Here is a 102,147-nt window from a genome sequence, read left to right on the forward strand (position 1 = left end):
ATTTCGCTCGGCGTTGCTCGCGGTCTCCCGCCAAGTGTCCTGCCATTCCAAGTGGCGCTGGGAGAGCGTATCATGACCCGATGATCCGCTGAACCTGGGAGGCAATCATGCAGTTCAGGAGCACCGGGCTATTGTTGCTCGGCGCGATAGCGCTTCCTGCCTCCGGGACCGCACAAACCACCGCCGCTCCTCCGGCAATTACACGAACAGTGATCGCAGCAACCAAACTGCCGACCGTCACCGACGCGCCAGTCCATTTCAAAGCGGTGAGCGTCACCCTGCAGCCGGACGAGAGGAGCAGCGTCGCGGCGGCCAGCGGCATACTCTATCAGATGTCAGGATCGACCGAGATCGTGCTCGGTGGCGAGGTCAAAATGCTCAATGCCGGAGAAGGGCTGTTCATCGCCGACGGAAAGGCCGCCGCGCTGACGGCAGGCAGTGGGGCGCCGTCAATATTTCTCCACTTCTTTCTCGTCCCCGCTGGAGAATTGGGTCGGCCTGCCGAGAGGGCACCTGCAGTCGTAAGAGAATTGTACCGCACGGCGAGCCCGATCTCCGACCTGAAGCCAGGTAATTATGATCTCAATCTCACGCGGGTCACATTTCCGGCGCAGATGCCTTCCAACCCGCCCCACCATCGGTCAGGCGCAGCTCTATACTTCATACTCTCCGGCACCGGGGCCAACACGGTCGACGGCAAAACAGAAGCAAGGGGACCGGGGTCCTTGATCTATGAACCGCACGACCTCGTGCACCAATGGGGAAACCCAGGCGATGAGCCGTTGACATTCCTGGCCTTCAACATCAATCCGGAAGGTGTGGCAGCCGTGCTTCCGGGTGCACCAGTGAAGACCCAATAGACAACGGCGAGCGGTCTGCAGCAGAAACTCCCTGACTTCATCAAGAGCGAGTGGTTGCTCGATCAAATGGATGACGGGCGCGCACTACACCGCTGTACTCGCTGTAGCGCGCCCAATGTGAGCCGGAGTTGGGTGACTTGTCCGGAGCTCAAGAACGATCGAGCCGATGCCGCGAATGCGTGCCGAACCACGATCCGTTTGCTGCCCTAGGGTACGTCAGCCCGGCCGGTCCTTGGTGGCGGCTTAGGCGGGCATCACGTCTTCGCTAGGCAATCGGGCGACCACGTGTGGCGATCCGGGAATCTTATCTGATTGCGAAGCGTTTCGACGGGTGGAGCAGAGCAATTTCGACAGTTTCCAGATGCTGCGCATCGACGAGGCACCGGTCGTCGAGGTTCACATCATCCAGAGTAACGAAGAGCCTGGCGGCATCGGTGAGCCTGGCACCTCCGGCATCGCTCCCGCCGTCGCCAACGCAATCTTCGCGGCGAGTGGCAAGCGGCTCCGCAAAATTGCCGATCGTGCCCGAAGTCCTGCGGCGGGCATGACGACAACGGACGGACAACGCTTCGACCTCGCCGTATCCGTCCGCCGGAGACCACCTTGCCGAATGAGGCGCGGTATTGAGAACTGTCCTTTTGGACGTGATAAGTTCAGCATCCAAGTCGGTCGGCTCGATGTGGGTGAGAGGGGTCGGCATCGACGCTGGTCCGAGGACGAGAACATCAAGATCGTTCTGGAGAGCCTGCAAGCCCCACGCCAGATTACGGCGACCGCGCGACGATATGGCATTTTGCGCTCGTTGCTGCTCCGATGGCGACGGTTGTTTCGCGCCGAGAAGGATGCGACCGAGCAACTGATCGCCTTGACCCGTGCGTCTCAGAAGGGCCCAAGTGCAGACGCGCCTGCAAGGGTCAGGGTCGTCACCGCATTTTCGGTGACGGCTCGGAGAATCAGGCTGTGGTGGTTGGGTTCAACGTCGCGCGCGATGACCTCGGAATAACAGGGCGTCCCGTTCCGCCGAGCTTCTCAAGACAGGTGTCGTGCAACCTCCTCAGGATCGAAGCCCTCAAGCTGAACCAGCCTGGCACCGCCCTTTCTCGCGGGACATCCTGGTCGAGGCTGTGATAAGCTACTTTTCAGCGCGCCTTGGCCGGGCCGGACGAAGATCAGCGTCCCTCTCAGTGGCTTGCCTGACGGCGGAGTCCAGCAATTTGGCCCGTCTTTTCGGCTCGGCGCTGATAGCGATAATGGCTTCCAGGTCCAGCGGGCATGTCGAGCGAGACTTCTGCCCGAAATGGCGCCGGGCGCGCCGATGGCAAGCGAAAGGCTATCCTGGCCGCGTTGTCCGCGGCGGGCCACTTGGTGAGGTCAACCGTTGCTCTACAACTCTATCCAAGTACCTTCTGAAATCATCCATAAATGGCAAGAGGTCGTGGATGTGCTTGCCGAGATCATGCACGTTCCTTCTGCTTTGATCATGCGAGTAGAGCCGCCCAACATAAAAGTTTTCGTATCCAGCGAGTCCAAGGGGAACCCCTACGAACCGGACGAGCTCGCACCCCTTAACACGGGGCTTTATTGCGAAACCGTGATGAAGACGTGCCAACCTCTGCTCGTTCCAGACGCCCTTCGCGATGAAGCGTGGAAATCAAACCCTGACATCAAGCTGGGGATGATTTCCTACCTTGGGGTACCGATCAGTTGGCCCGATGGCGAGGTATTCGGAACGATTTGCGTTCTCGACAACAAAAGGAACGAGTACAGCAAGCCCTACCTCAGACTCCTGCATCAGTTGCGCGACGCGGTGCAGATTGATTTGCAAAGGTTAGCGGCACAGCACAGACAGCTCGAAGAACGTGAGACGAAGATCCGGCGTCTGGTCGATGCAAACATCATCGGGATCTACATCTGGGAGCTCGACGGTCGACTCCTTGAGGCCAATGATACGTTTCTGCGTCTGGTGGGATACGATCGCGAGGATATTATCTCGGGTCGTGTGCGCTGGACGGACCTCACGCCACTGGAATGGCGAGATCGCACCGCACGCGCCCAGGAAGAATTAAAGAGGACTGGCGCGGTGCAACCCTTTGAGAAGGAGTACCTTCGCAAGGACGGCAGCCGGGTGCCCGTGCTGATCGGCTCGGCGGCGTTCGATGAACAGCGAGACCAAGGCGTCGCCTTCGTGCTCGATCTGACCGAGCGCAAGCGGGCGGAAGCGGAAGCCCGGGAAAGCGAGCGGCGCTACCGCGAAGCTCTGATGGAGCTCGCGCACGCCAATCGCGTCACGACAATGGGGCAACTGACGGCTTCGATTTCACATGAAATGAAGCAGCCGATCGGGGCGGTTGTCGCCAACGCAGAGGCCGGGTTGAACTGGCTTGACGCTCAACCGCCAGAACTGAATCGGGTCCGACAGACGCTTGGTTGGATAATAAATGATGGCCTGCGAGCCGGCGAGATCATTGGTCGGATCCAGGGGCTTATCAAGAAGGCGCCTCCGCGGCGAGAGGAAATAGAGATCAATGCGGCAGTGCTTGAGGTCATAGCTCTGACCCATGGCGAAGTGGTGAAGAACGGCGTCTCGGTGCGGACGCAACTCGCGGACGGCTTGCCGCTCATTCGAGTAGATCGGGTCCAACTGCAACAAGTGGTCCTCAACTTGATCATCAACGCCGTCGAAGCGATGAGCGCCGTCCGCGAGGAGCCGCGTGAGCTGCTGATCAGCACTGACAGAGATGCCCTGAATGGCGTGCTCGTCAGCTTGCGAGATTCGGGGCCGGGACTGGACCCGGCGAGCCTTGACCACGTCTTCGACCCATTCTACACGACCAAGCCCAGTGGCATGGGCATGGGATTATCAATTTGCCGTTCGATCGTCGAAGCGCACGGGGGACAGATATGGGCGGGCGCGCATGAAACTCGAGGCGCGGTCTTTCAATTCAGCCTGCCTCTTGAGCGAAACGAGACCATTTCCGCTGAATACGCTGGCCAATGCCGGCGGCCCGAAAAAGCGGATACGGAGAGCGAAAACGAGAGCCCGTTCTCCGCGACGGCAGACGTCTCTACCGAGATCGGCTGCCGTGCGCTGGCGCACGCTGCGCCGCAGGGTTAGGCCAGCAAACGTGGTCAATGCCATGCGTTGCGGAAAACTATGAACGGCGCGCGATGCCGAAAGTTCGCTGAAAGCGTGCACATATCCACCAAGCGCGGTCACCGGCAAGCGGGAGAAGGCAGGCTCCAGCGCTCTTGCCGCTTTGGCCGATCGTGGGCCGGATCACCGATGCGAATTCGCTATTGTTGGTTGAACGAGACGCCCCGATGTAGGCCAGGATGTGACGGGGACTCGACCGCCTCAGATCGAGACGTTCGCGGCGGCAATGAGGTTCGAGAGCGGCCAGGTCCTGTGTGCGTAGCACAATCGGCGGTCAGCCGAAGCTCAAGGTAGCCGGGAGCTACCACGTCGCCACGAGGCCTAGTGCGCAATTGCGCACGGGGGGCCGGGACCCACCGCGAGGTCTATCGATGGCGCGCGGTGCGCATCGAAGCGCAGCTGAGAGTCTTCGCCAAACTACTCCCTGGGGTTATGGGTCCCGGCTTTCGCCGGGACGACAGCGGAGAATTGCGGGTCAGCCAAACCGCTCCGTCGCCCACGCATACAGGCTGCCCGGAATCGGCTTTTCGCCGCCGCGACCCTTGGGCGAGATGTGCAGGCCGATGATCTCGGGGTTGGTGACGAGGCCGAGATAGCTCGAGGGATCGAAGAACAGTTTTGGCTCGGCATGCACGGCGTAGAACGACTGCTTCGGCAACGCGCAAGCCAGCTCGCCGGTGCGGCGCGCGAGCGCGGTGAGCGCCGCCGGCCCGTAGATCGCAACGCGGATGTCGGAGAGGCGGTTCGAGCCGCCGCGCAGACGGCGCATCATGAAGGTGATGCGATGGCGCACGGACAGCCAGTTCGGCGTCAGCTCCTCCTGCTCCATCAGCTCCTCGAAGGCGGCGACGATGCCGTGCTCCGGCGGAAGGTAGATCACGGAATTGCCAAGCTGGCGCGGCCGCTCCCAGGCGAAATAGGGCTTTGCCGGATCGATCTCGACCGGCCTCAGCAGCAGCACGTCGGCGTCGAGCCAGAGGCCGAGGCCTTTCGCCATCAGCTTCATCCGGAAGAAATCGCTGAACTGCAGCGTGGTCCAGTCGCGCCAGCTGCCGTCCGGCTGCGGCGGGCGCAAACGTTCGGAGAACGCATGCGGCAGGATCGCCTCGGCATCCGCATTCGCGATGCCTGCAGGCAGACCGGGAATGGGGTCGAAGCTGTAGACCGTGACCTTGTGGCCGGCAGCCAACTGCGAGCGCAGACAGGTCTGGCGCAGGGCGTCCATCGGGCCATGCCAGAAGGTGACGATGTCGGGCAGCATGCGCGAGCTATAAGGAGAGTCAGAGCAAAGAAAAAGCCCCGGCGCCGTCAGCACCGGGGCTCGAACCAGAAACCCGATCTCAGGCCCAGGCGCGTTCGCGCTTGAGCTTGTCCTCATAGGTGTCGATCGAGGCCTTCTTCTCCATGGTGAGGCCGATGTCGTCGAGGCCGTTGATCAGGCAGTGCTTGCGGAACGGATCGATCTCGAACTTGACCTTGCCGCCGTCGGGACCGCGGATCTCCTGGTTGGGCAGGTCGATCGTCAGCGTCGCGTTGGCGCCGCGCTCGGCGTCGTCGAACAGCTTGTCGAGGTCTTCCTGGCTGACGCGGATCGGCAGAATGCCGTTCTTGAAGCAGTTGTTGTAGAAGATGTCGCCGAACGAGGTCGAGATCACGCAGCGGATGCCAAAGTCGAGCAGCGCCCAGGGCGCGTGCTCGCGGCTCGAGCCGCAGCCGAAATTGTCGCCGGCGACCAGCACCTTCGCGTTGCGATAGGCCGGCTGGTTGAGGACGAAATCCGGATTCTCGCTGCCGTCGTCCTTGTAGCGCTGCTCGGAGAAGAGCCCCTTGCCAAGGCCGGTGCGCTTGATGGTCTTCAGGTACTGCTTCGGAATGATCATGTCGGTGTCGACATTGATGATCTTCAGCGGCGCCGCGACGCCTTCCAGCGTGGTGAACTTGTCCATGGTTGCGCTTTCCCGGATGGGTCTAGGGGAACAGGTGTTTATCGCGATCGGGGCGGGAATCCTAGGCCGAATTCGGCAGATCTCGTCTGCTGACAGGTTTGAGGCGAGCTGGTGCGGCACCGGGAATTCACCTCTCCCTTGGGAGAGGTCGGCGCGTCCCGGGCGATGCGAAGCATCGTCCCGCGCGCCGGGTGCGGGTTTACGGTCTCACGTTGGTGCAGCACCCCCTCACCCGATTTGCTGCGCAAATCGACCTCTCCCCGCTGGGGAGAGGTGAAGGAGCGCCCGCTCTAGTCCGCTTGAGCCTCAATCGCGGCCATATCGTCGTCCGACAGGCCGAAATGGTGGCCGATTTCGTGGATCAGGACATGGCGCACGATGTGGCCGAGGGTCTCATCGTGCTCGGCCCAATAGTCCAGGATCGGCCGGCGGTAGAGCCAGACCATGTTGGGCAGCCGCGCCACGTCGCCAAGGCTCTGCTGCGGCAGGCCGATGCCCTGGAACAGGCCGAGCAGGTCGAACTCGCTCTCGCACTCCATCTCGTCGAGGACCTCCTCGGTCGGGAAGTCGTCGACGCGAATGATGACGCCCTCGCAGAGCCTGCGAAACTCCGCCGGCAGGCGTTCGAAGATGTCATGCGCCGTCGCTTCCATCTCGGCCAGCGAGGGCGCTTTCAATTCCGTCCACATGGGCCTCTTCTAAAGCGTTTTCGAGCGACGTGGGTACCGGTTCGCGTAAACTAGCGCGGGTTCCGCAGCGATGCATCCCGCTTTATAAGCGCGGCGAGGTTGACGAGCGCCGTCAAAACGGGGAGCGTGGGGCCTTAAATGGGAATGTTTCGGGTGGGCGGAAAAATGCGAGCGAAAACAGCGCTGACGCTACTGTGCATGGGGTTGTTTTTGCAGTTTTGCGTTGGCGCCCAAGCCCAAACTCAAGTCCAGACCGCTGGCCCCGAGATCCGTCTCGCCCAGGCGGCCTCACCGAACGACGTTCCCCCGCCACGCAAGCGGCCTCCGGCGCGCTTGCGCGTCACGCCCTATTACAGCCCGGACGGCGTCTATCCGCGCTACAATCCCGGTCCCGACGCAGTCCGCGTGTGCAACGCCACCTATGTGCAGGAGTACCGGCCGAGCGGCACGGTGATCGTGCCGCGTGTGAGCTGCTACTGGCGCCGCGGCTGAGGCCCGCGCCGGCGAACAACGCGGTGCCTTGTAGGATCGTCATGGCAAGATGGATCGTATTCGTTGTTGCCGTTGCGCTTGCCGCCGGCCTGCCCCGCGCTTCCGCGGCGCCAAGGGTGACGGTGCCGGAGGCGTCGGCGGGGATCGCGGTTTTCGATGTGCGACGACACGCGCGCGCCCATGACATTGCGCGGCCTGCTGCACGCCATGATCCAGGCTACTATGCGCGGCCGGTCTACTACCGTCCCTATCCCTATGGCGTGCCGGCTCCGTTCGTGTTCGGCTACGGACCCTTTTGGTGACGCCGGCGGATTAGCCGGCGGGCGCAAATCCCCTGACCAGCAGCACCGTCGCCTGCGCGCCCGCTTTGCGATCGCGCGAGATGTCCTCGTAGTCGGGCGCATTCGAGAAGGCGAGGAACGCAGCCTCATCGGGGAACGACATCATGACAAGCTTGTCATGCGGCCATGCGCCTTCGAGCACGCGCGGGTGTTCGTCCGCGGCGAGCAGCTTGCCGCCATACTTCTTGAACACGTCGAAGAACCGCGCCTGATAGCGGTCATAGGCCGCGCGGTCCGTCATCTTCAATTGCGCAATCGCATAGACAGTCATTTCCAAAAACTCCTGACCTCGCGGCACTGCGTCGCATCGCGGAGCCCAGCGTCGTTCATTCATGGGGCGTTCACATCGGTCTCCTCAGTTTAATCCAGGGAGCGACCGCAATTGAACAGCGTTTGGCGCGGCCGAGACGTCGCGTCGCAACGCGCTGTCCAGATTCAGGGAGGATTCCATGCTGAGGAGATTGGGTCTTAAGGCAAGCCCGATGCGCTTGCTCGGGATCGCGGCCGCCACGACATTGATGCTGTCGGCCGGCAGCGCGCGTCGTGCCGAAGCACTCACCTTGATCAATCCGGCGACGTCGCCTGGGACGAAGGCTGCGGCCGACGATCTCGTCACGCAGGTTCGCCACGGCGGCGGCGGGCACGGCGGACATGGTGGCGGTTTTCATGGCGGAGGTTTCCGCGGTGGCGGCGGACATTTTGGTGGCTTCCATGGCGGCGGCTTCCGCGCCGCGCCGGCCTTTCACGGCGGTGGCTATCGTTACGGCGGATTTCGTCACTATGGCGGCTATCATCGCTACGGGATCTATCGCCCCCATTACGGCTATCGTCACTTCCACCGGCGCTATTATTACGGCGGCTATTATCCCTACTATCACTATCCGCGCCGCTGCCGGATCATCTGGACCTATTACGGTCCGCGCCGCGTCTGCCGCTGGCCTCGCTGGCACTATCCGTACCGCTATTGGTGAGCACGATCGAAATGCAAAGGGCGCCTCAGCGGCGCCCTTTAAAGCCAATCCTTCAACTTCCACGACGCGGATTTCCACCGCATCAAATTCTCAAGCTTCCATTGCCTGAACATCGCCGGCGGCCAGCGGCTGAGCTTTGAGGCTTCCTCAACCTCGGGCTTGGTGACGACGCGCAGCGGCGTCACGCGCCGCCGATGCTGGCGCGTGGCCTCGCTGATCAGATCGACATATTCCGGCTTGTTGGCCATCAGCTGCGTCCTCGCGAAACCGTCGCGAGGACGAGAATGTGGGCGGCGCGGATTAACGGCGGCTTGCCGTAATCGCTACAATTGCAGGGAGCAGCTTACCGCCAGTCCCTGACGTCGACGAAGTGACCGGCGATCGCGGCCGCCGCCGCCATTGCTGGCGACACCAGATGCGTGCGGCCCTTGAAGCCCTGGCGGCCCTCGAAATTGCGGTTCGAGGTCGAGGCGCAGCGCTCTTCCGGCTTCAGCTTGTCCGGGTTCATGGCAAGGCACATCGAGCAGCCCGGCTCGCGCCATTCGAAGCCGGCCTTGATGAAGATCTTGTCGAGACCCTCAGCCTCGGCCTGCTCCTTCACGATGCCGGAGCCCGGCACCACCATGGCGTTGACGTTCGCTGAAACGGTCTTGCCTTCAGCAATCTTCGCTGCCGCGCGCAAATCCTCGATGCGGCCGTTGGTGCAGGAGCCGATGAAGACGCGATCGAGCTTGATGTCGGTGATCTTCGTGCCCGCCGTCAGGCCCATATACTTCAGGGCGCGATGCTTGGAGATGCGCTTGGCTTCGTCCGCGATCTTGTCAGGGTCGGGCACGATGCCGGTCACGGAGATGACGTCCTCGGGGCTGGTGCCCCAGGTCACGATCGGCGGCAGCTTTGCGGCGTCGAGGCGCAGTTCATGGTCGAAATGCGCGCCCTCGTCGGAACGCAGTTTCTCCCAGTAGCGCATCGCCTCGTCCCAGGCCGCGCCCTTTGGCGCTTTCGGACGATCGCGCAGGAAGTCGTAGGCCTTCTGGTCGGGCGCGACGAGACCGGCGCGGGCGCCGCCTTCGATCGACATGTTGCAGACCGTCATGCGGCCTTCCATACTGAGCGCACGGATCGCGTCGCCCGCATATTCCAGCACGTAGCCGGTGCCGCCCGCGGTGCCGATCTCGCCGATGATGGCGAGGATGATGTCCTTGCCCGTCACGCCGTCAGGCAGTTTGCCATCGACGGTGACGCGCATGTTCTTCGCCTTCTTCTGGATCAGGGTCTGCGTCGCCAGCACGTGCTCGACCTCGGAAGTGCCGATGCCGTGCGCGAGCGCGCCGAACGCGCCATGCGTCGAGGTGTGGCTGTCACCACAGACGATGGTGGTGCCGGGCAGCGTAAAACCCTGCTCGGGGCCGATGACGTGGACGATGCCCTGGCGCTTGTCGAACTCGTTGTAATATTCGATGCCGAATTCCTTGGCGTTCTCGGCCAGCGCCTTGATCTGCTCGATGCTCTCCGGGTCCGGGTTCGGCTTGGTGCGATCGGTGGTCGGCACGTTGTGGTCGACGACGGCGAGCGTCTTCTCGGGCGCGTGCACCTTGCGACCCGTCGCGCGCAGGCCTTCGAAAGCCTGCGGCGAGGTCACCTCGTGCACCAGGTGGCGATCGATGTAGAGCAGGCAGGTGCCGTCCTCGGCTTCGTGCACCAGATGGTCGTTCCAGATCTTGTCATACAACGTGGTCGGCTTGGACATGAGCTTAAGCTCCGAAGAATGTGTAAGCGGATGTGCGCGCTTGGCGCGCGGGCAACAAATCGTCAGCGCAGCTTTTAGGCTGCGCGCGTAAGCTCTGACGTTGCCGAGGTCGCGAAGCGTCCGAAGAACCGGCCAGGCAGCCGCGAGCGATCGTCGATGACGATGCGCTTGACAGGGGCGAGGCTGGTCAGATCTGGAAACATTCTAGAAGCTATATAGCATGCAGCGGTAAAAGCGCGAGAGTTTCGAATTCGTCATTGCGAGCTCAGCGAAGCAATCCAGACTGTCGCCGCGGATGCATTTCTGGATTGCTTCGCTGCGCTCGCAATGACGGTGGGCACAAACAAAAAAGCGCGGAGCCGAGCCCCGCGCTTTCTAGAACTTGCCTGGTGGCGAAGCTTACTCGCCGACGGCAGCCTGGCGGTCCTGCTTCTCGACGATGCGGGCCGACTTGCCGCGAAGGTTGCGGAGGTAATAGAGCTTGGCGCGACGCACCTTGCCGCGACGCACCACCTTGATCGAGTCGATCATCGGGGAGAGCAGCGGGAACACGCGCTCGACGCCCTCGCCATAGGAGATCTTGCGCACGGTGAAGCTCTCGTTGAGGCCACCGCCGGAACGGCCGATGCAGACGCCCTCATAGGCCTGCACGCGGGTGCGGTCGCCTTCGACGACCTTCACGTTGACGATCACGGTGTCGCCGGGGGCGAATTCCGGGATGTCCTTGCTGGCGGACAGCTTGTCGAATTGCTCCTGCTCGAGCTGCTTGATCAGGTTCATGGGTAAATCTCCATCGGCGCGCCCAGCCTTCGAAACGGGGGCTGCGCGAAATTCGTCTATCCAGCCATTGCGGATGTGGCCGCTCCTATAAGGCAAGCCGGAGCGTTTGTCACCCGTCTGTCTTGTTTTTTGGCGTTTTTTGGCGGCCGGCCCGATTCGGGGCCTTGCTCGGGATTTGGGCCCACAAATCGGGCCGTCGGGCCGCCGTCAGGGCCTCGGATTGCGCGCGCCGCCAGCTGGCGACCTTGGCGTGGTCGCCGGAGGTCAGGATCTCCGGGATCGGAGCCCCCTCGAACAGCTGCGGGCGGGTGTATTGGGGGTATTCGAGCAGGCCGTCCGAAAAACTTTCCTCGGTTCCAGAGGCCTCCTTGCCCATCACCCCCGGCAGCAGCCGGACACAGGCGTCGATCAGGGCCAAGGCCGCGATTTCGCCCCCGGATAGCACGTAATCCCCGACCGAGACCTCCTCCAGACCGCGCCCGTCGATCACCCGCTGGTCCACGCCCTCGAACCGCCCGCAGACGATCAGGGGGCCGGGGCCCCTAGCCAGCTCCACAACCCGGGCCTGGGTCAATGGCCGACCACGCGGGCTCATCAGCAAGCGCGGCCGCTCCGGATCGATTTTGGCGGCATCGATGGCCGCGGCCAGGACATCCGCCCGCAGCACCATGCCTGGCCCGCCGCCGGCCGGGGTGTCGTCGACGCTGCGGTGGCGGTCGGTGGCGGAGGCCCGGATGTCCCGCGCCTCGAGTTGCCAAAGCCCTGCTACCAGCGCCCGGCCAGCCAGGCTCACGCCGAGCGGCCCCGGAAACATGTCCGGAAACAGCGTCAGCACCGTCGCGCGCCAGGGTGAGGGGGTGGTCATTCGATCTCAGTCGTTGTCGTCCCGGCGAAGGCCGGGACCCATAGCCACCGCACTCAGCTTTGCGACGGCTGGAGCTGCCAGCTTAGCCAAAAACCAAAGCCTGTGGTTATGGGTCCCGGCTCCCGTGCGCTTTGCGCACTAGGCCGGGACGGCCCGGAGGATGGAGGTCGCCTTCGTCCTCGCCCTCAATCTCCTGCGGCAGCGCGATCACGACACGGCCGCCGGCAAGATCGACCTCCGGCACCACCGCGTTGGAGAACGGCAGCAGCAGCGTCGGGCCTTTGGGCGGGGCGATTTCGATGATGTCGCCGGCGCCGAAATTCTGGATCGCGACGACGCGGCCGAGCGGCTCGCCGTCAGTGGTGACGGCGGCGAGCCCGATCAGGTCGGTGTGGTAATATTCGCCCTCGTCGGTCGCCGGCAGCTTGTCGCGCGGAACGTAGAGCTCGATGCCGTTGAGGCGCTCGGCCTCATCGCGGTTCGTGACGCCCTTGAACGTTGCGACCAGATGATCTTTGGCCTCGCGCGCCTGCACGACTTCGAACTGGCGCTTGCCGTCCTTGGACAGCAGCGGACCGTAGCGTCTGATGGCAAAGGGATCTTCGGTGAAGGTCCACAATTTGACCGCACCGCGCACCCCATGCGCGGCGCCGATCCGCGCGACGCAGACCAGCGCCGACATGGTCTGGCCTTACGCCTTCGCGGCGGCTTCGGCCTGCGCCTTGCGCTCCTTGCGCGGCACGGCCTTCTGCGGGTTGTTGCGCGCTTCGCGCTTCTTGATGCCGGCGGCGTCGAGGAAACGCGCCACGCGGTCCGACGGCTGCGCGCCCTTGGCGACCCAGGCCTTCACCTTCTCCATGTCGAGCTTGAGGCGCGCCTCGTTGTCCTTCGGCAGCAGCGGGTTGAAATAGCCGAGGCGCTCGATGAAGCGGCCATCGCGCGGAAAGCGCGAGTCGGCGACGACGACGTGATAGACGGGACGCTTCTTGGTGCCTGCGCGGGCGAGGCGGATGACGACGGACATTCAGTTCTCCTTCAAAGTACGGTTTGTTCGGTTGATTGGTATTCCGCGTTGCGCGGGATGCTTGCGATCCCGTGCGACGAATTCCTCATTTCTTCTTGCCCGGGAAACCGCCGAGGCCCGGCAGCGTCGGCTTGCCGCTCAGTCCGGTCAGACCAGGAAGGTTCGGTAGGCCCTGGCGCAAGCCCGCAGGGAGATCCTTCGGCAGATTGGGCAGACCCTGTCCGCCGCCGCTCTGCATCTTTTCCTGAAGAGCCTTCATCTCTTCGGGAGACGGCATCTTCATGCCGCCGCCAAAGCCCATCGCCTGCGCGATGCCGGCGAGCGGACCGCGCTTGCCCGAGCCCATGGCCTTCATCACGTCGGCCATGTTCCGGTGCATTTTCAGGAGCTTGTTGACGTGCTCGACGCTCTGGCCAGAACCCGCGGCGATGCGCTTCTTGCGGCTGGCCTTGAGCAGGTCGGGATGACGGCGCTCGTCGCGCGTCATGGAATCGATGATCGCGACCTGGCGCTTCAGGATCTTGTCGTCGATCCCAGCGGCCGCGATCTGGTTCTTCATCTTGGAGATGCCGGGCATCATGCCCATCAGCCCGCTGATGCCGCCCATGTTCGACATCTGCAACAGCTGCTCGCGCATGTCGTTGAGGTCGAACTGACCCTTGCGCATGCGCTCGGCGGTACGCGCGGCCTTCTCGGCGTCGATGTTGGCGGCGGCGCGTTCGACCAGCGAGACGACGTCGCCCATGCCGAGGATGCGGCCGGCGATACGATCGGGATGGAAGTCTTCCAGCGCGTCGGTCTTTTCACCGGTGCCGATCAGCTTGATCGGCTTGCCGGTGACCGCGCGCATCGACAGCGCGGCGCCGCCGCGGCCGTCGCCGTCGACGCGGGTCAGCACGATGCCGGTGAGGCCGACGCGCTGATCGAACGAGCGCGCGAGATTCACGGCGTCCTGGCCGGTGAGGCTGTCGGCGACCAGCAGCACTTCATGCGGGTTGGCCGCGGCTTTGATCGCGGCTGCCTCCGCCATCATCTCTTCGTCGAGCGTGGTGCGGCCGGCGGTGTCGAGCAGCACGATGTCGTAGCCGCCGAGCTTGCCGGCCTCCAGCGCGCGCTTCGCGATCTGCGGCGGCTGCTGGCCCGCCACGATCGGCAGGGTCGGAATGTCGAGGTCGCGGCCGAGCACGGCCAGCTGCTCCATCGCCGCCGGGCGGTAGACGTCGAGCGAGGCCATCAGCACCTTGCGCTTGTCACGCTGGACCAGGCGGCGGGCGAGCTTTGCGGTGGTGGTGGTCTTGCCCGAGCCTTGCAGGCCGACCATCATGATTGGCACCGGCGGCACGGAATTGACGTCGATGGTCTGGCCTTCGGCACCGAGCGTGTTGATCAGCTCGTCATGGACGATCTTGACCACCATCTGGCCGGGTGTGACCGACTTGACGACGGTGGCGCCGATCGCCTGCTCGCGCACGCGCTCGGTGAAGCTGCGCACAACCTCCAAGGCGACGTCGGCCTCCAGCAGCGCGCGACGCACCTCGCGCATCGCGGCGTCGACGTCCTTTTCGGTCAGCGCACCGCGCCCCGTCAGACGATCGAGAATTCCGCCAAGCCGTTCCGACAGATTGTCGAACAATGCCGTTGTCCTGTTGCTGTCTTCCCGACGGGAAGAGCGCTCCGTTACTCGCCGCTGTCATGCCCCGCGCAGGCGGGGCATCCAGTACGCCGCGGCTCCTCGGTTCTATCCGAGCCGCCTCTGGGATACTGGATCGCCCGATCAAGTCGGGCGATGACCACTCACTTGGGTAAACGATCTTCCAAACACCTTTGCGCCCGAGGGCGCACAGCGCTGTCGGGCGTTGACCTCCGGCCTCCAGGGCCAGTCGGCGGGTCGAAAAGAAAGCCTTTCCGAGAAAGTGGCGGGGTTAAACGCCGCTCCCGCTCAAAAGTCAAGGAAAGTTAGGGTGCCGGGACGCTCCTGCCAGGGCAAGGTCCTGAAAATAGAGCCCTTTCGGCTGCCGGTTCCTTTTCCCAGGGCTACGCCCATATAGAAGGCGATGACCTTTCTCCGCTACCATCCCTAAAAGCCGGCCGTGCCGATTACCCGCCGCCGCGTGCTCGGACTGCTTGCCGGTGCCGGCGCGCTGGTCGGTGTTCCGTCACTTTGGATGTCCCGCATGAAAACCTATGACGGTCCCGCCTCCGACCATTTCAACGGCCTGCACTTCTTCGATCCCGACGGCGCACCGCCGAAATCGCTTCGAGAGGTGCTGCGCTGGCAATTCGGCGGCAAGCGGCAGCGCGCGAAATGGCCGGATTGGGTCCCCAGTCCACACGCCGACACCCCGCCGGCGCGTGTCGACGGCGACAAAGTGCGGCTCTCCTTTGTCGGCCACGCCAGCTGGCTGATCCAGGCCGGCGGCCTCAACATCCTGGTCGATCCCGTCTGGTCGATACGGGCCTCGCCGGTCGCCTGGGCCGGGCCGAAGCGTTGCAACGATCCCGGCATTTCCTTCGACAAGCTGCCGAAGATCGATGTCGTGCTGGTCTCGCACGGGCACTACGATCATCTGGACATCGCGACGCTGTCGCGGCTCGCAAAGAATTTTGCGCCGCGCGTCGTCACCCCGCTCGGCAACGACGTCACGATGCGCAGCTCCGATCCCACGATCAAGGTGGAAGCGTTCGACTGGCACGACCGCGTCGAGCTCGGTGGCGGCATCGCCGTGCATCTGGTCCCGACCCGGCACTGGACGGCGCGCGGCGTGTTCGATCGCAACAAGGCCCTATGGGCGAGCTTCGTGCTGGAGACGCCGGCCGGAAAGATCTATGTCGTCTGCGATTCCGGCTATGGCGATGGCAGGCATTTCCGCCGCGTCGCGGAGAAGCATGGGCCGCTGCGGCTCGCGATCCTCCCCATCGGTGCCTACGAGCCGCGCTGGTTCATGCGTGACCAGCACATGAATCCGGAGGATGCCGTGAAGGCGCTCGCGGATTGCGGCGCGCAGGACGCGCTCGGGCATCATCACGGCACGTTCCAGCTGACGGATGAGGCGATCGATGCGCCGGCAAAGGCGCTGGTCGAAGCGCTGGATGCCGCGAAGATCCCGCAACAGCGGTTCGTGGCGATGATGCCCGGGCAGGTGGTGGAGATTTAACTCTCGCCAAACATCAAGCTGTCGTCCTGGACAAGCGAGCGGAGCGAGCGCTGATCCAGGACCCATTACCACAAAGAGTGGTTTGGCGAAGACTCGTTGTTACCAGCTCGCGCTGCAACTACGCCCTGGGGTAATGGGTCCTGGCTTTCGCCAGGACGACGAATGAAATTGCTGCGGCAGTGGGCCCTTTGCGAAGCTCGCTACTGCCCCGGCTTGATCGCCCAGCTCACATTCACCGTCACCGACAGCGTCTCCTCGCCGGGCGCGACGGCTGCGGGTGCAGCCATCGGAGCCGCTGCCATGCGGCCCTTGAACAGCGGCACCGGGCCGCCGCCCTCGGTGACGCTGAGCGGCGTACCCAGCGTCACGCCAGCAGCCTTGGCATAGATCTCCGCCTTGCGGCGGGCATCGGCGACCGCCTGCTCGCGCGCATCATCGAGTAGTTTTGAGGCCTGCGTCACCTCGAACGAGATATTTCCGATGTCGTTGGCACCGGCGCTAACCAGCGTATCGATGATGCCGGCGACCTTGGTCACATCGCGAATTTTTACGGTGACGCGATTGGAGGCGCGGAAGCCGACCACGGGCGAGGCGCCGGTGGATTTGTTCTGGCCGTATTGCGGCTGCAGCGACAGGCGCGAGGTCTGATAATCCTTCTCGGCAATGCCGGCGCCCTTCAGCGCCAGCAGCACCTTGCCCATCGCCGCGTTGTTGGCGTCGGAAGCCTCCTTCGCCGACTTGGCGTCGTTGGCGACGCCGGCGTCGATCTGCGCGAGATCGGGCGCCGCGGAAATCCTGGCTTCGCCGCTCACCGAAATGACGGACGGAAAATCGTCGGCGCGTGCGGGGGCCAAAAGCAGCGTGGTGGCGAAGACGGCGGCAAGGGACGTCAAAAGGAGGGCAGGCTTTTTCATCATTCTCACTTCAGCGGCACGAAAACGTTGATCACGAGCTTGTCCTCGGCCGTCTTCAGCGGATCGGTGAGGTACTCCTCGATGAAGGTGTCCTTGGCTTCCAGCCTCTTGTCGTCGAGGTGATTGGTGATCGCCTCATAGGTGTTGTCCATGTTGTCGTAGGAGCCGCGATGGACGAATTTCAGCGCCTTGCCCTCCGGCGATTTGCCGATGCTCATATCCTTGGGCAGGTTCTTCGGATCCTGCTCGACCGGGATCTGGGCGAGGAAGGTGAAGCCGGTGTCGTCGGTGGAGGTGTAGACGATCATCGAATTGCCTGATGGCTTGATGCCCTGCTTGTCCAGCAGCGTGTTCAGCGCCTTGAAGGCGTCGATCAGCGTGTCGAAGGCCGAGTCCCAATTGGCAGTGCCCTTGACCATCACGACCTTCTTGGGCTCGAGCATGGTCTCGAGGCCAAAGGGATCGGCGGTCTGCACCGGGGCGGGGGTGGCAGCTGCCGCGGGCGGGGGCGCTGCCGGGCTGGGTGAAGCGCTGGCTGCGGGCGAGGGCGTCGCAGCGGGTGAGGCGCTGGCCGCCGGCGCAGGCGAAGCACTCGCGGCAGGCGCCGGCGAGGCCGATGGCGCCGGCGAGGGGCTTGCCGATGCGGCGGGCGCCGGGCTCGGTGTTTGCGCCAGAACTCCGGACAGGCCAAACGACAAGGCCGCTGCCGGGATTAACGCGGCCAAAGCGAGACGACGAAAACTGATCATTTTACTCTCCCCAAGACCTTGCGTCCCAAGGCCTAAATCCGTCCTGCACCCCGCCGCGCCTCCCGGTCGCGCGAACGGCGCAGTTCTAACACGCGAGCGCCAAATTCGTCCCATGACAGATGCGTCATGGGCGGCCTCCAGGGCGCTTCGCAGCAAACCGCTGGCCAAGCCGGCAAGGATCGCCATATAAGACGGGCGAAATTCGGGAATTTTCATGAGCGCGCTGGCCAACCACGCATTTGCCAAGATGAACGGCATCGGCAACGAGATCGTCGTTGTCGACATGCGCGATTCCGCAAGCCGGGTGACGCCGGACGACGCGCGGGCGGTGGCGTCCGCCAACGGCGGCGTGGCTTACGACCAGCTCATGGTGCTGCAGAAGCCGCGGCTGGCCGGCACCGAAGCCTTCATCCGCATCTACAACAATGACGGCTCCGAGGCCGGCGCCTGTGGCAACGGCATGCGCTGTGTGGTGCGCCGCATCTTCGAGAAGAGCGGGCAGACCACCGCGACATTCGAGACGGCTGCGGGTCTGCTCAATTGCTGGCAGGGCCCCGCGCCCGACCTCTACACCGTCGACATGGGTGTGCCGAAGTTCGGCTGGCAGGACATTCCGCTGGCGGAAGAGTTTCGCGACACCCGCTACATCGAGTTGCAGATCGGGCCGATCGACAATCCGATCCTGCACTCGCCGTCCGTGGTGAGCATGGGCAATCCGCACGCGGTCTTCTGGGTCGAAGACGTCAACGCCTATGATCTCGAGCGTTTCGGTCCGCTGCTTGAAAACCATCCGATCTTCCCCGAGCGCGCCAATATCACGCTTGCCCATATCGTCGATCGCGACCACGTCACGATCCGCACCTGGGAGCGTGGCGCCGGCCTGACCAAGGCGTGCGGTTCGGCGGCCTGCGCCACGGCCGTCGCCGCGGCGCGGCTGAAGCGCGCCAATCGCAACGTCGAGATCACGCTGCCCGGCGGCAAGCTCGGCATCGAATGGCGCGAGCGCGACGACCATGTGTTGATGACGGGCACCGCGACCTTCGAATATGAAGGCAATTTCGATCCGGCGCTGTTCGCGCCGGTCGGCTGATGGCCGTCGACGTCGTCACTTTCGGCTGCCGCCTCAACGCCTTCGAGGCTGAGGTGATCCACCGCGAGGCGGAGAGCGCCGGCCTTTCCGACACCATCGTCATCAATAGCTGCGCCGTCACCAATGAGGCGGTGGCGCAGGCGCGCCAGTCGATCCGCAAATTGAAGCGCGAGCGGCCCGGGGCCCGCATCGTCGTCACCGGCTGCGCGGCGCAGACGCAAGCCGCGATGTTCGCCGCTATGGCCGAAGTCGATCGCGTCGTCGGCAATGACGACAAGCTGCGCTCGTCCGCATGGCGCGATGCGCGCGATGCATTCGACATGGGCGCCAGCGAGAAGATCGCCGTCAGCGACATCATGGCGGTGAAGGCGATGGCGCCGCATCTCGTTGACGGCTTTGCAACCGGCCTGCCGCGTGTCTTCGTGCAGGTGCAGAACGGCTGCGACCATCGCTGCACCTTCTGCATCATCCCGTTCGGCCGCGGCAATTCGCGCTCGGTGCCGATGGGCGCGGTGGTCGAACAGGTGCGGGCGCTGGCCCTGCGCGGCCATGCCGAGATCGTGCTGACCGGCGTCGACCTCACCAGCTACGGCGCTGACCTGCCGGGCGCGCCCAAGCTCGGCATGCTGACCAAGCAGATCCTGCGGCACGTGCCGGAATTGAAGCGCCTGCGCATCTCCTCGATCGATTCGATCGAGGCAGATGACGATCTGTTAGATGCCATCGCCGACGATGCGCGGCTGATGCCGCATCTGCACCTGTCGCTGCAGTCAGGCGACGACATGATCCTGAAGCGCATGAAACGGCGGCATTTACGGCAGGATGCGATCGCGTTCTGCGACCAGGTGCGTCGCCTGCGCCCGGACGTCATTTTCGGCGCCGACATCATCGCGGGCTTCCCGACCGAGACCGAGGACATGTTCTCGCGCTCGCTCGATCTCATCGAGGAATGCGGCCTCACCTTCCTGCACGTCTTCCCCTACTCGCCACGCCCCGGCACGCCGGCCGCGCGAATGCCACAGGTTGCAGGCAGCGCGATCAAGGAGCGCGCGCGGCGGCTGCGTGCAGTTGGCGAGGCAGCGTTGCGGCAGCGCCTGCAAGCCGAGATCGGCGCAACACGCGAGGTGCTGATCGAGAGCGAAGGACAGGGACGCACGGAGCATTATCTGCCGGTGGCGATTGCGGGCGAGCGGGTGGGTAGCGTCGTGCCACTCAGGATCGCCGGCAGCGATGGCGAGCGGCTGACGGCGTAAACAGCGGTCGTTCCACAACTGCATCCCCGACGTCGTCCTGGCGAAAGCCAGGACCCATTACCCCAGGGAGTAGTTATTGCACGCGATTGCCAACCACGAGTCTTCGCAAACCGTAAGTCGGTGGTAATGGGTCCTGGCTTTCGCCAGGACGACAACGGAATACGCGGCCCGCAATGTGCCCCAAGCGCGCCCCTACAACGCCCGCACCTGCCAGAACCGCAGGGTGCGCCGCGCGTTCTCCGGCGTCATTCTCGCAAAATGGCCCTGCGCCCGCGCGAGATCTGCCGGCTTCATCGCGCCTGTCGCGTAACGGCTTTCGAGCACGGCGGCGGTGGTGTCCCAGCCGAGCTGCGCGGCCTTGCACGGCACCAAGAGGCCGTCGTCGCGCAGGCTCTGCATCAGCGGGCGAATCACTTCGACCGTCGATTCGGACAACGCCGCCAGGGCCGCCACCGTCTCCTCATAGCGCCGCTGTCTGGCGAAGCTGAACAGCGTCGCTTCGTTGAGCCGGCCGTGCGCTTTCAGATTTGCGATGGCCCGCTTGGCGCCTTCGAAGTCGCGCACGCCAGACATCTCGCGCTCGACGCCGACGGTGACAGCGGCAATCGCGCTCTGGATTTCCTCGAACAGATGCGGTGGCGCGCGTGACAACAGGCGGGTGCGCACGGCATCGCTCGCCGAACGCAGCAATTGGCGGCGCAGCTCCGACGGCAAATCGACGCGGACGCCGATGCTGATTGCGAGCTCCGGATCGCTTTCGGCCTGTCCGACGATGATGGCAAATCCGCTGCCGGAGACGCGGGCGCCGGGATTGGCGGCGAGCCGCCGGCTGACGCTGGGATAGCGGCGTGCCAGCAGCGCGTCGGTGACGATCTCCTTCAGCCACCAGCGCCCGGCGACCGCGAGCAGATGCGGCTCGCCCTTGCTGGAGGCGATCTTCATCAGCTCGCCATCGTCGAGGCGGGCGGATTCCTGGAGCACGGGTCCGGCGATACGGATCTCGTCATTGTTGGCGAGGCGGCGGATCACGGATGGCGGCGCCTGCGCGATCGGCGCGAGCTGCGCGCTGATCTCGGCGAGCGCAACGCGGGCGCCGATGTCGGCGATGGCACGCAGCTCGATGGTGCCGATCAGGCGCTCGAGCACATCGTCGAACAGCGCGATCTGCTCGTCGTCAAAACTGCCGGCAGAAGCCAGGAACAGATCGGTGACGCGCCGGGCCGTCTCCAGCCCTTTTTCCGGCGAGCCCATCCGTATCGCGGATTCGACCTCGTCGACGATCGATAGCTCGGCCTTGGACATCACGCGCTGCTCGTCCTGAGCGGTTACAGAAGCTTGTTCTAGGCAACCGCTATCATTAGAGCCGAGCGCTGAACGTTTCGTAAACCATGGCCTGAGGCCGACTAGCTCAGCGATATGCCGCCGCTGCGTCAGTGCGCTCCCTCCCCCGCTTGCGGGGGAGGGCTGGGGAGAGGGTATCTCCGCAGAGGGACTCCCCAAGAGGAGAGAACCCTCACCCGGCGCTACGCGCCGACCTCTCCCGCAAGCGGGAGAGGTTCAGTCCCCGTTCCATCCGCAGGCACGGAGGCGCTCGTGCATGTGGGGCGGGGCCGGCGCCACAACGCGGATCGGGTCCTTGTTCCGCGAGATCGGCACCACGATTTCGCGGGAATGCAGGTGCAAGCGCGGCTCGCCGAAGCGCGGGCCGTTGCCGTAAATGTTATCGCCGATGATCGGCCAGCCGGTCGCGGCCGAATGCACCCGCAATTGATGGGTCCGTCCGGTCACCGGTTCCATGGCGAGCCAGGTCAGGCCCGCGCCGCGCCCCATCACCTTCCAATTGGTGATCGCCTTCTGCCCTTCCGGATCCGGTTTCTGCCACCAGCCGCGCTCGGCATTGAGGCGGCCGAGCGGCATGTCGATGCTGCCTTCGTCTTCGGCAGGGCCGCCCTCGACCACGGTCCAGTAGGTCTTGCCGATCTTGCCGTGCTTGAACAGGAGCCCGAGCGAAGCTGTCGCCTTGCGGTGGCGGCCGAGCACGAGGCAACCGGAGGTGTCCTTATCGAGCCGGTGAGCCAACACCGGCGGCCGTGGCAGGCCGAAGCGGAGCGCGTCGAAGGAGGCTTCGAGGTTCGCCCCGCCCTTGGGGCCGCGATGCACCGGCAGGCCGGCCGGCTTGTCGATGACCAGCATCAGGCCGTCGCGATGGAGCACGCGGCTTAAGATTTCATCGGCGGTCAATTCGGGAACATCGAGCAATTGCAAGACTTTCGTTTAATCGCCGGAACGGCTAACACACCCCCGCCATGAACGATACCTCCGAGACCCCCAAGCTGAGCTGGTGGCGCCGCCTATCCAACGGGCTGAAGCGCACGTCGTCCTCGCTCGGGACCGCGGTCGCCGACCTCGTCACCAAGCGCAAGCTCGACCGCGCCATGCTCGACGACATCGAGGACGTGCTGCTGCGCGCCGATCTCGGCACGCAAGTCGCGGTACGGATCGCGGACGCCGTCGGCGCGGGGCGCTACGACAAGGCGATCTCGGCGGATGAGGTCAAGGACGTGGTCGCGACCGAAGTCGAGAAGGTCTTGGCGCCGGTGGCGAAGCCGCTCGAGATCGACGCCGGCAAGACGCCGTTCGTCGTCCTCGTGGTCGGCGTCAACGGCTCCGGCAAGACCACCACCATCGGCAAACTGTCGCAAAAGTTCGCGTCCGAAGGCCGCAAGGTGATGCTCGCCGCCGGCGACACGTTTCGCGCAGCGGCGATCGAGCAGCTCAAGGTCTGGGGCGAGCGCACCAAGACGCCGGTCATCGCCGGCGCGCAAGGATCGGATTCGGCGAGCCTCGCCTTCAACGCACTGACGGCAGCGAAGGAGCAGAGCATCGACGTGCTCCTGATCGACACCGCCGGCCGGCTTCAGAACAAGGCCGAGCTGATGAACGAGCTCGAGAAGGTCGTGCGCGTCATTCGCAAGGTGGATGCCACCGCGCCGCATGCGGTGCTGCTGGTGCTGGATGCCACCGTCGGCCAGAACGCGCTGTCGCAGGTCGAGGCCTTTCATCGCACCGCCGGGGTCACCGGCCTCGTGATGACCAAGCTCGACGGCACCGCGCGCGGCGGCATCCTGGTGGCGCTGGCGGAAAAATTCAAACTGCCGGTGCATTTCATCGGCGTCGGCGAAGGCGTCGACGATCTCGCGCCCTTCACCGCGCGCGATTTCGCCCGCGCCATCGCCGGAATCGAAAGTTGAGAATGGACAAGACCCAGCCGCATCCGTTGTTCAAGCTCGCGACCGAGCTCGGACCGCTGCTCGTGTTCTTCTTCGTCAATGCGAAGTTCAATTTGTTCGCCGCGACCGGCGCCTTCATGGTGGCGATCGTGGCGGCGATGGCCGCCTCCTATGTGGTGACGCGGCACATCCCGATCATGGCGATCGTGACGGGCGTCATCGTGCTGGTGTTCGGCACGCTGACCCTCGTGCTGCACGATGAGACCTTCATCAAGGTCAAGCCGACCATCATCTACGGCCTGTTCGCCGCGATCCTCGGCGGCGGCCTGCTGTTCAACCGCTCCTTCATCGCCGTGATGTTCGACCAGGTGTTCAATCTGACGCCGCACGGCTGGCGCATCCTCACGCTGCGCTGGGCGCTGTTCTTCGCCGGCATGGCGGTGCTGAACGAGATCATCTGGCGCACCCAGAGCACGGACTTCTGGGTGAACTTCAAGGTCTTCGGCGTCCTTCCGCTGACCGCCATCTTCGGCATGATCCAGATGCCGCTGATCAAGCGCTATCACCTCGAGCCGGTGTCGCTGGAGGCGAGCGAGGCCGAGGCGGGAGATGTGAGCAAGGGGTGAGCGGTGAGCGCTCGCCACACATTCGGTGTCATCGCCCGGCTTGACCGGGCGATCCAGTACTCCGAGCCGTCTGTGGCTGATCGATAAGCCGCGGCGTACTGGATGCCCCGGTCAAGCCGGGGCATGACAGCTGTATGTGGGGCGCCGGGTCTTTGATTCGCAATGACGGGCTTGGCTAAGATCCCGCCTTCAGCGCCTTCTCCAGCTCCGGCATCAGCACCGTCGTGAGGTTTTGCGGCGTGACCGGTCCGACCAGCTTGTAGACGATGGTTCCCTCGCGCCCGACGACGAAGGTCTCGGGCACGCCATAGACGCCCCATTCGATCGAGGCGCGGCCGTTGGCGTCCACGCCGACGCGGCCGAACGGATTGCCGTAGCGTCCGAGGAAGCGCCGGGCGTTGTCGGCCGCGTCCTTGTAGTTGATCCCGACGAGCTGGAAGCGCTTGTCCTTGGCGAGCTCGGTCAGGAGCGGCGCCTCGTCATGGCACGGCACGCACCAGGACGCCCAGACGTTGACGAGGCTGACCTTGCCTTTGAACGCGGCGGGATCGAGCCCCGGTACCGGCGCATTGTCAGCCTGCAATCCCTCGAGCGGCGGCAGCAGCGTTTGCGGCGCCGGCCGCCCGATCAGCGCGGACGGAATCCGCGAGGGATCGCCGCTGCCGAGCCGAAACCAGAACAACAGCGCAAGGCCGAGGAAGGCGATCAGCGGCAGCGCCATCAGGAAGGTGCGGCGCTGCGGCGTCGCCGGGCTCGATTGATTGCTCATGATCGATCCGTCGCGCTGCGGCCCGAGCGGCGGGTCACGCCACTGCGATCGAGCTCGCGCAGGCGCTGCGTCTGGTTGCGATAGTCGAGCACGACCCAGCCGATCAGGATCACGACCACGAGGGCCGCTGCGGCATATGAGGTCACGATGAACGACGCGTAAGGACCGAGCGCCATCATCACGCAGCTCCAGCTTCTTTTGACGCGTTTTCTTCACGCGAACCGGCGTCCACTCCGCTCGAAAACGCGACGCGGCTCGCCTGCATCATTTGCAGGGAACGGACACGGCGGCGCAGGATCTCGTTGCGCATCGCAGCCAAGTGCAGCGTGACGAACAGCAGTGTGAAGGCGATCGCCATCACCAGCAGCGGGATCAGGAACGACTTGTCGAGCGTCGAGCCGCCCATGCGCATCACCGAGGCCGGCTGGTGCAGCGTGTTCCACCAGTCGACGGAGAACTTGATGATGGGCAGATTGATGGCGCCAACCAGCGTCAGCACCGCCGCGGCGCGTGCCGCGCGCGAGGGATCGTCGACCGCGCGCCACAGCGCCATCAGGCCGAGATACATCAGGAACAGGATCAGCACCGAAGTCAGCCGCGCGTCCCACTCCCAATAGGTGCCCCACATCGGCCGGCCCCACAGCGAGCCCGTGAGCAGCGCGAGGAAGGTGAAGGCAGCGCCGATGGGAGCAGCCGCTTTCGCGGCGACGTCGGCGAGCGGATGCCGCCACACCAGCGTGCCCAACGAGGCGATGCTCATCACGCCCCACACGAACATCGAGAGCCAGGCATTGGGCACGTGGATGAACATGATCTTCACCGTCGCGCCCTGCTGGTAGTCGTCGGGCGCAAGCGCCGACTGGTAGAGACCGATGGCGAGCAGGATGACGGTCGCAGCCGCAAGCCACGGCAGCAGACGCGCTGTCAGCGCGAGGAACCGCGTGGGATTGGCGAGGTCGATCAGCGTCATGGTATTCTGATAATCATCCGGGAGCGCTCAGGCAATCAGCACGAAAGCACGTCGCGAAAGTTGATGTGGGTCAAGGTCAGGCGGGCCCATCTCAATCGAGCCCATCTCAGTCGAGTCCATGCCGCAGGCTCGCCGCCGCGGCGAAGGGTCCGATCACGAGGCTGACCAGCGACAGCGCGCAGAGGATCGAGAACGGCGCGCCGAACGTCATCGGACCGACGATCACGGCCTGCGAGGCCGCGACCCCGAAAATCAGCACCGGAATCGACAGCGGCAGCACCAGCACGGCCATCAGCAGTCCGCCCCGATGCAGGGTCACCGCCAGTGCCGCGCCGATCATGCCGGTGAAAGTGAGCGCCGGGGTTCCCGCCAGCAGCGTCAGCGCCACCGCGCCGGTTGCGACCATGTCGAGGTTGAGCAAGAGGCCGAGCACGGGTGTTGCGACAATCAGCGGCAGGCCGGCCGCCAGCCAATGCGCCAACGCCTTGGCGGCGCAGGCGAGTTCCAGCGGCGTCCGGCTCATCGTGATCAGGTCGAGCGAACCATCCTCATGGTCGGCCATGAACAGCCGGTCCAGGGTCAGCAGGCTTGCCAGCAGCGCACCGAGCCAGAGAATGGCCGGCCCGAGCCGCGACAGCAGCGCCAGATCCGGGCCCACCGCGAACGGCATCAGCACCACCACGGTCAGGAAGAACAGCACGCCGATCAGCGCCCCGCCGCCGACGCGGAGCGCGATCCGGATGTCCCGGTGGATCAGGGCCGACAAGGCGGTCATGAGAGGCTCCCCTCGTGCCCCAAAGGCGGTGCGCTCCCTCCCCCGCTTGCGGGGGAGGGCTGGGGTGAGGGTGTCTCGGCAACGAAGACTCCCCCAGAGGAGAGAACCCTCACCCGGCGCTGCGCGCCGGCCTCTCCCGCAAGCGGGAGAGGCAAGGGAGCCCGCGGCGACGGCTGCGTCCCGGGTGAAAGAGCGAAGCTTTGCCGCTCGAAAAACTGAGGGTGAAGCCGCCTCACGCCATTCCCCCGATCCTGAGCTCGCGCGAGTCGATCCCCAATGGCGCGTGGGTCGCTGCGATGATCATGCCGCCGCGCGAAAGGTGCTCGCGCATTAGGCCGCCGAACATGTCCTGGCCGGCCACGTCCAGCGCCGTGGTCGGCTCGTCCAGCAGCCAGACCGGGCGGCGCACGGTCAATAGCCGGGCCAGTGACAGCCGGCGGCGCTGGCCGGCGGAGAGGAAGGCGGCGGGCAGGTGGGTGGCGTGGTCGAGGCCGACTTTGGTGAGGCTCTCGGCGGCATCGCAGCGCTCACCACCGAGGAAATCAGCCCAGAATGCCAGATTTTCTGCCACGCTCAGCGCCGGCTTCAGGGCATCGCGATGGCCGAGATAGTGGCATTGCTCCGGCAGCGTCAGCTCGCCGTCGCCCCCATCCAGCGCGATCGTCCCGCCGGCCGGAATGAGCAGGCCGGCGATCAGCCGCAGCAGCGAGGTCTTGCCCGATCCGTTGCGACCCATCACCGCCACGGCTTCGCCGGAGGCGGCCGCGAAATCGAGGCCGGCGAACACCTCGCGGCCACCCCGCACGCATCTGAGTCCGTGACCTGAAAGCCGCATCTCGCCTCGTTTCAACCCGCTCAAAGCCAGGCCTCAGGAAAACTTGGGGTAGCGCATGGGAATTTTTGGCTCGCGGATTGGCGCGGCACGATTGTGGCTGTGGCGGCGCGGTTAGAAAGCTTCTATAAGCCCGGAACTACTTGATGCAGCAACTCAACCTGCCCCTGCAAGCGGCCAAGCCTGATACGCTGACGGTGTTAAAATACCCTGCCGGGTATAACTAACAATTGGGATTCCTACATGACCTCGCTCGACAGCTTCAAATGCAAAAAGACCCTCAAGGTCGGCGCCAAGACCTATGTCTATTACAGCCTGCCCACGGCCGAGAAGAATGGTCTGAAGGGAATTTCGAAACTTCCCTATTCGATGAAGGTCCTGCTCGAGAACCTGCTGCGCAACGAGGACGGCCGCTCGGTCAAGAAGGAAGACATCGTCGCGGTGTCGAAGTGGCTGCGCAAGAAGTCGCTGGAGCATGAGATCGCGTTCCGCCCGGCGCGTGTCTTGATGCAGGACTTCACCGGCGTGCCCGCGGTGGTCGACCTCGCTGCGATGCGCAACGCGATGCAGAAGCTCGGCGGCGATGCTGAGAAGATCAATCCGCTGGTCCCGGTCGACCTCGTCATCGACCACTCCGTGATCGTGAACTTCTTCGGCGACAACAAGGCCTTCGGCAAGAACGTCACCGAGGAATACAAGCAGAACCAGGAGCGCTACGAGTTCCTGAAGTGGGGTCAGAAGGCGTTCTCGAACTTCTCGGTCGTGCCGCCCGGCACCGGCATCTGCCACCAGGTCAATCTCGAATATCTGGCCCAGACGGTCTGGACCAAGAAGGAGAAGATGACGGTCGGCAAGAAGACCGGCACCTTCGAGGTCGCTTATCCCGACTCGCTCGTCGGCACCGATTCCCACACCACCATGGTCAATGGTCTCGCCGTGCTCGGCTGGGGCGTCGGCGGCATCGAGGCGGAAGCCTGCATGCTCGGCCAGCCGCTGTCGATGCTGTTGCCGAACGTGGTCGGCTTCAAGCTGAAGGGTGCGATGAAGGAAGGCGTCACCGCGACCGACCTCGTGCTGACCGTGACGCAGATGCTGCGCAAGCTCGGCGTCGTCGGCAAGTTCGTCGAGTTCTTCGGCCCGGGCCTCGACCATCTCTCCGTCGCCGACAAGGCGACCATCGCCAACATGGCGCCCGAATATGGCGCGACCTGCGGCTTCTTCCCGGTCGACGCCGCCGCGCTCGACTACCTCAAGACCTCCGGTCGCGCCTCGGCGCGCGTTGCGCTGGTGCAGGCCTATGCCAAGGCGCAGGGCCTGTTCCGCACCGCCAAGTCGCCCGATCCGGTGTTCACGGAAACCCTGACGCTCGACCTCGCCGACGTCGTTCCCTCGATGGCCGGTCCGAAGCGTCCCGAGGGGCGCATCGCGCTCCCGTCGGTGGCCGAGGGCTTCTCGCTCGCGCTCAGCAGCGAGTACAAGAAGGCCGAGGAGCCGGAGAAGCGCTTTGCCGTCGAAGGCAAGGACTTCGAGATCGGTCACGGCGACGTCGTGATCGCGGCGATCACCTCCTGCACCAACACCTCGAATCCGAGCGTGCTGATCGGCGCCGGCCTGCTTGCGCGCAACGCGGCTGCGAAGGGCCTCAAGGCCAAGCCGTGGGTGAAGACCTCGCTTGCCCCGGGCAGCCAGGTGGTCGCGGGCTATCTCGCCGATTCCGGTCTGCAGAAAGATCTCGACAAGGTCGGCTTCAACCTGGTCGGCTTCGGCTGCACCACCTGCATCGGCAATTCCGGTCCGCTGCCGGAAGAGATCTCGAAGTCGATCAACGACAACGGCATCGTCGCCGCTGCCGTGCTCTCAGGTAACCGCAATTTCGAAGGCCGCGTCTCGCCGGACGTGCAGGCGAACTATCTGGCCTCGCCGCCGCTGGTCGTCGCGCATGCGCTCGCGGGCAGCGTGACCAAGAATCTCGCCACTGAGCCGCTCGGCGAGGGCAAGGACGGCAAGCCGGTGTACCTGAAGGACATCTGGCCGACGACGAAGGAGATCAACGCCTTCATGAAGAAGTTCGTGACCGCGTCGATCTTCAAGAAGAAGTACGCCGACGTGTTCAAGGGCGACACCAACTGGCGCAAGATCAAGACGGTCGAGAGCGAGACCTATCGCTGGAACATGTCTTCGACCTATGTGCAGAACCCGCCCTATTTCGACGGCATGAAGAAGGAGCCGGAGCCGGTCACCGACATCGTCGAGGCGCGCATCCTCGCCATGTTCGGCGATAAGATCACCACCGACCACATCTCGCCGGCCGGCTCGATCAAGCTCACCTCGCCCGCTGGCAAATATCTCAGCGAGCACCAGGTGCGCCCGGCAGACTTCAATCAGTACGGCACGCGCCGCGGCAACCACGAAGTGATGATGCGTGGCACCTTCGCCAACATCCGCATCAAGAACTTCATGCTGAAGGGCGCCGACGGCAACATTCCGGAAGGCGGTCTGACCAAGCACTGGCCGGACGGCGAGCAGATGTCGATCTACGACGCCGCGATGAAGTACCAGGAAGAGAAGGTGCCGCTGGTGGTGTTCGCCGGCGCCGAATACGGCAACGGCTCCTCGCGCGACTGGGCCGCGAAGGGCACGCGCCTGCTCGGCGTTCGCGCCGTGATCTGCCAGAGCTTCGAGCGCATCCACCGTTCGAACCTGGTCGGCATGGGCGTGCTGCCGCTGACCTTCGAGGACGGCACTTCCTGGCAGTCGCTGGGTCTGAAGGGTGACGAGAAGGTCACGTTGCGCGGCCTCGTCGGCGACCTCAGGCCGCGCCAGAAGCTGACCGCGGAGATCGTTTCCGGCGACGGTTCGTTGCAGCGCGTTTCGCTGCTTTGCCGCATCGATACGCTGGACGAGCTCGATTACTACCGCAATGGCGGCATCCTCCATTACGTCCTGCGCAAGCTCGCGGCGTAAGCGCGGATTTGTGAACGATGGCTCACTGCGAAGTGAGTAGAAGCCAGAACGAAGGCGGCCTATCAAAAGGCCGCCTTCGCGCGTTTTGCGGCACGTTTCGGATGGGCCCGGCCGGTGGAAAACCTCCTCCTGGACGGAAGAATGTGCTGCGCCCCGTAAGATTACGGTGACCATCAGGCGATAAGATTCCCTCTCACGAGCAATGGTGTGCGGCGTTCGACATGACAACAATGACGGCTTCTCATCCGATTTCACGTTGGTCCAGTGCCCTCTGGTCGGGTGCTCTCGGCATCTGTGCGATCGTCGCCGTCATCCGCCCTGCCGAGGCTGATCCCCGCGCCGTTGTCGAATTGTTTACCTCGCAGGGCTGCTCGTCCTGCCCGCCCGCCGACAAGATCATCGGCGATCTCTCCAAAGATCCCTCGGTCATCGCGCTGAGCATGCCGATCGACTATTGGGACTATCTCGGCTGGAAGGACACGCTGGCCGATTCGCGGTTCTCTGCGCGGCAGCGTGCCTACTCGCGCATGCGCGGCGACCGCGAGGTCTACACGCCGCAGGTCGTCGTCAATGGCTCGACCCATGTCATCGGCAGCGATCGCACCGGCATCGAGAATGCGATCGGCAAGACCGACAAGGGCATGGGCGTGATGAGCGTGCCGGTGACGATGTCGCTTGCGGGCAAGCAGATCAGCGTCTCCGTCGCCGCGAGCAACGAGCCCACAGTCTCGCATGGCGAGGTCTGGATCTGCTCGATCGCCAAGTCGGTGCCGATCACGATCACCCGCGGCGAAAATCGCGGACAGCAGATCACCTACCACAACGTGGTGCGCAACCTGCTCAAGGTCGGCGATTGGACCGGCCGTCCGGAAAGCTGGACGGTGCCGATCGAGAACTTCACGCGCGACGGCGTCGACGGCGCGGTGGTCTATGTTCAGGATGGCAACCGAGAGAAGCCGGGTGCGATGCTGGGCGCGGCGTACACGTCGCTGCACTGATTTCACGCGCGCACCAGCCTCGCACTCGCTCTAACTCCCATGGTGAGGAGCGCGCCCTTGCGCGTCTCGAACCATGCAGGCCCGGCGGATGCAGCTCGGCCTTTCATCCTTCGAGACGCCGCGCGGGCGCGGCCCTCAGGATGAGGGGGAGAGCCGGTGCATGAGGAGAGAGAGCGGGCTCGGCGAGCCGGAAACATCCCGACACAAACAAAAAAGGACCAACTTGCGTTGGCCCTCCTTGTCGCGCGTACAGACCCGATCCTGTCGACCCCGGGGGGCTGGGGGCTGAGGAATCCGGAACCGAAGGACCGGGCCAACGCACGTGAGCCTTTTCGCAGTGCAGGGCGGCAGTCGCTAGGCGGAAAAGCGGCGACACTATGATTCCTGCTAACGATCCCGTGACGGTTTGCCGCGACAAAGTTCCACCATTGCGTGTGTCCCGATTCGATGAGTCGAACGAGGAGGCCCCTTGCGGTAGGGACCGGTTGGCGCAATCATGCAACTGTCATGATGCCCGAGGTTCCGGTTGTCGCGGACGCGGGGCATGCCGTGCGATGAGGAGGCGCTTCCCATGAATCTGATGTCGGAGGATGCCGAGCCGAGCGAGCAGCGCGCGGCGGCGCGCCCCGCCGCTGCGACGACGCACCCGAATCGGGTGACGTTCAACCGCCTCGAGCTGCACCGGATTCTCAATCTCTACGGCCGCATGGTCGCCGACGGCGAGTGGCGCGACTACGCTATCGACTTCCTGAAGGACCGCGCCGTGTTCTCGGTCTATCGCCGCGCTTCGGAAGTGCCGATCTATCGGATCGAGAAGGACCCGCGGCTTGCGCGCAAGCAGGGCATGTACAGCGTGATCTCGGCGACCGGCCTGATCCTGCGCCGCGGTCACGAGCTCGAGCGCGTGCTACTGGTGATCGATCGGAAGCTGGCGGTGGTGTGAGGCTTTCGTAGCCCGGATGAGCGAAGCGACATCCGGGACTTTGCTTGCACCGTTCCCGGGTATCGCTTCGCTCACCCGGGCTACGGCATCTACTTCCCCGGCACCGTGCGCGCGCCCTCGCCGAGGTCACGTTGCATCATCACCGTATCCAGCCAGCGGCCGAATTTCAGCCCGACATTGGGATGCGTGCCGATCATCTTGAAGCCGCTCTTGGTGTGAACGCCGATCGAGCCGGCATTGGCGGAATCGCCGATCACCGCGATCATCTGTCGGAAGCCACGCGCCACGCATTCGGTGATCAGCCGCTCCAGCAGCAGGGAGCCGACACCGCGGCGGTGGAAGGAGGGGTCGAGATAGATCGAATTCTCGACCGTGAAGCGATAGGCCGGCCGCGGCCGGTAGGCCGCGGCATAGGCATAGCCGGCCACGCGACGATCGAGGATGGCGACGAAATAGGGATAGCCGCCGTCGATCAGCGCGCGATAGCGCCGTGTCATCTCGTCAAGGTCGGGCGGCTCCAGCTCGAACGTCGCGGTGCCCTCGCGGACGGCCTGCTGATAGATGGCGGTGATGGCGGGAAGGTCGGCCTCGGTGGTGGGCCTGATTTCTGGTGCGGACATGGCGGGAAGATTAGAGGCTTCCCGCGACCGCTGGAAGGGGGCTGCGCTGCTTCTCCGGCGTCATTGCGAGCCACCGGGTCCGCGCAACGCGCGGCCCGATGACAGGCTCCGCGAAGCAATCCAGAAATGCATCCGTGGAGGCACTCTGGATTGCTTCGTCGCAAGAGCTCCTCGCAATGACGGTGCCTGTGGGTACAGCCCGGCCCAAACAAAAACCCCGGCCTTTCGGCCGGGGTTCATGTCGTTCCCTCGTCCTGGCGTTAGTCGCGCTGGCCGAGGAGCTGCAACAGCAGCGTGAACAGGTTGATGAAGTTCAGGTACAGCGACAGCGCGCCGGTGATGGCCGCACGCTCTGCGATGTCGCCGCCGGCCGAGGCGTAGCCGTAGATGTAGTCGTTCTTCAGCCGCTGGGTATCCCAGGCAGTGAGGCCCGCGAACACCAGCACGCCGACCACCGACACGATGAACTGCAGCATCGAGCTGGCCAGGAACAGGTTCACCAGGCTCGCGATGATGATGCCGATCAGGCCCATGAACAGGAACGAGCCCATTCCGGTCAGGTCACGCTTGGTGGTGTAGCCGTAGAGGCTGAGCGCGCCGAAGGTCGCCGCGGTGATGAAGAACACCCGCACGATCGAGGTGTGCGTGAACACCAGGAAGATCGACGACAGCGAGATGCCCATCAGCGCCGAGAACACCCAGAACAGGATCTGGGCCGTCGAGGGTGCCAGACGGTTGATGCCCGCCGAGATCACGAACACCATCGCGAGCGGCGCCAGCATGAACAGCCACTTCAGGGGGCTCACGAACATCGCGTAGCCGAATGGCGTCAGGAACAGCTTGCCGACGCGGACGGCTTCCGGCGTCGGGACGTCCGTCACGGCGGCCATGTAGACGCCGAGCGCGGCAAGGCCCGTGATGGCCAGGCCGATGCTCATGTAATTGTAGATGCGCAGCATATAGGCGCGCAGGCCGGCATCGACCGTCGCGGCGTCAACACGCCCGGCGGCCCTGCCGAAAGGAGAAGCGTAGTTACGGTCTAGGTCCGACATGGTCGAATTCCCGTTGGTTGGTCCGGTCCGGCATGAGGGTCGCCATGCCGCCGGTTCGTCAGTTCTATCTCGGATACCGCTGCCAGCCGACTAAATTTTGGCTCACAATCGGGGCTCCGAACCCACTCGATATGTGGGAAACTAACACATTCGCTGCAACCGTCCACGCGCGGCCGAATGTCGCCCTCGGCCACAATCCTGACGGGCGGACGTGGTTAATCGCAGGAATCGTGCGATTCCGCTCCCGCGCGCCCATCCGCTACCTTTTGTCACAAATTCCGCAACACCGTCGCGGGCTTTTTGTTCAACGCGAGCAGCGTGCCGGCGAGCCCGAGCCCCACAGTGACGACGAGCGCGGCCGCGACCACGCTGGCGGCGCTGCCGGCCTGCCAGACGAAACTCAGCGTCATCAGCCGCGTCACGATCATCCAGGCCGCGATGCTGCCGGCGATCACGCCGAACACTGCGGTGGCGAGCCCGATCAGGAGGTATTCGAGCGCATAGGCGCCGAGCAGCCGCAGCCGCGTCGCGCCCAGCGTCTTCAGGATCACCGCATCATAGACCCGGTGGCGATGACCGGCGGCGAGCGCCCCGCCGAGCACCAGGATCGCCGAGATCAGGGTCACCGCACTGGCGCCGCGGATCGCGAGCGCCAAGTTGGTCACCACCGAGCCGACCGTCTCCATCACCTCGCGCACGCGCACGCTCGTCACCATCGGATAGGCGTCGGCCACTTGCTTGATGATCTTGCCGTCGCCCGCAGCGTTGCTGCCGGCTTCGGTCAGCGTTGCGATATGGGTATGCGGTGCGCCCTTGAAGGCGTTCGGCGAGAACACGAGGACGAAATTGATGCCGAGCCCCTGCCAGTCGATGGTGCGCAGATTGCCGATTCTGGCCGGGATGTCACGGCCAAGCACGTTGACCACGATCTCGTCGCCGAGCTTGAGACCGAGTCCGTCGGCGATCTTCTTTTCGATCGAGACCAGCGGCGGGCCGGAATAGTCGGCGCTCCACCATTCGCCCTCGACCACCTTGGACCCCTTCGGCAGCTCGCCGGTATAGGTCAGGCCACGGTCGCTTTGCAGCACCCATTCGGAATCGGTCGAGGGCTTGAGCTTCTCGGCGCGCAATCCGCGCGCGCCGACGATGCGGCCACGCAGCATCGGCACGTCCTCGACCTTGGCACCGGGGGCGATCTGGCGCAGATAGAGGTCGAACTGCTCGGCTTGCGCGCTCGGGATGTCGATGAAGAAGAACGATGGCGCCTGCTCGGGAAGCGACGCCAGGAACTGGCGGCGCAGATTGCCGTCGATCTGGGTGATGGTGACGAGCACGGCGAGCCCGAGCCCCAGTGACAGCACGACGGACGGCGTCAGCGCGCCCGGCCGGTGGATGTTGGCGATGGCCAGCCGCAGCATCGGCAGCCGCGTCCGCGGCAGGTGCCGTGCGATGGCCATCAAGAGGGCGGCGATGCCGCGCAGCAGGGCGAACACGACGACGGAGGAGGCCACGAACACCACGGCGATGCGCTTGTCGAAGGACAGGCCGATCACGACGGCGACGAGCAGGACGATCACGACGCCCATGAACACCAGGTAGCCCAAGCGCGGCCGGTGCCATTCCGAGCTGATGGTGTCGCGAAACAGCGCGGCCACCGGCACGTCGTGGACGCGGCCGAGCGGCCACAGGCCGAAAGCCAATGCGGTGAGCAGGCCATAGACGAAGGACAGCGCTAGCTCGTCGGCATGCACGGCCGGCACCACCGGCAGCGGCAACAGCTTGCCGAACAGGCCGACGATGGCGAAGGGCATCGCGGCGCCGAGCGCAAGGCCGATCACCGAGCCGATCGCGGCGAGCAGGATGACCTGCGCGAGATAGATGCCGAACACGTCGCGGCCGGTGGCGCCGACGGCCTTGAAAGCCGCGATCACCTCGAGCCGGCGGTCGATATGGCTCTTGACGGCATTGGCGACGCCGACGCCGCCGACCAGCAGCGCGGCGAGGCCGACCAGCGTCAGGAACTGAGTGAAACGGTTGATGTTGCGCTCGAGCTGCGGCGAGGCGTTGGAGCGGCTGCGGATCTCCCAGCCGGCCTGCGGCGCCGCGTTGCGCGCGTCAGTGATGAAAGTCTCGGTGGCGCGTTCGCCGTTGGCGGCGTCAGGCAGCTTCACCCGGTAGACCCAGCGCATCAGGCTGCCGGGTTGGATCAGGCCGGTGGCGCGCAGGCCCGCCTGGCTGATCAGGAAGCGCGGACCGAAGCCGATGCCGCCGGCGAGCTTGTCGGGTTCGGCCTCGACGGTGCTGCGGATCTGGAACGTCGCCGAGCCGATGGTGACGCGATCGCCGGTCTTGAGCGAGAGCCGCGCCAGCAGCGTTGGATCGGCGGCGGCGCCGAACGCGCCGTCACGCTCCGCAAGCAGATCGGACATCGGCAGCGGCGGCGCCAGTTTCAGCTGGCCGAGCATCGGATAGCTGTCGTCGACCGCCTTCATCTCGACCAGCGCGAGCTTGCCATCAGTCGAGCGCGCCATGCCGCGCAAGGTCGCGGCTGTCGACACGGTGCCGCGCGAGCGCAGGAACGCGACCTCTTCCGGCTTGGCCTCGCGCTGGAACAGCACGAACGAGACGTCGCCGCCGAGCAGCGTGCGGCCTTCGCGCGCAAGACCGTCGGAGAGGCTCGCCGAGACCGAGCCGACGCCGGCGATCGCCATCACGCCGAGCGCGATGCAGGCGATGAAGACGTAGAAGCCGCGCAGGCCTCCGCGCAATTCGCGCAGCGCGTAGCGCAGCGACAGCGCGACGGCACCGGGCCTCGCGAACGATTCGGCAGCCGTGCTCATGCGGGCGCGGACTGCGTGTCGATGCGCCCGGAGCGCAGGCGGATGACGCGATCGCAGCGATGCGCGAGCGAGGAATCGTGCGTGACCAGCACCAAGGTCATGCCGCGCTCGGCATGCTTGCTAAACAGGAGATCGATGATCTGCTTTCCGGTTGTCTCATCCAGATTGCCAGTCGGCTCGTCGGCGACGAGGATCGCCGGATCGGGCGCCAGCGCGCGCGCCAGCGCAACGCGCTGCTGCTCGCCGCCGGAGAGTTGCGTCGGATAATGATGCAGGCGATCGCCGAGCCCGACCGATTGCAGCTCCTGCGCCGCGCGCCTGGCGGCATCGGGATTGCCGGCGAGTTCGAGCGGCACCGCGACGTTCTCAAGCGCCGTCATGGTCGGGATCAGATGGAAGGACTGGAAGACAATGCCGACCTGGCGGCCGCGGAAGCGGGCCAGCGCGTCCTCGTCGAGGGCATTGAAAGGCGTGCCGTTGACCACCACCTCTCCGCTATCAGGACGCTCCAGCCCCGCCATCACCATCAGCAGCGTGGATTTGCCCGAGCCTGACGGGCCGATCAGGCCGATCGTCTCGCTCCGGCCCACGCGCAGGCTGATATCCTTGAGGATGTGAACGCGCGCCGCGCCCGTGCCCAATGAGAGATTGACGTTGGAGATGGCGATGGTGTCCGCCGCGGTGGCGGCGAGCGAAGAGGTTTCGATGCGACTGTCCATGGTCCGGTCATATGGCAACTCCGCTGGCGCGGTCGAGAGGCGTTACGGATTGTTCATGCACATAGCCGTGTTGATGTTCGCTTTGATGACGGCCATCACGACGGCCTCGGCACAGGGGCAGAAGCCGATCAAGCTCGTCGTTCTCGGCGATTCCCTGAGCGCCGGTCTCGGCCTACCGGCCCAGGACGCATTTCCCCAAAAGCTGCAAAAGGCCTTGCAGGCCAAGGGCATAGCGGTCGACATGATCAATGCCGGGGTGTCCGGCGACACCTCCTCCGGCGGCCGCGACCGGCTCGACTGGTCGGTGCCTGAAGGAACCGAGGCCGTCATCGTCGAGCTCGGCGCCAACGACGCGCTGCGCGGCATCGATCCCGATTTGACGCGCGCCGCGCTGAGCGACATCGTTCAGCGGCTCAAGGCACGCAAGATCGCAGTGCTGCTGTGCGGCATGCTGGCGCCGCCGAATTACGGCGCCGATTACGCCGCGCGCTTCAATTCGATTTATCCGGAGCTGGCGAAAAAATTCGACGTGCCGCTCTATCCGTTCTTCCTCGACGCCGTCGCCGCCGACGCCAAGCTCAACCAGGCCGACGGCATTCATCCGACCGCGGCCGGCGTCGACATCATCGTCGAAAGGATGATGCCCACCGTGGAGGCATTCCTTGGCACGATCGCTGAGCAACGGCGTTGAAAAGCAGGCAGCGCTAACCGTAATTCCCAGGGTTTTACCGGGGTGAGGCGGGCTAAGCTTCGCAGAGTCACACAACTGCGATAGGAATCAGGGTACCGGTGATTCGTCGCCGGCTCTAATTTGGGGATGGTCCTGCTTCCCAGGGGCTGTACCCAAGCATCGGGAGTGCGAAACGATGCCGCGTTTGTTCACTGGTCTGGAAATTCCGGCCGAGATCGGCCAGTCGCTTTCCAACTTGAGGGGTGGCCTTCCCGGCGCCCGCTGGATCGATCCCGAAAATTATCACGTCACCTTGCGCTTCATCGGCGATATCGATGGTGTCTCCGCCAACGAGATCGCCTCGATGCTGTTTCGCGTCGACCGCAAGCCGTTCGAGGTGAAGGTGCAGGGCCTCACGAGTTTTGGCGGCCGCAAACCGCGGGCAGTCGTTGCGACGATCGCGCCGAGCAAGCCGCTGATGGAATTGCAGGCCGAGCTCGAACGCATGATGCAGCGGATCGGTCTCGATCCTGAAGGCCGCAAGTTCATTCCGCATGTCACGCTGGCCCGGCTGCACGACGCCTCCGATCGCGACGTCGCCGACTATCTCTCGCTGCGTGGCTACTTCCCGAGCAAGGCGTTCATGGCGGAGCGCTTTGTTCTGTTCTCGTCCCGCGCTTCAACCGGCGGCGGCCCGTATGTCGTCGAGGACGCTTACGAGCTGTGTGCGTAGCTTGCTCTCATGCCCCGGCCGTAGAGCCGGGGCCCAGCGCTCAGCGATGAACGAAATTTGGCGATGAACGAAGCGGTGGGTCCCGGATCAGCGCGTCCGGGACACGAATCCGCATACCCCATCCACCAATTCACGGCTTGCAATTTCCGCCGGTCTCTGGCGGTAAGGGGCCATGCTCACGACCCCAAGTTCCCCGTTCAGCGAAGCCTATCAGGCCGAGATCGCGTCTGGCGCGATCGAGCCCGATGCCGCGCAGGCCGAAGTCGCCGAGGCCTATGCGGCGCTCGACCTGCGGCTCGCGACTTACAAGCCGCAGCGCAAGCAGGGCCTGCTCAGCCGCCTCTTCAGCAGTGACAAGGACGAGACGCCGCGCGGGCTCTACATCCATGGCGAGGTCGGTCGCGGCAAGACCATGCTGATGGACCTGTTCTTCCAGTACAGTACCGTCGAGCACAAGCGCCGCGCGCATTTCCACGAGTTCATGGCGGAGGCGCATGAGCGCATCTATGACTATCGCCAGGGCATCGCGCGCGGCGAGATCGCCGACGCTGACGTCATCGCGCTGACCGCGACTGCAATCTTCGAGGAGAGCTGGCTGCTCTGCTTCGACGAATTCCATGTCACCGACATCGCGGACGCGATGATCCTCGGCCGTCTGTTCGCAAAGCTGTTCGAGCTCGGCACCGTCATGGTCGCGACCTCCAACGTCGCGCCCGACGATCTCTACAAGGGCGGCCTGAACCGGTCGCTGTTCCTGCCTTTCATCAAGCAGATCACCGACCACATGGATGTCGCGCGTCTCGATGCGCGCACCGACTTCCGCCTGGAGAAGCTTCAGGGCGTGCCGATGTGGCTGACGCCGGCCGACGTTGATGCGCATGCCGCGCTCGACCGCGCCTGGTCGAAGATGAGCGGCGGCGCCCGATGCAAGCCGCACGACATTTCGATCAAAGGCCGCATCCTGCACGTGCCGTGCTCGGCCCATGGCGTGGCGCGGTTCTCGTTCGCCGATCTCTGCGAGAAGCCGCTTGGGGCATCGGACTATCTCAGGCTCGCGCACGACTATCACACCATCCTGGTCGACCATATTCCAGTGATGGACTTCTCCCAGCGCAACGCCGCCAAGCGCTTCATCACGCTGATCGACACGCTCTATGACAATGCGGTGAAGTTGATGGCCTCGGCCGATGCCAATCCGATCTCGCTGTACCTCGCCACCGAAGGCAACGAGGCCAACGAGTTCAAGCGGACCGCATCACGCCTGATCGAGATGAGCTCGGAATCCTATCTGGCGCTGCCTCACGGCCGCAAGGATTCCACCGCCAGCGGCTCGACCAAGGGCCTGGTGGAGACTTAAGTCCTATTTGCCAGCGCTGTCATTCCAGGGCGCGCCACGCGCGAGCCCGGAAATCCATCGCGTCACCAACTCTGCAGCTCAATGGATTCCAGGCCTGCGCCTGTCGGCGCATCCCGGAATGACGGACCGGGTATGGCTGCTATCGCGGCAAGCCCGACAAATGGGCATCCACCGACTTGAACGGGGGAGGCGAAAGGGATAACCACCCGTCTCAGTTTTCCCCTCCTTACGTGTCTAAAGGACAGGTTCACATGGCGCGCGACAAGATTGCTTTGATTGGCTCCGGCCAGATCGGCGGAACGCTGGCTCACCTCATCGGCCTGAAAGAACTGGGCGACGTCGTGATGTTCGACATCGCCGAGGGCGTGCCGCAGGGCAAGGCACTCGACATCGCGCAGTCCTCGCCGGTCGACGGCTTTGACGCGCACTACAGCGGCGCGAACTCCTACGAAGCGCTCGACAACGCAAAAGTTTGCATCGTCACCGCCGGCGTGCCGCGCAAGCCCGGCATGAGCCGCGACGACCTCCTCTCCATCAACCTCAAGGTCATGGAGCAGGTCGGTGCCGGCATCAAGAAGTACGCTCCCGACGCTTTCGTCATCTGCATCACCAACCCGCTCGACGCGATGGTGTGGGCGCTTCAGAAGGCCTCGGGCCTGCCGCACAAGAAAGTCGTCGGCATGGCCGGCGTGCTGGATTCGGCGCGCTTCCGCTACTTCCTGGCCGATGAGTTCAACGTCTCGGTCGAGGACGTCACCGCCTTCGTGCTCGGCGGCCATGGCGACACCATGGTGCCGCTGGTGAAGTACTCCACCGTCGCCGGCATCCCGCTGCCCGACCTCGTCAAGATGGGCTGGACCTCGCAGGCGCGTCTCGATGAGATCGTCGACCGCACCCGCAACGGCGGCGCCGAGATCGTCAACCTGCTCAAGACCGGTTCGGCCTTCTATGCGCCGGCGGCGTCGGCAATCGCGATGGCCGAGAGCTATCTGCGGGACAAGAAGCGCGTGCTGCCCTGCGCCGCCTACCTGAACGGCGAGTACAGCGTGAAGGACATGTATGTCGGCGTGCCCGTCGTGATCGGCTCCAAGGGCGTCGAGCGCGTGGTCGAGATCGAACTCGCCGGCAAGGACCGCGAGGCCTTCGACAAGTCGGTCGGCGCCGTGCAGGGCCTGGTCGACGCCTGCAAGAAGATCGCCCCCGATCTTCTCGGCCGCTAAGCGCCAGCAATTCCCGCCGAAGCCCGAAAACCGGTCTTCGGCGGTTTCATTTCCGGGGCCTGGGTGTCCGGGCGGGCTCCGGGTCAGCCAGTGATCTCGCAGTTCAGAGATCTCGATTTAAAGAATCCGGGTTGCAGTTCCTGTGGTATATGGTATGCCAGCCACAAGACTGAGGGGGGCCCTTGAGGTCACCGCCCGCGGGTTCAGGGAGCGACCATATGAATATCCATGAGTACCAGGCCAAAGCGCTGCTGAGCGAGTTCGGCGTGCCGATTTCCAAGGGCGTGCCCGTCCTGAAGCCCGCTGACGCGGAAGCCGCCGCCAAGGCGCTGCCCGGTCCGGTCTGGGTGGTGAAGAGCCAGATCCACGCCGGCGGCCGCGGCAAGGGCAAGTTCAAGGAAGCCAGCGCCGGCGACAAGGGCGGCGTCCGCATCGCCAAGTCGGCCGCCGAGGTCTCCGAATTTGCCAAGCAGATGCTGGGCGCCACGCTCGTGACCGTGCAGACCGGTCCTGCCGGCAAGCAGGTCAACCGCCTCTACATCGAGGACGGCTCCGACATCGACAAGGAATTCTACCTCTCGATCCTGGTCGACCGCGAGACGTCGCGCGTCTCCTTCGTCGTCTCGACCGAGGGCGGCGTCAACATCGAGGAGGTCGCGCACAACACGCCTGAGAAGATCGTGACCTTCTCGGTCGATCCGGCGACCGGCGTCATGGGCCATCACGGCCGCACGGTTGCGAAGGCGCTGAACTTGTCAGGTGATCTCGCCAAGCAGGCCGAGAAGCTCACCGCGCAGCTCTACGCCGCCTTTGTCGCCAAGGACATGTCGATGCTGGAGATCAACCCGCTGGTCGTGACCAAGCAGGGTCAGCTCCGCGTGCTCGACGCCAAGGTCTCGTTCGACGACAACGCGCTGTTCCGTCACCCCGAGGTGCTCGCGCTGCGCGACGAGACGGAGGAAGACGCCAAGGAAATCGAGGCGTCGAAATACGATCTCAACTACGTCACGCTCGACGGCAATATCGGCTGCATGGTCAACGGCGCCGGCCTTGCCATGGCGACGATGGACATCATCAAGCTCTACGGCATGTCGCCGGCCAACTTCCTCGACGTCGGCGGCAGCGCCAGCAAGGAAAAGGTCGCGGCCGCCTTCAAGATCATCACCGCGGATCCCAACGTGAAGGGCATCCTGGTCAACATCTTCGGTGGCATCATGAAGTGCGACGTGATCGCCGAGGGCGTCACCGCCGCTGTGCGCGAGGTCGGCCTCAGCGTCCCGCTGGTGGTCCGCCTCGAAGGCACCAATGTCGAGCTCGGCAAGAAGATCATCCGTGAATCCGGCCTGAACGTGGTGCCGGCCGACAATCTCGACGACGCCGCGCAGAAGATCGTGAAGGCCGTCAAGGGAGGCTAAGGCCATGGCCCAGGACCATCTCGCCGCATCATCTCCGCTCCCCGAACACACGCGCCTCGCCGCGTTCGCCGGCGAATGGAATGGCGAAGAGATGGTCTTTCCGTCGCGCTGGACGGAGGGCGGGCCGGCCACCTCGCACGTCGTCGCGCGCATGGACCTCAACGGGTTCTATCTGATCCAGGACTCGGTCCAGATGCGCGACGGCAAGCAAATCTTCGCCACCCACGGCATCTTCACCTACGACCGTGACGACCGGACCTACAAATTGTTCTGGTACGACTCGCTCGGCTACACGCCGCCCTCGCCCGCCTCCGGCGGCTGGGTTGGCAAGACCCTGACGCTGGTGCGCGGCTCGCTCCGCGGCAATGCGCGCCACGTCTACGAGATCATCGACGACAATTCTTATTCGTTGAAGATCCAGTTCTCGCCGGACGCGGAAGGTTGGGCCGACGTGCTCACCGGCGTCTACCGCCGCATCCACTGACCTCTCACTCGTTAGTTCGCGAAAGCAGATCTCATGTCCATCCTGATCGACAAGAACACCAAGGTCATCTGCCAGGGCTTTACCGGCAAGAACGGCACCTTCCACTCGGAGGCCGCGCTTGCCTATGGCACCAAGATGGTCGGCGGCACCTCGCCGGGCAAAGGCGGCGCGACCCATCTGGGCCTGCCGGTGTTCGACACCGTGCGCGAGGCGCGTGAGAAGACCGGCGCCGATGCGTCGGTGATCTACGTGCCCCCGCCGGGTGCGGCGGACGCGATCTGCGAAGCCATCGATGCCGAGATCCCGCTGATCGTCTGCATCACCGAGGGCATTCCGGTCGTCGACATGGTGCGCGTGAAGCGCTCGCTGATCGGCTCCAAGTCGCGCCTGATCGGGCCGAACTGCCCGGGCGTCATGACCGCCGGCGAGTGCAAGATCGGCATCATGCCGGCCAACATCTTCAAGACCGGCAGCGTCGGGATCGTCTCCCGCTCCGGCACGCTGACCTATGAAGCCGTGTTCCAGACCTCCCAGGAAGGCCTCGGCCAGACCACCGCGGTCGGCATCGGCGGCGACCCGGTCAAGGGCACCGAGTTCATCGACGTGCTGGAGATGCTGCTCGCCGACCCCAAGACCGAATCGATCATCATGATCGGCGAGATCGGCGGTTCCGCCGAGGAAGACGCCGCCCAGTTCCTCAAGGACGAGGCCAAGCGCGGCCGCAAGAAGCCGATGGTCGGCTTCATCGCCGGTGTCACGGCACCTCCCGGCCGCCGCATGGGCCATGCCGGCGCGATCATCTCGGGCGGCAAGGGCGATGCCGGATCCAAGACCGAAGCGATGAAATCGGCCGGAATCACCGTCTCTCCGTCGCCCGCGCGCCTCGGACATACGCTTGCCGAAAAGTTGAAAGGCTAATTCACTTCTTCGTGCTTTTCCGGGCGAAGTTTCGCAGCAAATAGGGTAAAGGGTGCCTGTCGCGCCGAGCCTCTGCCGGGAGCTCGGCGCCAGCGCCGTTTGTTATGCGCGAACCGAAATCGCCAGGAACTCCAGTATGTCTCGCCAGGACGCGAACGCAGCCTTTGCCCTCTCATCCTTTTTGCAGGGCACCAACGCCACCTACATCGACGAAATCTACGCCCGCTACGAGAAGGATCCGTCCTCGGTCGACGCCGAATGGCGGGAGTTCTTCAAGAGCCTGAACGACCAGCCCGGTGACATCAGCAAGAACGCCGAAGGCCCGTCCTGGGAGCGCGCCAACTGGCCGCTGACCCCACAGGACGACCTCACCTCGGCCCTCGACGGCAATTGGGCCGAAGTCGAGAAGGCGGTCGGCGGCAAGATTGCCGCCAAGGCGCAGGCCAAGGGGGCCGGCCTCTCGTCGGCCGACCTGCTCCAGGCCACGCGCGACTCCGTCCGCGCGCTGATGCTGATCCGCTCCTACCGCATGCGCGGTCATTTCCACGCCAAGCTTGATCCGCTCGGCATCGAAGCCCCGCGCAACCGCGAAGAGCTCGACCCGCGCACCTACGGCTTCAGCGAAGCCGATTTCGACCGCAAGATCTTCCTCGATCACGTGCTCGGTCTCGAATACGGCACGCTGCGCGAGATCACCGCGATCTGCGAGCGCACCTACTGCCAGACGCTCGGCGTCGAGTTCATGCATATCAGCAATGCCGCGCAGAAGGCCTGGATCCAGGAGCGCATCGAGGGACCGGACAAGGAGATCTCGTTCACCCGCGAGGGTCGCAGAGCCATCCTGATGAAGCTGATCGAAACCGAAGGCTTCGAAAAATTCTGCGACACCAAGTTCACCGGCACCAAGCGCTTCGGTCTCGACGGCGGTGAATCGCTGATTCCCGCGCTGGAGCAGATCATCAAGCGCGGCGGCAATCTCGGCGTGAAGGAGATCGTGCTCGGCATGCCGCATCGCGGCCGCCTCAACGTGCTGACGCAGGTGATGGGCAAGTCGCACCGCGCGCTGTTTCACGAGTTCAAGGGCGGCTCCGCCAACCCGGAGGACGTCGAAGGCTCCGGCGACGTCAAGTATCACCTTGGCGCCTCCTCGGACCGCGAGTTCGACGGCAACCGCATCCATCTGTCGCTGACCGCGAACCCCTCGCATCTCGAGATCGTCGATCCCGTCGTGCTCGGCAAGGTCCGCGCCAAGCAGGACCAGCACGGCGATCCGCCGGACATGCGCATCTCCGTCATGCCGCTGCTGATGCACGGCGACGCGGCGTTCGCCGGCCAGGGCGTGGTCGCGGAGTGCTTCGGCTTGTCCGACCTGAAGGGCTACCGCACCGGCGGCTCGGTGCACTTCATCGTCAACAATCAGATCGGCTTCACCACCTATCCGCGCTACTCGCGCTCCTCGCCCTATCCGTCCGACGTGGCGAAGATGATCGACGCGCCGATCTTCCACGTGAACGGCGACGATCCGGAAGCCGTCGTGTTCGCGGCCAAGGTTGCCACCGAGTTCCGGCAGAAATTCCACAAGCCCGTCGTCATCGACATGTTCTGCTACCGCAGGCATGGCCATAACGAGGGCGACGAGCCGGCCTTCACCCAGCCGGTGATGTACAAGAGGATCGCGGCTCATCCCTCGACGCTGGAGCTCTACTCGCGGCGTCTGGTCAGCGAAGGCGTGATCACCGAGGGCGAGGTCGACAAGGCCAAGGCCGACTGGCGCGCGCGGCTCGATGCCGAGTTCGAGGCCGGCACGTCCTACAAGCCGAACAAGGCCGACTGGCTCGACGGCAAATGGGCGGGCTTCAAGATCGCCGATCAGGAGGAGGATGCGCGCCGCGGCGTCACCGGCGTCGACCTTCCGATCCTGAAGGACATCGGCCGCAAGATCACCAAGGTGCCGGACGGCTTCCGCGTCCACCGCACCATCCAGCGCTTCCTGGAAAACCGCGCCAAGGCGATCGACAGCGGCAATGGCATCGACTGGGCGACCGGCGAGGCGCTGGCGTTCTGCACGCTACTCCATGAAAACCATCACGTCCGTCTGTCGGGACAGGATTCGGAGCGCGGCACCTTCTCGCAGCGTCACTCGGTCCTGATCGACCAGGAGGACGAGAGCCGCTACACGCCGTTCAACCATCTCGGCAGCGAGCAGGGCCATTACGAGGTCATCAACTCGCTGCTGTCGGAAGAGGCCGTGCTCGGCTTCGAATACGGCTATTCGCTCGCCGAGCCGAACACGCTCACGCTGTGGGAAGCCCAGTTCGGCGACTTCGCCAACGGCGCGCAGGTCGTGTTCGACCAGTTCATCTCCTCGGGCGAACGCAAATGGCTGCGCATGTCCGGCCTCGTCTGCCTCTTGCCGCACGGCTATGAGGGCCAGGGACCGGAGCACTCCTCGGCGCGTCTCGAGCGTTACTTGCAGATGTGCGCGGAAGACAACATGCAGGTGGTCTACCCGACCACGCCGGCGAACTACTTCCATGTGCTGCGGCGCCAACTCCACCGCGAGATCCGCAAGCCGCTGATCATGATGACGCCGAAGTCGCTGCTGCGTCACAAGCGGGCGGTGTCGCGTCTCGAAGAGCTCGCGAAGGGCACGAGCTTCCACCGCATCCTCTATGATGACGCCCAGATGCAGCCGAACGAGGCGAGCAAGCTCGTCCCGGACGAGAAGATCCGCCGTATCGTGCTCTGCTCCGGCAAGGTCTATTACGATCTCTACGAGGAGCGCGAGAAGCGCGGCATCGACGACATCTATCTGATGCGCGTCGAGCAGCTCTATCCGGTGCCGCTGAAGGCGCTGGTGGTCGAGCTGTCCCGCTTCAAGAAGGCGGAAGTGGTGTGGTGCCAGGAAGAGCCCCGCAACATGGGTGCCTGGCACTTCATCGAGCCCTATCTGGAATGGGTGCTGAACCAGGTGCACGGTGCGAGCCGGCGTCCGCGTTATGTCGGCCGCGCCGCCTCGGCCGCGACCGCCACGGGTCTGATGTCCAAGCATCAGGCGCAGCTGAAGGCGTTCCTGGACGAAGCACTGAGCTAGGCAATTTTAGACTGAGTCATGCCCCGCCTTGTGCGCAGTTGCGCAACTAGGGCGGGGCATCCAGTACTCTGCGGCGTTCGTTCTGATCACCAACGTCTCGGCGTACTGGATCGTTCGCCCCCGTGCGGAATTGCGCACAAGGCGGGCGATGACACCCGAGAATTCATGACCGCATTGGCGATCCCCTTAAGGAAAAGACCATGACTGAAATTCGTGTGCCGACGCTCGGCGAATCCGTCACCGAGGCCACCATCGGCCGCTGGTTCAAGAAGGCCGGCGATCCCGTCGCCGTCGACGAGCCCTTGGTGGAGCTCGAGACCGACAAGGTCACCATCGAAGTCCCGGCGCCCTCAGCTGGCACGCTGAGCGAGATCATCGCCGCCGACGGTGCGACCGTTGCGGTCGGCGCGCTGCTCGGCCAGATCACGGAAGGCGCAGGCGCTGCAAAGCCCGCCGCTGCTCCCGCCAAGGCTGCCGCTGCTCCGGCTGCCGCTGCAGCCGCTGCTGCACCGGCCGCGGCCGCGAAGGCGCCGCCGGCTGATGCGCCACTCGCCCCGTCGGTGCGCAAGCTATCGGCCGAGACCGGCATCGACGCCTCGACCGTTCCGGGCTCCGGCAAGGACGGCCGCGTCACCAAGGGCGACATGCTCGCCGCGATCGAGCGTGCGGCCTCCGCGCCGACCCCGGTCAACCAGCCCGCCGCCGCCGTTCAAGTGCGTGCGCCGTCGCCGGCCGATGACGCCGCCCGCGAGGAGCGCGTCAAGATGACCCGCCTGCGCCAGACCATCGCGCGCCGGCTCAAGGACGTGCAGAACACCGCGGCCATGCTCACGACCTTCAACGAGGTCGATATGACCAACGTCATGGCGCTGCGTGCCCACTACAAGGACGCGTTCGAGAAGAAGCATGGCGCCAAGCTCGGCTTCATGGGCTTCTTCACCAAGGCTGTCGTGCAGGCGCTGAAGGACATCCCGGCCGTCAACGCCGAGATCGACGGCAGCGACCTGATCTACAAGAACTATTACCACGTCGGCGTTGCTGTCGGCACCGACAAGGGCCTCGTCGTCCCCGTGGTGCGCGACTGCGACCACAAGTCGATCTCCGACATCGAGAAGAGCATCGCTGATTTCGGTCGCCGCGCCCGCGACGGCCAGCTCAAGATCGACGAGATGCAGGGCGGCACCTTCACCATCACCAATGGCGGCATCTACGGCTCGCTGATGTCGACCCCGATCCTGAACGCGCCGCAGTCCGGCATTTTGGGCATGCACAAGATTCAGGAGCGGCCGATGGTCGTCGGCGGCAAGGTCGAGGTCCGCCCGATGATGTACCTGGCGCTGTCCTATGATCACCGCGTGATCGACGGCAAGGAAGCCGTGACCTTCCTGGTCCGCGTCAAGGAGAGCCTGGAAGATCCGGCGCGGCTGGTGCTCGATCTCTGATCCCTGATGCTTTGCGAGCGCCGTCGCAACTAAACGCGACGGCGCATGTCGAACCATGGAGGCGCGCATGACGGATAAAGTCGTTGTCATCACCGGCGGCAGCCGCGGCATCGGGCGGGCGACTGCGCTTGCGGCGGCCGCGCGCGGCTTCCGCGTCGTGGTCGGCTACGCCAGCAACAAGCAGGCTGCGGACGAGGTCGTGGCCGCGATCGAAGCCAAGAACGGCAAGGCCATCGCGGTGAAATGCGATGTCGCGGAGGAAAGCGACATCCTCGAACTGTTCAAGCAAGCCGACAAGTTCGGCACGCTGGGCGCGCTCGTCAACAATGGCGGCATCGTCGGCAAGAGCGGCGTGCGCGTCGACGAGATGTCCGCCGAGCGCATCCAGCGGGTGATGGCGGTGAACGTCACCGGCTCCATCCTCTGCGCGCGCGAGGCGGTGAAGCGGATGTCGACCAAGCATGGCGGCAAAGGCGGCGTCATCGTCAACCTGTCGTCGGTCGCGGCCAAGCTCGGCTCACCCAATACCTATGTCGATTATGCGGCGTCCAAGGGCGCGATCGATTCCTTCACCGTCGGGCTCGGCTACGAGGTCGCAAGCGAAGGCATCCGCGTCGCAGGCATTCGCCCCGGCCTGATCGACACCGACATCCACGCCGCCGGCGGCGAGCCCGACCGTGCCCATCGTCTCGCCCATCTGGTGCCGATGAAGCGCGTCGGCACCGCCGACGAAATCGCCAACGCCATCGTCTGGCTGCTGTCGGACGAGGCGTCCTACGTCACCTCAGCCATTCTCGATGTGTCCGGCGGACGCTGACACATCCTCACGCTAAACCTACGGGACTTCCTCTCATGGCTACCTACGATCTCGTCGTCATCGGCACCGGACCGGGCGGATATGTCTGCGCGGTGCGCGCAGCCCAGCTCGGCATGAAAGTCGCCGTGGTCGAAAAGAACGCCACGCTCGGCGGCACCTGCCTCAATGTCGGCTGCATGCCGTCGAAGGCGCTGCTGCATGCCTCCGAAATGTTCGAGGAAGCCGGCCATTCCTTCGCGAAAATGGGCGTGAGCGTTTCCGCGCCGAAGCTCGATTTGCCCTCGATGATGAACTTCAAGCAGCAGGGCATCGACGGCAACGTCAAGGGCGTCGAGTTCTTGATGAAGAAGAACAAGATCGACGTGCTCAAGGGCACCGGCAAGATCTTGGGCACCGGCAAGGTCGAAGTCTCCGCCGACGGCAAGGCGCAGGTGGTCGAGACCAAGAACATCGTGATCGCGACCGGCTCGGATATCGCACGTCTCAAGGGCATCGAGATCGACGAGAAGCGCATCGTCTCCTCGACCGGCGCGCTGTCGCTGGAGAAGGTGCCCGGCAGATTGCTGGTCATTGGTGCCGGCGTGATCGGGCTCGAACTTGGCTCTGTGTGGCGCCGGCTCGGATCCGAGGTCATGGTGGTGGAATTCCTCGATCGCATTCTGCCCGGCATGGACGGCGAGGTCGCACGGCAATTCCAGCGGATGCTCGAAAAGCAGGGATTTGCATTCAAGCTGGATTCGAAGGTCACCGGCGTCGAAGCCAACAGCAAGGCGTTGCTCGCGAAAATCGAACCGGCTGCCGGCGGTGCCGCCGAGACCATTGAAGCCGACGTCGTTCTGGTCTGCATCGGCCGCACGCCCTACACCGATGGCCTCGGCCTGAAGGAGGCCGGCGTCGCGCTCGACGCGCGCGGCCGGGTCCAGATCGATCCGCATTTCGCCACCAGCCTGAAGGGCGTCTACGCCATCGGCGACGTCGTCGCAGGACCCATGCTCGCGCACAAGGCCGAGGATGAGGGCGTGGCGGTCGCCGAGATCATCGCCGGGCAAGCCGGCCACGTGAACTACGATGTCATCCCCGGCGTCGTGTATACCACGCCGGAAGTGTCCTCCGTCGGCAAGACCGAGGAGGAACTCAAGCAGGCCGGCGTCGCCTATACCGTCGGGAAGTTTCCCTTTACCGCCAACGGCCGTTCCAAGGTCAATCAGACCACCGACGGTTTTGTGAAGATTCTCGCAGATGCGAAGACCGATCGCGTGCTCGGCGTGCACATTATTGGCCGCGAAGCCGGCGAAATGATCCATGAAGCCTGCGTTCTCATGGAATTTGGCGGCAGTGCGGAGGATCTCGCCCGCACCTGCCACGCGCACCCGACCCGCTCGGAAGCGGTCAAGGAAGCCGCGCTTGCAGTCGGCAAGCGGGCCATCCATATGTAGTTTACGGCCCGAGCCGAATCGGGCGGGACAACACATGCTGCGCCGCCTTCTTCAACCGGTCTGGGTCCTGCTTGCGATCGTCTTCCTGATCGAAGCCTGGCTGTGGGACCATCTCGAGCCGATCGTTGCAAAAGTCGTCGCGGCCATCCCGCTCGCGCGCTTCAAGCAATGGCTGACGGAGCGCGTCGATGCGCTGTCGCCGGCCATGACGCTGATCGTGTTCGCGGTCCCCATCATCCCGCTGTTTCCGCTCAAGCTGGTCGGCCTGTGGCTGCTCGCGCACGAATACTGGACCAGCGCGGTGTTCACGATCGTGTTCGCGAAGATGCTCGGCGTCGGCGTCACCGCCTTCGTGTTCGACGTGACGCGCGACAAGCTTCTGGAGATGCACTGGTTCGAGCGGATCTATGAGCTCGTGCTGAAAGTGCGCGCCAAGGCCGCCGAGCTGGTCGATCCGATCAAGCGGCGCATCCGCGAGCTGATCACCGGCAACGGCGAGGGGTGGTCGTCACGGACGCTCCGCCTGATCCAGCGTTTTCGCAAAAGCGTGCACGAGGCGCGCTAGCTGTTCGCGTCATACTCGCTACCATCGCCACACACGCGCTGTCATCGCCCGGCTTGACCGGGCGATCCAGTATTCCAGAGACGTCAGTCGAATACGGAAGTGCCGCGGCGTACTGGATGCCCCGGTCGAGCCGGGGCATGACAGCGGAATGTGTGGCGGCGGATTCGCTGCGCCGTCGTTACGCGCGCCCTCAATGCAAATGCAAGAGATGCGGCCACCACAGGCCGAGCGCAGTCATGATCAGGCCTGCGAGCGTCAGCACGCCGCTGACATAAGCGAGCGCGAACATGCCGGTGATGATGGTGGCTGACGCCAGCACGATGCCGATCTGGAACGCGGCCGAGGCCAGCTCGAAATGATGGTACTTCGCGGTCGCCTCGTCGCGATCGTGCTCGGCATGCTTGGCCTTCTCCGCGAGCTGCTCGGTGCCCTCGCCGGTCTCGGGCTCGGAGCGGTAGCGCTGCGCGGTCTTGGTCCAGTCGTCGACCTGCTTCTGCACCGCCGCCTTCATGGCGTCGTCGGTCGTGCCCCCCAGCGTCAGCTTGCCCTGCTCGGCCGCGGTCGCCACCACGGTGCGGCGGATGCTCTTGGCCTGAAAGAACGCCCAGAGATTGGCGGCCTCGACGTTCTTGCTGATCGATTCGGTCTGGGCGCCCTTGCCGAGCGTCTCCGAGATCGCCAGGAACAGCGCCAGAACCGCGATCAGGAGCGCGATCTTCTTGTTCGAGCCGGACGCGTGTTCGGCGTGCTCGGCATGCTCCATGCTTTCATGTGCGCTCATATGTCCTCCTGATCGGTTCCGCAACGATTGACCGAACCGCGTGCGCCGCGCAAGAGGCAAGCAAGTTATGACATCAGTGTGTCACCGTCGTGGATGCGCGCTCGCATAGACTTCGAGCAGCCGCTCGGAATCGATGCCGGTATAGACCTGCGTGGTCGAGAGCGAGGAATGGCCGAGCAGTTCCTGGATCGCGCGTAAGTCGCCGCCGCGCGAGAGCAGATGCGTGGCGAAGGAATGGCGGAGCGCGTGCGGGGTGGCGCTGTCGGGCAGGCCGAGCGCCCCGCGCAGCCGCTCCATCGCGAGCTGGATGATGCGCGGGCTCAAGGGCCCGCCGCGCGCGCCGACGAAGATCGGACCCTCTGCGGGCAGGGGATACGGGCACATCGCAACGTACTCTTGCACCAGCTCGAGCACGTTTTGCAGCACCGGCACCATGCGGGTCTTGTTGCCTTTGCCCGTGACGACGAGCACGTCGCCCTCGCCCGGCCGCGGCACTTCGCGGCGCTTGAGGCCGAGCGCTTCGGAGATGCGCAGGCCCGAGCCGTACAGCAGCGCCATCACCGCAGCATCGCGTGCCAAAATCCACGTCTCGCGTTCCTCGCCGGCGCGTTCGTCGGCATCGGCAAGCCGTTTGGCCGACGCCATCGGCAGCGGCTTTGGCAGGCTTTTTGCGACTTTTGGCGCGCGGATGGCGGACAATGCGCCGACCTTGCCTTTGCCTTCGCGCTCCAAAAAACGTCCGAACGAGCGCAGGCCCGCGAGCGCGCGCATCAGCGAGCGGCCGGCAATGTCGTCGGCGCGGCGCATCGCCATGAAGGCGCGCACATCAGTGGCTTCCAGCGCGGCGAACCGCGCGAGCGTGACGCGCTCGCCCCAATGAGAGCAGAGAAAATCCAGGCATTGCCGCAAGTCGCGGCCATAGGCCTCCAGCGTCTTCGGCGACAGCCGCCGCTCGGCGCCGAGATGCGACAGCCAGCGCGCCATCTCCTGCGCGATCGAGGGATCGGCGCTGGCGAGCTCGATGGGTGGGGCGGCCGCTTTGCTCATGCGCTCTGGACGTGGTGATTCCGCACAGTATATCGCATCACACTCGTTTATCGTTCGCTAAGGCCGGCCCGTGGCGCTAGCCTCGAGGCCCCAGGTTCCGATTCTCAATCCATGGATCACACACCGCGCAGCACGACCGCCACCGCCAACGCGACCCGCATGGTCGACGTGCTGGTGCCGGTCGCGCTCGACCAGACCTATTCCTACAAGGTGCCGCGCGGCATGGAGCTGAAGGCCGGCGATCTCGTCGGCGTGCCGCTCGGCCCGCGCGAGGTACTGGCCGTGGTCTGGGCTGAAAACGCCAATCCCGATCCGCGCCTCCACAACCGTCTCAAGGACGTCAGCGAGAAGCTCGACATCCCGCCGCTCAAGCCCGAGCTGCGCTCGGTCGTCGATTGGGTTGCCAATTACACGCTGAGCCCGCGCGGCATGGTGCTGCGCATGTGCCTGCGGATGGGCGAGAATCTCGGCCCCGAACGGGCGCGCCCCGGCGTGCGCCTGGTCGGTGATCCCCCGAAGCGACTGACGCCGGCGCGGCAGCGGCTGATCGCGGTGCTGTCGGACCGGCTGCTGCACGGCAAGTCCGAAGCCGCCAAGGAGGCGGGCGTCTCGGCCGGCGTGATCGATGGCCTGGTCGACGAAGGCACGCTCACGATCGAACCGATGCCGCCGCCTCCGCCGCCGCCCGCACCCGATCCGGATTTTGGCCGGCCGGATTTCACACCGCTCCAGCGCGCCGCGGTCGATACGATGCGCGCGCTCGCCGCCAACGGCACCTTCCACGTCGCGCTGCTCGACGGCGTCACCGGCTCGGGCAAGACCGAGGTCTATTTCGAGGCGGTCGCCGAAGCCATTCGTCGTGGCAAACAGTCGCTGATCCTGATGCCGGAGATCGCGCTCACCGGCCAATTTCTCGACCGCTTCGCGCAGCGCTTCGGCGTGCGGCCGATCGAATGGCATTCGGAGCTGACGCCGCGCACTCGCGCGCGCAATTGGGCGGCAATCTCTGCAGGCACCGCGCCGGTCGTGGTCGGCGCGCGCTCGGCGCTGTTTCTGCCTTACGCCAATCTCGGCCTCATCGTGGTCGATGAAGAGCACGACCAGGCCTACAAGCAGGACGACGGCGTACATTACCACGCCCGCGACATGGCGGTGGTGCGCGCGCATATCGCCAAAATTCCGGTCGTGCTGGCCTCCGCGACGCCGTCGGTCGAGTCCGAGGTCAATGCGCGCAAGAACCGCTACCAGCGCATCGCGCTGCCCTCGCGCTTCGGCGGCCAGCACATGCCGCATATCGAGGCGATCGATCTGCGGCGCGAGCCGCCCGCGCGCGGCCGCTTCATCTCGCCCCGGCTTGCCGGCGAGATCAAGATCGCGATCGAGCGGCGCGAGCAGGCGCTGTTGTTCCTCAATCGCCGCGGCTATGCGCCGCTGACGCTGTGCCGTGCCTGCGGCCATCGCTTCGCCTGCACCATCTGCGATGCCTGGCTGGTCGATCATCGCTTTCGTCAGCGCCTGGTCTGCCATCACTGCGGCTTCTCGATGCCGCGTCCGCACATCTGTCCGAACTGTTCGGCGGAAGAATCGCTTGTGGCGGTCGGGCCCGGCGTCGAGCGCTTGCAGGAGGAGGCGGCCGCGCTGTTCCCGGACGCGCGCACCATGGTGCTGTCGAGCGATCTCATCACCTCGATCGAGACGATGCGCAGCGAGCTCGCCGAAATCGCCGAGGGTCGTGTCGACATCATCATTGGCACGCAGCTGGTGGCAAAAGGCCACAACTTCCCGCGACTCAATCTGGTCGGCGTGGTCGATGCGGATCTCGGCCTCTCCAACGGCGACCCGCGCGCGGCGGAACGCACCTGGCAATTGCTCAACCAGGTGATCGGCCGCGCCGGGCGCGAGCAGGGCCGCGGCGTCGGCTATCTCCAGACCCACCAGCCCGATCATCCCGTGATGAAGGCGCTGATCGCCTGCGACCGCGAGGCCTTTTACGACAGCGAGATCGACCTGCGCGAACGCACGCTCTATCCGCCGTTCGGCCGGCTCGCGAGCCTGATCATCTCCGCGGGCGACCGCCCGAGCGCGGAAGGTTTCGGCCGCCGTCTGGTGGCGCTGGCGCCGCGCGACGAGCGCGTGGTGGTGCTGGGGCCTGCGGAAGCGCCGCTCGCCGTCATCAAGGGCCGCTACCGCTTCCGCATCCTGGTGAAATCGGCGCGCGGCTTCGACCTGTCGGACTATCTGCGCAACTGGCTCGCCGTGTGTCCGAAGCCGAAGGGCAATCTGAAGCTCGAGGTCGACGTCGATCCGCAGAGCTTTTTATAGTCCTCGCGCTTTCGTAGGGTGGGCAAAGCGTGCGTCTTCGTTCGGAGAACGAAGGCGCAGGCGTGCCCACTAGGGTGTCTCGATTGCGGCAACGGAATTGGTGGGCACGCTCCCGCCGCCGCTCTGCGAGCGCCGGCGAATGCTTTGCCCACCCTACGGCTGCTTTAGTAGGGTGGGCACACTCTCTCCACGTCATTGCGAGCGAAGCGAAGCAATCCAGACTGTCTCCGCGGAGGCACTCTGGATTGCTTCGTCGCAAGGGCTCCTCGCAATGACGGCGGAGGCCAACAAAAAAAGCCCGCGGTCCCCCAAGACCACGGGCTTGTTTCAGGCGCGCATCAAACTGATGAAAACTGCGCGTGCGAGGCGCTTGGAGCGCGCCTTAGGAGACGACTTCCGCGGTGACGCGGCCGACGCCGGCGCCGGTGAGGCCGATGGCGCGGGCTGCGCCCGTGGAGAGGTCGAGCACACGGCCGCGAATGAACGGGCCGCGGTCATTGATGGTGACGATGACGCTCTGGCCGCCATGGGTGACGCGCAGCTTGGTGCCGAACGGCAGCGAGCGGTGCGCTGCGGTCAAGGCGTTCTGGTTGAAGCGCTGGCCCGAGGCGGTCCGGCTGCCGGACTCGTTGCCGTAATAGGAGGCCATGCCGGAGAAGCTGCGGCCCGTGCCCGACGACGGCGTCATCGCGGCGTTGGCATTGCGCCAATCGGAGTTCGCGTTGGTATCGTTCTGGACGTGGTGGCGGTGATGGTGATGCCGGTGATGCCTGGATTTGGCGGAAGCTTCGGTGGCAGTTCCACCGATGACGAGAGTTGCGGCAACGAAAGCAATCGCCGTGCGCGGCCGGGTCACAAAGCCCAGCGTCTTCAAAGACAGCATATAGTGGTCCCTAAGCTAGTATTGCCACATATGTGGCTAGTGGAGCCCCCATCAGTTTGTGAGCGGGATCGCGTTTCCTTTCGCAATGCGGCGTGAATTGGGCAGTAAATCTGTTCTGTTTCGTCATGAAATATCTTGTTACCTGCCTCTGATATTCAGGCGATGTTCCGTAATCTTTTGCTTTAACAATTCATTAATCAGACCATTACTTGCGAATACTGTAGAATGAAGTCATCGCCGTTAGCGTTTAGAATTGGGTAAGTATTCCTCGAGTGGAACCGACGTGACGGGACTCACGTCTCTGCGATCTGTGTTCATGGCGGCTATGCGCTGGGAGCAGGAACCAATGGGCGCCGGCCGGCTGCAAGGCTCGCGGCAATTCCGTGGCGCGGCAGGTGATCAACGTCATTCGCGGCGTGCGACGAACTGGCGACAGAACGCCATGCCTTTAATTTGGCGTCATGTTGCACCTGCGCGCCTGCTATGTTAGCAAAGCCGCGATTTTAACGAGCCCGGCACCTCCCGTGCTGGTCGAAAATCGAAGTCCCGCTTGAATTCCAAGGGCTTGGATCGCTAGGCGCCGCTTCGTGGCGACGGTTTTTCCCTTGCGAGTTTGACAGCAAAAAGAGCGCGTCTGTGGCTGCAGAAGATACGTCCGTTTCAGGTGTGTCCGGCCGTTATGCAACGGCCTTGTTCGAACTGGCCCGCGACCAGAAAGTGGTCGACGAGGTCAAAGCCGATCTCGACAAATTCGATGCCTTGCTCAACGAAAGCGCCGATCTGAAGCGCCTCGTCCGCAGCCCGGTGTTCGCGGCCGACGCCCAGTCCAGGGCGCTGTCGGCCGTGCTGGCCAAGGCCGGCATCGCCGGCATCTCCGCCAATTTCCTGAAAGTGCTGACGGCCAACCGCCGCCTGTTCGCGGTGTCGGACGTCATCCGCGCCTACGGCGCCCTCGTCGCCAAGTTCAAGGGCGAGACGACGGCCGACGTCACCGTCGCGGAAGCGCTCTCGGACAAGAATCTCGACGCCCTCAAGGTTGCCCTGAAGTCGGTGACCGGCAAGGACGTCGCGCTGAACGTGAAAGTCGATCCCTCGATCATCGGTGGCCTCGTCGTCAAGCTGGGCAGCCGCATGGTGGATGGTTCGCTTCGCACCAAACTCAATTCGATCAAGCACGCGATGAAAGAGGCAGGCTGATGGACATCCGCGCCGCGGAAATTTCCGCGATCCTCAAGGACCAGATCAAGAATTTCGGCCAGGAAGCTGAAGTCTCCGAAGTCGGACAGGTGCTGTCCGTCGGCGACGGTATCGCCCGCGTCTATGGTCTGGACAACGTCCAGGCCGGTGAAATGGTCGAGTTCGAGAACGGCACCCGCGGCATGGCGCTGAACCTCGAAACCGACAACGTCGGCGTCGTTATTTTCGGTGCCGACCGCGAGATCAAGGAAGGTCAGACCGTCAAGCGCACCCGCGCCATCGTTGACGCGCCGGTCGGTAAGGGCCTGCTCGGCCGCGTCGTCGACGCGCTCGGCAATCCCATCGACGGCAAGGGGCCGATTCAGGCCGACAAGCGCATGCGCGTCGACGTCAAGGCGCCCGGCATCATTCCGCGCAAGTCGGTGAACGAGCCGATGGCGACCGGCCTCAAGGCGATCGACGCCCTGATCCCGATCGGCCGCGGCCAGCGCGAGCTGATCATCGGCGACCGTCAGACCGGCAAGACCGCGATCGCGCTCGATACCATCCTGAACCAGAAGCCGCTCAACGCGCAGCCCGATGAGAACATCAAGCTGTACTGCGTCTACGTCGCGGTCGGCCAGAAGCGTTCGACCGTCGCCCAGTTCGTCAAGGTGCTGGAAGAGCAGGGCGCGCTCGAATACTCGATCGTCGTCGCCGCCACCGCCTCGGATCCGGCGCCGATGCAGTACATCGCGCCGTTCACCGGCTGCACCATGGGCGAGTACTTCCGCGACAACGGCATGCACGCGGTCATCATCTATGACGATCTGTCCAAGCAGGCCGTCGCCTACCGCCAGATGTCGCTGCTGCTGCGCCGCCCGCCGGGCCGCGAAGCCTATCCGGGCGACGTGTTCTATCTGCACTCCCGCCTGCTCGAGCGCGCGGCGAAGCTGAACAAGGACCATGGCTCGGGCTCGCTGACCGCGCTGCCGGTCATCGAAACCCAGGCCAACGACGTGTCGGCCTACATCCCGACCAACGTCATCTCGATCACCGACGGCCAGATCTTCCTGGAAACCGACCTGTTCTTCCAGGGCATCCGTCCCGCGGTGAACGTCGGTCTGTCGGTGTCGCGCGTCGGCTCCTCGGCGCAGACCAAGGCCACCAAGAAGGTCGCCGGCAAGATCAAGGGCGAGCTGGCGCAGTACCGCGAAATGGCTGCATTCGCGCAGTTCGGCTCCGACTTGGACGCGTCGACCCAGCGCCTGCTCAACCGCGGTTCGCGTCTCACCGAGCTGCTCAAGCAGCCTCAGTTCGCGCCGCTGAAGATGGAAGAGCAGGTTTGCGTGATCTGGGCCGGCACCAACGGCTACCTCGATCCGCTCCCGCTCAACAAGATCAAGGCGTTCGAGGACGGTCTGTTGTCGCTGCTGCGCGGCAAGAACGTCGAGATCCTCAACTCGATCCGCGACACCCGCGACCTCAGCGACGACACCGCCGGCAAGCTGAAGTCGGTGGTCGAAGGCTTTGCGAAGTCCTTCGCATAAGGCCGTTGTGGCCGGGCTAAAGCGCGAAGCGCGTCTTCGCATCTGATGTCCCGGCCATCCACGCGTCGCCGCGTGGAGCGAGAAGACGTGGATGCCCGGGACAAGCCCGGGCATGACGACTGGGATAGGCTAGCGGCTTGATCGTAAGGGGTCGAACCGCCGGGGTGAACGAAGAATGGCCTCACTTAAAGACATGCGGGTGCGCATCGCCTCCACCAAGGCGACGCAAAAGATCACCAAGGCGATGCAGATGGTCGCCGCCTCCAAGCTGCGCCGCGCGCAGACCGCCGCGGAAGCGGCGCGTCCCTATGCCGACAAGATGAGCGCGGTGATCGGTAACATCGCCGGCGCCGCCGCCGGTTCGCCCGGCGCGCCCAAGCTGCTTGCCGGCACCGGCAGGGATCAGGTTCATCTTCTGCTGGTCTGCACCGGCGAACGAGGCCTGTCGGGCGCCTTCAACTCCTCGATCGTGCGTCTTGCCCGCGAGCACGCGCAGTCGCTGATCGCGCAGGGCAAGGAAGTCAAACTCTTCTGCGTCGGCCGCAAGGGCTACGAGCAGCTCCGCCGCCTGTTCGAGAAGCAGATCGTCGAGCACCTCGACCTGCGCAGCGTTCGCCAGCTCGGCTTCGTCAATGCCGAGGACATCGCCAAGAAGGTGCTGGCTCGTTTCGACGCCGGCGAGTTCGACGTCTGCACGCTGTTCTATTCGCGTTTCAAGTCGGTGATCGCGCAGGTCCCGACCGCCCAGCAGATCATCCCGCTGGTGGTCGAGGAAGGCGCTGCCACCACCACGACGGCTTACGAATACGAGCCGGAGGAGGACGAGATTCTCGCCCGCCTGTTGCCGCGCAATCTCGCGGTGCAGATCTTCCGTGCCCTGCTCGAGAACAACGCTTCGTTCTACGGTGCGCAGATGTCGGCGATGGACAACGCCACCCGCAACGCTGGCGAAATGATCCGCAAGCAGACGCTGGTCTACAACCGCACGCGTCAGGCTCAGATCACCAAGGAACTCATCGAAATCATCTCCGGCGCAGAAGCAGTCTGACCGGACACGAAATTCGGATCGAAGGAGACAGTAAATGGCTACAGCAGCCACCCAGATCGGTCGCGTCACCCAGGTCATGGGCGCCGTCGTCGACGTGCAGTTCGAAGGCCACCTGCCGGCCATTCTCAACTCGCTGGAGACCAAGAACGGCAACAACCGCCTGGTGCTCGAAGTCGCGCAGCACCTCGGCGAATCGACCGTCCGCACGATCGCGATGGACGCCACCGAAGGTCTGGTGCGCGGCCAGGAAGTGACCGACACCGGTCAGCCGATCTCGGTGCCCGTGGGTGCCGGTACGCTGGGCCGCATCATGAACGTCATCGGCGAGCCGATCGACGAGGCTGGCCCGATCAAGTCGGAGGGCACTCGCGCCATCCACCAGGAAGCGCCGACCTATACCGACCAGTCGACGGAAGCTGAAATTCTCGTCACCGGCATCAAGGTCGTCGACCTGCTCGCGCCCTACGCCAAGGGCGGCAAGATCGGCCTGTTCGGCGGCGCCGGCGTCGGCAAGACCGTGCTGATTCAGGAGCTGATCAACAACGTCGCCAAGGCGCACGGTGGTTACTCGGTGTTCGCCGGCGTCGGCGAGCGTACCCGCGAGGGCAACGACCTCTATCACGAGTTCATCGAGTCCAAGGTCAACGCCGATCCGCACAATCCGGATCCGAGCGTGAAGTCGAAGTGCGCGCTGGTGTTCGGCCAGATGAACGAGCCGCCGGGCGCCCGTGCCCGCGTCGGCCTCACCGGCCTGACCGTCGCCGAGCACTTCCGCGACCAGGGCCAGGACGTGCTGTTCTTCGTCGACAACATCTTCCGCTTCACCCAGGCCGGTTCGGAAGTGTCGGCGCTGCTCGGTCGTATTCCTTCGGCGGTGGGTTATCAGCCGACGCTCGCCACCGACATGGGCGCGCTGCAGGAGCGCATCACCACCACGCAGAAGGGCTCGATCACCTCGGTGCAGGCCATCTACGTGCCGGCCGACGACTTGACCGACCCGGCGCCCGCGACCTCGTTCGCGCACTTGGACGCCACCACCGTGCTGTCGCGCGCGATCTCGGAAAAGGGCATCTACCCCGCGGTGGATCCGCTCGACTCGACCTCGCGCATGCTCTCGCCGCTCGTCGTCGGCGAAGAGCACTACCAGACCGCCCGCATGGTCCAGCAGGTGCTGCAGCGCTACAAGTCGCTGCAGGACATCATCGCCATTCTCGGCATGGACGAGCTGTCGGAAGAGGACAAGCTGACGGTGGCGCGCGCCCGCAAGATCGAGCGCTTCCTGTCGCAGCCGTTCCACGTCGCCGAAGTCTTCACCGGCTCGCCCGGCAAGTTCGTCGAGCTCGCGGACACCATCAAGGGCTTCCGCGGCCTCTGCGAAGGCAAATATGACCACCTGCCGGAAGCTGCCTTCTACATGGTCGGCACCATCGAAGAAGCCGTCGAGAAGGGCAAGAAGCTGGCCGCTGAAGCGGCTTAAGAAGCGAATGGCGAATGGGGAGTAGCGAATAGTCCGCTGCTCCCAGTTCGCTACCCGCTATTCGCTACTCACCATTCGCAGGTTCTTCATGGCCACCTTCCACTTCGATCTCGTCTCTCCCGAAAAGCTCGCCTTCTCCGGCGAGGTCGATCAGGTCGATATTCCCGGCGCCGAGGGTGATTTCGGCGTGCTCGCCGGACACGCGCCGGTGGTGGCTGCGGTTCGTCCCGGCATTCTCACCATCACCACCGGCGGCACGCATCAGAAGATGATCGTGCTCGGCGGCCTCGCCGAAGTTTCGGAGAACCGCCTCACGGTGCTCGCCGACGTTGCCACCTCGATCCAGGAGATCGATCGCGCGCAGTTCGCCGAGACGATTGCCGAAATGGAAGCAAAGCTTGCCGAGAAGGAAGGCTCTGAGCTTGATCACGCCATCGAGCGGCTCGACCATTACAAGACCATCCAGAACGTGATCGGCACCACGGCTATGCACTAAGCCCCGGGGCACCGCTCCGGGGCTCAAGCTCAAAATTCCCGAATCAACTCAGCGCTCGTCACACCCGTGGCGGGCGCTGAAACTTTGTTGCACCGCGTCGCCGATAACGGCATTCTGCGCCCGCGAATTTGTTCCGGGGCTGGGCAGATGAAACGCAAGATCGCAGCGATTTTCGCAGCCGATATTGCCGGTTACTCGAGACTGGTCGCGGAAGACGAGGAGGAGACGCTGCGGCGTCTCGCCTCCTATCGCGAGGTCGTCGACGATTTCATCGCCAAGTCGGGCGGACGCATCTTCAACACGGCGGGCGATGCCGTGCTCGCGGAATTTCCGAGCGCGGTCGACGCGGTGCGCTGCGCCATCGACATCCAGGAGAGCTTGCGGACCCGCAACATGGCCTATCCGCCGAGCCGGCAGATGTCGTTCCGCATCGGCATCACCATCGGCGATGTCGTCGAGCGCGACGGCGATCTCTTGGGGGACGGCGTCAACATCGCGGCGAGGCTGGAAGGCCTCGCCGAGGTCGGCGGCATCTGCGTCTCCCGCGCCGTGCACGAGCAGGTCGCCAACAAGCTGTCGGTCCAGTTCGCCGATATCGGTGCCCAGGAGGTTAAGAACATCCCGACGCCGGTGCACGCCTACATGGTGGCGATGCGGCGCGAGGACGGGACCTACGCGAAACCGCAGCTGAAGAAGCCGGCCTCCAAGCTGGCCGCCGCGCCCGTGTGGATGTGGCCGCTGGTGGTCGCCGTCGTCTCGATCGTCGCCATCGGCGTCAGCGGCTTTCTCTACAACACCAAGCTCAAGCAGACGGCGAGCATCGCAGCGCCTGCCGCGACGCCCAGTGCAGCTCCGACTGCAAATGCGACGGCGACTAGCCCGATGCCGACTCAAATGGCGAAGACACCGATGGCGCCGCCGAATGCCGGCGCCGCGATGGCGCCGATGCCGGCACCGTCACCGTCGGCTTCGCCGATATCAGGCAAATTTCCTGCCGAGAGCGTGCCCTTCATCAACGAGCGTGTTCGCAATTACCTTGCTGGCGACTATTCCGCTGCCGCCGACTACAAGGCCTTCGCGCTCAATGTCGGCGGCTTCACCGGCTCGGCGTTGAACCAGCCGAACGAAGAGGCCGCGCGCAACATGGCGATCGAGCAGTGCCAGAAGCGCGCCGACGCCGCGCAATCGCCGCGGCGCTGCGAGCTCTATGCGGTCGGCAACACCATCGTTTATGCGCATGGCAAGCCGCCGATGCCATCACAGCCCTTCGTGCGGCACGACGCCATGACCGAGCGGCCGTTCGCGTCGAAAGACTTTCCGATGGTGCGCGATCCCCAGAAAGTCCGGCTCGAGAACATGTTCGTACCGGCCGCGAAATCCCGCTCGGTCGCGCTCGGGCCGGGCGGACAATATTTCATGGTGCTGGGCGCCGCATCGGCCGACGACGCGGCGCGGCGTTCCCTGGAATCGTGCGGCGCCATCGCTGGCGTTGCCTGCCTGGTCGTCGCGATCGACGACAATTTCGTCGTGCCGATCCCGACCCAGTTCAGGATCACCGGCTTCTTCAACGCCGCCTCGAATGCCTCGATCGTGGCGGATGCGCGCGGCGAGGTCATGCGCAAGCTCACGGACACCATGGGCTGGAATGCAGTCGCGGTCGGCACCGCCGGCCGCCCGGGTCTTGGCCTCAAGGCCGATGACGAGCAGACCGCCGTCAATTCCGCGCTCGCCGATTGCGCCAAGCGCGACAGCGATTGCCACGTCATCGCAATCGGCCCGTTCACGGTGGGGCCGATCAATTAAGGCCTGTGGTTGATTTCGCAGTTTTAGTTTCCGAACGTCGCAAACTGCTCTGCCACGGCGCGATAAACGTCGCGGCGGAACGGGACAACGAGATCGGCGACACGGTCGAGGCGCTCCCAGCGCCAGGCGTCGAACTCTGCCGGCTGGCCGTTGCGCGGCGTCAGCGGATCGATCTCGTCGTCCTTGCCGGTGAAGCGCAGCGCGAACCACTTTTGACGCTGGCCGCGGAATTTCGCCAGCCGATGCGTCTGCGGTCCGTCGTAAGGCGGGAATTCATAGGTGAACCACTGGGTCTCGCCGAGATAGTCGGCGCTGACCACGTTGGTCTCCTCCCAGAGCTCGCGCATCGCCGCATCGCGCAGATTCTCGCCTTCGTCGACGCCGCCCTGCGGCATCTGCCAGTCGAGGCCCGGCAGGATGATCTCGGGCCCGTCGCCCTTGAAGCGGTGACCGATCAGCACACGGCCGTCGGCATTGAACAGGGCGATTCCCACGTTGGGGCGGTAGGGTTTTTCATCGGTCACGCGTGGATCTTTCGTTGTCACTCCGGCGGTGCCTTTAGCACCGAACCCGGCGAGACAATTTGATTTACTGATCCGCAAGCGCGGAAAATTCCTTCACCACGCGCTCATAGACCGGGCGCTTGAACGGGATGATCAATCCGGGGAGATTCTTCATCGGCTCCCAGCGCCAGCTCACGAACTCGGCCTTGTGGCCGCCGCCGCCGGGCTTCTCGACATTGATCTCGCTGTCCTTGCCGGTGAAGCGCACCGCGAACCATTTCTGGCGCTGGCCGCGGTAGCGGCCCTTCCAGGCGCGTCCGGCGACCGTGCGCGGAATGTCGTAAATGAGCCAGTCCGGAACCTCGCCGAGCCGCTCGACCGAGCGCACGCTGGTCTCTTCATAAAGCTCGCGCTTGGCGGCTTCCCAAGTGTCCTCGCCGGGATCGACGCCGCCCTGCGGCATCTGCCAGACATGGGCGTCGTCGACATGCTCGATGCCGCCGGCGCGGCGGCCGATGAACACCAGTCCCTTCGTGTTGATCAGCATCACACCGACGCAGGTCCGGTAGGGCAGATCCTCGTAACGCGCCATTCCGCCAGACCCCTCGCATGCTGTTGTCGGTAGGGCCTGAAGCGGCCCCGCGGGGGACCCGTGCCGTACCAATTCGTTGATTTAGCTGGATTTTGATTTCAGCATCGCAGTTGTCAATGGCACCAAAAGGATACCCCGGTCGCCCAAAGTCTTGGTCCAGGCACCGATGCGCTCGATCGAGACCGGCAGGGCCGAGGCGGTGCCGACGGCGATGCCGCGCTCGCGCGCCGTCGCTTCGAGCTTGTTCAGGGCGCGGTCGATCTCGGTCGGGGTCGGCACCACGTCGATCGCAATGTCGCCCTTGCCGAACGGCATCGCCTGGTTGGCCGCGGCCTGGGGCGCGATGCTGCGCGGCGAGGAGCCGTCGTCGAAGAAGCCAAGCCCGCGCTTGGCCGCCTCGCGGATGATCGGCTGCATGGCCGGCTCGGTCGCGATGAAGCGGGCGCCCATGAAATTGGTGAGGCCGGCATAACCCTGCATCCGGCTCAGGTGCCAGTACAGGCGGTCCATGTTCTGGTCGGTGCTGAGCGAGGTCAGCAGCGTCTGCGGTCCGGGATCGTTGTCGGGGAAGTCGTAGGGCTCCATCGGGATCTGGAGGAAGATCTCGTGACGCTGCGCGCGCGCCCGCTCGGCAAGCTTGCCGGGGTCGGACCCGTAGGGTGTGAAGGCCAGCGTTACCGCAGGCGGTAGCTTCATGATCGCATCGGTGGTCTTGGCGGCGCCGACGCCGAGTCCGCCGATCATGATGGCGACCACCGGCATCTTGGCAGCCTTGGCGCGGTCGGCATCGGCCGCGTAGACGTTGAACGGCTTCATGTCGCCGGCGATCACCGGGATCATGCCGTAGCGCGACTTCTCCAGCAGTTTTGGATCGATCCCGGCCATGACAGGCGGCGGTGCCGAAGCCGCTCCGCCCTTGTCGGTGGCCTCGCCGCCGCCGATCACCACGTCATGGCGGGCGCCGGTGGAGCCGTCGATCATGGTGACGGTCTTCTGCTCACCGGGAGCGGCCTGCTTCGGCGCCTCCTTGGTCTCGTGCTTGCCCTCCTGCCTGCTTTCGCCGGCGTGGCCCGAGGCTGCCGGCTTTTCATCCGTGGCTTTGGGCTCGCGGATCGCGATCCGCGTCATCGGCTCGCCGCCGAGCGGATCCTTGTTGAAGATGGCGAAGCTGGCAAAGGTAACCAGAAACAGGAGAAGCAGGACCGCAAGCAGCTGCATGGCCGTGAACGGCAGCCGCAGCTGGCGTTTCCGGCGCGGCTTGTCCTGTCCGAGCGGGGCGCTCAGATCATCGGCCGTTTCAGTCATGCGCGATCCCGAATCACTCGCAATGACGATACCACGCCGAGGTCAAGCGGCGGCAGGCCGGGATAGGCCGGGGATGCGTGATCGAATCGGCTGCACCCACAACGCAGGTGCGCTCCCTCTCCCGCTCGCGGGAGAGGGTGTCTCCGCAGAGAGACCCCCCAAGAGGAGAAAGCCCTCACCCGCGCCTTCGGCGCGACCTCTCCCGCAAGCGGGAGAGGTTAGGAAGCGTCGCTCCTCCGGAGCCACGGGCCTAAGTTCCAAGCAAAAAGGGCGGCTTCCTGGAGCCGCCCTTTGCGAGAGATTCGTCTGCGCCGATTCTAGTTCGCCGCTTTGGGCTTGTCGGCGGCGGCCTTGTCGCCACCCGGCGTGGGCGCGGCCGAGGCGCTGTTCTTGATGCCGTGGAGCAAATCGTCGGCGAGCTTGAGCGCCTTGTCGTCCTTGGCGTCCGGCGGGACATAGGACTGCGAGCCGGTCTTCTCGTCGCCGTCGTTCTTGAGGTGGCCGCGCAGCGACGCTTCGCCCCTGGTGTCGGTGCGGGACTTCAGCTCGTCCGGCACGTCCTGAAGCACTTCGATGTCGGGCACGATGCCCTTGGCCTGGATCGACTTGCCCGACGGCGTGTAGTAGCGCGCCGTGGTCAGCCGCAGCGCGCCGTTGCCGCTTCCGAGCGGAATGATGGTCTGCACCGAGCCCTTGCCGAACGAGCGCGTGCCGACGATGGTCGCACGCTTGTGGTCCTGCAGCGCGCCGGCGACGATTTCCGACGCCGAGGCCGAGCCGCCATTGACCAGCACGATGACCGGCTTGCCCTTGGTCAGGTCGCCCGCATGCGCGGTGCGGCGCTGGGTCTCCTCGGCATTGCGGCCGCGGGTCGAGACGATCTCGCCCTTCTCCAGGAAGGAGTCGGAGACGGTGACCGCTTCCTCCAGCAGGCCGCCCGGATTGTTGCGGAGGTCGATGATGTAGCCCTTCAGCTTGTCGCCGATCTGGTTCGAGAGATTGGTGACCTCACGCTTCAGGCCTTCGGTGGTCTGCTCGTTGAAGGTGGTGATGCGGATATATGCGATGTCGTCGGCTTCGACGCGCGCGCGCACCGAGCGGACGCGGATGTTGTCGCGCACCAGCGTGACGTCGAGCGGATTGTCCTGGCCCTTGCGGATGATCTTGAGCTTGATCTTGGTGTTGACCGGACCGCGCATCTTCTCGACCGCCTGGTTCAGGGTCAGGCCCTGCACCGCCTCGTCGTCGAGATTGGTGATGATGTCGTTGGCCATGATGCCGGCGCGCGAGGCTGGCGTGTCGTCGATCGGCGAGACCACCTTGATCAGGCCGTCTTCCATCGTGACCTCGATGCCGAGGCCACCGAACTCGCCGCGGGTCTGCACCTGCATGTCGCGGAAGCTCTTGGCGTCCATGTAGCTCGAATGCGGATCGAGGCCGGTGAGCATGCCGCTGATGGCGGATTCGATCAGCTTGGTGTCATCGGGCTTCTCGACATAGTCGGAGCGCACGCGCTCGAAGACGTCGCCGAACAGATTGAGCTGGCGATAGGTGTCCGCGGTGGCGGCTCGCGCGCTGGAGCCCATGAACACTGCGCGCGGCTGGGTCACGAACAGCGTCAGCGCCGCGCCGGTGGCTGCGCTGAGGAGGATTACTGAAGTCTTGCGCATCATCCGCGAACCTTCTCGCCTTCATTTGCGGCCCACCATGGGCCTGGATCGATTGGAGTGCCGTCCTTACGGAACTCGACATAGAGCACAGGTTGACTCGCGTTCGTGGCGAGAATGGAGGCGACTTGAGAGGTCGACCCCATGGTCGCGACCGGCTCCCCCGTGAGCACAAACTGTCCGATGTTGACCGAAATGCGCTCCATCCCGGCGATCAGGACATGATACCCGCCACCAGCGTTAAGGATCAAGAGTTGTCCATAGCTGCGGAAGGGGCCGGCATAGACCACCCAGCCGTCACACGGCGTTGTGACCTGGGAGCCGGGCTTGGTGGCCAGCGAAATGCCCTTCTGGACCCCGCCGACCCCATCGGAACCGCCAAAATCCCTGATCTTGTTACCGTTAACCGGAAGAGGCAGGAGCCCCTTGGTCGACGCGAAGGCAATCGCGGGCGCGGTCCGGGACCGGTCCTTGAAAGCGGCCGGACCAGACTTGACACCGGTATTGGCGCTGGCAGCCGCCTTCGCCTCGGCCTGCTTGGCCGCCTCGGCCGCCTTCTCGGCAGCCTTGGCGGCGCTTTGCAGATCCTGCTCCATCTTGGTGATCAGGCCCTGGAGATCGCCGACCTGCTTTGACAGCAGGATCGCGCGCGAATTCTCGGCGTCGAGGTCCTTTTCCCGCGCCGCCTGCTGGCGCTGCCGCTCGTCGACCAAAGCCGTGAGCCGGCTCTGGTCGTTGCGGACCCTGTCGCGGTCCAGGGCGAGCTGGTCGCGTTCGGTGGCGATGTTCTTGCGCAGGGCCACGAGCTCGCCGAGCTCGCCGGCGATCGCCTCGGCGCGGCCGCGCAACTCCGGCACAACCGCGCCGAGCAGCATCGCGGTGCGCAGGGATTGCAGCGCGTCTTCGGGCCTTACCAGCAGCGCCGGTGGCGTGCGCCTGCCGGCGCGCTGCAAGGCGGCCAGCACTTCGACGATGTCGGCGCGGCGCGAATCGAGCGAGGCGCGCATCTGTTGCTCGCGGCCGTTGAGGTTTCGCAGCCGGGCTTCGGCTTCGTCGATCTTGGTCTCGACGGAGCGCACATTGGCGGCGGTGTCGATCAGCTGCTGATTGAGCTGAGTGCGGTCCTGACCGAGCGCGGTGATCTCGGCCTTGAGCTTGGCCTGCGCTTCCTCCGCGCTCTTCTGCCTGGCACGCGCGGCCTCGAGCTCCTGCTCGCGCTGCTTGATCGCATCGGGCGAGACGGCCGCGGTCTGCGGCGGCGTCGCCGTCTGAGCTTGCGCGAGGCTTGCGCCGGCGAGGCCAGTGATCAGCAACAGGTTGAGGAGGGGCGCTCGCATCTTGTCGGCAAAGGTGCTCGTTATGACGCGCATCACGCGCGGTGATAGGGGTGGCCGGCCAGAATGGTGGCGGCCCGATAAAGCTGTTCCAGAAGCATGACGCGGACCATTTGGTGCGGCCAGGTCGCAGAGCCGAACGCGATCGCGAGCTTGGCCTTACGGCGCAATTCGGGCGAAAGTCCGTCCGCCCCTCCGATCACGAAGATAGTATGTCCGGCACCCTCGTCGCGCCAGCGCCCGAGATGCCGTGCCAATACGGTGGAATCCAGATTCTGGCCGCGCTCGTCCAGCGCCACCAGGATCGACTTTTCCGGAATATGCGCGCTGATCGCCGCGGCTTCTTCGGCCATCCGCGTCGCGGTGTCGCGCGCACGGCTTTCCGGGATCTCGTGGACGGTGAGCTCGCGGAATCCGAGCTTGCGGCCGGCCTCGTCGAACCGCTCGGAATAGCGGTCGGCAAGCTCCCGTTCGGGGCCCTGCTTCAGCCGGCCCACGGCAATGATGGCAACACGCATGATGGCTTCTGCGTCGTGTTTCAGGGTCGCGCGCATCAAGCGCGCGCACGACGCTACCATGCGCGTCAGCCGATTCGAAATCGGCTCAGTGAGCCTAGATCGCCTTCGCCGCCCCTGGGCCCTGCGTATACAATCGCTCGAGATTGTAGAACTCGCGGACCTCGGGTCTGAACACGTGCACGATCACATCGCCGGAATCGATCAGAACCCAGTCGCAATTGGGCAAGCCCTCGACATGGATGTTCCTGATGCCGTTTTCCTTGAGGCCCTTCGTGACGTTGTCCGCGATCGCGCCGACGTGCCGGTTCACCCGGCCGGTGGTGACGATCATGTAGTCGGAGTACGTCGATTTGCCGCGAAGGTCGATGGTGACCGTCTCTTCCGCCTTCATGTCCTCGAGGCGGGAGAGGATCAGGCTCAGCGTCTTGTCGGCGTCGGGTTGCGCCTTCAAGGCCGCAGCTTTGGTCGATGTTTTACGCGTAGGCTTAGCAACCTTGGGTAAAACAGACTTGGACAATACAGATGTGGCCAGGGACCATTCCTTTCACTGTATCGCGAACGCCGAATCCGACGCTCACTGGTTACACTACATCATGTGGGGTTAAGGCTTTCAATATGCCAGAGAGCCCCAAATCCACACACTCCGTCTCACTTCGTACCTTTCTCACTTCGTACCTTTCCAGCTCCCGTCCGGGTTCCGCAGGCCCGTCGAGGAGAGATTCAGCTTCAATCCGGTCAAAAACACCCAGGCCGGCGCCGGCTGGTCCGCAAGCAGTGCTGCCTTGTCCTCGGGCAGGCGGTAGCGCGATAGCGCTTGGCCTGCGGGCGAGGCGAGGGCGCGAAAACTCTGCGGGGGGCGATCGATGACTGCCATCGGCACCTGGGCGGCGATGCGCCGCCAGTCCTGCCAACGGTGGAATTGAGCGAGGTTGTCGGCGCCCATAATCCAGACGAAGCGCAAGCCAGAGAAGCGGCGGCGCAAGATGTTGATCGTGTCGATAGTGTAGCGGGTACGAATGACGGATTCGAGACAGCTCACCTCGATCCTGGGATCGTTGGCGACCGCGCGCGCCGCCTGCATGCGCGCGCCGAGCTCCTGCAATGCGCCGTTCTCCTTGAGCGGATTGCCCGGCGTCACCAGCCACCAGACGCGATCGAGCTGCAATCGCTTCAGCGCGAATTGGCTGATGGCGCGATGGGCCTGATGCGGCGGGTTGAACGAACCGCCGAGCAGGCCGATGCGCATGCCCTCCGTATGGGGCGGGACCGCTTGCGCCACGAAATGCGGCACGACGAATGTGTTGCTCAATACCCGCCCCGCGACGTTGCTTACGGCCGCGTCTGCCCGGTGCCGCGAACGCGATATTTGAAGCTCGTCAACTGTTCGGCGCCGACAGGGCCGCGGGCATGGAAGCGGCCGGTGGCGATGCCGATCTCGGCGCCGAAGCCGAACTCGCCGCCATCGGCAAACTGCGTCGAGGCGTTGTGCAGCACGATTGCGGAATCGACCTCGCTCAGGAATTTGTTTGCGGCGGTCTCATCCGCGCTCACGATGGCATCGGTGTGATGCGAGCCGTGGTTCTGGATGTGCGCGATCGCGCCGTCGACGCCGTCGACCACTTTCGCTGCGATGATCGCATCGAGATATTCGGTGTCCCAATCGTCTTCGCTGGCAGGCTTTACGCGCGCATCGGTCTTCTGCACGGCATCGTCGCCGCGCACTTCGCAGCCGGCCTCGATCAGCATCTCCACCAGCGGCTTCAGGCTCCTTGCGGCTCCCGCGCGATCGACCAGCAGTGTCTCGGCGGCGCCGCAGACACCGGTGCGGCGCATCTTGGCGTTGAGCACGATCGACTTCGCCATGGCGAGGTCGGCGCTGCCGTCGACATAGACGTGGTTGACCCCCTCGAGATGCGCGAACACCGGCACGCGCGCTTCCTGCTCGACGCGCGCGACGAGGCTCTTGCCCCCGCGCGGCACGATCACGTCGATGGCGCCGTTCAACCCTGATAGCATCATGCCGACCGCTGCGCGGTCGCGCGTCGGCACCAGCGTGATCGCGGCCTCAGGCAGGCCCGCTTCGCGCAGGCCCTGCGCCAAGCACTCATGGATGGCGCGGCAGGAACGAAAACTGTCGGAGCCGCCACGCAGGATCACGGCATTGCCGGACTTCAGGCACAGCACGCCGGCGTCCGCCGCAACGTTCGGCCGGCTCTCGAAAATCACGCCGACGACGCCGAGCGGCACGCGCACGCGCTCGATGGTCATGCCGTTGGGGCGCTGCCAGCTTTCGGTGACGACACCGACCGGATCGGCGATGCCGCGCACGATGCCGATGCCCTCGGCCATCCCTTCGACGCGCGCCGGCGTCAACGTCAGGCGGTCGATGAAGGCGGAGGTCGCATTGCCGGAGGCGCGGGCTTCCGCGACGTCCTCGGCATTGGCGGCGAGGATCGCCGCCGCCTTGCCGCGGATCGCCCGCTCCATGGCTTCCAGCGCCCGGTTCTTCTGCTCCGGCGGCGCCAGCGCCAGCACCCGCGCGGCGGCGCGGGCCTTGGCGGCGAGATCGGACATCAGCGCCTGGAGATCGGCATTGCCGTCGACGGCTTTGAGGGGGGCGGCCATGGGGGTCAACCTTCTGCTAAGGCGGTGTCCTAGCACGGAAATCCCGCGTCTGCGAAGGGCGGGGAGGGTATGGCTGGTTTCCCCGGTCGCGACGGGCTGGGTCGCTGGCCTACCCGGTTTCTTGCAAAAGGGCCGCTGCGGCCCTTACCCGCCCACCACCAGGTCGTCGCGGTGGATCATCTCAGACCTGCCGCTGATGCCGAGGATGGCCATCACGTCCGGGGAGGAGCGGCCCTTAATTCGCTCGGCGACCTCGGCGTCATAGGCGATCAGGCCACGCCCGACCTCGCTGGCGTCGGGACCGCGCACGATCACGGCATCACCGCGGGCAAACTGGCCCTCGACCTTGATCACGCCGGCCGGCAGCAGGCTGGCGCCGGCGCGCAGCGCCGTCACCGCGCCGGCATCGATGGTCAGCGTGCCCTTCGGCTCCAGCGTGCCGGCGATCCAGCGCTTTCGCGAGGTGATGGGATTGGCCGGCGTCAGGAACCAGGTGCAGCGGCCGCCATCGGCGATCGCCTGCAACGGATGTTCGATCTTGCCGGAGGCGATCAGCATATGCGTGCCGCCTGTCGTGGCGATCTTGGCTGCCTCGACCTTCGTGCGCATGCCGCCGCGCGACAGCTCGGACTCGGCATCTCCCGCCACCCCCTCGATCTCCGAGGAGATGCTCTCGACCACCGGAATCAGCTTTGCGTTCGGGTTGTTCTTGGGCGGGGCGTCGTAGAGGCCGTCAATGTCGGAGAGCAGCACCAGGAGGTCGGCGCTCGCCATGGTGGCGACGCGCGCGGCGAGGCGGTCATTGTCGCCGTAGCGGATCTCGTTAGTGGCGACCGTGTCGTTCTCGTTAATCACGGGAATCGCGCGCCACTCCAGCAGCTTGCCGATGGTGGAACGCGCATTGAGATAGCGGCGGCGCTCTTCGGTGTCCTGGAGCGTCACCAGGATCTGGCCGGCGCCGATGTCGTGCGCACCGAGCACCTCCGACCAAATCCGCGCCAGCGCGATCTGGCCGACCGCGGCGGCGGCCTGGCTCTCCTCCAGCTTCAGCGGACCGCGCGGCAATTTGAGGCGGCTGCGGCCGAGCGCGATCGAGCCCGAGGAGACGACCAGCACGTCGCGGCCTTCGCGGTGCAGTTTTGCCATGTCGTCCGCCAGCGCAGCCAGCCAGGACGCCCGCACCTCGCCCCTGTCGGAATCGACCAGCAGCGCGGAGCCGACCTTGACGACGATACGGCGGAATTGACTGAGTTCGGGGCTGGCCATGACGCGCTTGGACGATCTGCTCTGCATTGGAAACGGCGGAGCGAGAAGCGGCGCCGGTAGGCCTGCTTTTGCAGCAGGACGATGGCCGGCGCAAGGCGGGCGGAATGGTAAACGGCTCTTGTCTTGGGCAACGGTCCGGTTCTAATGCCGCCAACAAATGATGGGCTGGAGAAGACGCGAATGGATCGCCGCAAATTCATGGCCGGATGCTTGGGGTTGCCGCTGCTGGCGCAGGCGGGTGGAGCGCAAGCGCAGGCCGGGCTCACAAAGGTCATCTTTCCGTTCGCAGCGGGAGCTGGCGGCGACACGCTATGCCGGCTGATCGCGCAGGAGATGGCGCCAGCGTTGCAACGGACCGTCGTGGTCGAGAACCGCACCGGCGGCGACGGCCTGATCGGCATCAAGGCCGTGAAGGGTGGCAGTCCCGACGGCAGCATGGTGCTGGTGACGACGGGGCCGACCATGTATCTGCTGCCGATGGTGGAGACGGCACCGAGCTTCGACACGGCCAAGGACTTCATGCCGGTGTCGCTGCTGGCGCGGTTCGAATTTGCGCTGGTGATCAACCCGACTGTCGACGCCACTGATTTCAAGAGCTTCGTGGCCTGGCTCAAGGCGCATCCGGACAAGACCTCGTTTGGGGTGCCGAGCAACGGCACCATTCCGCATTTCATGGGCTCCAAGCTCGAGAAGGACCTCGGCATTCCCCTGACCCGCGTGCCCTATCGCGGCAGCGCGCCCATCCTCAACGACATCGTCGGCGGCCACATCTCGTTCGGCATCACGACATTGGCCGACGCTCTGCCGCAACATCGCGCCAAGGGCGTGAAGATCATCGCGGTCGCAAGCGCGGAACGATCGCCGTTTGCACCAGACGTTCCGACGCTGAAGGAGAGCGGCATCGATCTCGTCGCGGACGCCTGGTACGGCATGTGGCTTCCGGCCGGTAGTCCGCCGGAGTTCGCCAGCAAGCTCGGCGCCGCCGCAAGTGCCGCGCTGGCCAAGCCAGAGGTGAAGGAGAAGCTCACCGCGATCGGGCTCATTCCGGTCGGGTCGACACCGGAAGGATTGACGAAGGAGCTCGCAGCGAACATCGCCTTGTGGCAACCGATCGTGAAGGCGACGGGATACAAGATCGAGAACTGAGTGAATGGTGCACGCGCCGCGCACCACTGTCATGGCCGGGCTTGACCCGGCCATCCACGTGCATCCGCGATTGGCGCAAGACGTGGATGCCCGGGGCAAGCCCGGGCATGACGAGTTGAGAGAGCCGCGCGCTCTCTATCCCCTCATCCTGAGGAGCTTGCAAAGCAAGCGTCTCGAAGGATGAAGGGCCCGGCTGCGGCAGCGGGGCGTGCATGGTTCGAGACGGCGCTGCCGCGCCTCCTCACCATGAGCAGCTACATCTTCGCGCGCTGTGCGATGCCATCCTTGATCGCGGCAAGCTCGGCTTCGTCCCAGATGCCGATCAGAATGCCGCCTTTCACCTGCAGCTGGTTATCCGCATAGGCGGCGATCTTCTCGCGCGGGGTAGTGATGTGGTCGTTCGGATGCAGTGCCCAGTCGAATAGCTCGGCCTGAAGCCGCGCGATGATGCCGGCGCAATCAGGATCGTCGCCGCGATCCAAAAACTCGTCCGGATCGGTTTCGAGGTCGTACAGCATCGGGCGGAAGCCGGAGGCGTGGATGTATTTCCAGCGGCCGTCGAACACCATGAACAGGCGGCAGCGCTCGATCGGCTGATTCAGCTTCAGCCGCACATCCTGCATGGCGTAGTCGTATTCGGAGAATGCCACCCTGCGCCAATCCGGTGGCGTCGGGCCACGCAGCAGCGGCAGCAGCGAACGCCCTTCGAGAATGTGGCCCGGCACCTTGCCGCCGAAATAATCAACGAAGGTCGGCGCGAGATCGATCGCTTCCACCAGCGCATCACTGCGCGTGCCGCGCGTGGCGTCAGCTTCTTGCGACGGATCGATGATGATCAGTGGAATCTTGGCCGACTGCTCGTGGAACAGGTCCTTCTCGCCCATCCAGTGATCGCCAAGATAGTCGCCGTGATCGGAGGTGAACACGATCATGGTTGTTTCCAAGAGGCCGCGCGCCTCCAGAAACTTCATCAGCACGCCCATCTGGTCGTCGATCTGGGTGATCAAGCCCATATAGGTCGGGATCACCTTCTCGCGGGCATCATCGCGCACCATGTTGCGGGAGTAGCGCATGTCCATATAGGCGCCGAACACCGGATGCGGATTCTGGCGCTCGCGCTCGGAGCGGATCACCGGGATCATGTCCGACGTGTTGTACATGCTGGCATAGGGCTCGGGCGCGATATAAGGCCAGTGCGGCTTGATGTAGGACAGATGCAGGCACCACGGCCGGCCATCGGTCTCGGCCTCACTGATGAAGTCCATCGCGCGCCGCGTCATGTAGGGCGTCTCGGAGTGCTCGTCTGGCACGCGCGCGGCCTTGTCGGCATGCACCAGCAGCCACCCGTTCTGCAACGAACCATCGTCCGCCGCGCCGGAATTGGCCCAATGCTCCCAGGGATTGGTGGCCTCAAAGCCCTGCTGGCGCAGATATTCATCGTATTTCGGTCGCGGCCGACCGGTCGGATGCAGGCCGTCGTCGCGTTCATAGGGCTCGAAGCCGCATTCGGCGACATGCACGCCGATGATTGATTCCGGGGGGATACCGAGCGCCTTCATGCCCTCGAGGTCGGGTGCCATATGGGTCTTGCCGACCAGCACGTTGCGCACGCCGATCTTGCCCAGGTGATCGCCGAGCGTGGGCTCGCCGACACGGAGCGGCCAGCCGTTCCAGTGCGAGCCGTGCGAGCGCATGTAGCGCCCGGTATAGAACGACATCCGCGATGGGCCGCAGATCGGCGACTGCACGTAGGCCTTGCTGAAGAGCACGCCACGCTTGGCCATGGCGTCGATGTTGGGTGTCTTCAGCGTGGGATGGCCGGTGCAGCCGAGATAATCATAGCGAAGCTGGTCGCACATGATCCAGAGAACGTTCTTCGCGCGCGCCATGCGTCATCCCTGTTGTTTCTTGATTGTTTGATGCTGCGATATTGGAGCGCCGGTGACAACCTGCTAGTGATGCACGTGCGTGCAGCCGTACATTCCGACGTCGTCCCGGCGAAGGCCGGGACCCATACCGCGTGATCTATCGATTGCGGTTGGTCGTAGTACCGAACAACCAATCTTCGCCAAACTACATCCTGGGGTTATGGGTCCCGGCCTTCGCCGGGACGACGTGGGGGGAGAGTGCCGCTGCCCCTCTTCACGCCGACCACGGCTCCGCTTCGGCGGCGCTCTTGGCCTTGGCGGAGACCGGGCTCTCGCCGATCACGTCGGCCAGCGCGCGCAGCGCTTCCTTGACGCCCTGGCCGGTCACGCCGGAGAGCAGCAGCGGCGTCTTCTTGGCGGCGCGCTTCAGGCGGTCCTTCTGCTTCTTCAATTCGTCCGGCTCGACCGCGTCGATCTTGTTGAGCGCGACGATCTCGATCTTGTCGGTGAGCTGGCCGCCATAGGCCTCCAGCTCCGTCCGCACCGTCTTGTAGGCCTTGCCGGCGTGCTCGCTCGTGGCATCAACGAGATGCAGCAGCACGCGGCAACGTTCGACATGGCCGAGGAAGCGGTCGCCGAGGCCGGCGCCTTCATGCGCGCCCTCGATCAGGCCGGGAATGTCCGCCAGCACGAATTCGCGGCCGTCGGCATTCACGACGCCGAGCTGCGGATGCAGCGTGGTGAAAGGATAGTCGGCGATCTTCGGCTTTGCCGCGCTGACCTTGCTGAGGAAGGTCGACTTGCCGGCATTGGGCAGGCCGACGACGCCCGCATCCGCGATCAATTTCAGCCGCAGCCAGATCCAGCGCTCTTCGCCCACTTGGCCGGGATTGGCGTTGCGCGGCGCGCGGTTGGTCGACGATTTGAAATGCGCGTTGCCGAAGCCGCCATTGCCGCCCTCGGCCAGCACGAATTTTTCGCCGACCTTGGTGAAGTCGTGGATCAGCGTCTCGCGGTCCTCGTCGAAGATCTGCGTGCCCACCGGAACCTTCAGCACGATGTTCTTGCCATTGGCGCCGTGGCGGTCCGAGCCCATGCCATTCTCGCCCTTCTGGGCCTTGAAATGCTGCTGGTAGCGATAGTCGATCAGCGTGTTGAGCCCATCGGCGACCTCGATGATCACATTGCCGCCGCGACCGCCATTGCCGCCGGAGGGGCCGCCGAATTCGATGAACTTCTCGCGGCGGAACGCCACGCAGCCGTTCCCGCCGTCACCGGAGCGGATATAGACCTTTGCTTCGTCGAGGAATTTCATGGGCCATAGGTAGGCCAGCTCGCCCGGCCCGGCAACCCGAATTGACCCGTGCATCGGCGGAAATTCCGCGATTTTGGGGCGTGCTTAACCTGCGGGCCTTTTCCGGATCAGGAATTTCTGCGTGCCCTCCAGCACCAGCTCCTTGCGCTGGTTGAACACGGTGCTTTTGAGCGAGACGACGCCGGTCGTGCGAGCCGGCACGAGCTCGGTGACTTCGAGCGCGGGATAGATGGTGTCGTCGGCGAACACGGGCTTGAGAAACCGGCTCGATTGCTCGAGGAAGCCGACCAGGGATTCCTCGACCATGAACGGAAACAGGCCGGCGCCGGGCGCGGTGTGGATCAAGGTCTGGAAGCCGTGGGCGAGCAGATGCGGCATGCCGCGGGCGCGGCAATATTCCACGTCATAGTGCACCGGATGGGTGTCGCCGCTCGCGGTCTGGAATGCCGCGAACACGGCCGAGGTCTGGGTGCGGCTCGGCAGCACGAAACGTTCGCCGAGGGCGAAATCCTCAAACCAGCGTTGCGTGGGGATCATGCGATGCTGGGAGGGATCGAAATCGGTCATGCCGTGCTCTTTCGTGGGTGAGAGCCCTATCGCTACCGCGATGCGAAGAGTGCGACAATCCGTTCAATTCGGCGGAAGTGGGCTTGTCCAGCGCGCCTGCGTCATTAAAACGACCGAAGCGACACTACTCGCCGTTTTTCGATGCTCCCTCCGCTCGTCATTGCGAGCGAAGCGAAGCAATCCAGACTTGCCTCCGTGGAAACAGTCTGGATTGCTTCGTCGCAAGAGCTCCCCGCAATGACGGGTCTTCCACGAACGACAGCAATGCCCTTCTTCAAGAATCTCTCCGCCTATGACGACCGCTCGGCACGGCTGGCCGGCATCGCCTTGATGGTGCTGTCGATCTTCATGTTCTCGTTCGGCGACGCCATGGGCAAGTTCCTGGTCGGCACCTATTCGGTGGGGCAGCTCCTGTTCCTGCGCGCCTGCGCGGCGCTGCTCTTGCTGTCGCCGTTGGTCTGGAAGCAGCGTCACCAATTCCTGCAGCTGGAGCGGCCGGGGTTGCAGCTGTTTCGCGTCGTGCTGTCGACGCTGGAAGTGGCTGCCTTCTTTCTCGCGACCGTCTATCTGCCGCTCGCCGACGTCATCACCTATTATCTCGCCGGTCCGATCTTCGTCACCGCGATGTCGGCGATCTTTCTGGGCGAGAAGGTCGGCTGGCGGCGCTGGACCGCGATCCTGATCGGCTTCTGCGGCGTCTTGATCGCGCTGCGCCCGTCCGCACAGACCGTCAGCCTGCCGGCGCTGATCGCGCTCGGCGGCAGTCTCTCCTTCGCAACGCTGATGCTGATCACGCGCAGCCTGCGCAAGACGCCCGATATCGTGATGGCGTCCTCGCAATTCATCGGCACGTTTTCGCTGGGTGCCGTGCTCTCAGCATTTCACTGGGTGCCACCGACATCGGGCAGCCTCGTGATCTTCGCGCTGGCGGGATGCGTCTCGGTCACCGCGCTGTTCTGCGTCAACCGCTCGCTGAAGCTCGCGCCGGCCAGCGTCGTGGTGCCCTACCAATATTCGATGATCGTCTGGGCCGTGATCTTCGGCTTCGTCGTGTTCGGCGACGTGCCGTCGATCGCCACCATCGTCGGCGCCGCCATCATCATCGGCGCCGGGTTCTACATCTATCTGCGCGAGCGCGACCTCGGCCGCGAGAGCGCCGAGGTGAATCCGCCGGCGTAGCTCACCCTCCCTGGAGGGGGAGGGTAATCGGTGGCCCTACCTCATCCTCCTCGCACTGCTCCAGCTCTTCAGCGACGCCCACACGCCGCGTGACAGGCGGAAGCAATCGACGGGCGTGGACGATCCCAGCGCCAGGAAGCGGTGCAGCTGGACGCCGCTCCACTGGAAGCCGCACTTCTCCAGCACCTTGCGCGAGGCCGGATTGGTGACGCGCGCGCCGGCATAGAGATGGTCGTCCTCGAACTCCTCGAAGAAGAAGTCGATCGCGCCGCGTGCGGCCTCGGTGGCAAAGCCCTGGCCCCAATGCTCGACGCCGAGCCAATAGCCGAGCTCGGCATTGTCGGGCGTGGAGCAGTCGATGCCGACCATGCCGATCGGCCCGCTGTCGTGCTCGATCAGGAACACGGTCTCGCTGCCGAGCACGGCGGTGGCGCGGATGAATTCGACGGCGTCGTCCTGCGAATATGGATGCGGCAGGCGGCGGGTGTTTTCTGCGATGCGGCGGTCGTTGGCGAGCCGGGCGATGGTCCTGACGTCGGCGAGTGTCGGCCGCCGCAAGGTCAGCCGCTCCGTGGCGACGACACTCGGTCTCGCCTCCTGCAAGGTCACACTCGAGAAATCCTGCAACATGTCCGGCTCCTGGAAAGTCACTAAGTCAAAGTGAGCAAGTCAAAGAAAAGGGGAGGCCGGTTTCCCGCCTCCCCTGGAGCCTTCGATCTCTATGATCTCCAGGGCTCCGCCGGTTTGGTCAGGACCCGGCGGATTCCCATTTGATCCGCCGTCTATTCAGCCGCCTCTGCGATCGGGAGTACCGATACGAAGGTGCGGCCGTTGGCTTTGGCCTGGAACGCAACACGACCTTCGACCTTGGCGAACAAAGTGTGGTCCGTGCCCATGCCGACATTAAGGCCGGGGTGCCAGGTGGTGCCGCGCTGACGCGCAATGATGTTGCCGGGCGCGACGATCTCCCCGCCGAACGCCTTGATGCCGAGGCGCTTGCCCTTGGAATCGCGTCCGTTACGCGATGAACCGCCTGCTTTTTTGTGAGCCATGGCTCGTCTCCGAAATCCTACGTATGTCTAGATCAATTCCTTGACGGAATCATTTCACGATTTCTCACGCATCAATTCGTGAATTGGCGTGATCAAATCTCGTTATTCGGCTTCCTTCGCGGACTCCTTGGCCACCTTCTCCTTCTTCGGACGCGGGCCCTTGGTGGGCTTGGCGCCGTCGGTCAGGATCTCGCTGACGCGAAGCACTGTGATCTCGTCGCGATAGCCGCGCTTGCGGCGCGAGTTCTTGCGGCGGCGCTTCTTGAACGCGATGACCTTCGGTCCGCGTTTGTGGTCGAGCACCTCGACCGCAACGGACGCGCCTGCGACCGTCGGGACGCCCAGGACCGGCGTGTCGCCGCCGACCACCAGAACTTCATTCAACTGCACGATCGTGCCGACTTCGCCGGCGATCTTGCCTACTTCGAGAACATCATCCGGCACGACGCGGTATTGCTTGCCGCCGGTTTTGATGACTGCGAACATCGTTTTTTTCCTTCGTGTTCAATCCCAGCCTCGCGACAGTTTGTCGGGGCCGGCTTTTTGTCAGTCGCTACGGGTTTATGCGAGCTTTGTGCGGGCGGGAGTTATCCCTTTGAAAACCCACGCAAAAGCAAGCGGCGCGAGAAACGCCCCGCGCCGGCTGTGGGACTTATAGCCGCCGGACGCCGCAAGTCAAGGAAAAGCGAGCCAAAACGGTCAGGATTTGAAGGATTTGGGTCCATTCCGGTGTGTCGGCCGAATCTGCGGCCGGCTTGAAACCAACGGGTTCCCTCCCCGTTGTGTCCTCGCAAATCGGACACGCGGGCAAGGGCTATCATGGCAACAGACCAGCTGGTCAACACGACGGGCATCGCCCAGCACGGGGCGAGCCGCCTGCCGTCGGTCGACGTCGACAGCTTCAACATCGAGCTCAAGGACGACGAGGGCTTTCTGGGTGACCGCGCCAGCAAGGGCGCGTTTCGCGAGATCCTCGAAGAGTGGCGCAAACCGCTTCGCAAGAGCGGCGAGGATCCCTTCGGCGACGAGCCGTCCGACAAGATCAGCAAGAAGGCCCTCGATGCCGTTCTGGTCGGCGACGATACCGAGGCCACGGCCGTCGTGCATAGCGCGATCGAGGATTTCGCCCAGGAGCTCGCTTACGTCACGCGGAGGTTCCTCAAGACCAAGGCCTGGGCCAAGACCGACTGCATTGTGGTCGGCGGCGGCTTTCGCGCGAGCCGGCTCGGTGAAATCGCCATTGCCCGGGCCGAGATCATCCTCAAGTCTGAAGGCTTCGAGGTCGATCTGGTGCCGATCCGCTTCGATCCTGATGATGCCGGGTTGATCGGAGCCCTGCACCTCGCACCGTCCTGGATTTTCGAGGCCTATGACAGCATCCTCGCGGTCGACATCGGCGGAACGAACATCCGCTGCGGGATCGTGGAAACGCGCTGGAAGAAGGCGCCCGATCTGTCCAAGGCCGCGGTCTTCAAATCCGATTTGTGGCGCCATGCCGATGATGAGCCGAGCCGCGAGGCCGCGGTGAAGCGGGTGGTCAAGATGCTCGAGGGGCTCATCGAGGATGCCGCAGCCGAAGGCTTCAAGCTCGCGCCGTTCATCGGCATCGCCTGTCCCGGCGTGATCGACGCGGACGGCTCCATCGAGAAGGGTGCGCAGAATCTCCCCGGCAATTGGGAGAGCAGCAAGTTCAACCTGCCGGCAAGCCTCGTCGAAGCCATCCCCGAGATCGGCGGGCACGACACCGCGGTCGTGATGCACAATGACGGCGTGGTTCAGGGCCTTTCGGAAGTGCCGTTCATGCAGCACGTCGATCGTTGGGGCGTGCTCACCATCGGCACCGGCCTTGGCAATGCGCGCTTCACCAACCGCCGCAAGGAGGGCGGCAACGGAAAAGACCGGGATTCCACGGAGAACGGGAAGAAAAAGGGCAAGAACGACAAAGAGTAACCTTGACCGGTTAGGTTAAGGGGCGGATTGCGTTGCGCGATGCGGGCTGCACGCTAGGGTCGAATCGTCGCTTCACTCGGCCGGCGAAGCCGCCCTTCCCGGTCAGTATTTCAATGAGCGGCAAGGGACCGCCAGTGTTTACCGCGTCTGGCGGTCCCACCCCGTTTCTTGGACCCGGGCCTCAATTCCAGCCGATGCGCTGAAAGAACGCCGCGATCTCCATGGCCGCGCGATCCGGATCTTCCCGATGCGGGAAGTGCCCGACGTCCGGAAACATCGCCAGATCGAGTTCGCTGAAGGTTTCGCCGAGCCGATCGGTCCAGGCATAGGGAAAGAGTGGGTCGTGCTCGGCCCAGCGCACGCAGGTCGGCACATTGATCGGCGGCAGGCGCGGTGCCTCACCCTTCATCATCGCGATGCGCCCGGCATGCGAGGCGCGATAATGCGCAAAGCCGCCGGCGAGATTGCCGTCCTTGAGGAAGTTGTCGGCGAAGGCGTCGAGCACGTCGTCGAAGGCATTTTTCCGATGCGCCCAGCCTTTGAGGAAGTGGCTGATATAGAGCCGGCAGCTCTCGCGGCTGGCGCCGACCAGCGCCGGCGCCATCTCCATCTGGTGGAAGGACTGGTACCAGATGTGGTTGAGCCTATCGGGCGCTGCCATGCGCGGCCCGATGCCGGGATAGACGAAATCGAAGAAGAACAGCCCGGTGAGCCGGCCCAGTGCCTGCCGGGCCAGGGGCTGCATCACGGCGCCACCGACGTCATGGCCCACGACGCCGAATCGGTCGATGCCGAGCCCGTCCATCAGCGCCAGCATATCCGCCGCATGGCCATCGGGCCCGTAGGGGCCATCAGGCTTGTCGCTGTCACCGAAGCCGCGCAAATCGGGCGCGAGCAGCATGAAGCGGTCCGCAAGCCGCGTCATCACCGGCTCCCAGGTCCGCCAGAATTCCGGCCAACCATGCAGCAAAAGCAGCGGTTTGCCGCTTCCAGCGCGGACCAGATGGAAATCGGCGCTATCGGCCGCGATCGTCAGATGCTCCACGGCGGTTCCTTTCGGAATGAGAGGGAAGGGATGAAACAGGCGGCGGATTTTCGCCTTTCGCGCCTTGTCTGGCCGGCCATCCTCGCCTATTACACGCCCCGACCACAGGGGTTCCTACCTCTTATCGGCACCTTCAGGAGAGGTGGCAGAGTGGTTGAATGCACCGCACTCGAAATGCGGCATAGGTGCAAGCCTATCGGGGGTTCGAATCCCTCCCTCTCCGCCATTATCAAGTAGCTCGCTCCGCAAGCACCGTCCTCGCCGTCGCCACAAACGCTTGCGCCGCCGGCGAGAGCGTTCGTCCCTGGCGCTGGAGCAGCGATACCGGGCGGGTGATGGCCGGGCGCACCAGCGGCTTCGCGATCAGCGTCGGAAATTGATCGGCCGGTAGCATCGTTGCGGGAAGGATGGCGAGGCCGAGGCCCTGCGCGGTCATGGCGAGCGCGGTGTTGATCAGCGTCACTTCATAGGTCGGCGAGAGGCGCTTGCCCTGCGCGCCCAATGCCTGATCGATCTGCATGCGGATCCGCGTCTCGCGCCGCATCGCGATCGTCGGGAACTGCTCGAGCTCGTCCCATGTGAGGGAACGACGTGCGGCGAAGTCCGCGGTGCGGCGGCCAATTGCGCTCAGGCGACCGCGGGTCAGGGTCTCGACCGACATCTCCGCGATCTCGCCCTCCACGCTGCCGATCGCGAACTCTGCATCGGTTGCGATCATACGCGGAACGAGATCGTCCGCGGCAACGTCGCGCATGTCGATCTCAATGTCCGGATAGCCCGCGCGGAATTTCGCCAACACCAAAGGCAGCAGCGCCGATGCGGCGCCGGCTGACGCGAGAAACACGACGCGACCTGCGCGCGCCTGCGCGAGGTCATGCATGCGCCGTGACAGTCCTTGCGCATCGCTGAGCATCCGTTCGGCGGCATGAAAAGCCTCGTCGGCGGCCAGCGTTGGCTGCACGGACCGCGTGGAGCGATCGAACAGCCTGACGCCAAGTTGGACCTCGAGCTGCTGGACCAAGAGGCTCGTCGCCGATTGCGTGATCCCCAGCTCACGCGCGGCCCGCGTGATGCTGCGCGTCCGGTACACGCCGGTGAAGGCTTGCAGTTGCCTCAAGGTGACATTCATAGGCAATGCTCATGAATTGATGAGTTCTTTCTGGCTTATCTCATAAGCGACCCTGCAATAAAATGCATGCTGCGTGGACGGCGAATCCGCGGGTGAAGCATGGGATGGAAACGAGCATGAGGACACAGGTGCTGGTGGTGGGCGCCGGGCCCGTCGGATTGACCGCGGCGATGGATCTGGCCTCGCGCGGGATCGACGTCGTCGTCGCGGAAATCCGCCATGCCGGCGATCCGCCCAGCGTCAAATGCAATCACGTTTCGGCGCGCTCGATGGAGATCTTCCGCCGGCTCGGCGTCGCGGCAAAGCTGCGCGACGCAGGCCTGCCGGCCGACTTCCCGAACGATTGCTCCTACAGGACCACCGCGACCGGCATCGAACTTTGCCGCATCGACATCCCATCCCGCGCGCGCCGTTACACTGCAACCGGCGGTCCCGACACCTGGTGGCCGACGCCCGAGCCGCCGCACCGGATCAACCAGGTCTATCTCGAGCCGATCCTGTTCGGCCATGCCGCCGCGCAGCCGCGCATCACCATTTTGGCGCGCACGGAAATTACGGACATCGAACAGAACGACGGCCATGTGATCGCGATGGGTCGCAACCTCGACAGCGGAAATCCGCTCCGTATCGAAGCCAACTTCGTGATCGGGTGCGATGGCAGCCGTTCGCTCGTGCGGAAATCGATTGGCGCCAGCCTGTCCGGGACGCCGGTGATCCAGCGCGTGCAATCGACCTATATCGAAGCTCCGCAACTCAAGGAACTGATGGGAGCGCACAAGCCTGCCTGGATGGTGCTCTCGCTCAACCCGCGGCGCTCCGGCACCACGGTTGCGATCGATGGTCACGACCGCTGGCTGATCCACAATCACCTGAAGCTCGACGAGCCCGAGTTCGATTCGGTCGATCGCGACTGGGCGATCCGCGCCATTCTCGGCGTCGATGCGCGCTTCGAATACCGGGTCCTGAGCAAGGAGGACTGGGTCGGGCGCCGGCTGGTGGCCGATCGCTTCCGCGATCGCAGGGTCTTCATCTGCGGCGACGCCGCGCATTTGTGGATGCCCTATGCCGGCTACGGCATGAATGCGGGCATTGCCGACGCCGTCGACCTCTGCTGGCAATTGGCGGCGCATCTGAATGGGTGGGCGCCGGCTTCAATTCTCGACGCCTATGAAGCGGAGCGCCAGCCCATCACCGAGCAGGTGTCGCGCTTTGCCATGGATCACGCGATGAAGATGATGGCCCAGCGCGGCAGCGTCTCAGCGGAGATCGAGGACGCCACGCCTCGTGGTCACGCGGCGCGCGCAGCGCTGGCCAGGGCGGCGTACGATCTGAACGTGCAGCAATATTGCTGCGCCGGCCTCAACTTCGGCTACTACTACGATGCCTCGCCGATCATCGCCTATGACGGCGAGGCCCCGCCGGCTTACGCGATGGGAAGTTTTGCGCCTTCCACCGTACCCGGCGCCCGCGCGCCGCATCTGTTCCTGCGCGACGGCCGATCGCTCTACGATGCATTCGGGCCCGGCTATACATTGCTGCGGCTCGATCCGGCGATCGATGTGGCACGACTCGAGTCGGCGGCGGAGGAACGCGGCATGCCGTTCACGCTGGTCGACATCGCGCCGGACGAGGCGAACGGTGCCTATGCCGAGAAGCTGGTGCTGGTGCGGCCAGACCAGCACATCGCCTGGCGCGGGCAAGTCGCGCCCGACAATCCGCAAGGGTTACTGGCGCGCCTCACCGGCGAGGCGACGTAAGGGGACAGCGGGTTTCCGGTCTGACGGCCACAAATCAAAACTTCATCGGGGGAGGGGAACGTGTTTCACTCTGCAAGACGTCGCATTCTGGCCGTGCTGACGGCCACGACTTTCGCCGTGCTGCCGCTGGGGGGCGTTGAGGCGGCCTATCCGGAGCAATTGATCAAGATCATCGTGACCTTCCCGCCCGGCGGCAGCGCCGATACCGTGATCCGCACGCTCGAGCCGCTGGTCACCGCCCAGCTCAAGCAGAGCTTGGTGATCGAGAACCGCGCCGGAGCAGGGGGCAACATCGGCATGGCCGCGGTAGCGCAAGCCAAGCCGGACGGCTATACGCTCGGTGTCGCGCCGGCAGGCAGCCTGACGGTGAATCCGCACCTCAATTCGTCAATGCCGTTCGATCCCAGGGATCTCGCGCCGATCACCCTGCTTGCGGAGATTCCCTTTGTGCTGGTGGCGTCTGCAAACGTGCCCGCGCACAATGCGGCGGAGACGATCGCGCTCGCCAAGGCAAAGCCAGGCGCGTTGTCGATCGGACATGGCGGCAACTCGACCGCCATGCATCTGACGGCAGCGCTGTTCGCGCAGAAGACGGGGATTAATATGGAGCTGGTACCCTATCGCGGGACCGCGCCGGCGACGGTCGATGTGCTCGCAGGGCACGTCCCGTTCGCTGTGCTGGATATCCCCGCATCGAGGCAGCTGATCCTTGAAGGCAAGCTCAACGCGATCGGCGTCTCCTCGGCGCGCCGTCTGGCATCCCTCCCTGACGTGCCGACTCTTGCCGAGAGCGGGATCGCGGGTTTCGAATCGGTCGGCTGGTTCGGGCTCGTTGCTCCGGCCGGCACGCCTGCGGATGTCGTCGGCCGACTGAACGAAGCCTTCACAAAGGCCCTGAAAGACCCGTCGGTGGTCGAGAAGATCCGGACGCTCGGCGCAGAGCCCGCGCCGACATCGCCTGAGCAATTCGGCCGCTTCATTCAGGGCGAAAGCGCGAAATGGGGCAAGCTGATTGGCGAGGCCGGGATCAAGGCGAACTAAAGCGCAATGCGATGAGGATGAATCGTCATCCCACTTTAGGTTGTTGTTTGAGCATGATCTTTTCGGAAAACCGCTGCGCACTTTGCGCTCACGCGGCCCTTCGGGTCCGGATCATGCTTTAACGCGCGGCGATGCCCGCGCTCTCGATCACCCGCTTGTAGCGTGCGGTCTCCTCGACGATGAACGGCTCCATCTCGGCCGGCCCCTTGTCGGCGATCGACACCTGGCCGTTGGTGGAGAGGTCCGCGACGATGGCGGGGTCGGCGAGCACGGCGGCCAGCGCCTCAGAGAGCCTGCCCACGATTCTCGGGTCGGTTCCGGCTGGGACCGAGACCCAGGTCGAGCCGACATTGACGGCGTCCGGGTAGCCGACCTCGAGCACCGTGGGCGCGCCGGGCAGCGCGGCCAGCCGCGCCGTGCCGGTGGTGCCGAGCACCTTGACCTTGCCGGTGTCGATCAGCGGCCTGAGCACGGTAAGGTAGTCGAAGGAGACGTCCAGGATGCCCGACATCATGTCGGTCATCTGGCTCGAGCCCGACTTGTAAGGCACGTGGGTCAGCTTGATGCCGGCGGCGGCCTGGAACATCTCGCCGGCGAGGTGCTGGGCGGTGCCGGGGCCGGGGGAGCCGAAATTGACCTTGCCTGGGTTGGCCTTCGCGTACGCGACGAACTCAGCCAGCGTGTTGTAGGGCGCTGCCGCGGTCGCGACGAGGATCTGGTTCGACGAGCTCACGCCGCGGACGTGGACGTAGCTCTTGAGCGGGTCGTAGTTGAGCTTCGTCAGCCCCAGGTTCGGCTGGATCGTCATAGGCCCGCCGGAGGCGTAGAGCACGGTGTAGCCGTCGGGCTGGGCCCGGGCAACGAACTCCGTCCCAATGGTCCCGCCAGCGCCGGGGCGGTTCTCCACCACCACGGGCTTGCCCAAGCCGCGTCCGCAGCAGCTCCGCGATCTTGCGCGAGACGAGGTCGGTGACGCCGCCGGCCCCGAACGGCACTACCCAGGTGATCGCGCGGTTCGGCCAGGATTCTGCGGCCGTCTGAGCCCCCGCGGCGCCCGCCTGGAGCGCCAGCGTCGTCGCGGCGACGAGGCACAAGAGCGCTCTCATCACCTTGTCGGCGATGCCTTCCATGGTTGCAGTTCTCCCCCGCTGCCGTGTGGCCGTTTATGGCCATGTTGACTGAAAGTTACAGCTGTGAGTCTCTTCCAACCATTGGCGTAATCTGAGCATCTCTTTTGCAGAATATGAAAAGATGGATGAATTGCCTTCAGGTCGTGGAACTGTTCGTCAGCACCGTCCGCGAGGGCAGCTTCTCGGTGGCGGCCCGCCGCGCCGGGCTCTCGCCGACCTTGGTGTCGCTACATCGGCGAGCTCGAAGCGCAGTTCGGCGTGCAGCTGTTCAACTGCAGCATCTGATCGGGCGCATCGGTCGCGATCTCTCGCCGGCTGCGCGCTTCAGCGCGGCATACTTGCGGGCGCTCAGCCGATCCGCGACCGCAAGCTCGCCGGCTGACGTGTCGTGCAGCAACCGTCGATGCCCTCTGCAGCCAGTGCGGTCTTGAACCCGCCATCGGCGGAATCCGACCAAGCAACATCCCGCCGGCTGACTGGCGGCAGCCGCCCGCCGGCAGTTAGGTGATCCAGGACGATGTTCGATAAAACCTACCGGCAGCGCCTCGAAGCCGATCTTGCACAATGGGAAGCTGACGGTGTGATCGCGCCGGCGGTTGCCGCCTCCATCCGCGCCGCGCTGCCGCCGCTCCCAGCCGGCATCAACATCGCTGTGGTCGTCGCCATCGTCGGTGGCCTGTTGATCGCGGCGGCCTTCCTCGCCTTCGTCGCCGCGCACTGGACCGAGATCGCGCGGCTGCTGCGGTTCGCAATCCTGCTCGCCGGCATGGTCGTCGCCGGCGGCCTCGGGGCCTGGTTCGCAACGACGGGTCGTACTGTTCTCGCCGATCTCTGTGCCAGCATTGGCGCCATCATCTTTGGCGCGGGCATCGCGCTGGTCGGCCAGATGTATCATCTCGGCGAGGACTTTGCCGGCGGCATGCTGCTGTGGTCGATCGGGGCATTGGCCGCGGCACTCTTGACCGGCTCGCGCGGTGCGCTCGCGGTCGGTCTCGTCGCCGCCTCGATCTGGACCTGCATGCGGACTTACGACACGCCGGACGCCTTGCACCTTCCCTTTGTGGCCGTCTGGCTCATCGCCGCCGCGACGGCCTTTGCATGGAATTCTCGCGTGGCGGCCCATCTCGTCGCGATCGCGATGCTGCCGTGGTGGATCGCGACGTCGCTCCGCTTCGAATTCGATGGCGCCCAGCCGTCATTCCTGCTCGCGAACGGCGCGGCGCTGTTGTTCGGCGCGGGGCTCGCGATCGCCGCAGCGCCGTCGCCGAGGGCGCTCCGGCTCGGGAGCGTTCTGTCGATCTACGGGGCGTTTGCGTTGGCCGGCGTTGCCTGCCTCGAGGTGACGACAGTCGACGACATCGTTAGCGTCCGGATCGGCACAGTGCCAGCTCAACCGCTTTGGGCGATCCTGAGCGGGATCGCGGGTGTGATCCTCGCTCTCGCAGCCGCCGGGATCACCAGGCGCGCCGGTGAAGTCCTGGCAGCATGCGCCGTCGGGCTCGTGCTGCTCGCCGCGCCGATCTGGCCGGCATCTGCGGCCGGCGAGCCCTGGTTCGCCTATGCCGCGCTGCTCTGTGCCATGCTGTGCCTCGTCGTCTCCGGCATGCTCGATGAGGTGCGTCCGCGAATCGTTGCCGGCTGGCTCGGCATCGCCGGCGTGATCGCGGGCATCACCTGGGCGGTGAAGGGCTCGCTGCTGGGCCGCTCGGCCTTCCTTGCGGCGGCCGGAATCATCGCCGTCGGATTTGCGACCGCGCTCAATCGCATGCTGCCGAGGGCTGCGCGATGATCAAGCTTTTCGCATCCGCCACAAAACTCTGGCAGCGCATTCCGAAAGCCGTGCTGTTCGGGGTCGCCGTCCTGCTTCAATGCGTGCTGCTGGTCCTGATGGTCGCCGAGCGCACGCAGATCCTGCGCGAAGGCCTTGACGTGACCTTGCAGACGCAGCCGGTCGATCCCCGCGATCTCCTGCGCGGCGACTATGTCGTGCTCCGCTACGACATCTCGCAAGTGCCGGCTGGCGCGCTCGCCGGCAAGCCGGCCGCCGAACGCAATGCGGTCGTGTTCGTCAAGCTCGCGCCCAATGCCAACGGCCTTTACGAGGGCGTCTCGGTGCATGCCGAGCCTGTCCCCGTCACGGCGCCCGAACTGCTGATCCGCGGCCGCGTCGGCTATTCGGGAGGGGCCTGCGGCACAAATGGCCGCACCTTCTGTGACAAGCTGACGATCAAATACGGTCTCGAAAGCTATTTCGTGCCCGAAGGCGAGGGCAAGAAGCTCGAGCAGGCGCGCAACCAACAAAAGCTGCGGGTCGTCGCCGCGGTGCTGCCCTCGGGCCGCGCTGCCATCAAGCGGCTGCTGCTCGACGGCGAGCCGGTGTATGAGGAGCCTTGGTACTAGACGTCTATCGTTCGGTGCCCGCCTTCAACGCCCGCCGCAGCACATCCCACATCCTGGGATCGCCCATCTGCGCCACGTTGAACCGCATGAAGTTCGATGCCGTCTGTGACACGCTGAACACGTTGCCCGGGGCCAGCACCACGTCCTCTTCGAGAGCCGCGCGCGCAACGGCCGTGGCATCCCGGCCGCCCGGAAGACGGCACCAGAGGAAGAAGCCGCCGCGCGGCGTCAGCGACGGCTCGATGCCGAGCGCCTGAAGTTTTCGCGCGACGTCACGCCGGGCGCGCATGAGCCGTTGCCTGAGCTCGTCCATGTGCTTGCGATAGCTGCCGCCGGCCAGCACCTTTGCGATGATCTCGGTCGCGACCGGGCTCGGGCCGCCGAAGCTGGTCGCGACCTGGAGATCGACGAGATGCTCGATCCAGTCGGCGCGCCCTGCGATGTAGCCGCAGCGCACCGAGGCCGACAGCGTCTTGGAGAAGCTGCCGATGCGGATCACGCGGGCAAGGCCGTCGAGCGCAGCAAGGCGCGGCGAGCGCTCCGGCTCGAAGTCGCCGAAAATATCGTCCTCGACGATGGTGAGGTCGTGCGCGGCGGCCGCGCTCAGCAGCCGGTGCGCAGTCGGAAGCGACAGCGTCGCGCCGGTCGGATTGTGCAGCGCTGAATTGGTGATGTAGAGCCGCGGCCGTTCGCTGGCGAGGACCTGCTCGAAGCTTGCGACGTCCGGACCCGATGGCGTGTAGGGCACGCCGACGATCTTCGCCTGGTGCGCTCGAAGCAAGGCGCGAAAATTAAAGTAGCAGGGATCGTCCACCAGCACGGTGTCGCCGGGACGGAGCAGGAAGCGGCAGATCAAGTCGGTCGCCTGCGTGCCCGACCCCGTGAGCATGAGCTGGTCGCCCGACGCCTCGATCGCGTCTTCCGCGAGGCGCGTGAGCAACAGCCGGCGCAGCGCCGGCGAACCGCGCGTGCTGCCGTAGTCCGCCAATAGAGTCGCATCGGTCCGCGCGAGCGCGCGGATAGCGCGTCGCAGCGCCGCCTCCGGCATCCACTCCGGCGGCAGCCAGCCGCAGCCGGGCTTCAGCGCGGTCGTGTCCGCATCAAGCGATTGCCGCGAAACCCAGAATGGATCGACCTCCCGGTCGCGGCGCGGCTCGGCCTCGGTCAGTGCGAGCGGCGGCATGACCGTCGGCGAGACATAGAAGCCCGAGCCGCGACGGGCACGGATCAGCCCTTCCGCGGCCAAGCGGTCATAGGCCTCGACGATGGTGGAAGGCGAAACCCCCAGCGTCGCCGCAAGGCTGCGGATCGATGGCAAGCGGTCGCCGGCACCGAGCGCGCGGCCCGCGACCTTGGCGCGGATGGCACTCATCACGTCTGCGGTCCGCGTTCCGTTGCGCCCTCTCGCTGATGCCTCGCTGTCCAAGTGTATCGCCTTCCATATCCATACAGTTTTGCCAGATTGTACTGAACTGTCGCTGGTCTTGTCACTGGCGATGGCCGAGCATCGCGCTCCAAAAAGCGAGGCAGGAATGCAATCTGCGGGCACCGGCTGGGGCAATGGGCTTCTCGGCGTCATCATCTTCAGCGGCTCGCTGCCGGCGACGCGCGTGGCGGTCGGCGGTTTCTCCGCGCTGTTCCTGACGTCCACGCGCGCGGTCATTGCGGCGTTGATAGGTCTGGCCGTGCTCGGCGTGCTCCGTCAGGCACGGCCGGCGATGCGCGATCTCGCCTCGCTCGCCATCGTCGCCATCGGCGTCGTGGTCGGCTTTCCCTTGCTGACCGCGCTCGCGCTCCAGCACATCACTTCGGCGCATTCGATCGTCTTCATCGGCCTCTTGCCGCTATCGACCGCGATCTTCGGCGTCTTGCGCGGCGGTGAGCGGCCGCAGCCGTTGTTCTGGCTGTTCGCCGTCCTCGGCAGTGCCACCGTCGCGGGCTTTGCTCTGTCGAACGACGGCTCAGCCTCGCTCACCGGCGATCTTCTGATGGTGGCCGCGATCGTCTTATGCGGTCTCGGCTATGCCGAAGGCGCCGCGCTGTCGCGCCGCCTCGGCGGCTGGCAGGTGATCTCCTGGGCGCTGCTGCTGGCGCTGCCGCTGATGGTGCCTGTCGCGATTTGGACGTGGCCGCCGACATGGAGCGGCGTCAGCGCGCCCGCCTGGATCGGGCTCGCTTACGTCTCGATCTTCAGCATGTTCGTCGGCTTCATCTTCTGGTATCGCGGGCTCGCGCTCGGCGGCATCGCCCGCGTCGGCCAGTTGCAGCAGCTCCAGCCATTCTTCGGCCTCGCGCTCGCCGGCCTGTTGCTGCACGAGCCCATCGCCTGGAGCATGATCGCCGCGACCGCGCTCGTGGTCGTCTGCGTCTTCTTCGCGCGCCGGTTTGCGTGATGATGGCCGGCTAGTCCTGCCTCCCGCACCGCAGCGGCGTAAGTGCACCGACTGCCCAAGCAGGCCCGGCGAACGCGCGCGAGATTGACGATTCCCGCGCGCGCCCAGCGACGTACGAGCCGCGAACGAGCTCACTCCATCACGGTTTTCGTCAGCGTCGAGCGGGCGAATTTCTTCAGCGGCATCGGCTTGCCGAACAGAAAGCCCTGCACGAGATCGAAGCCGAGCTCGTTCGCGCCGACGAGGTCGGCGCGGCTCTCGACGCCCTCGGCGACCACGCGCGCGCCGTAGCCCTGCGCCAGCTCGACGATGTGACGGCACACCGTGCGCTTCAGCCGGTCACTGCCGCTGCCGGTGACGAAGTGCCGGTCGGCCTTCATCATGACGAAGGGAATTTTGTCCAGGCCCATCAGCGCCGGCCAGTTGGCGCCGAGATTGTCGATCGCGAGGCCAATATTGTGCAGCCCCACCTCGCGTGCGACCTCGGTCAGGAGGTCGAGATCGCGGGTCGCTTCTTCGCTGTCGATCTCGATGGTCAGCCCGCCGAAGGCCGGATGCGTCGGCATGCGGCGACAAAGATCGCGCACCGCCTGTGGCTCCTTCAGATAGGACGCCGGCAGGTTGATCGAGAGATCGATCGGGCTCTGCTGCTCCAGCAGATAGTGCCAGTCCTGCATGGCGCGCTCGATCACGAATTCCGAGAGATCACGCAGATGCGGATCGTGCTCCTCGGGAATGAAATAGGCCGGCGGCACGACGCCCCAGGTCGGATGGCGCATTCGCACCAGCGCCTCGGCGCCGCTGCGGATCAGCGTGCGCGCGTCGATCTTGGGCTGGTACCAGAGCTCCAGCCAGCCGGCATGCAAGGCCTCGCCGACATGCACGGCCGGGCTCGGCGCCGGCTCCTCCGGCAGCAGCATCGCGACACGCTCGCGCAGCGTCTCCGCGGCAAAGGGCGTGGTCAGCGGCGGCAGCATCGCAAGGCCGTATTCCTCGCCGACCTGCCGCACGGCCCTGACGACGATCGATTCGCGGGCGCCGACCGCCAGGACCTTCCCGGCGAAGCCCTCACGCACCAAGACCTCGAGGAATCTCCCCGGCTCGATGCCGTCGGTGGCGACACCGAGCAGGATCAGATCCGGCAATTCGGTGGCGAGCACGGTTTGCAGCTCGTCCGCGCTGGCGCATTCGCAGGTGACGAAGCCAAGATCCTCGAGCACCTCGCTGAGGAAGGCGCGCAAGTGACGCTTGCTGTCGGCCACGCAGGCGCGCGGCGTCACCTTTCGCCGTCCGAAGGTTACAGGCCTTCGTCCGACGAGTTCAACAATCCCATCGTTCATCAACACCACTCCCGTTCCGTGACGGTTTCTTAAACGCGGAGCGTGGGTTCAAATAAGGAGAGCGTCACCTCGCTGTTGAATTATTTGAGTAACGTTAAGCCCTGCAATTAGAGCTAATTTGTCGACAGATTCTTCGAAAAGAATTCGCATACTCCGGCACCGCACGCGCAACGGCTGCCAGCGCATGCGGAATTTCTCCCGCGCGATCGATGAAGGTGCGGCTTGCCGACGCCAGGCATCGAGCGATGCGGTTGCGTGGCCCTTCGCTGCAATGACAGGACGATTGGAGAATTAATTTCCGGCGGCTTTTTCGTGTTGTGCCACGCCGACTGCCTTGTAGTCATAGGTCGGATAGAATTCGGTGCGATAAGATCCCCAGGCCGTGTCCTCGATGACGCGGTTGACCTCGCGCAGCCGCGACGCCGGCAGGCGCAGCGTGATTACCTGGCCAATGCCCATCATCACATACCAGCTCACGACCTCGACGCCGGGCGGCGGAAACGCCTTGTAGAAGCCCTGCGTCTCGAGTTGCGCATTCAGCTCGTGCAGCGGCCGGGATTGATCGTGCTTGAAGAAGACGGTCAGCAGCACCGCGTTGTCGGCGGTCGGCGCAGCATCTCCTTGTGGCGGCGTCGTCTGCGCCATCGTCGTCGATGTGAGCGCGAGCGCACCCACGAGCAACGTCACCATCGTCAGGGCCCGTCGGTTTGATCTCATCGCGACCTCCTGCGGCTTGTTCCTTCGCAGCATCGGAGGATAGGAGCGACAGCTACGGCCGCGGAACTCATTTTCGCGCGATGCGGGCATGTTCCATCTGCGCTCGTGACAGTTATGCGACGATGCGTCCGCGCCTGTCGGCGCAAATGTGAAACACATCACATGCGCACTGCTGCGCCTGCGCTATTGCTCCGCACAGCCGGTGGTGGGCTGTCGAGGATGCAGCGATGACGATGCGGCGAATGATGTATTGGTGGTTCAGATTCGTGCTGTCGGGGCGATTTCTCGATCGCTTCCTGTGCATGCCGCGCGCGCATTAGAGCATGATCCGGAAAAGTGTGAAGCGGTTTTCCGAAAAGATCATGCTCAAACAAAGACCTAAAGCGCGATGACGGTTCAATTCAATCTCATCGCGCTTTAGGCATGATCACTCACCGATAACGCGAAAGCCCCTCGCGCTTTGATGACTGCGCGATATCAGGTCTGCCCGATCAATTTGCGAAACGCCGCCGCGCCGTCCTGCATCGCGTCGCGTCCCTTCCAGGCGAGATAGGTCAACTTGCCGCCGAGCGTATCGTGACTGCGCAGGCGGCGCGATCCGAGAATGTGGCCGACATTGGCGGGGAAGCGGCTCACCTCGGCGGACACCAGTGCCGCGATCGCGTCCATCAATTGCTGGAGGCGGACGCCCCACTCGCAATGTTCGATGTCATCGATGCGGACCTTGAGCGCATATTCGATGTCGTAGATCTCGGCGAGCAGGTCGCGGGCGACCAGCACCCGGTTGTGCCGGAGCGCAACCCGAAGAGCGAGGCGCTTGTCGTCGAGCCGGTCGAGCACCATGGGAACGACGCAGGCATAGGGCGCGGCGGCGACGTCGGCGGCGCTCTTGGTTGCGGCGGCCTTGGTGGCAAGGCGCACCAATTGCCAGGGCGTCTTCAGGCGCCTTGCCACCAGTGCCAATGCGAAGGGCAGCGCGCGGGGATGGGATTTCCTGAAGCCGTCGAGTTGCGAGGTGATCTGGGCCACCTGGTTGTCATCGAACTTCGCGATCTGCTCGGGCAGTTTTTCGTTGAACTTCGGCAGCGCGTCGCCAGCGCGCAGCACGTCAAGCATCTTCATGACGTCGTCGAAGGCGGTGCGCGATGCCGTGTACTGCGCGAGCTTGGCGCGTGCGAGCTCGGTGCTATCCGCTGACGCCAGGGTGCTCTCGAGGACCTTGAGGACCTTGGTCTGGAAGGTCGACGCGATCTTTTGCACTTCCTTCGGGTTGTTGGCGGCGACCTGGTCGTTGATCGCCTTGATGTAGTCGCGTGCCATGGTCGGCAGCAGGTCGCGGCAGATCCATTCCCAGATCGGGGTGAGGGTGTTGCGTGAGATCCGCCCCGCATTGGCGTGCTCAGGCGCGCCGTCGATCAGAAGCAACTCGAGCGGTGCGAAGAAATAGCGCGAGGGGCTGGTGGCGCGCGCCTGGGTCGATCCGTCCTTGCGAAACTCGGCGCGCAAGCGCGATTGGATGTCGGTCGAGCCCGGCATGTCGATCCCGCACAGCTCGAGCCGCTCGAGTTCACTGAGCAGACAGCTGCGCGACAGCGGCGTCAGCCTCTGCAAGAATTCCGACAGCCGATCGATCTCGTTCATGGCACGCAATCTTTCGCAGCGTTTCCCGCAGGCTTGCGGGCCCAATGCGTGGAGGCATTTGCGCGCTCTCATCTCCCTAGAGAAGCAAGTCGCCGTTAATTAATCCGTAAAATCCGGGGGGCGGCCAGAGCGGAGGCAGCTGTTGAGGGGTTTCGCCCGCTTGCTCAGGATCTGAGCCGAAATCTCAACCTCTACGCGCCCGGGAACCTCCCCGCGCAAGCATAAATTGTGCCGATGCCGCGGATTTAGCGCAAAACTGCCGAAATCACCGTAGTCTTACGGGGCAAAAAGTTAACCACAGACCGGCCCCCGTTCCGCTAAATGAGTGACATGGCGTCACAGAATGATGCGGCCACTGATTCGCGGCCGTCGGAATGGTACGAAAGCAGCGCTGCTCCAGCTGAAGAGCCCGATTTCGTCCGCCTGAACGCCGCCCGTGCCAAGGCCGCCGACGAAATGGCCGCCGCCATTGCCCGCGAGCTCAACGGCCCCCTGACGGCGCTCCTGCTCTACATGGGCGAGATCAAGCACCACAGCGATCAGCTCGCGCCCGTCACCGGCGACCGCGCCTATTTGCAGCGCGTCGTGGAGAATGCGCTGGCGCAGACCGAGCGCGTTTGCGGCCTCGTCAAGCAGCTTGCCGGTCCTCACAAGGGCGGCCTGCCGATCCCATCCGGGACCGGGGACGCCGAAGCGCGGACCCCCCGCGTGCCGCTGCCGCAGCGCGTGCCCCGCGCCGAATTGATTGGCCTGTCCGGCCAGAAGCGGCTGACCAAGCGCGAGCGCGAGGTGCTGAGGCTGATCAGCGAAGGCTATTCGAACAAGCAGGGCGCGCTTCGGATGCAGATCAGTCCGCGCACGTTCGAAAGCCATCGCGCCGAGGCGATGCGCAAGCTCGGCGCGCGCAACACCGCGGACCTCGTCCGTGCGGCGCTGCTGCACTCGATCGATTGAGATTGATTGCATTCCGCCGGGCCGGCGGCGCTGATCCCGCTCAGAAATAGTCTTCGGCGAAGGGACGCGTGCGTGATGCGGGCCGCAGCGGCTTGGGCTCGTCCTTCGGTGCGTTCGGGATGATCGTGATGGTCCAGCGGGGAGGCATGCTCGATTCCTGCTCGAGCACCGAGCGCACGAAGCCAGTCACCGTCGACTCGCCAGACTTTACCGTCGCCATCCGGCCGTTGAACTGAGCGATGCGAAAGCGACGGACTTCCTTCTGGTCCGCAGTCTCGTAGGTGAACATGGAAACCCTCCTGGTTTCCCGCGACTATCGCCAGCTATGATTAGCCATCTGTGAAAATCCCAAGCCGTAGAAGTACGGCGGGAATACACGCGCGGATGGTTAGAGCGTTTTCGACAACCGAAATGGCTCTAAAGCGCGATGAGATTTGGATGAATCGTCATCGTGCTTTAGGTTGTTGTTTGAGCATGATCTTTTCGGAAAACCGCTGCGCACTTTTCCGGATCATGCTCTAGCATTCCGGCTCCTGCGCGCGCGCCGCGGCGTAGGCGGCATCCATCAGGTCCAGGAGATCGCGGAGCTCGGTGTCGTGAAGCGTCTCGGCGGACTTTTCCAGCCGCAGTGCCAGCGCCGCGAGCCTCGCATAGCCGAACGTCCCGGCCGCACTCTTCAACGAATGTGCTTCGCGGGCGATCCTGGCCTGGTGCTGCTCACGCGAGAGCGTGCGGAACAGTTGCAGGCGTGCGCCGGTCTCGCTCCAGAACACGGCGCGCACCTCGCGGGCTCCGTCCTCGCCGATCTCATGTACCAGCGCCGCATAAGCATTCGGGTCGCGCGCGGGCGCGCAATCGAGCAGCTTCGGCGCCGGCGCGACGGACACTTCAAACATGGCTTTGCCTGCCTCGATCACGATTCGATGCCGCGCGGGCCGGTATCGGTGCGAGGCCCGCCGTGTCTACGGCATCTGGATTTCAGTTCCGGAAGCAGGACGGCTCGTGTTTGCGGGCCGGCGTTAGCCGTCGGTTTACCACGCGTGCGGGGTCAGCGCTGGCCGAGCAGCCGGTCGTATTGCGCCTTCACGGTGGCGTAGCATTCGCACGCGGTCTGGCGCAGGCCGTCCAGGTTCAGGATCTGGATGTGTCCGCGGCTGTAGTGGATGAAATTGGCCTGCTGCAAGGTGTTGGCGACCAGCGACACGCTGTTGCGCCGCGCCCCGATCATCTGTGCCATGGCCTCCTGGGTCAGCAGCAGCCGGTAGTCGCCCGACAGGTCATGGGTGTGCAGCAGGCAGCGCGACAGCCGCGACTCCACTGGATGGGCGGCGTTGCAGCCCGCGGTCTGCTGGACCTGCGCGTAAACCGCAAGACCGTGGCGCGTGAGCAAGGTCCGCAAGCTGCTGCTCTGGTCGGCCGCGACGCGCAGCCGGTCGAGATCCATCACCGACGCGGCCCCGGGAACCAGCACGACGGCCGTGTTCAACGCGCTTGCATCGCCCATGGTCGAGAGTGTCCCGAGCAGGCTGTCGCGGCCGATCATCGCGACCTGCACATGCTCGCCCTTGGCGAGCTTCACCACCAGCGAGATCACGCCGCGGTGGGGAAAATAGGCGCGCTTGAGCGTTTCGCCGGCCTCGACCAGCACCGCGTCATGGGGCAGATCGATCGCGCGCAGGTACGGGCGGATCAGCTCATAATCGTCTGCCGACAGCGCGGACAGGAAACCGTTGGATGGGCGGCCCGTCGTTTCCAAAGCTGCCTCCCGCCTTCTGCATCAGCAAAGTCGCCGCCGGCGAAATCGCTTCTTGCGCGAGTAAGTTCCATCATGTTCACGTCGGGATATATTGGCAATTGGGACAAGATGTCCGGCCCAAGACAGTCTCCCTGACCATTTCAAATACGAGGGCGCGGCAGATTGAAATCTGCCGCCTCGAGCATTTGCAGCAACCGGTTGGGCGGGTGGCCTCTCGCGGTCATGCGGGTCAATCCGGCGCGTTCGATGTTCCGATCAGCGCCGCGCCCCGTTCGTCATGCAGTTGCGCGGCGACAAAAATATATTGTATAGGTTGTGGCGCTGTCCATATACCCGTTACAGGGCAGACAGCCTGTGGCATTTGCGGCGGAAATAAAGAGCGGCGCGCTGATTCGCTCCTGAGTTGTGCGCCCGTCTGCGAGGGTTGCGCAGGAAAAAGCGGCAAGGGGCCTTCATGAGCCGGAAGCATTGCATCCGTGCTGCCATCGGACGCCGGTCGACCCGCGCAGTCTCGTCCGCGAGTGCTTTCAGCCATCCAGCATTGCTTCGAACCATGGCCCCGTGCGGCCGCAGATTTCGCAGCCATCGTCTCCGTCTTCCCGGCGCCGCCAACCATCTTAGCGACGATCCATTTCTCGATCGAAACCAGAGGAGAAAGGCGTGTCCCACGGCTCGATGATTGAATTGCCGAAACGGGAAGCTCAAACGGGGAGGGAAGATCTGCGCCATATTCTCGTTGTCGACGACGACCCGATGGTGTGCATGGCCATCGAGATCTATCTCCAGCGCAACAATTTTCGGGTGACGATCGCCGAGGGAGGTGAAGCTGGACTGCGGGCCCTCGCACACGAACAGTTCGATCTGATGATCATCGATATCTTCATGCCGCATATGCGTGGGTTCGAATCGATCCGGACCTTCCACGAGCGGGCGCCCGCCATTCCGCTGATCGCGATGTCGGGCTACGCTTTCGCAAATCTGAATTCGCCCGCACCCGATTTCCTCCGGATGGCGCTGGAACTCGGCGCCGCACGCTGTTTGCGCAAGCCGTTCACGCCGCACGCACTGCTCGCCGCCATCAACGATTGCCTGGCGGAGCATCGGCCCGACGCCGAGATTGCCTCGGCAGCGCGGCTGGGTTAGCGCGGCACGAGCCGGACTGGCGACGAGGTAACGGTTCGTTTACCGAAAACGCGAATTTTGTGGATCGCGGCACAGCACGAAACGATCCATCGCGAGAGCGCCCGCGACCGCGGGCCGAGTCCGTTCAATTCCACTCAAGGCCGCGCCTATCGTCCTTCGCGAACGGGATTTTCTCGCGCGTGCCATGCGCCGTTATCGACGCGTCTACCTCACATCTCTCCCTCGTCGCGGTGCGGTGCCGGCTTCGCCGAAGCGTGCCCTCGCATGCAGCCGAACGGCAAACTTGTCTTCAATATCCGTATTAGCACGGAGGCCGAAATTAACGGGACCGTGAAAAGGGATGTCTAACGATCGAAAAGAGGGCTTCCGTCGATTCCAAGCGCGGCGCAACGCGTCGAAGCCCAGTCAGTAAGGCGTACCTCATGGATGATCTGTTGCGGGAGTTTTTGACGGAGACCAGCGAGAGCCTGGACACCGTCGACAATCAGCTGGTGAAGTTCGAGCAGGAGCCGAACAACGCCAAGATCCTGGATAACATCTTCCGCCTGGTCCACACCATCAAGGGCACCTGCGGCTTCCTCGGCCTGCCGCGGCTGGAAGCGCTGGCGCATGCCGGCGAGACGCTGATGGGCAAATTCCGCGACGGCATGCCGGTGACCGGGCAGGCGGTGACGGTGATCCTGTCCTCGATCGACCGCATCAAGGAGAT

At 64.6% G+C, this 102,147-nt stretch carries 97 protein-coding genes and 1 tRNA gene; 45 read left to right on the top strand and 53 right to left on the bottom strand.

Annotation, left to right across the window (positions count from 1 at the left end; translation table 11 throughout):
• The first annotated feature begins 107 nt into the window (after nucleotides 1–107).
• From BLV07_RS29600 to BLV07_RS29615, 3 genes are all read left to right on the top strand, one after another.
• Nucleotides 108–860, top strand: a complete 753-nt coding sequence (locus tag BLV07_RS29600; RefSeq protein WP_091893020.1) for a cupin domain-containing protein — start codon at nucleotides 108–110, stop codon at nucleotides 858–860.
• 331 nt (nucleotides 861–1,191) lie between these two features.
• The gene (locus BLV07_RS50140; protein WP_349525480.1) at nucleotides 1,192–1,863 is read left to right on the top strand and encodes a transposase; all 672 of its coding nucleotides are present in this window, start codon (nucleotides 1,192–1,194) and stop codon (nucleotides 1,861–1,863) included.
• Between the two features lie 375 nt (nucleotides 1,864–2,238).
• Nucleotides 2,239–3,975, top strand: a complete 1,737-nt coding sequence (locus tag BLV07_RS29615; RefSeq protein ID WP_502690246.1) for a GAF domain-containing sensor histidine kinase — start codon at nucleotides 2,239–2,241, stop codon at nucleotides 3,973–3,975.
• A gap of 514 nt (nucleotides 3,976–4,489) precedes the next feature.
• Here the strand turns inward: BLV07_RS29615 and BLV07_RS29620 are convergent.
• From BLV07_RS29620 to BLV07_RS29630, 3 genes are all read right to left on the bottom strand, one after another.
• Nucleotides 4,490–5,275 (bottom strand): glycosyltransferase family 32 protein, encoded by a 786-nt coding sequence (locus BLV07_RS29620; protein ID WP_091893022.1) that lies wholly within the window; start codon nucleotides 5,273–5,275, stop codon nucleotides 4,490–4,492.
• 79 nt (nucleotides 5,276–5,354) lie between these two features.
• A complete protein-coding gene (leuD, locus tag BLV07_RS29625; protein ID WP_008539074.1) occupies nucleotides 5,355–5,960 on the bottom strand; it encodes a 3-isopropylmalate dehydratase small subunit in 606 nt (201 codons plus the stop codon).
• A gap of 290 nt (nucleotides 5,961–6,250) precedes the next feature.
• Entirely contained in the window at nucleotides 6,251–6,649 is a 399-nt protein-coding gene (locus BLV07_RS29630; protein ID WP_091893024.1) for a metallopeptidase family protein, read from the bottom strand.
• 198 nt (nucleotides 6,650–6,847) lie between these two features.
• On the opposite strand from BLV07_RS29630, the gene BLV07_RS29635 reads away from it, so the two are divergent.
• The gene (locus BLV07_RS29635) at nucleotides 6,848–7,141 is read left to right on the top strand and encodes a hypothetical protein (protein ID WP_176945856.1); all 294 of its coding nucleotides are present in this window, start codon (nucleotides 6,848–6,850) and stop codon (nucleotides 7,139–7,141) included.
• A 41-nt stretch (nucleotides 7,142–7,182) separates the two neighbouring features.
• Nucleotides 7,183–7,443, top strand: coding sequence for a hypothetical protein (locus BLV07_RS29640; RefSeq protein WP_091893028.1), 261 nt, complete (start codon nucleotides 7,183–7,185; stop codon nucleotides 7,441–7,443).
• Between the two features lie 10 nt (nucleotides 7,444–7,453).
• Here BLV07_RS29640 and BLV07_RS29645 read toward each other — a convergent pair whose 3' ends face one another.
• Nucleotides 7,454–7,753: a DUF1330 domain-containing protein gene (locus BLV07_RS29645; RefSeq protein WP_091893030.1), complete on the bottom strand. Its 300-nt coding sequence runs from the start codon at nucleotides 7,751–7,753 to the stop codon at nucleotides 7,454–7,456.
• 178 nt (nucleotides 7,754–7,931) lie between these two features.
• On the opposite strand from BLV07_RS29645, the gene BLV07_RS29650 reads away from it, so the two are divergent.
• Nucleotides 7,932–8,453 (top strand): hypothetical protein, encoded by a 522-nt coding sequence (locus BLV07_RS29650; RefSeq protein ID WP_091893032.1) that lies wholly within the window; start codon nucleotides 7,932–7,934, stop codon nucleotides 8,451–8,453.
• 38 nt (nucleotides 8,454–8,491) lie between these two features.
• On the opposite strand, the gene BLV07_RS29655 is transcribed toward BLV07_RS29650, so the two are convergent.
• From BLV07_RS29655 to ffh, 7 genes are all read right to left on the bottom strand, one after another.
• A complete protein-coding gene (locus tag BLV07_RS29655; protein ID WP_091893034.1) occupies nucleotides 8,492–8,701 on the bottom strand; it encodes a hypothetical protein in 210 nt (69 codons plus the stop codon).
• 95 nt (nucleotides 8,702–8,796) lie between these two features.
• Complete coding sequence (gene leuC / locus BLV07_RS29660) at nucleotides 8,797–10,203, bottom strand: 3-isopropylmalate dehydratase large subunit (protein WP_091893036.1); 1,407 nt, start codon at nucleotides 10,201–10,203, stop codon at nucleotides 8,797–8,799.
• Nucleotides 10,204–10,602: 399 nt separating this feature from the next.
• Nucleotides 10,603–10,983: a 50S ribosomal protein L19 gene (gene rplS, locus BLV07_RS29665; protein WP_091893038.1), complete on the bottom strand. Its 381-nt coding sequence runs from the start codon at nucleotides 10,981–10,983 to the stop codon at nucleotides 10,603–10,605.
• Nucleotides 10,984–11,092: 109 nt separating this feature from the next.
• Nucleotides 11,093–11,848, bottom strand: a complete 756-nt coding sequence (gene trmD / locus BLV07_RS29670; RefSeq protein ID WP_091893040.1) for a tRNA (guanosine(37)-N1)-methyltransferase TrmD — start codon at nucleotides 11,846–11,848, stop codon at nucleotides 11,093–11,095.
• 106 nt (nucleotides 11,849–11,954) lie between these two features.
• Nucleotides 11,955–12,530, bottom strand: coding sequence for a ribosome maturation factor RimM (gene rimM, locus BLV07_RS29675; protein WP_091893041.1), 576 nt, complete (start codon nucleotides 12,528–12,530; stop codon nucleotides 11,955–11,957).
• A gap of 9 nt (nucleotides 12,531–12,539) precedes the next feature.
• Nucleotides 12,540–12,872: a 30S ribosomal protein S16 gene (rpsP, locus tag BLV07_RS29680; RefSeq protein WP_091893043.1), complete on the bottom strand. Its 333-nt coding sequence runs from the start codon at nucleotides 12,870–12,872 to the stop codon at nucleotides 12,540–12,542.
• 85 nt (nucleotides 12,873–12,957) lie between these two features.
• Entirely contained in the window at nucleotides 12,958–14,505 is a 1,548-nt protein-coding gene (ffh, locus tag BLV07_RS29685; RefSeq protein WP_091893045.1) for a signal recognition particle protein, read from the bottom strand.
• Nucleotides 14,506–14,962: 457 nt separating this feature from the next.
• Between ffh and BLV07_RS29690 the strand changes: the two genes are divergently transcribed.
• Complete coding sequence (locus BLV07_RS29690; protein ID WP_176945844.1) at nucleotides 14,963–16,027, top strand: MBL fold metallo-hydrolase; 1,065 nt, start codon at nucleotides 14,963–14,965, stop codon at nucleotides 16,025–16,027.
• A gap of 200 nt (nucleotides 16,028–16,227) precedes the next feature.
• On the opposite strand, the gene BLV07_RS29695 is transcribed toward BLV07_RS29690, so the two are convergent.
• Together BLV07_RS29695 and BLV07_RS29700 are read right to left on the bottom strand one after the other, a co-directional pair.
• A complete protein-coding gene (locus BLV07_RS29695; protein WP_176945845.1) occupies nucleotides 16,228–16,941 on the bottom strand; it encodes an SIMPL domain-containing protein in 714 nt (237 codons plus the stop codon).
• Nucleotides 16,942–16,946: 5 nt separating this feature from the next.
• Entirely contained in the window at nucleotides 16,947–17,690 is a 744-nt protein-coding gene (locus BLV07_RS29700) for a GyrI-like domain-containing protein (RefSeq protein WP_091893050.1), read from the bottom strand.
• A 214-nt stretch (nucleotides 17,691–17,904) separates the two neighbouring features.
• Here BLV07_RS29700 and dapF point away from each other — a divergent pair, with 214 nt between their 5' ends.
• Nucleotides 17,905–18,780 carry a diaminopimelate epimerase gene (gene dapF / locus BLV07_RS29705; protein WP_091893052.1) on the top strand — a complete coding sequence of 292 codons (876 nt, stop codon included), beginning with the start codon at nucleotides 17,905–17,907 and terminating at the stop codon, nucleotides 18,778–18,780.
• A complete protein-coding gene (mtaB, locus tag BLV07_RS29710; RefSeq protein ID WP_091893055.1) occupies nucleotides 18,780–20,033 on the top strand; it encodes a tRNA (N(6)-L-threonylcarbamoyladenosine(37)-C(2))-methylthiotransferase MtaB in 1,254 nt (417 codons plus the stop codon). Before dapF ends, mtaB begins: the two co-directional genes overlap by 1 nt.
• Before the next feature lie 192 nt (nucleotides 20,034–20,225).
• Here the strand turns inward: mtaB and BLV07_RS29715 are convergent, their stop codons facing one another.
• Together BLV07_RS29715 and BLV07_RS29720 are read right to left on the bottom strand one after the other, a co-directional pair.
• On the bottom strand, nucleotides 20,226–21,335 hold the full coding sequence (locus BLV07_RS29715; protein WP_091893057.1) for a DUF2336 domain-containing protein: 1,110 nt from the start codon (nucleotides 21,333–21,335) through the stop codon (nucleotides 20,226–20,228).
• Nucleotides 21,336–21,590: 255 nt separating this feature from the next.
• Nucleotides 21,591–22,292 carry an RluA family pseudouridine synthase gene (locus BLV07_RS29720; protein WP_176945846.1) on the bottom strand — a complete coding sequence of 234 codons (702 nt, stop codon included), beginning with the start codon at nucleotides 22,290–22,292 and terminating at the stop codon, nucleotides 21,591–21,593.
• 47 nt (nucleotides 22,293–22,339) lie between these two features.
• Here BLV07_RS29720 and ftsY point away from each other — a divergent pair, with 47 nt between their 5' ends.
• Both ftsY and BLV07_RS29730 read left to right on the top strand, forming a co-directional pair.
• On the top strand, nucleotides 22,340–23,284 hold the full coding sequence (ftsY, locus tag BLV07_RS29725) for a signal recognition particle-docking protein FtsY (protein WP_091893059.1): 945 nt from the start codon (nucleotides 22,340–22,342) through the stop codon (nucleotides 23,282–23,284).
• 2 nt (nucleotides 23,285–23,286) lie between these two features.
• The gene (locus BLV07_RS29730) at nucleotides 23,287–23,889 is read left to right on the top strand and encodes a septation protein A (protein ID WP_091893061.1); all 603 of its coding nucleotides are present in this window, start codon (nucleotides 23,287–23,289) and stop codon (nucleotides 23,887–23,889) included.
• A 175-nt stretch (nucleotides 23,890–24,064) separates the two neighbouring features.
• Here BLV07_RS29730 and BLV07_RS29735 read toward each other — a convergent pair whose 3' ends face one another.
• The 5 genes from BLV07_RS29735 to ccmA all read right to left on the bottom strand — a co-directional run bounded on the left by BLV07_RS29735 (nucleotide 24,065) and on the right by ccmA (nucleotide 27,238).
• Nucleotides 24,065–24,658 (bottom strand): DsbE family thiol:disulfide interchange protein, encoded by a 594-nt coding sequence (locus BLV07_RS29735; RefSeq protein ID WP_091893063.1) that lies wholly within the window; start codon nucleotides 24,656–24,658, stop codon nucleotides 24,065–24,067.
• Nucleotides 24,655–24,840: a heme exporter protein CcmD gene (ccmD, locus tag BLV07_RS29740; protein WP_091893065.1), complete on the bottom strand. Its 186-nt coding sequence runs from the start codon at nucleotides 24,838–24,840 to the stop codon at nucleotides 24,655–24,657. Before ccmD ends, BLV07_RS29735 begins: the two co-directional genes overlap by 4 nt.
• On the bottom strand, nucleotides 24,837–25,628 hold the full coding sequence (locus BLV07_RS29745) for a heme ABC transporter permease (RefSeq protein ID WP_091893067.1): 792 nt from the start codon (nucleotides 25,626–25,628) through the stop codon (nucleotides 24,837–24,839). The genes ccmD and BLV07_RS29745 overlap by 4 nt, the downstream gene beginning before the upstream one ends.
• Nucleotides 25,629–25,734: 106 nt before the next feature.
• Nucleotides 25,735–26,403, bottom strand: a complete 669-nt coding sequence (gene ccmB / locus BLV07_RS29750) for a heme exporter protein CcmB (RefSeq protein ID WP_091893069.1) — start codon at nucleotides 26,401–26,403, stop codon at nucleotides 25,735–25,737.
• A gap of 232 nt (nucleotides 26,404–26,635) precedes the next feature.
• Nucleotides 26,636–27,238, bottom strand: a complete 603-nt coding sequence (gene ccmA / locus BLV07_RS29760; protein WP_091893071.1) for a heme ABC exporter ATP-binding protein CcmA — start codon at nucleotides 27,236–27,238, stop codon at nucleotides 26,636–26,638.
• A 240-nt stretch (nucleotides 27,239–27,478) separates the two neighbouring features.
• Between ccmA and acnA the strand changes: the two genes are divergently transcribed.
• The 3 genes from acnA (at nucleotide 27,479) to BLV07_RS29775 (ending at nucleotide 32,140) form a co-directional block, all read left to right on the top strand.
• Nucleotides 27,479–30,199, top strand: a complete 2,721-nt coding sequence (gene acnA / locus BLV07_RS29765; RefSeq protein WP_091893073.1) for an aconitate hydratase AcnA — start codon at nucleotides 27,479–27,481, stop codon at nucleotides 30,197–30,199.
• Between the two features lie 221 nt (nucleotides 30,200–30,420).
• Nucleotides 30,421–31,197, top strand: coding sequence for a DUF1223 domain-containing protein (locus tag BLV07_RS29770; protein ID WP_091893075.1), 777 nt, complete (start codon nucleotides 30,421–30,423; stop codon nucleotides 31,195–31,197).
• Nucleotides 31,198–31,768: 571 nt separating this feature from the next.
• Nucleotides 31,769–32,140, top strand: coding sequence for a DUF2794 domain-containing protein (locus BLV07_RS29775; protein ID WP_091893201.1), 372 nt, complete (start codon nucleotides 31,769–31,771; stop codon nucleotides 32,138–32,140).
• An 89-nt stretch (nucleotides 32,141–32,229) separates the two neighbouring features.
• On the opposite strand, the gene BLV07_RS29780 is transcribed toward BLV07_RS29775, so the two are convergent.
• The 4 genes from BLV07_RS29780 to BLV07_RS29795 form a co-directional block, all read right to left on the bottom strand.
• A complete protein-coding gene (locus BLV07_RS29780; RefSeq protein ID WP_091893077.1) occupies nucleotides 32,230–32,760 on the bottom strand; it encodes a GNAT family N-acetyltransferase in 531 nt (176 codons plus the stop codon).
• A gap of 260 nt (nucleotides 32,761–33,020) precedes the next feature.
• Complete coding sequence (locus tag BLV07_RS29785; RefSeq protein WP_025575992.1) at nucleotides 33,021–33,812, bottom strand: Bax inhibitor-1/YccA family protein; 792 nt, start codon at nucleotides 33,810–33,812, stop codon at nucleotides 33,021–33,023.
• Nucleotides 33,813–34,081: 269 nt separating this feature from the next.
• On the bottom strand, nucleotides 34,082–36,652 hold the full coding sequence (locus BLV07_RS29790; protein ID WP_091893078.1) for an ABC transporter permease: 2,571 nt from the start codon (nucleotides 36,650–36,652) through the stop codon (nucleotides 34,082–34,084).
• Nucleotides 36,649–37,371, bottom strand: coding sequence for an ABC transporter ATP-binding protein (locus BLV07_RS29795; protein WP_091893080.1), 723 nt, complete (start codon nucleotides 37,369–37,371; stop codon nucleotides 36,649–36,651). Before BLV07_RS29795 ends, BLV07_RS29790 begins: the two co-directional genes overlap by 4 nt.
• 55 nt (nucleotides 37,372–37,426) lie before the next feature.
• Between BLV07_RS29795 and BLV07_RS29800 the strand changes: the two genes are divergently transcribed.
• From BLV07_RS29800 to BLV07_RS29855, 12 genes are all read left to right on the top strand, one after another.
• Nucleotides 37,427–38,062 (top strand): arylesterase, encoded by a 636-nt coding sequence (locus tag BLV07_RS29800; protein WP_176945857.1) that lies wholly within the window; start codon nucleotides 37,427–37,429, stop codon nucleotides 38,060–38,062.
• A gap of 175 nt (nucleotides 38,063–38,237) precedes the next feature.
• Nucleotides 38,238–38,774, top strand: coding sequence for an RNA 2',3'-cyclic phosphodiesterase (gene thpR / locus BLV07_RS29805; protein ID WP_091893084.1), 537 nt, complete (start codon nucleotides 38,238–38,240; stop codon nucleotides 38,772–38,774).
• A 172-nt stretch (nucleotides 38,775–38,946) separates the two neighbouring features.
• Nucleotides 38,947–40,131, top strand: coding sequence for a cell division protein ZapE (gene zapE, locus BLV07_RS29810; protein ID WP_091893086.1), 1,185 nt, complete (start codon nucleotides 38,947–38,949; stop codon nucleotides 40,129–40,131).
• Nucleotides 40,132–40,382: 251 nt separating this feature from the next.
• On the top strand, nucleotides 40,383–41,351 hold the full coding sequence (gene mdh / locus BLV07_RS29815; RefSeq protein WP_091893088.1) for a malate dehydrogenase: 969 nt from the start codon (nucleotides 40,383–40,385) through the stop codon (nucleotides 41,349–41,351).
• Nucleotides 41,352–41,569: 218 nt separating this feature from the next.
• Nucleotides 41,570–42,766, top strand: a complete 1,197-nt coding sequence (gene sucC / locus BLV07_RS29820) for an ADP-forming succinate--CoA ligase subunit beta (RefSeq protein ID WP_091893090.1) — start codon at nucleotides 41,570–41,572, stop codon at nucleotides 42,764–42,766.
• Nucleotides 42,767–42,770: 4 nt separating this feature from the next.
• Nucleotides 42,771–43,250, top strand: coding sequence for a DUF1579 family protein (locus BLV07_RS29825; protein ID WP_091893092.1), 480 nt, complete (start codon nucleotides 42,771–42,773; stop codon nucleotides 43,248–43,250).
• A gap of 33 nt (nucleotides 43,251–43,283) precedes the next feature.
• Entirely contained in the window at nucleotides 43,284–44,168 is an 885-nt protein-coding gene (sucD, locus tag BLV07_RS29830; protein WP_091893094.1) for a succinate--CoA ligase subunit alpha, read from the top strand.
• 136 nt (nucleotides 44,169–44,304) lie between these two features.
• Nucleotides 44,305–47,262, top strand: coding sequence for a 2-oxoglutarate dehydrogenase E1 component (locus tag BLV07_RS29835; protein WP_091893096.1), 2,958 nt, complete (start codon nucleotides 44,305–44,307; stop codon nucleotides 47,260–47,262).
• A 200-nt stretch (nucleotides 47,263–47,462) separates the two neighbouring features.
• Nucleotides 47,463–48,704: a 2-oxoglutarate dehydrogenase complex dihydrolipoyllysine-residue succinyltransferase gene (gene odhB / locus BLV07_RS29840; protein WP_091893098.1), complete on the top strand. Its 1,242-nt coding sequence runs from the start codon at nucleotides 47,463–47,465 to the stop codon at nucleotides 48,702–48,704.
• A gap of 67 nt (nucleotides 48,705–48,771) precedes the next feature.
• Nucleotides 48,772–49,521, top strand: a complete 750-nt coding sequence (locus BLV07_RS29845; protein WP_176945847.1) for an SDR family oxidoreductase — start codon at nucleotides 48,772–48,774, stop codon at nucleotides 49,519–49,521.
• 35 nt (nucleotides 49,522–49,556) lie between these two features.
• Nucleotides 49,557–50,957 carry a dihydrolipoyl dehydrogenase gene (lpdA, locus tag BLV07_RS29850; protein WP_091893102.1) on the top strand — a complete coding sequence of 467 codons (1,401 nt, stop codon included), beginning with the start codon at nucleotides 49,557–49,559 and terminating at the stop codon, nucleotides 50,955–50,957.
• 34 nt (nucleotides 50,958–50,991) lie between these two features.
• A complete protein-coding gene (locus tag BLV07_RS29855; protein ID WP_091893104.1) occupies nucleotides 50,992–51,522 on the top strand; it encodes a hypothetical protein in 531 nt (176 codons plus the stop codon).
• A 190-nt stretch (nucleotides 51,523–51,712) separates the two neighbouring features.
• On the opposite strand, the gene BLV07_RS29860 is transcribed toward BLV07_RS29855, so the two are convergent.
• Together BLV07_RS29860 and BLV07_RS29865 are read right to left on the bottom strand one after the other, a co-directional pair.
• Nucleotides 51,713–52,303, bottom strand: a complete 591-nt coding sequence (locus BLV07_RS29860; protein ID WP_091893106.1) for a DUF4337 domain-containing protein — start codon at nucleotides 52,301–52,303, stop codon at nucleotides 51,713–51,715.
• A gap of 81 nt (nucleotides 52,304–52,384) precedes the next feature.
• Nucleotides 52,385–53,350, bottom strand: coding sequence for a tyrosine recombinase XerC (locus BLV07_RS29865; protein WP_091893108.1), 966 nt, complete (start codon nucleotides 53,348–53,350; stop codon nucleotides 52,385–52,387).
• Between the two features lie 111 nt (nucleotides 53,351–53,461).
• On the opposite strand from BLV07_RS29865, the gene BLV07_RS29870 reads away from it, so the two are divergent.
• The gene (locus tag BLV07_RS29870) at nucleotides 53,462–55,672 is read left to right on the top strand and encodes a primosomal protein N' (protein WP_091893110.1); all 2,211 of its coding nucleotides are present in this window, start codon (nucleotides 53,462–53,464) and stop codon (nucleotides 55,670–55,672) included.
• A 382-nt stretch (nucleotides 55,673–56,054) separates the two neighbouring features.
• Here the strand turns inward: BLV07_RS29870 and BLV07_RS29875 are convergent, their stop codons facing one another.
• Nucleotides 56,055–56,555: a septal ring lytic transglycosylase RlpA family protein gene (locus BLV07_RS29875; RefSeq protein WP_091893112.1), complete on the bottom strand. Its 501-nt coding sequence runs from the start codon at nucleotides 56,553–56,555 to the stop codon at nucleotides 56,055–56,057.
• Nucleotides 56,556–57,191: 636 nt separating this feature from the next.
• On the opposite strand from BLV07_RS29875, the gene BLV07_RS29880 reads away from it, so the two are divergent.
• The 6 genes from BLV07_RS29880 to BLV07_RS29905 all read left to right on the top strand — a co-directional run bounded on the left by BLV07_RS29880 (nucleotide 57,192) and on the right by BLV07_RS29905 (nucleotide 64,105).
• Nucleotides 57,192–57,752 (top strand): F0F1 ATP synthase subunit delta, encoded by a 561-nt coding sequence (locus BLV07_RS29880; protein ID WP_091893114.1) that lies wholly within the window; start codon nucleotides 57,192–57,194, stop codon nucleotides 57,750–57,752.
• On the top strand, nucleotides 57,752–59,281 hold the full coding sequence (gene atpA, locus BLV07_RS29885; protein WP_091893116.1) for a F0F1 ATP synthase subunit alpha: 1,530 nt from the start codon (nucleotides 57,752–57,754) through the stop codon (nucleotides 59,279–59,281). The genes BLV07_RS29880 and atpA overlap by 1 nt, the downstream gene beginning before the upstream one ends.
• A gap of 175 nt (nucleotides 59,282–59,456) precedes the next feature.
• The gene (locus BLV07_RS29890; RefSeq protein ID WP_091893118.1) at nucleotides 59,457–60,329 is read left to right on the top strand and encodes a F0F1 ATP synthase subunit gamma; all 873 of its coding nucleotides are present in this window, start codon (nucleotides 59,457–59,459) and stop codon (nucleotides 60,327–60,329) included.
• A gap of 34 nt (nucleotides 60,330–60,363) precedes the next feature.
• Nucleotides 60,364–61,806, top strand: coding sequence for a F0F1 ATP synthase subunit beta (gene atpD / locus BLV07_RS29895; RefSeq protein WP_091893120.1), 1,443 nt, complete (start codon nucleotides 60,364–60,366; stop codon nucleotides 61,804–61,806).
• Nucleotides 61,807–61,894: 88 nt separating this feature from the next.
• Nucleotides 61,895–62,302, top strand: coding sequence for a F0F1 ATP synthase subunit epsilon (locus tag BLV07_RS29900; protein ID WP_091893122.1), 408 nt, complete (start codon nucleotides 61,895–61,897; stop codon nucleotides 62,300–62,302).
• A 147-nt stretch (nucleotides 62,303–62,449) separates the two neighbouring features.
• The gene (locus BLV07_RS29905; RefSeq protein WP_091893124.1) at nucleotides 62,450–64,105 is read left to right on the top strand and encodes an adenylate/guanylate cyclase domain-containing protein; all 1,656 of its coding nucleotides are present in this window, start codon (nucleotides 62,450–62,452) and stop codon (nucleotides 64,103–64,105) included.
• Nucleotides 64,106–64,128: 23 nt separating this feature from the next.
• On the opposite strand, the gene BLV07_RS29910 is transcribed toward BLV07_RS29905, so the two are convergent.
• From BLV07_RS29910 to proB, 10 genes are all read right to left on the bottom strand, one after another.
• The gene (locus BLV07_RS29910; protein WP_091893126.1) at nucleotides 64,129–64,629 is read right to left on the bottom strand and encodes an RNA pyrophosphohydrolase; all 501 of its coding nucleotides are present in this window, start codon (nucleotides 64,627–64,629) and stop codon (nucleotides 64,129–64,131) included.
• Between the two features lie 64 nt (nucleotides 64,630–64,693).
• Complete coding sequence (locus tag BLV07_RS29915) at nucleotides 64,694–65,200, bottom strand: RNA pyrophosphohydrolase (RefSeq protein WP_091893128.1); 507 nt, start codon at nucleotides 65,198–65,200, stop codon at nucleotides 64,694–64,696.
• An 81-nt stretch (nucleotides 65,201–65,281) separates the two neighbouring features.
• On the bottom strand, nucleotides 65,282–66,505 hold the full coding sequence (locus tag BLV07_RS29920; protein ID WP_091893130.1) for a divergent polysaccharide deacetylase family protein: 1,224 nt from the start codon (nucleotides 66,503–66,505) through the stop codon (nucleotides 65,282–65,284).
• Nucleotides 66,506–66,822: 317 nt separating this feature from the next.
• The gene (locus tag BLV07_RS29925) at nucleotides 66,823–68,178 is read right to left on the bottom strand and encodes a S41 family peptidase (protein WP_091893132.1); all 1,356 of its coding nucleotides are present in this window, start codon (nucleotides 68,176–68,178) and stop codon (nucleotides 66,823–66,825) included.
• Entirely contained in the window at nucleotides 68,175–69,509 is a 1,335-nt protein-coding gene (locus tag BLV07_RS29930; RefSeq protein WP_091893203.1) for a murein hydrolase activator EnvC family protein, read from the bottom strand. The genes BLV07_RS29925 and BLV07_RS29930 overlap by 4 nt, the downstream gene beginning before the upstream one ends.
• A 32-nt stretch (nucleotides 69,510–69,541) precedes the next feature.
• Nucleotides 69,542–70,024 (bottom strand): 23S rRNA (pseudouridine(1915)-N(3))-methyltransferase RlmH, encoded by a 483-nt coding sequence (rlmH, locus tag BLV07_RS29935; RefSeq protein ID WP_091893205.1) that lies wholly within the window; start codon nucleotides 70,022–70,024, stop codon nucleotides 69,542–69,544.
• A 94-nt stretch (nucleotides 70,025–70,118) separates the two neighbouring features.
• Nucleotides 70,119–70,475 carry a ribosome silencing factor gene (gene rsfS / locus BLV07_RS29940; RefSeq protein WP_091893134.1) on the bottom strand — a complete coding sequence of 119 codons (357 nt, stop codon included), beginning with the start codon at nucleotides 70,473–70,475 and terminating at the stop codon, nucleotides 70,119–70,121.
• Nucleotides 70,476–70,688: 213 nt separating this feature from the next.
• A complete protein-coding gene (locus BLV07_RS29945; protein WP_176945848.1) occupies nucleotides 70,689–71,333 on the bottom strand; it encodes a nicotinate-nucleotide adenylyltransferase in 645 nt (214 codons plus the stop codon).
• 20 nt (nucleotides 71,334–71,353) lie between these two features.
• On the bottom strand, nucleotides 71,354–72,649 hold the full coding sequence (locus tag BLV07_RS29950) for a glutamate-5-semialdehyde dehydrogenase (protein WP_091893136.1): 1,296 nt from the start codon (nucleotides 72,647–72,649) through the stop codon (nucleotides 71,354–71,356).
• Between the two features lie 144 nt (nucleotides 72,650–72,793).
• On the bottom strand, nucleotides 72,794–73,915 hold the full coding sequence (proB, locus tag BLV07_RS29955; protein WP_091893138.1) for a glutamate 5-kinase: 1,122 nt from the start codon (nucleotides 73,913–73,915) through the stop codon (nucleotides 72,794–72,796).
• Nucleotides 73,916–74,095: 180 nt separating this feature from the next.
• Here proB and BLV07_RS29960 point away from each other — a divergent pair, with 180 nt between their 5' ends.
• Nucleotides 74,096–75,061 carry a Bug family tripartite tricarboxylate transporter substrate binding protein gene (locus tag BLV07_RS29960; protein WP_176945849.1) on the top strand — a complete coding sequence of 322 codons (966 nt, stop codon included), beginning with the start codon at nucleotides 74,096–74,098 and terminating at the stop codon, nucleotides 75,059–75,061.
• A gap of 254 nt (nucleotides 75,062–75,315) precedes the next feature.
• On the opposite strand, the gene BLV07_RS29970 is transcribed toward BLV07_RS29960, so the two are convergent.
• The 3 genes from BLV07_RS29970 to BLV07_RS29980 form a co-directional block, all read right to left on the bottom strand.
• Entirely contained in the window at nucleotides 75,316–76,950 is a 1,635-nt protein-coding gene (locus BLV07_RS29970; protein WP_091893144.1) for an alkaline phosphatase family protein, read from the bottom strand.
• A 253-nt stretch (nucleotides 76,951–77,203) separates the two neighbouring features.
• Entirely contained in the window at nucleotides 77,204–78,244 is a 1,041-nt protein-coding gene (obgE, locus tag BLV07_RS29975; RefSeq protein ID WP_091893209.1) for a GTPase ObgE, read from the bottom strand.
• Between the two features lie 84 nt (nucleotides 78,245–78,328).
• Nucleotides 78,329–78,811: a MaoC family dehydratase gene (locus BLV07_RS29980; RefSeq protein WP_091893147.1), complete on the bottom strand. Its 483-nt coding sequence runs from the start codon at nucleotides 78,809–78,811 to the stop codon at nucleotides 78,329–78,331.
• Between the two features lie 264 nt (nucleotides 78,812–79,075).
• Between BLV07_RS29980 and BLV07_RS29985 the strand changes: the two genes are divergently transcribed.
• Nucleotides 79,076–79,990 (top strand): DMT family transporter, encoded by a 915-nt coding sequence (locus BLV07_RS29985; protein ID WP_091893149.1) that lies wholly within the window; start codon nucleotides 79,076–79,078, stop codon nucleotides 79,988–79,990.
• 36 nt (nucleotides 79,991–80,026) lie between these two features.
• Here the strand turns inward: BLV07_RS29985 and BLV07_RS29990 are convergent, their stop codons facing one another.
• From BLV07_RS29990 to rplU, 3 genes are all read right to left on the bottom strand, one after another.
• Entirely contained in the window at nucleotides 80,027–80,620 is a 594-nt protein-coding gene (locus BLV07_RS29990) for a GNAT family N-acetyltransferase (RefSeq protein ID WP_176945850.1), read from the bottom strand.
• 152 nt (nucleotides 80,621–80,772) lie between these two features.
• Nucleotides 80,773–81,042 carry a 50S ribosomal protein L27 gene (rpmA, locus tag BLV07_RS29995; RefSeq protein WP_091893154.1) on the bottom strand — a complete coding sequence of 90 codons (270 nt, stop codon included), beginning with the start codon at nucleotides 81,040–81,042 and terminating at the stop codon, nucleotides 80,773–80,775.
• Between the two features lie 102 nt (nucleotides 81,043–81,144).
• Nucleotides 81,145–81,528 (bottom strand): 50S ribosomal protein L21, encoded by a 384-nt coding sequence (gene rplU, locus BLV07_RS30000; RefSeq protein ID WP_091893156.1) that lies wholly within the window; start codon nucleotides 81,526–81,528, stop codon nucleotides 81,145–81,147.
• A gap of 333 nt (nucleotides 81,529–81,861) precedes the next feature.
• Here rplU and BLV07_RS30005 point away from each other — a divergent pair, with 333 nt between their 5' ends.
• A complete protein-coding gene (locus BLV07_RS30005) occupies nucleotides 81,862–82,992 on the top strand; it encodes an ROK family protein (RefSeq protein ID WP_091893158.1) in 1,131 nt (376 codons plus the stop codon).
• A 181-nt stretch (nucleotides 82,993–83,173) separates the two neighbouring features.
• Here BLV07_RS30005 and BLV07_RS30010 read toward each other — a convergent pair whose 3' ends face one another.
• The gene (locus BLV07_RS30010; RefSeq protein WP_091893160.1) at nucleotides 83,174–84,037 is read right to left on the bottom strand and encodes an alpha/beta fold hydrolase; all 864 of its coding nucleotides are present in this window, start codon (nucleotides 84,035–84,037) and stop codon (nucleotides 83,174–83,176) included.
• A gap of 136 nt (nucleotides 84,038–84,173) precedes the next feature.
• On the opposite strand from BLV07_RS30010, the gene BLV07_RS30015 reads away from it, so the two are divergent.
• Nucleotides 84,174–84,263, top strand: a tRNA-Ser gene (locus tag BLV07_RS30015).
• A 3-nt stretch (nucleotides 84,264–84,266) separates the two neighbouring features.
• On the opposite strand, the gene BLV07_RS30020 is transcribed toward BLV07_RS30015, so the two are convergent.
• Nucleotides 84,267–85,166 (bottom strand): LysR family transcriptional regulator, encoded by a 900-nt coding sequence (locus BLV07_RS30020; protein ID WP_091893162.1) that lies wholly within the window; start codon nucleotides 85,164–85,166, stop codon nucleotides 84,267–84,269.
• Between the two features lie 116 nt (nucleotides 85,167–85,282).
• On the opposite strand from BLV07_RS30020, the gene BLV07_RS30025 reads away from it, so the two are divergent.
• Nucleotides 85,283–86,923 carry an FAD-dependent oxidoreductase gene (locus BLV07_RS30025; RefSeq protein ID WP_176945851.1) on the top strand — a complete coding sequence of 547 codons (1,641 nt, stop codon included), beginning with the start codon at nucleotides 85,283–85,285 and terminating at the stop codon, nucleotides 86,921–86,923.
• A gap of 60 nt (nucleotides 86,924–86,983) precedes the next feature.
• On the top strand, nucleotides 86,984–87,964 hold the full coding sequence (locus BLV07_RS30030; protein ID WP_176945852.1) for a Bug family tripartite tricarboxylate transporter substrate binding protein: 981 nt from the start codon (nucleotides 86,984–86,986) through the stop codon (nucleotides 87,962–87,964).
• Between the two features lie 118 nt (nucleotides 87,965–88,082).
• Here BLV07_RS30030 and BLV07_RS30035 read toward each other — a convergent pair whose 3' ends face one another.
• A complete protein-coding gene (locus BLV07_RS30035) occupies nucleotides 88,083–88,889 on the bottom strand; it encodes a Bug family tripartite tricarboxylate transporter substrate binding protein (protein ID WP_244551244.1) in 807 nt (268 codons plus the stop codon).
• Between the two features lie 722 nt (nucleotides 88,890–89,611).
• Here BLV07_RS30035 and BLV07_RS30040 point away from each other — a divergent pair.
• Together BLV07_RS30040 and BLV07_RS30045 are read left to right on the top strand one after the other, a co-directional pair.
• Entirely contained in the window at nucleotides 89,612–90,883 is a 1,272-nt protein-coding gene (locus BLV07_RS30040) for a DUF2157 domain-containing protein (RefSeq protein WP_091893169.1), read from the top strand.
• Entirely contained in the window at nucleotides 90,880–91,494 is a 615-nt protein-coding gene (locus tag BLV07_RS30045) for a GDYXXLXY domain-containing protein (protein WP_091893171.1), read from the top strand. Before BLV07_RS30040 ends, BLV07_RS30045 begins: the two co-directional genes overlap by 4 nt.
• A gap of 4 nt (nucleotides 91,495–91,498) precedes the next feature.
• Here the strand turns inward: BLV07_RS30045 and BLV07_RS30050 are convergent, their stop codons facing one another.
• On the bottom strand, nucleotides 91,499–92,866 hold the full coding sequence (locus BLV07_RS30050; protein ID WP_091893174.1) for an aminotransferase-like domain-containing protein: 1,368 nt from the start codon (nucleotides 92,864–92,866) through the stop codon (nucleotides 91,499–91,501).
• A gap of 160 nt (nucleotides 92,867–93,026) precedes the next feature.
• On the opposite strand from BLV07_RS30050, the gene BLV07_RS30055 reads away from it, so the two are divergent.
• Nucleotides 93,027–93,887 carry a DMT family transporter gene (locus BLV07_RS30055; RefSeq protein ID WP_091893211.1) on the top strand — a complete coding sequence of 287 codons (861 nt, stop codon included), beginning with the start codon at nucleotides 93,027–93,029 and terminating at the stop codon, nucleotides 93,885–93,887.
• Between the two features lie 131 nt (nucleotides 93,888–94,018).
• Here BLV07_RS30055 and BLV07_RS30060 read toward each other — a convergent pair whose 3' ends face one another.
• From BLV07_RS30060 to BLV07_RS30070, 3 genes are all read right to left on the bottom strand, one after another.
• The gene (locus BLV07_RS30060) at nucleotides 94,019–95,227 is read right to left on the bottom strand and encodes an EAL domain-containing response regulator (RefSeq protein ID WP_091893176.1); all 1,209 of its coding nucleotides are present in this window, start codon (nucleotides 95,225–95,227) and stop codon (nucleotides 94,019–94,021) included.
• Nucleotides 95,228–95,518: 291 nt separating this feature from the next.
• Complete coding sequence (locus BLV07_RS30065; RefSeq protein ID WP_176945853.1) at nucleotides 95,519–95,944, bottom strand: hypothetical protein; 426 nt, start codon at nucleotides 95,942–95,944, stop codon at nucleotides 95,519–95,521.
• A 477-nt stretch (nucleotides 95,945–96,421) separates the two neighbouring features.
• Complete coding sequence (locus BLV07_RS30070; RefSeq protein WP_091893180.1) at nucleotides 96,422–97,585, bottom strand: hypothetical protein; 1,164 nt, start codon at nucleotides 97,583–97,585, stop codon at nucleotides 96,422–96,424.
• Between the two features lie 330 nt (nucleotides 97,586–97,915).
• On the opposite strand from BLV07_RS30070, the gene BLV07_RS30075 reads away from it, so the two are divergent.
• Nucleotides 97,916–98,539 carry a helix-turn-helix domain-containing protein gene (locus BLV07_RS30075; RefSeq protein WP_091893182.1) on the top strand — a complete coding sequence of 208 codons (624 nt, stop codon included), beginning with the start codon at nucleotides 97,916–97,918 and terminating at the stop codon, nucleotides 98,537–98,539.
• Nucleotides 98,540–98,579: 40 nt separating this feature from the next.
• Here the strand turns inward: BLV07_RS30075 and BLV07_RS30080 are convergent, their stop codons facing one another.
• From BLV07_RS30080 to BLV07_RS30090, 3 genes are all read right to left on the bottom strand, one after another.
• Nucleotides 98,580–98,828 carry a hypothetical protein gene (locus BLV07_RS30080; RefSeq protein ID WP_091893184.1) on the bottom strand — a complete coding sequence of 83 codons (249 nt, stop codon included), beginning with the start codon at nucleotides 98,826–98,828 and terminating at the stop codon, nucleotides 98,580–98,582.
• A 229-nt stretch (nucleotides 98,829–99,057) separates the two neighbouring features.
• Nucleotides 99,058–99,435: an Hpt domain-containing protein gene (locus tag BLV07_RS30085; RefSeq protein WP_176945854.1), complete on the bottom strand. Its 378-nt coding sequence runs from the start codon at nucleotides 99,433–99,435 to the stop codon at nucleotides 99,058–99,060.
• A gap of 152 nt (nucleotides 99,436–99,587) precedes the next feature.
• Nucleotides 99,588–100,295, bottom strand: a complete 708-nt coding sequence (locus BLV07_RS30090) for a Crp/Fnr family transcriptional regulator (RefSeq protein ID WP_091893189.1) — start codon at nucleotides 100,293–100,295, stop codon at nucleotides 99,588–99,590.
• A gap of 660 nt (nucleotides 100,296–100,955) precedes the next feature.
• On the opposite strand from BLV07_RS30090, the gene BLV07_RS30095 reads away from it, so the two are divergent.
• Both BLV07_RS30095 and BLV07_RS30100 read left to right on the top strand, forming a co-directional pair.
• On the top strand, nucleotides 100,956–101,438 hold the full coding sequence (locus tag BLV07_RS30095; protein WP_091893191.1) for a response regulator: 483 nt from the start codon (nucleotides 100,956–100,958) through the stop codon (nucleotides 101,436–101,438).
• 422 nt (nucleotides 101,439–101,860) lie between these two features.
• Nucleotides 101,861–102,147 (top strand): Hpt domain-containing protein (locus BLV07_RS30100; protein WP_176945855.1); only part of this gene is annotated, 287 nt, incomplete at its 3' end.

Source organism: Bradyrhizobium sp. Rc2d, from assembly GCF_900099855.1.
Lineage (GTDB): Bacteria > Pseudomonadota > Alphaproteobacteria > Rhizobiales > Xanthobacteraceae > Bradyrhizobium.

Bases quoted from the DNA above. Each gene is read 5' to 3' on its own strand.
- BLV07_RS29600 (WP_091893020.1), top strand. From the start codon at position 108: ATGCAGTTCAGGAGCACCGGGCTATTGTTGCTCGGCGCGATAGCGCTT.
- BLV07_RS29620 (WP_091893022.1), bottom strand. From the start codon at position 5,275: ATGCTGCCCGACATCGTCACCTTCTGGCATGGCCCGATGGACGCCCTG.
- leuD (WP_008539074.1), bottom strand. From the start codon at position 5,960: ATGGACAAGTTCACCACGCTGGAAGGCGTCGCGGCGCCGCTGAAGATC.
- BLV07_RS29630 (WP_091893024.1), bottom strand. From the start codon at position 6,649: ATGTGGACGGAATTGAAAGCGCCCTCGCTGGCCGAGATGGAAGCGACG.
- BLV07_RS29635 (WP_176945856.1), top strand. From the start codon at position 6,848: ATGGGGTTGTTTTTGCAGTTTTGCGTTGGCGCCCAAGCCCAAACTCAA.
- BLV07_RS29640 (WP_091893028.1), top strand. From the start codon at position 7,183: ATGGCAAGATGGATCGTATTCGTTGTTGCCGTTGCGCTTGCCGCCGGC.
- BLV07_RS29645 (WP_091893030.1), bottom strand. From the start codon at position 7,753: ATGACTGTCTATGCGATTGCGCAATTGAAGATGACGGACCGCGCGGCC.
- BLV07_RS29650 (WP_091893032.1), top strand. From the start codon at position 7,932: ATGCTGAGGAGATTGGGTCTTAAGGCAAGCCCGATGCGCTTGCTCGGG.
- BLV07_RS29655 (WP_091893034.1), bottom strand. From the start codon at position 8,701: ATGGCCAACAAGCCGGAATATGTCGATCTGATCAGCGAGGCCACGCGC.
- leuC (WP_091893036.1), bottom strand. From the start codon at position 10,203: ATGTCCAAGCCGACCACGTTGTATGACAAGATCTGGAACGACCATCTG.
- rplS (WP_091893038.1), bottom strand. From the start codon at position 10,983: ATGAACCTGATCAAGCAGCTCGAGCAGGAGCAATTCGACAAGCTGTCC.
- trmD (WP_091893040.1), bottom strand. From the start codon at position 11,848: ATGACCACCCCCTCACCCTGGCGCGCGACGGTGCTGACGCTGTTTCCG.
- rimM (WP_091893041.1), bottom strand. From the start codon at position 12,530: ATGTCGGCGCTGGTCTGCGTCGCGCGGATCGGCGCCGCGCATGGGGTG.
- rpsP (WP_091893043.1), bottom strand. From the start codon at position 12,872: ATGTCCGTCGTCATCCGCCTCGCCCGCGCAGGCACCAAGAAGCGTCCC.
- BLV07_RS29695 (WP_176945845.1), bottom strand. From the start codon at position 16,941: ATGAAAAAGCCTGCCCTCCTTTTGACGTCCCTTGCCGCCGTCTTCGCC.
- BLV07_RS29700 (WP_091893050.1), bottom strand. From the start codon at position 17,690: ATGATCAGTTTTCGTCGTCTCGCTTTGGCCGCGTTAATCCCGGCAGCG.
- dapF (WP_091893052.1), top strand. From the start codon at position 17,905: ATGAGCGCGCTGGCCAACCACGCATTTGCCAAGATGAACGGCATCGGC.
- mtaB (WP_091893055.1), top strand. From the start codon at position 18,780: ATGGCCGTCGACGTCGTCACTTTCGGCTGCCGCCTCAACGCCTTCGAG.
- BLV07_RS29715 (WP_091893057.1), bottom strand. From the start codon at position 21,335: ATGTCCAAGGCCGAGCTATCGATCGTCGACGAGGTCGAATCCGCGATA.
- ftsY (WP_091893059.1), top strand. From the start codon at position 22,340: ATGAACGATACCTCCGAGACCCCCAAGCTGAGCTGGTGGCGCCGCCTA.
- BLV07_RS29730 (WP_091893061.1), top strand. From the start codon at position 23,287: ATGGACAAGACCCAGCCGCATCCGTTGTTCAAGCTCGCGACCGAGCTC.
- BLV07_RS29735 (WP_091893063.1), bottom strand. From the start codon at position 24,658: ATGAGCAATCAATCGAGCCCGGCGACGCCGCAGCGCCGCACCTTCCTG.
- BLV07_RS29745 (WP_091893067.1), bottom strand. From the start codon at position 25,628: ATGACGCTGATCGACCTCGCCAATCCCACGCGGTTCCTCGCGCTGACA.
- ccmB (WP_091893069.1), bottom strand. From the start codon at position 26,403: ATGACCGCCTTGTCGGCCCTGATCCACCGGGACATCCGGATCGCGCTC.
- ccmA (WP_091893071.1), bottom strand. From the start codon at position 27,238: ATGCGGCTTTCAGGTCACGGACTCAGATGCGTGCGGGGTGGCCGCGAG.
- acnA (WP_091893073.1), top strand. From the start codon at position 27,479: ATGACCTCGCTCGACAGCTTCAAATGCAAAAAGACCCTCAAGGTCGGC.
- BLV07_RS29770 (WP_091893075.1), top strand. From the start codon at position 30,421: ATGACAACAATGACGGCTTCTCATCCGATTTCACGTTGGTCCAGTGCC.
- BLV07_RS29775 (WP_091893201.1), top strand. From the start codon at position 31,769: ATGAATCTGATGTCGGAGGATGCCGAGCCGAGCGAGCAGCGCGCGGCG.
- BLV07_RS29780 (WP_091893077.1), bottom strand. From the start codon at position 32,760: ATGTCCGCACCAGAAATCAGGCCCACCACCGAGGCCGACCTTCCCGCC.
- BLV07_RS29785 (WP_025575992.1), bottom strand. From the start codon at position 33,812: ATGTCGGACCTAGACCGTAACTACGCTTCTCCTTTCGGCAGGGCCGCC.
- BLV07_RS29790 (WP_091893078.1), bottom strand. From the start codon at position 36,652: ATGAGCACGGCTGCCGAATCGTTCGCGAGGCCCGGTGCCGTCGCGCTG.
- BLV07_RS29795 (WP_091893080.1), bottom strand. From the start codon at position 37,371: ATGGACAGTCGCATCGAAACCTCTTCGCTCGCCGCCACCGCGGCGGAC.
- BLV07_RS29800 (WP_176945857.1), top strand. From the start codon at position 37,427: ATGCACATAGCCGTGTTGATGTTCGCTTTGATGACGGCCATCACGACG.
- thpR (WP_091893084.1), top strand. From the start codon at position 38,238: ATGCCGCGTTTGTTCACTGGTCTGGAAATTCCGGCCGAGATCGGCCAG.
- zapE (WP_091893086.1), top strand. From the start codon at position 38,947: ATGCTCACGACCCCAAGTTCCCCGTTCAGCGAAGCCTATCAGGCCGAG.
- mdh (WP_091893088.1), top strand. From the start codon at position 40,383: ATGGCGCGCGACAAGATTGCTTTGATTGGCTCCGGCCAGATCGGCGGA.
- sucC (WP_091893090.1), top strand. From the start codon at position 41,570: ATGAATATCCATGAGTACCAGGCCAAAGCGCTGCTGAGCGAGTTCGGC.
- BLV07_RS29825 (WP_091893092.1), top strand. From the start codon at position 42,771: ATGGCCCAGGACCATCTCGCCGCATCATCTCCGCTCCCCGAACACACG.
- sucD (WP_091893094.1), top strand. From the start codon at position 43,284: ATGTCCATCCTGATCGACAAGAACACCAAGGTCATCTGCCAGGGCTTT.
- BLV07_RS29835 (WP_091893096.1), top strand. From the start codon at position 44,305: ATGTCTCGCCAGGACGCGAACGCAGCCTTTGCCCTCTCATCCTTTTTG.
- odhB (WP_091893098.1), top strand. From the start codon at position 47,463: ATGACTGAAATTCGTGTGCCGACGCTCGGCGAATCCGTCACCGAGGCC.
- BLV07_RS29845 (WP_176945847.1), top strand. From the start codon at position 48,772: ATGACGGATAAAGTCGTTGTCATCACCGGCGGCAGCCGCGGCATCGGG.
- lpdA (WP_091893102.1), top strand. From the start codon at position 49,557: ATGGCTACCTACGATCTCGTCGTCATCGGCACCGGACCGGGCGGATAT.
- BLV07_RS29855 (WP_091893104.1), top strand. From the start codon at position 50,992: ATGCTGCGCCGCCTTCTTCAACCGGTCTGGGTCCTGCTTGCGATCGTC.
- BLV07_RS29860 (WP_091893106.1), bottom strand. From the start codon at position 52,303: ATGAGCGCACATGAAAGCATGGAGCATGCCGAGCACGCCGAACACGCG.
- BLV07_RS29865 (WP_091893108.1), bottom strand. From the start codon at position 53,350: ATGAGCAAAGCGGCCGCCCCACCCATCGAGCTCGCCAGCGCCGATCCC.
- BLV07_RS29870 (WP_091893110.1), top strand. From the start codon at position 53,462: ATGGATCACACACCGCGCAGCACGACCGCCACCGCCAACGCGACCCGC.
- BLV07_RS29875 (WP_091893112.1), bottom strand. From the start codon at position 56,555: ATGCTGTCTTTGAAGACGCTGGGCTTTGTGACCCGGCCGCGCACGGCG.
- atpA (WP_091893116.1), top strand. From the start codon at position 57,752: ATGGACATCCGCGCCGCGGAAATTTCCGCGATCCTCAAGGACCAGATC.
- BLV07_RS29890 (WP_091893118.1), top strand. From the start codon at position 59,457: ATGGCCTCACTTAAAGACATGCGGGTGCGCATCGCCTCCACCAAGGCG.
- atpD (WP_091893120.1), top strand. From the start codon at position 60,364: ATGGCTACAGCAGCCACCCAGATCGGTCGCGTCACCCAGGTCATGGGC.
- BLV07_RS29900 (WP_091893122.1), top strand. From the start codon at position 61,895: ATGGCCACCTTCCACTTCGATCTCGTCTCTCCCGAAAAGCTCGCCTTC.
- BLV07_RS29905 (WP_091893124.1), top strand. From the start codon at position 62,450: ATGAAACGCAAGATCGCAGCGATTTTCGCAGCCGATATTGCCGGTTAC.
- BLV07_RS29915 (WP_091893128.1), bottom strand. From the start codon at position 65,200: ATGGCGCGTTACGAGGATCTGCCCTACCGGACCTGCGTCGGTGTGATG.
- BLV07_RS29920 (WP_091893130.1), bottom strand. From the start codon at position 66,505: ATGACTGAAACGGCCGATGATCTGAGCGCCCCGCTCGGACAGGACAAG.
- BLV07_RS29925 (WP_091893132.1), bottom strand. From the start codon at position 68,178: ATGATGCGCAAGACTTCAGTAATCCTCCTCAGCGCAGCCACCGGCGCG.
- BLV07_RS29930 (WP_091893203.1), bottom strand. From the start codon at position 69,509: ATGCGAGCGCCCCTCCTCAACCTGTTGCTGATCACTGGCCTCGCCGGC.
- rlmH (WP_091893205.1), bottom strand. From the start codon at position 70,024: ATGCGTGTTGCCATCATTGCCGTGGGCCGGCTGAAGCAGGGCCCCGAA.
- BLV07_RS29950 (WP_091893136.1), bottom strand. From the start codon at position 72,649: ATGGCCGCCCCCCTCAAAGCCGTCGACGGCAATGCCGATCTCCAGGCG.
- proB (WP_091893138.1), bottom strand. From the start codon at position 73,915: ATGGCCAGCCCCGAACTCAGTCAATTCCGCCGTATCGTCGTCAAGGTC.
- BLV07_RS29960 (WP_176945849.1), top strand. From the start codon at position 74,096: ATGGATCGCCGCAAATTCATGGCCGGATGCTTGGGGTTGCCGCTGCTG.
- BLV07_RS29970 (WP_091893144.1), bottom strand. From the start codon at position 76,950: ATGGCGCGCGCGAAGAACGTTCTCTGGATCATGTGCGACCAGCTTCGC.
- obgE (WP_091893209.1), bottom strand. From the start codon at position 78,244: ATGAAATTCCTCGACGAAGCAAAGGTCTATATCCGCTCCGGTGACGGC.
- BLV07_RS29980 (WP_091893147.1), bottom strand. From the start codon at position 78,811: ATGACCGATTTCGATCCCTCCCAGCATCGCATGATCCCCACGCAACGC.
- BLV07_RS29985 (WP_091893149.1), top strand. From the start codon at position 79,076: ATGCCCTTCTTCAAGAATCTCTCCGCCTATGACGACCGCTCGGCACGG.
- BLV07_RS29990 (WP_176945850.1), bottom strand. From the start codon at position 80,620: ATGTTGCAGGATTTCTCGAGTGTGACCTTGCAGGAGGCGAGACCGAGT.
- rpmA (WP_091893154.1), bottom strand. From the start codon at position 81,042: ATGGCTCACAAAAAAGCAGGCGGTTCATCGCGTAACGGACGCGATTCC.
- rplU (WP_091893156.1), bottom strand. From the start codon at position 81,528: ATGTTCGCAGTCATCAAAACCGGCGGCAAGCAATACCGCGTCGTGCCG.
- BLV07_RS30005 (WP_091893158.1), top strand. From the start codon at position 81,862: ATGGCAACAGACCAGCTGGTCAACACGACGGGCATCGCCCAGCACGGG.
- BLV07_RS30020 (WP_091893162.1), bottom strand. From the start codon at position 85,166: ATGAATGTCACCTTGAGGCAACTGCAAGCCTTCACCGGCGTGTACCGG.
- BLV07_RS30025 (WP_176945851.1), top strand. From the start codon at position 85,283: ATGAGGACACAGGTGCTGGTGGTGGGCGCCGGGCCCGTCGGATTGACC.
- BLV07_RS30040 (WP_091893169.1), top strand. From the start codon at position 89,612: ATGTTCGATAAAACCTACCGGCAGCGCCTCGAAGCCGATCTTGCACAA.
- BLV07_RS30045 (WP_091893171.1), top strand. From the start codon at position 90,880: ATGATCAAGCTTTTCGCATCCGCCACAAAACTCTGGCAGCGCATTCCG.
- BLV07_RS30050 (WP_091893174.1), bottom strand. From the start codon at position 92,866: ATGAGTGCCATCCGCGCCAAGGTCGCGGGCCGCGCGCTCGGTGCCGGC.
- BLV07_RS30055 (WP_091893211.1), top strand. From the start codon at position 93,027: ATGCAATCTGCGGGCACCGGCTGGGGCAATGGGCTTCTCGGCGTCATC.
- BLV07_RS30060 (WP_091893176.1), bottom strand. From the start codon at position 95,227: ATGAACGATGGGATTGTTGAACTCGTCGGACGAAGGCCTGTAACCTTC.
- BLV07_RS30065 (WP_176945853.1), bottom strand. From the start codon at position 95,944: ATGAGATCAAACCGACGGGCCCTGACGATGGTGACGTTGCTCGTGGGT.
- BLV07_RS30070 (WP_091893180.1), bottom strand. From the start codon at position 97,585: ATGAACGAGATCGATCGGCTGTCGGAATTCTTGCAGAGGCTGACGCCG.
- BLV07_RS30075 (WP_091893182.1), top strand. From the start codon at position 97,916: ATGGCGTCACAGAATGATGCGGCCACTGATTCGCGGCCGTCGGAATGG.
- BLV07_RS30080 (WP_091893184.1), bottom strand. From the start codon at position 98,828: ATGTTCACCTACGAGACTGCGGACCAGAAGGAAGTCCGTCGCTTTCGC.
- BLV07_RS30085 (WP_176945854.1), bottom strand. From the start codon at position 99,435: ATGTTTGAAGTGTCCGTCGCGCCGGCGCCGAAGCTGCTCGATTGCGCG.